This is a genomic window from Arundinibacter roseus, assembly GCF_004348825.1.
In the GTDB taxonomy this organism is placed as follows: Bacteria; Bacteroidota; Bacteroidia; order Cytophagales; family Spirosomataceae; genus Arundinibacter; species Arundinibacter roseus.
Window position 1 is genome coordinate 58489 of sequence record NZ_SMJU01000004.1, and the last position, 82173, is coordinate 140661.

General features: G+C 45.3%; 89 protein-coding genes (1 of these 89 only partly in view). 24 read left to right on the forward strand and 65 right to left on the reverse strand.

Features of this window, described 5'->3' with window-relative positions; genetic code table 11:
* The 37 genes from EZE20_RS06670 to EZE20_RS06840 all read right to left on the reverse strand — a co-directional run.
* Positions 1-185: the 5' portion of a hypothetical protein gene (locus EZE20_RS06670; protein ID WP_132115820.1), read on the reverse strand. 544 nt of this gene lie to the left of the window's left edge; 185 of the gene's 729 nt are visible here — the first part of the coding sequence; the start codon lies at positions 183-185; its stop codon lies beyond the left edge, outside the window.
* Positions 182-571, reverse strand: a complete 390-nt coding sequence (locus EZE20_RS06675; protein WP_132115822.1) for a hypothetical protein — start codon at positions 569-571, stop codon at positions 182-184. Before EZE20_RS06675 ends, EZE20_RS06670 begins: the two co-directional genes overlap by 4 nt.
* A gap of 4 nt (positions 572-575) precedes the next feature.
* On the reverse strand, positions 576-2357 hold the full coding sequence (locus EZE20_RS06680) for a hypothetical protein (RefSeq protein ID WP_132115824.1): 1782 nt from the start codon (positions 2355-2357) through the stop codon (positions 576-578).
* A gap of 16 nt (positions 2358-2373) precedes the next feature.
* Positions 2374-3354, reverse strand: a complete 981-nt coding sequence (locus tag EZE20_RS06685; RefSeq protein WP_132115826.1) for a DUF6712 family protein — start codon at positions 3352-3354, stop codon at positions 2374-2376.
* Positions 3341-4666, reverse strand: a complete 1326-nt coding sequence (locus EZE20_RS06690) for a phage portal family protein (RefSeq protein WP_132115828.1) — start codon at positions 4664-4666, stop codon at positions 3341-3343. Before EZE20_RS06690 ends, EZE20_RS06685 begins: the two co-directional genes overlap by 14 nt.
* Positions 4666-4929 (reverse strand): hypothetical protein, encoded by a 264-nt coding sequence (locus EZE20_RS06695; RefSeq protein ID WP_132115830.1) that lies wholly within the window; start codon positions 4927-4929, stop codon positions 4666-4668. The genes EZE20_RS06690 and EZE20_RS06695 overlap by 1 nt, the downstream gene beginning before the upstream one ends.
* Before the next feature lie 238 nt (positions 4930-5167).
* Positions 5168-6763: a hypothetical protein gene (locus EZE20_RS06700; protein WP_132115832.1), complete on the reverse strand. Its 1596-nt coding sequence runs from the start codon at positions 6761-6763 to the stop codon at positions 5168-5170.
* A complete protein-coding gene (locus EZE20_RS06705; protein WP_132115834.1) occupies positions 6756-7280 on the reverse strand; it encodes a hypothetical protein in 525 nt (174 codons plus the stop codon). Before EZE20_RS06705 ends, EZE20_RS06700 begins: the two co-directional genes overlap by 8 nt.
* A 153-nt stretch (positions 7281-7433) precedes the next feature.
* Positions 7434-8003: an AAA family ATPase gene (locus EZE20_RS06710; RefSeq protein WP_132115836.1), complete on the reverse strand. Its 570-nt coding sequence runs from the start codon at positions 8001-8003 to the stop codon at positions 7434-7436.
* A gap of 140 nt (positions 8004-8143) precedes the next feature.
* On the reverse strand, positions 8144-8308 hold the full coding sequence (locus tag EZE20_RS23980) for a hypothetical protein (protein ID WP_165933428.1): 165 nt from the start codon (positions 8306-8308) through the stop codon (positions 8144-8146).
* On the reverse strand, positions 8305-8481 hold the full coding sequence (locus tag EZE20_RS23985) for a hypothetical protein (protein ID WP_165933429.1): 177 nt from the start codon (positions 8479-8481) through the stop codon (positions 8305-8307). Before EZE20_RS23985 ends, EZE20_RS23980 begins: the two co-directional genes overlap by 4 nt.
* Positions 8481-8672 (reverse strand): hypothetical protein, encoded by a 192-nt coding sequence (locus tag EZE20_RS06715; RefSeq protein ID WP_132115838.1) that lies wholly within the window; start codon positions 8670-8672, stop codon positions 8481-8483. Before EZE20_RS06715 ends, EZE20_RS23985 begins: the two co-directional genes overlap by 1 nt.
* 272 nt (positions 8673-8944) lie before the next feature.
* Positions 8945-9223 (reverse strand): hypothetical protein, encoded by a 279-nt coding sequence (locus EZE20_RS06720; RefSeq protein WP_132115840.1) that lies wholly within the window; start codon positions 9221-9223, stop codon positions 8945-8947.
* A complete protein-coding gene (locus tag EZE20_RS06725; protein WP_132115842.1) occupies positions 9220-9438 on the reverse strand; it encodes a hypothetical protein in 219 nt (72 codons plus the stop codon). The genes EZE20_RS06720 and EZE20_RS06725 overlap by 4 nt, the downstream gene beginning before the upstream one ends.
* 137 nt (positions 9439-9575) lie before the next feature.
* On the reverse strand, positions 9576-10388 hold the full coding sequence (locus EZE20_RS06730) for an N-6 DNA methylase (RefSeq protein WP_132115844.1): 813 nt from the start codon (positions 10386-10388) through the stop codon (positions 9576-9578).
* A 244-nt stretch (positions 10389-10632) separates the two neighbouring features.
* Entirely contained in the window at positions 10633-10992 is a 360-nt protein-coding gene (locus EZE20_RS06735; RefSeq protein WP_132115846.1) for a DUF6876 family protein, read from the reverse strand.
* A gap of 75 nt (positions 10993-11067) precedes the next feature.
* Positions 11068-11916, reverse strand: a complete 849-nt coding sequence (locus EZE20_RS06740; protein ID WP_228713609.1) for a hypothetical protein — start codon at positions 11914-11916, stop codon at positions 11068-11070.
* 191 nt (positions 11917-12107) lie between these two features.
* Entirely contained in the window at positions 12108-12524 is a 417-nt protein-coding gene (locus EZE20_RS06745; protein WP_132115848.1) for a hypothetical protein, read from the reverse strand.
* 182 nt (positions 12525-12706) lie between these two features.
* On the reverse strand, positions 12707-13141 hold the full coding sequence (locus EZE20_RS06750) for a JAB domain-containing protein (protein ID WP_132115850.1): 435 nt from the start codon (positions 13139-13141) through the stop codon (positions 12707-12709).
* A 218-nt stretch (positions 13142-13359) separates the two neighbouring features.
* A complete protein-coding gene (locus tag EZE20_RS06755) occupies positions 13360-14226 on the reverse strand; it encodes a hypothetical protein (RefSeq protein WP_132115852.1) in 867 nt (288 codons plus the stop codon).
* Between the two features lie 68 nt (positions 14227-14294).
* A complete protein-coding gene (locus tag EZE20_RS06760) occupies positions 14295-15035 on the reverse strand; it encodes a GREB1-related protein (RefSeq protein ID WP_132115854.1) in 741 nt (246 codons plus the stop codon).
* A complete protein-coding gene (locus tag EZE20_RS06765; RefSeq protein ID WP_132115856.1) occupies positions 15032-15646 on the reverse strand; it encodes a ParB/RepB/Spo0J family partition protein in 615 nt (204 codons plus the stop codon). Before EZE20_RS06765 ends, EZE20_RS06760 begins: the two co-directional genes overlap by 4 nt.
* Before the next feature lie 75 nt (positions 15647-15721).
* Complete coding sequence (locus EZE20_RS06770; protein ID WP_132115858.1) at positions 15722-16060, reverse strand: hypothetical protein; 339 nt, start codon at positions 16058-16060, stop codon at positions 15722-15724.
* Between the two features lie 14 nt (positions 16061-16074).
* The gene (locus EZE20_RS06775) at positions 16075-16836 is read right to left on the reverse strand and encodes a hypothetical protein (RefSeq protein WP_132115860.1); all 762 of its coding nucleotides are present in this window, start codon (positions 16834-16836) and stop codon (positions 16075-16077) included.
* Positions 16837-16857: 21 nt separating this feature from the next.
* Positions 16858-17073, reverse strand: coding sequence for a hypothetical protein (locus EZE20_RS06780; RefSeq protein WP_132115862.1), 216 nt, complete (start codon positions 17071-17073; stop codon positions 16858-16860).
* A 265-nt stretch (positions 17074-17338) separates the two neighbouring features.
* Positions 17339-17794 (reverse strand): hypothetical protein, encoded by a 456-nt coding sequence (locus tag EZE20_RS06785; protein WP_132115864.1) that lies wholly within the window; start codon positions 17792-17794, stop codon positions 17339-17341.
* A gap of 37 nt (positions 17795-17831) precedes the next feature.
* A complete protein-coding gene (locus EZE20_RS06790; RefSeq protein WP_132115866.1) occupies positions 17832-18500 on the reverse strand; it encodes a hypothetical protein in 669 nt (222 codons plus the stop codon).
* 77 nt (positions 18501-18577) lie between these two features.
* Positions 18578-19591, reverse strand: a complete 1014-nt coding sequence (locus tag EZE20_RS06795) for a hypothetical protein (RefSeq protein ID WP_132115868.1) — start codon at positions 19589-19591, stop codon at positions 18578-18580.
* A gap of 62 nt (positions 19592-19653) precedes the next feature.
* Complete coding sequence (locus EZE20_RS06800; RefSeq protein WP_132115870.1) at positions 19654-20187, reverse strand: hypothetical protein; 534 nt, start codon at positions 20185-20187, stop codon at positions 19654-19656.
* A gap of 45 nt (positions 20188-20232) precedes the next feature.
* The gene (locus tag EZE20_RS06805) at positions 20233-21099 is read right to left on the reverse strand and encodes a S49 family peptidase (protein ID WP_132115872.1); all 867 of its coding nucleotides are present in this window, start codon (positions 21097-21099) and stop codon (positions 20233-20235) included.
* A 274-nt stretch (positions 21100-21373) separates the two neighbouring features.
* Positions 21374-21748 (reverse strand): DUF1353 domain-containing protein, encoded by a 375-nt coding sequence (locus EZE20_RS06810; RefSeq protein WP_132113843.1) that lies wholly within the window; start codon positions 21746-21748, stop codon positions 21374-21376.
* A complete protein-coding gene (locus EZE20_RS06815; protein WP_132115874.1) occupies positions 21745-22161 on the reverse strand; it encodes a hypothetical protein in 417 nt (138 codons plus the stop codon). Before EZE20_RS06815 ends, EZE20_RS06810 begins: the two co-directional genes overlap by 4 nt.
* Positions 22161-23729, reverse strand: coding sequence for a hypothetical protein (locus EZE20_RS06820; protein ID WP_132115876.1), 1569 nt, complete (start codon positions 23727-23729; stop codon positions 22161-22163). The genes EZE20_RS06815 and EZE20_RS06820 overlap by 1 nt, the downstream gene beginning before the upstream one ends.
* A gap of 12 nt (positions 23730-23741) precedes the next feature.
* On the reverse strand, positions 23742-24305 hold the full coding sequence (locus EZE20_RS06825) for a hypothetical protein (RefSeq protein ID WP_132115878.1): 564 nt from the start codon (positions 24303-24305) through the stop codon (positions 23742-23744).
* Positions 24306-24467: 162 nt separating this feature from the next.
* The gene (locus EZE20_RS06830) at positions 24468-24914 is read right to left on the reverse strand and encodes a hypothetical protein (RefSeq protein ID WP_132115880.1); all 447 of its coding nucleotides are present in this window, start codon (positions 24912-24914) and stop codon (positions 24468-24470) included.
* Positions 24915-25145: 231 nt separating this feature from the next.
* Complete coding sequence (locus tag EZE20_RS06835; protein WP_132115882.1) at positions 25146-26405, reverse strand: Y-family DNA polymerase; 1260 nt, start codon at positions 26403-26405, stop codon at positions 25146-25148.
* A 5-nt stretch (positions 26406-26410) separates the two neighbouring features.
* Positions 26411-26812: a LexA family protein gene (locus EZE20_RS06840; protein WP_132115884.1), complete on the reverse strand. Its 402-nt coding sequence runs from the start codon at positions 26810-26812 to the stop codon at positions 26411-26413.
* A 326-nt stretch (positions 26813-27138) separates the two neighbouring features.
* Here EZE20_RS06840 and EZE20_RS06845 point away from each other — a divergent pair, with 326 nt between their 5' ends.
* Positions 27139-27579, forward strand: coding sequence for a hypothetical protein (locus tag EZE20_RS06845; protein ID WP_132115886.1), 441 nt, complete (start codon positions 27139-27141; stop codon positions 27577-27579).
* A gap of 311 nt (positions 27580-27890) precedes the next feature.
* Here the strand turns inward: EZE20_RS06845 and EZE20_RS06850 are convergent, their stop codons facing one another.
* The 7 genes from EZE20_RS06850 to EZE20_RS06880 all read right to left on the reverse strand — a co-directional run bounded on the left by EZE20_RS06850 (position 27891) and on the right by EZE20_RS06880 (position 31563).
* Complete coding sequence (locus EZE20_RS06850) at positions 27891-28235, reverse strand: hypothetical protein (RefSeq protein ID WP_132115888.1); 345 nt, start codon at positions 28233-28235, stop codon at positions 27891-27893.
* Between the two features lie 3 nt (positions 28236-28238).
* A complete protein-coding gene (locus EZE20_RS06855; protein ID WP_132115890.1) occupies positions 28239-28580 on the reverse strand; it encodes a hypothetical protein in 342 nt (113 codons plus the stop codon).
* 43 nt (positions 28581-28623) lie between these two features.
* Complete coding sequence (locus tag EZE20_RS06860) at positions 28624-30087, reverse strand: hypothetical protein (RefSeq protein ID WP_132115892.1); 1464 nt, start codon at positions 30085-30087, stop codon at positions 28624-28626.
* Between the two features lie 415 nt (positions 30088-30502).
* Positions 30503-30748: a hypothetical protein gene (locus tag EZE20_RS06865; RefSeq protein ID WP_132115894.1), complete on the reverse strand. Its 246-nt coding sequence runs from the start codon at positions 30746-30748 to the stop codon at positions 30503-30505.
* Positions 30749-30756: 8 nt separating this feature from the next.
* A complete protein-coding gene (locus tag EZE20_RS06870; RefSeq protein WP_132115896.1) occupies positions 30757-31041 on the reverse strand; it encodes a hypothetical protein in 285 nt (94 codons plus the stop codon).
* Positions 31034-31366 (reverse strand): hypothetical protein, encoded by a 333-nt coding sequence (locus tag EZE20_RS06875; RefSeq protein ID WP_132115898.1) that lies wholly within the window; start codon positions 31364-31366, stop codon positions 31034-31036. Before EZE20_RS06875 ends, EZE20_RS06870 begins: the two co-directional genes overlap by 8 nt.
* The gene (locus tag EZE20_RS06880; RefSeq protein ID WP_132115900.1) at positions 31357-31563 is read right to left on the reverse strand and encodes a hypothetical protein; all 207 of its coding nucleotides are present in this window, start codon (positions 31561-31563) and stop codon (positions 31357-31359) included. Before EZE20_RS06880 ends, EZE20_RS06875 begins: the two co-directional genes overlap by 10 nt.
* Before the next feature lie 1085 nt (positions 31564-32648).
* On the opposite strand from EZE20_RS06880, the gene EZE20_RS06885 reads away from it, so the two are divergent.
* The 8 genes from EZE20_RS06885 (at position 32649) to tesB (ending at position 39230) form a co-directional block, all read left to right on the forward strand.
* Positions 32649-33092, forward strand: a complete 444-nt coding sequence (locus tag EZE20_RS06885) for a helix-turn-helix domain-containing protein (protein ID WP_132115902.1) — start codon at positions 32649-32651, stop codon at positions 33090-33092.
* 82 nt (positions 33093-33174) lie between these two features.
* Positions 33175-34431: a sialidase family protein gene (locus EZE20_RS06890; RefSeq protein ID WP_228713611.1), complete on the forward strand. Its 1257-nt coding sequence runs from the start codon at positions 33175-33177 to the stop codon at positions 34429-34431.
* Between the two features lie 140 nt (positions 34432-34571).
* On the forward strand, positions 34572-35207 hold the full coding sequence (locus EZE20_RS06895; RefSeq protein ID WP_132115904.1) for a peroxiredoxin: 636 nt from the start codon (positions 34572-34574) through the stop codon (positions 35205-35207).
* 68 nt (positions 35208-35275) lie between these two features.
* The gene (locus EZE20_RS06900; protein WP_199879879.1) at positions 35276-36088 is read left to right on the forward strand and encodes a glycoside hydrolase family 25 protein; all 813 of its coding nucleotides are present in this window, start codon (positions 35276-35278) and stop codon (positions 36086-36088) included.
* Between the two features lie 30 nt (positions 36089-36118).
* Positions 36119-36901 (forward strand): 23S rRNA pseudouridine(2604) synthase RluF, encoded by a 783-nt coding sequence (gene rluF / locus EZE20_RS06905; RefSeq protein WP_132115906.1) that lies wholly within the window; start codon positions 36119-36121, stop codon positions 36899-36901.
* A 27-nt stretch (positions 36902-36928) separates the two neighbouring features.
* Positions 36929-38113: a cation:proton antiporter gene (locus tag EZE20_RS06910; RefSeq protein ID WP_132115908.1), complete on the forward strand. Its 1185-nt coding sequence runs from the start codon at positions 36929-36931 to the stop codon at positions 38111-38113.
* Positions 38092-38352, forward strand: coding sequence for a glutaredoxin family protein (locus tag EZE20_RS06915; protein ID WP_132115910.1), 261 nt, complete (start codon positions 38092-38094; stop codon positions 38350-38352). Before EZE20_RS06910 ends, EZE20_RS06915 begins: the two co-directional genes overlap by 22 nt.
* Positions 38353-38375: 23 nt before the next feature.
* Positions 38376-39230 carry an acyl-CoA thioesterase II gene (gene tesB / locus EZE20_RS06920; RefSeq protein WP_132115912.1) on the forward strand — a complete coding sequence of 285 codons (855 nt, stop codon included), beginning with the start codon at positions 38376-38378 and terminating at the stop codon, positions 39228-39230.
* An 81-nt stretch (positions 39231-39311) separates the two neighbouring features.
* Here the strand turns inward: tesB and EZE20_RS06925 are convergent, their stop codons facing one another.
* The 4 genes from EZE20_RS06925 to EZE20_RS06940 all read right to left on the reverse strand — a co-directional run bounded on the left by EZE20_RS06925 (position 39312) and on the right by EZE20_RS06940 (position 43724).
* The gene (locus EZE20_RS06925; RefSeq protein ID WP_132115914.1) at positions 39312-39803 is read right to left on the reverse strand and encodes a DinB family protein; all 492 of its coding nucleotides are present in this window, start codon (positions 39801-39803) and stop codon (positions 39312-39314) included.
* A gap of 4 nt (positions 39804-39807) precedes the next feature.
* Positions 39808-40947, reverse strand: coding sequence for an acyltransferase family protein (locus tag EZE20_RS06930; RefSeq protein ID WP_132115916.1), 1140 nt, complete (start codon positions 40945-40947; stop codon positions 39808-39810).
* 64 nt (positions 40948-41011) lie between these two features.
* A complete protein-coding gene (locus EZE20_RS06935; protein WP_132115918.1) occupies positions 41012-42400 on the reverse strand; it encodes a Gfo/Idh/MocA family protein in 1389 nt (462 codons plus the stop codon).
* A gap of 127 nt (positions 42401-42527) precedes the next feature.
* Positions 42528-43724, reverse strand: a complete 1197-nt coding sequence (locus tag EZE20_RS06940; protein ID WP_132115920.1) for a glycosyltransferase family 87 protein — start codon at positions 43722-43724, stop codon at positions 42528-42530.
* Between the two features lie 294 nt (positions 43725-44018).
* Here EZE20_RS06940 and EZE20_RS06945 point away from each other — a divergent pair, with 294 nt between their 5' ends.
* The 3 genes from EZE20_RS06945 (at position 44019) to EZE20_RS06955 (ending at position 50069) form a co-directional block, all read left to right on the forward strand.
* Positions 44019-46817 carry a DUF5686 and carboxypeptidase regulatory-like domain-containing protein gene (locus EZE20_RS06945; RefSeq protein ID WP_132115922.1) on the forward strand — a complete coding sequence of 933 codons (2799 nt, stop codon included), beginning with the start codon at positions 44019-44021 and terminating at the stop codon, positions 46815-46817.
* A gap of 105 nt (positions 46818-46922) precedes the next feature.
* Positions 46923-48713 (forward strand): DUF885 family protein, encoded by a 1791-nt coding sequence (locus tag EZE20_RS06950; protein WP_132115924.1) that lies wholly within the window; start codon positions 46923-46925, stop codon positions 48711-48713.
* A gap of 24 nt (positions 48714-48737) precedes the next feature.
* Complete coding sequence (locus EZE20_RS06955) at positions 48738-50069, forward strand: BNR repeat-containing protein (RefSeq protein ID WP_165933430.1); 1332 nt, start codon at positions 48738-48740, stop codon at positions 50067-50069.
* A 7-nt stretch (positions 50070-50076) separates the two neighbouring features.
* Here EZE20_RS06955 and EZE20_RS06960 read toward each other — a convergent pair whose 3' ends face one another.
* From EZE20_RS06960 to EZE20_RS06970, 3 genes are all read right to left on the reverse strand, one after another.
* Positions 50077-51270, reverse strand: a complete 1194-nt coding sequence (locus tag EZE20_RS06960; RefSeq protein ID WP_132115928.1) for an alginate lyase family protein — start codon at positions 51268-51270, stop codon at positions 50077-50079.
* A gap of 423 nt (positions 51271-51693) precedes the next feature.
* Positions 51694-52338: a hypothetical protein gene (locus EZE20_RS06965; protein ID WP_132115930.1), complete on the reverse strand. Its 645-nt coding sequence runs from the start codon at positions 52336-52338 to the stop codon at positions 51694-51696.
* A gap of 237 nt (positions 52339-52575) precedes the next feature.
* Positions 52576-52845 carry a hypothetical protein gene (locus EZE20_RS06970; RefSeq protein WP_165933431.1) on the reverse strand — a complete coding sequence of 90 codons (270 nt, stop codon included), beginning with the start codon at positions 52843-52845 and terminating at the stop codon, positions 52576-52578.
* 520 nt (positions 52846-53365) lie between these two features.
* Here EZE20_RS06970 and pgi point away from each other — a divergent pair.
* Entirely contained in the window at positions 53366-55015 is a 1650-nt protein-coding gene (pgi, locus tag EZE20_RS06975; RefSeq protein ID WP_132115934.1) for a glucose-6-phosphate isomerase, read from the forward strand.
* Positions 55016-55070: 55 nt separating this feature from the next.
* Positions 55071-56951, forward strand: coding sequence for a sialate O-acetylesterase (locus EZE20_RS06980; RefSeq protein ID WP_132115936.1), 1881 nt, complete (start codon positions 55071-55073; stop codon positions 56949-56951).
* Between the two features lie 10 nt (positions 56952-56961).
* On the opposite strand, the gene EZE20_RS06985 is transcribed toward EZE20_RS06980, so the two are convergent.
* From EZE20_RS06985 to EZE20_RS07005, 5 genes are all read right to left on the reverse strand, one after another.
* A complete protein-coding gene (locus tag EZE20_RS06985; protein WP_165933432.1) occupies positions 56962-58461 on the reverse strand; it encodes a T9SS type B sorting domain-containing protein in 1500 nt (499 codons plus the stop codon).
* Positions 58462-58494: 33 nt separating this feature from the next.
* On the reverse strand, positions 58495-58872 hold the full coding sequence (locus tag EZE20_RS06990; protein ID WP_228713613.1) for a VanZ family protein: 378 nt from the start codon (positions 58870-58872) through the stop codon (positions 58495-58497).
* A gap of 162 nt (positions 58873-59034) precedes the next feature.
* On the reverse strand, positions 59035-59547 hold the full coding sequence (locus EZE20_RS06995) for a DinB family protein (RefSeq protein WP_132115942.1): 513 nt from the start codon (positions 59545-59547) through the stop codon (positions 59035-59037).
* A gap of 56 nt (positions 59548-59603) precedes the next feature.
* Complete coding sequence (locus EZE20_RS07000) at positions 59604-59933, reverse strand: antibiotic biosynthesis monooxygenase family protein (protein ID WP_132115944.1); 330 nt, start codon at positions 59931-59933, stop codon at positions 59604-59606.
* Between the two features lie 46 nt (positions 59934-59979).
* The gene (locus EZE20_RS07005; RefSeq protein WP_132115946.1) at positions 59980-61188 is read right to left on the reverse strand and encodes a multidrug effflux MFS transporter; all 1209 of its coding nucleotides are present in this window, start codon (positions 61186-61188) and stop codon (positions 59980-59982) included.
* 234 nt (positions 61189-61422) lie between these two features.
* On the opposite strand from EZE20_RS07005, the gene EZE20_RS07010 reads away from it, so the two are divergent.
* The 3 genes from EZE20_RS07010 to EZE20_RS07020 all read left to right on the forward strand — a co-directional run bounded on the left by EZE20_RS07010 (position 61423) and on the right by EZE20_RS07020 (position 64270).
* On the forward strand, positions 61423-61701 hold the full coding sequence (locus EZE20_RS07010; RefSeq protein ID WP_132115948.1) for a DUF427 domain-containing protein: 279 nt from the start codon (positions 61423-61425) through the stop codon (positions 61699-61701).
* A 56-nt stretch (positions 61702-61757) separates the two neighbouring features.
* Complete coding sequence (locus EZE20_RS07015) at positions 61758-63314, forward strand: BCCT family transporter (RefSeq protein ID WP_132115950.1); 1557 nt, start codon at positions 61758-61760, stop codon at positions 63312-63314.
* Between the two features lie 458 nt (positions 63315-63772).
* Positions 63773-64270 carry a hypothetical protein gene (locus tag EZE20_RS07020; protein ID WP_132115952.1) on the forward strand — a complete coding sequence of 166 codons (498 nt, stop codon included), beginning with the start codon at positions 63773-63775 and terminating at the stop codon, positions 64268-64270.
* 2 nt (positions 64271-64272) lie between these two features.
* Here EZE20_RS07020 and EZE20_RS07025 read toward each other — a convergent pair whose 3' ends face one another.
* On the reverse strand, positions 64273-65376 hold the full coding sequence (locus EZE20_RS07025) for a DNA topoisomerase IB (protein WP_132115954.1): 1104 nt from the start codon (positions 65374-65376) through the stop codon (positions 64273-64275).
* A 414-nt stretch (positions 65377-65790) separates the two neighbouring features.
* Here EZE20_RS07025 and EZE20_RS07030 point away from each other — a divergent pair, with 414 nt between their 5' ends.
* Together EZE20_RS07030 and EZE20_RS07035 are read left to right on the forward strand one after the other, a co-directional pair.
* On the forward strand, positions 65791-66687 hold the full coding sequence (locus tag EZE20_RS07030) for an SMP-30/gluconolactonase/LRE family protein (RefSeq protein ID WP_132115956.1): 897 nt from the start codon (positions 65791-65793) through the stop codon (positions 66685-66687).
* A 48-nt stretch (positions 66688-66735) separates the two neighbouring features.
* Complete coding sequence (locus tag EZE20_RS07035; protein WP_132115958.1) at positions 66736-69189, forward strand: outer membrane beta-barrel family protein; 2454 nt, start codon at positions 66736-66738, stop codon at positions 69187-69189.
* Positions 69190-69265: 76 nt separating this feature from the next.
* On the opposite strand, the gene EZE20_RS07040 is transcribed toward EZE20_RS07035, so the two are convergent.
* Together EZE20_RS07040 and EZE20_RS07045 are read right to left on the reverse strand one after the other, a co-directional pair.
* Positions 69266-70426 (reverse strand): trans-sulfuration enzyme family protein, encoded by a 1161-nt coding sequence (locus EZE20_RS07040; RefSeq protein ID WP_132115960.1) that lies wholly within the window; start codon positions 70424-70426, stop codon positions 69266-69268.
* 154 nt (positions 70427-70580) lie between these two features.
* Positions 70581-71615: an App1 family protein gene (locus tag EZE20_RS07045; RefSeq protein WP_132115962.1), complete on the reverse strand. Its 1035-nt coding sequence runs from the start codon at positions 71613-71615 to the stop codon at positions 70581-70583.
* A gap of 45 nt (positions 71616-71660) precedes the next feature.
* On the opposite strand from EZE20_RS07045, the gene EZE20_RS07050 reads away from it, so the two are divergent.
* The 5 genes from EZE20_RS07050 to EZE20_RS07070 all read left to right on the forward strand — a co-directional run bounded on the left by EZE20_RS07050 (position 71661) and on the right by EZE20_RS07070 (position 76909).
* The gene (locus EZE20_RS07050) at positions 71661-72578 is read left to right on the forward strand and encodes a diacylglycerol/lipid kinase family protein (RefSeq protein WP_132115964.1); all 918 of its coding nucleotides are present in this window, start codon (positions 71661-71663) and stop codon (positions 72576-72578) included.
* A gap of 63 nt (positions 72579-72641) precedes the next feature.
* A complete protein-coding gene (locus EZE20_RS07055) occupies positions 72642-74000 on the forward strand; it encodes a glutamine synthetase family protein (protein ID WP_132115966.1) in 1359 nt (452 codons plus the stop codon).
* Positions 74001-74091: 91 nt separating this feature from the next.
* Complete coding sequence (locus EZE20_RS07060; protein ID WP_132115968.1) at positions 74092-75135, forward strand: hypothetical protein; 1044 nt, start codon at positions 74092-74094, stop codon at positions 75133-75135.
* A gap of 36 nt (positions 75136-75171) precedes the next feature.
* Complete coding sequence (locus EZE20_RS07065; protein ID WP_132115970.1) at positions 75172-76017, forward strand: TIGR01459 family HAD-type hydrolase; 846 nt, start codon at positions 75172-75174, stop codon at positions 76015-76017.
* Positions 76018-76204: 187 nt separating this feature from the next.
* On the forward strand, positions 76205-76909 hold the full coding sequence (locus tag EZE20_RS07070; protein WP_132115972.1) for a hypothetical protein: 705 nt from the start codon (positions 76205-76207) through the stop codon (positions 76907-76909).
* Positions 76910-76943: 34 nt separating this feature from the next.
* Here EZE20_RS07070 and EZE20_RS07075 read toward each other — a convergent pair whose 3' ends face one another.
* The 6 genes from EZE20_RS07075 to EZE20_RS07100 all read right to left on the reverse strand — a co-directional run.
* Positions 76944-77759 carry an SDR family NAD(P)-dependent oxidoreductase gene (locus EZE20_RS07075; protein ID WP_132115974.1) on the reverse strand — a complete coding sequence of 272 codons (816 nt, stop codon included), beginning with the start codon at positions 77757-77759 and terminating at the stop codon, positions 76944-76946.
* A complete protein-coding gene (locus tag EZE20_RS07080; RefSeq protein WP_317129157.1) occupies positions 77743-78540 on the reverse strand; it encodes a hypothetical protein in 798 nt (265 codons plus the stop codon). Before EZE20_RS07080 ends, EZE20_RS07075 begins: the two co-directional genes overlap by 17 nt.
* 127 nt (positions 78541-78667) lie before the next feature.
* Complete coding sequence (locus tag EZE20_RS07085; RefSeq protein WP_228713615.1) at positions 78668-79204, reverse strand: Crp/Fnr family transcriptional regulator; 537 nt, start codon at positions 79202-79204, stop codon at positions 78668-78670.
* Between the two features lie 97 nt (positions 79205-79301).
* Positions 79302-80630, reverse strand: a complete 1329-nt coding sequence (locus tag EZE20_RS07090) for a Gfo/Idh/MocA family protein (protein ID WP_132115978.1) — start codon at positions 80628-80630, stop codon at positions 79302-79304.
* Between the two features lie 52 nt (positions 80631-80682).
* Positions 80683-81687 (reverse strand): NAD(P)-dependent alcohol dehydrogenase, encoded by a 1005-nt coding sequence (locus EZE20_RS07095; RefSeq protein WP_132115980.1) that lies wholly within the window; start codon positions 81685-81687, stop codon positions 80683-80685.
* Positions 81688-81899: 212 nt separating this feature from the next.
* Positions 81900-82173, reverse strand: a 274-nt coding sequence (locus EZE20_RS07100; RefSeq protein ID WP_207104700.1) for an RpnC/YadD family protein, incomplete at its 5' end; no start/stop codon positions are given.

Consider the following 82173-nt stretch of genomic DNA (forward strand, 5'->3'; position numbering starts at 1 on the left):
TTAAGGAAAGGGGACCAATAGGCCTGCTGCAAATCCTTCCGCTCTGCCCCGCCATAGTATCCATTTTCGTTTCTTTTTTTCATTTTCAAGGGCACCTTCAAAGGAGCGTTTTTCCAGCAGTCGCAACAGGTTTGTAAATCGCAGCTCGTTTCGCAGGCTACGGTTTTCTTCTCTAAGGTTCTCATTGGCTCTGGTTTGAACGCGGTGCATGGGTTTCAGACTTTCGTACAGGATCAGGCTGTCCAGAAGCGCGTCCTGAATCTGCTGCCCGGATACGGGCTTCAATAACTGCCCGCAGGCTGTCCCGTTTGAAAGCCAAAGCAGGACTGCCACGAAAAATAAGCTGCGCCAGACTGTCGTGAGAAATCCTGGCGGCCGCATACTTCTGATCATAATAGTTGACGGAATCATGTGCAATACGTGCTTTATTGGAATAATGGGTCAGGCTGTCGGCTGACATTTCCAGCTGAGTTTTGGGAGATTTCTGCTGGCAGGTATTCCAAATCCAGATAAGTAGCCACACCGAACAGAAAGTAATCAGGATGCAGAAAAGAAGTTGCCCTGGTTTCATGCGCTCAGTCTTTGCGGGCTTCTCCCCAAAATTCATCATCCACCGGTAGCAGGTAATTACCACCCGTCCAGCTGGGGGCAAAAATGTCTTTCCCCTGCCAGTAGGCGGGAGTGATAGAAACTTCGGTCACGGGCCGGTCCAGGCGAACGTAAGGTTTGCCGATGAACTTTTCAGACAAATAGCGCAGGTGCGGCTCCATCCCCCTGATTTCAGTCGGACAAAAGGACATGCTCAGGTGAATGACCTGAACGCCGGCCACGTAGCTTTTCTCAAACTCCCGTTCGAGTTGTCCCAGATTGATACCGGTGCAGTAGCCGTCACTCGAAAGATCAAAGGGGTCATATTCAATCATGCTTATTTTTCCCATCCCCAAATTGATGGCGTTTACAAGCTGCTTGCGGGAGTTGTCCCACCGGTCATTTCCATCTGTACCAAACATCCCATCAGCACTTGCCGCCTGACTGACAAAATTGGCATGCAGGTACCAGGCGTTCTGAGGCGATCCGGCGTCCGGATACGAATACACCGAAAGAATTTTTCCTGAGGATCCATCTTTAACGGCTTTGGTGAAATTCTCAAAATACCGGGTGAGTGTCAGGGATATAAACCGGGCAAAGTCTTTTCCAACCTCTGTTCCCATGTCCAGAGCTGCACCATTTTCCCATTCCACAATGTAGGGCCGGGCGTAGGGCAGATTCTTTGCCTGCCGGAATTTTCGGAATCCTTCCTGAAATACGGGTTCAAAACCAGTGATTTCCTTAGATCCGCCGTATCCTTCACCTACCACAGGATTGGTAAATTCTTCGGCACTTGCCGTGCCAATGCTCAGGTAATAGGCTCCTTCGTAGGTATTTAGTTCAGCTGCTAGCTCCCGGACAGCTAGATAAATTTTTTCATTCATCAGCTCGGAAGCCAATGAGCCCATGCGCTTATCCGTCTCGATCTCGTGTTGTTTGCCCCTGTGACCGGTAACGTAGTGATCTTCCGGAATAAAATTGTCGCCTTCTTTTCGCCACGGCCAAAACAGTACGGATAGTTTCAGCCCGCGCGCACGGCAGTAAGCAATCACTTTCTGAAGGCCTTGCCTGGTAAAGTTGCCCGGAGTCGGTTCCCACTCATTCCAGCGGATATTGAGCCTGATGCCGGTAATGCCATAGCCCCATTCGTACTGAAAGGCGTCGATGCGCTCGGGCCAGTCGTGATGAAGGCCATTCTGGGCAGAAGGCTCATAACCAAATCCGGTGAGGTTCATGAATAATTCGTAGGTTCCACGCTCCGCAGAGACCGGTGGAACCACTCTATCCGGAATCACTACGCCGGTTTCTTTTCCGGGAATCAAAAACTCTTTTTGATCAGAACCGGTGCAGGTACTACCCGATAGGGTAAGGGTGTAAATCCCCGGTTCGAGCTGGGAGTACTGGACCTGAATCACGCTCGAGCTGGGCCTGATCTGGCCGGAGCGGACGAGCTGGCCGGCCTTGCTAATCTGAAAATTCAGGCCGAACACATTCTTTCCGTGAAACTGGACTCGTGCCGTGGTTTGACTGATTTCAAAAATGCTTCTGATCTCAGGTCCGGCTTCACAGGGCAGCAAGTCAGGATCCGTAATCACCGGAGGTGTTACGGGAATAGTGGGCGGTAAGCCCGGACGATTCAGGACGGAATCAACGTAGGTTTTCACCCAGTCCTGACTGGCAATTTTGCCACTGGGGAAAGTCAGCGTAGTTTGGGACTGAGCGGCCACAGGGCCCAACAGGAGCAGTAGCCCCCACAACATTTTTTTCATAGCTAATAGTTAAAATTTAAAATCCGTAGTACTTTTTTTCGGGGCTATTGTTGATTCTACTGCCGTTTCGTTTCCGGCTGGGCTGGTAGAGCGTGGATCCGTAGTATTCAGCAAAAACCTGCTCGCTGGCATGATCAGTGAGGTAATTGACCAACCGACTTTGGAATTCCTGCTCCTGACTCTGGCATTCCATCCGCATTTCCGACCGCCTTTCAATCGGCAGGATGTCCTCATTACTAATGCCGTCCGTTTCTGACAGCAGCCGCCAATCCTCACTCACGTTCAGGAACGTGATGCTTTGGGCAAAGGCATGGTGTACCAGCGCAAACCGAAGCAGTTCAAGCGCTTCGTTCTCCGCAGATGTCCATGCGGAATTGTCAGCTACCAGCCGGTTTTTCCAGGAGGTATACAGGGCGTCGCCCAGGAGGGGTTTGATGTAAAACTTTTCGGCTTTCCGAAGGTAATCACGCAGGGCCAGGTAGATCCGGCGAGAGTGGCGGGCCGCTGGAAAGTATGCGGTCATTTCGGTGGCCGAACCGATGAAAAGTTCTTTGGACAGGGTATAGCTTAGCGAGTTTTTCCACGTGGTAAAACTGGCTTTGTTGCTTTCCAGATATTGCAAAGCCTGTTCAAGGGCCATATCTGCCTTATTGATGGCTTCCTTGCGGGCGGCCACGATCATCCATTTGCCGGGGGACTGCATGTTGGCTCCTGAAGGTGCCTGTTTACCGGCGTCGGAGGTGTGCAGCACCAGCCGCATGCCGCCCAGAAGATCCGCATATTCGGCAATAGCCATTCGGAGCCAGTCCAAAAGCGTGCTTTGTTTATCGCTAAGGGTTTGGGCTTCTGACAGCTCGTCGTAGAGCTCCTGTCCAATGGCAGGAAGGATGTAGAGCATTTCGGCCTGTTGCACAAAGGGTTTCCACGTCCGCCAGTTCATGGTTTGCTGAATCCCGCCGATGGACTCTTTCAGCTGCTCAATACTATTTATCAGCATCTTGCTCTTTGGTTTCGGGTTCGCTATTGGGGTTGTCCGGAGAGCTTTTGGGCGTGACGTCCTGGGTGTAGGAAGTGATTCGGTACACGTAGGGAATCAGGTTTTCGGCCACGCCGTCAATTCGCATAGCGAACAGTACGGGTTTGCACAGCAGCTTCTTGTCAAAAATGGTCATGTAATCCTGCATGTAATTGGCAGAAGCCACAATCTCTTTTCCACTCGTGCCCAGCTGATTGCCGATGGTGATGCCGGCCAAATCGGGCCGAACACCGTGGGCGCTGGCCTGCACCTGATTGGCCACCTCAAACATTTTGATGAAGGCTTCGTCATTAATTGGATTCTGGATGGGCGTTACCTTCACTCCCTGAATTGTGCGGCCGTCGATGGTGATTTTAGAGAACGTAAACAGGATCTTGTTGGCCTTGTCGAGTCCAATGAGGGTATTGGATATTTCATCCAGAACCTTGTTTCTCAGCTCGTCCTGCTCCTCCTGTGTGGATCCATCCTGGTCAAAGTAATCATCCGGGATGTCCACGTGATGCGTCAGAAACGCGCCATTCTCAAAGGTTGCGTCGTAGTAATCCGTAACCCGGTTGGAAATGGAGGTCCATTTGGCCGAGCCCCACCACGGCTCAAATCCGTAGTATTTCTGACCCGGTAGCGGATGCTTCACATGGATTAATGCCTGAGCAAATTTGGTAGGAGCTGACGGATCAAAGGCATTGACTTCCTTGTAATCGGCTTTGGGTACCTTTTTCTCGTAGCCAAACCGGGGGCTGATCAAATACTTTGTCACCTTATTTGATTTGGCTTCGGGCCGTTTGGCCCGCACTTCCATGGCATCTACCACTTCCAGAGACTTCACTTTCTTGTCCGTGGTCAGTGTCAGCAGTACATTAAGCTCGCCACAAAACGCAATCTGGTAGGAGGCCGCGGCCAGGTACACTTCCAGATCCAGGCGCTCGTGCCACTGGTCAAAGGCAGGATCCAGTACCGGTACGTATTTAAATTCCCTGTTGACAATTTCCTTGCGGTGGGGCCCAATGCCCAGCCCTCCAATGAAGTTTCGGCGGGTGGTGATGAACTGCCACTTGTTGGGGCTTTCGGTAGCAAGCCGGTGCATGACCAAAAGCTTGTCATCATTTTCGCCGCGTCTGACGTATTCATTGGCCGCCGATTGCGTGGTGGATGGTTTTTCCCCATTGGCAAGATCCACCGCTTTGGAGGCATCCTTTCCAAAGGTTACCAGCACACCCGACTGAGGAGCGTAGCTTGCCACGTACACATTTCTCGAAATTTTTTTAAAACTCATCAGTACAGGTGGTTAATGGCCTGGCCGTTGAAAGTCAGCAGAAAGTCTATGTACACATCCAGCAGTTGGTTGTTGGATTGCTGAATCAGTTTGAGCGTACCCGACCGGTTCATCCGTTTGCGTTCACCGCCAGCCGAGTGGGTGGATGTCCGCAGCATGCAGGATTTTTTTTCTCCCCAGCTTCCATCGACCTTTCGATAGGTAATGTTGAAAACACTTCCTGGCTTATTGACTTCGGACAGTACGGCACTCAATTGGATCATCTTCGTACATTTTTGATACGGCAATGATACTTCCGGCCTTTATTTTAAGGTAGGACACAAGTTTTCCGGCACTTTTTGCAGTCCTTTTTTGGGTAGTAGGTTGATTTTTAAGGCCTTGCCCAAAAATCAATCGTTTTTTAAGCCAGTGACGCAGAGTAAGCTGGCCCGCACTTTACCATAAATGGCAATTGCCAAAATCAAAAAAGGGAATATAGGTTTGGTGATCGGGTCAGCGGCCCTACCTCGAATGGATGAAATTGCGTTGCCGGCGCTGCATGTTCAGATACTTTTTACACTTGACCCACAGCCAGTAGTCCAGCGCGTCGGTACCATCGGTCGCGTACTCGCGGTTGCGTGCCCTGGTCTCACTTGCTTTGTCTTTCTTTGCTGTGTTGCCTTTGCCTTTCTTAAAGGTCTTGTCGGTAGTGACTGGTGTCTGTTGGATGTTGATGACCAGTACTTTGTTGGTGTTCTGATTGAATCGCAGCCTGGGGGCGCGTGGGTTGTTCTCTTCCAGTAGTAGATTAATGAGGGTATACTTTTCCTGATGGTTGGGATAATGAGTGAGCTCACGCCGGAATACACGCCACCCTCTTTTGTGCAGCACGTCACAAAGGATGTTGTAGAAGGGGCGGTTTTTGTAGGAGGTAGCGGCGCTGGTAGATCGCCCACCCGGATCACCATATACGTATACGTCCTTGACCTCATTGCTTTCGTAGGTGTCGCAGAACCAGGCACCTAATTGTTCAATGATGCTGGTGTCCTGATCCTCCTTGCTGCCGGTGGGCTTTACGTACTTGGAGTTGATGACCCGTAGTTCCTTACCTATTTCCTGACCAACAATACCCCATACAATATCCGAGTTGAAGTCAAGTGATAGATCAAGGGGCATATCGCTCAGGTAATCGTTGGAGCGAAACAGGACCAGGCCGGTTTTATCATCATCCTGGTAGGTGTAGGATTTTGAGTAGCAATGTTTGACCGAAGAAAAGCCGTGGTAAAAACCGTTGGGAAGTTTTCCCAAACGAAAGTTCAGTACTTCGACCTCAAATTCAAGCGGTTCGAGTTCCTGGCTGAGCCGCTGTTCATAATCATCCGGAAGAACATCCTGATTGTCTTTGAATGTACTTTCCAGAAAAAGATACTGCGGGGGCGTTTCCTGTAATTGCTCAGGATTCAGGGTTGCCCGTTCTTCGAGCATTTGCATCCAACGTTCTTCCACCTCATAAATCCACATGCCTTCCTGACTCCATGAGGCCGAAGAGAAATCAAAGAAGCCATGGTGCCAGGGATGGCTGGCAAACTTTGCGTACTTGTTGGCACGCACGGCCGGCTGAATGACTTTCTTGATAAAGTCCGGATTCATGGTAGCCGACTCGTCCACCAGAAACCCATCCAGATTCAGCCCCCGGTGGGTTTCGGGCCGGTCCTGACTGATGAGCCGGAGCGTAAAGCCGTTAATGAAGGTGATGCAGTATTGATAGCCCAACCGCCCCACCTTTTTGTAGGGAGACACCCAATGATCAGGCGGTTTGACCCCGATGACATAGGTACCGGAAGGGTTGATTTTGGCATTGAATTCGGTAAGGCCCATCATACCCAGCGCGTCGCGGATGGACGGAATCACAATCAGGTCGAGCTGTACGTAAGTCAGCCCGACCATTGCCCAGGTAGCTTTGGGAAAGTGATTGAACAAAATCCCTATGGCCATGCCCATGACCGTTGATTTCCCGGATCCACGGCCGCCGATGAAGCTTTTGCGCTTGGCCCGGGACCTGAGAAACTTGATCTGCTTGTCGTTGGCGTGTACTTTCCGAACCAGTTCCTTACTCATCGAGATCGAGCTGTTTCTTGTACACGTTCACATTATTCACAAAAATGAACTTGGAGGCTTTCATGAAATCATTTGGATCCAGGCCGATATCTTCGGGTTCATTGAGCCTTGCCAGATCGTCACCCCGTTCGCGGGCTTTTACGGCTGCTTCCAGATTTTTCTCTTTCAGCGCCATATTGGCAATCAGGTCATAGAAGGCAATGGAGGCCGACCGGCGACCGTCGCGGTCTACCTGATCTAGTTTGCCATGAATGAACTTTGCTTCCTCAAAAACATACCGGGCCTGCCGCTCCTCGATGTTGTAATCTTTCATAAGCATGGCCCGCACCATATCTTCGGTTCGGCCCATACAGTACCAGCTCCACGCTTTGCGGTACTTTTCCAGCATATTCAGCTGAGTACCATTCAGATCAGCCGTTTCCACCTCCTGATTGTAGTATCTCAGGTAGATATCCAGCTTGCCTTCATCAATTTTCAGTATTCGTTTGAGCCTGCCAATGCTCTTTACATTTCCCATGCATCATTATTAAAAAACCACACTGCTAGATACAATGTGGTTTTTTGGGGCAGTAGGACAGGAAAAAGTGGCGGATTTATAGCGGTTGCACTACATTTCTTGAAACTGTATACAATTAACAAAAGAGAGCCCCAATCGGGGGCTCTCCTGCATTTAAAATAACCCCATCCCATCTGGATCCTCAATCGCCTTCATCGCTCTTCTTTTGTACTCATCTTCGAGATACACATCCGCAGGATTCTCCAATTTGGCGCCTTCCCGGAAGAAATGTCCCCATCCACGTTTCAGCATTCGTCCACGTTCGTTGTGCTTGTCGTAGGCAAAGTCCGGCACGTCCAGCCTTCGGATTTTGTGACTCATCCAGGCCCATATCAGCGCCCAGTCAATCAGTCGGCTTTTTCGGGATCGGCACAGGATAAATATCGCATGCGTCATAAACAGCCTTTGCGGCTCATTTTTGTCTTCTTTCTTCTTTGCCTGTTCCTTAAACATGGAATACAAAGCCCAAATCTCTGAGGAAATGGATGGGTTGGCCAGCCCCACATCCTCCGAGCTCATGATCCGTAACCTTTTCCATACATATTCACTGTATCCCGAATTGTACAACTCAACCGCCCAGTACAAGGCTTCTTCTTCCAGACCCCGGCGAATGCATTTTTGCATGGCCGAACTGATTTCAAAGAAGTCATACCCGTTCACGGTCGTAATATCATATTTGCCCATTTATTCAATTTTTTGGTATTGATTGATAATCTATTTTCTCTTTGGCATGCATCCGAATAATGCCTACATTTGTCCCGCTTAGATGTTTAATTGCAAAATTAGACTCACAGGAGGCCCGCCGTCAGGCGGGCTCTTTTGTTTTAAAACAGCTTGGTTTGATCGTCCCGAAAAAACAGCGGAAGATCTGTATAGCCCTTTTTCTGATCACGCCTGACTCCGCCCACCGCGGTGGGTTGCTCTACCATCAGTTCCCGGAGCGCTGCCTGCTCTACCGGCGTTAACTTTTTGAAATCTTTCTTTTTCATCCTCTTTTACGTAGTTTGGATAGTAGGGTAGACTCGTTTACTTTACCTTTCTGAATTCCCCAGGAGAGCCTTAAACTCATGGAGAAACTGACAACTCCCCGGTGGAAAAGCCCCCAGGCTCGCTGCATAATCAGCCTTAATTTGGCTCGTAGTTTTTCGCTGATATTTCGCATCAGCTGAGCGTTTGCAGGTAGGAGACTCCCAGTTGCCGGGCTTTCCGGGTGGCTAACCTTTTGGCTTTGCCATACACTGCCATGAAAATGAAAACTTCGTCCTGGATCTGGAAAGCCCAGCACCCAAATCCTCGGGGCCCTTTGCCGTGTACTCGCTTGTACTTACTCGAATCGACGCTTACATGTGCCATTTGCTTTGACGTTTAATTGACTGATATTGAGATGTTTAACTGATATAAAGATCTCCCGACAGAACGGATTTAAAAAGCGTCAGTCCGTTTATTTTTTCCTGAAAATCAAGTATTTAACCAGTTTTTTTGAAAGGTTTTTCGCCCCTAAGAATTGCGCTGCGTGGGGGTTGATAAGGCTCTATTTTTTTGGGATGAATGTAGAGCCACACAAAAAAGCTCCCCCGAAGAACCGGGAGAGCGTATGGCCTATTAAACAAGGTGAAATCTGAGAATCAGGTGGGCAGCCCAAAATGCCGTTTGATCATTTGGATAGCCATTTCGTACAGCTCATTACCCAACAGATCCAGCGCCTGAGCATTAAGCCTGTTTCGTTGTGCTGACTCGCCCGGGCTGTACATGGGTTTTCCAGATCCATAGCGTTCGTAGTCCTCAAAATCATCGTCAGGATGGTAATTGGCCTTTTCCATAATGATTATCTGTTGTAAAAAATCTATTGCATCCTGCCGGGTTTCTATCGTAGCTGGCAGGCTATTATTGAAATCCTTTTTCATATGAAGAACACCTCCTTTTCTGTAAAGCAGATAAACTGTTTAGGTTTCCCGCGATAAAAGCAAATCCCGAATGCAAAGTCTTCCCTTTGGCTCATCACAATGATGTTGCGGCATTTCTCAACCTGATTACATTTTACAGGCGGTTTATCAATAAAATTGTAGCCTGCGGATCTCAATTCATCAAGGGCAACTTTTGCGTCTGTTATCGTTTTCATACTGATTAACTGATTTAAAATGAGTTACTTAACTGATATAAATATCTCCCGGCAGAACGGATATAAAAAGCGACAATCCGTTTATTTTCAGCGTTTTATAGAATTAAATAACCTTCCAGTCCGGAAGGCTATTCCAATCAAAACAGTGATAGCTGACCCGCCCGCACCTGGGTTTTCAGGGGTTCAATGACTGGTTTGGATACAGGCTCTTTGGGTTTTACTTCGGCTTTTACTTCCAGCTTTTGTCGCCTTCTTTCCCAGTGCTGCATTGTTTCGCTTTGCTCTTTGGTAATAGGTTGCAGGTGAGGAATGGGAGGTATCCCGAATTGGTGGAAATAGTTGATTTGGTAGCCGAACCACCACTTGTCCAGGGCGATGGAGTCCAGGCAGCACACTTGCCCCTGACAGCCGTGAATGGCCATGTTTAAGGCAGACATTTTGGCGCAAATCGCATCCAGATCTTCTGCATAAAGATAATTACCGGGATTAAATGCATTGAAGGAAAGCAATAGCCGGCCACTGCCTGAGGCCGGATCATTGACTCGTTTTCCGACCGGCCGGTCTTTGCCCTCACCCGTTAGCTGAGTCATCAAATCGCACAAGTCCGGTGGTGTAAAGAACTGCCCCATCCAGCTGCGTTTGCTTTGGCTTGCCAGATATTCGTAGATGGTTCCCAGGGCATCAAACCAGCTCGTAGGACTATCAGTCACCAGCTCATCCATGACCTTAAACCATGCGAGCAGCAGTTCCTGCATTTTGGGGTACGCCTTTTCGTATTTCTTTTCCAGGCGCTGAGCCAGCTCCTTATCTCCTTCAACCAAAAAGCAGGCGATTGCATAATCAATCCAGTCTCTGAATACCTCTGAGGGATCGTATCGGTATTTCCCCATTTCCCGCAGGACCCGTATCATTGGCTCAACGCTTCGGGGAGCATCTATTAAATAGCTCATAGTTGCTTTGTGGTTTGGAGGGTTGAAAAAGCGTCAAAGCTCGAAATAGCTTGCATTTTGCAGGTGCTTGCTCGTTTATGCCATAGCTGTGCTAGCAGAAAGCAATGCCTGTACAGCCAGTACAATCTGTTAGGTTCGGATGCAATGCCGTAGAATAGCATTGCTTTATTTTTGGTAGATAAATGCATTATGTCTTTGGATTGAAATGAAACAAAAAAGGCCCCGATCGCTCGGGGCCCGTTACTCAGTATTCGGAGGGTACCATCATGATTCCATCCACGCACCAAAGCGTGAGCAGGTCATGATCAAAATGCGGGCTCCATACGCATTGGGAGACAAGCGTTTTCCCGTTGCCATCATCGCAGCGTACTTCAAATTCACCCTGTTTTTGCCGCAGGAGCTTCCATACCTGAAAGTAGTTTCCCACCACTCCCTGTGTGAGTTGATGGCTGGCAATGATATCCAGTAGCCAAAAACATTGCTGTTCTTCGGCCACGGCCTTTGCCCCATCGGTAAACCACATCCCGGGCAACCAGTGCTGGTACAGATTTTCGGTACCGCAGTACTGCTGATACCTTTCGTTTAAATTAAATTGAACTTCCATTTGCTTAGATATTTACTGTAAAAATGAAATTGGATTAAAAATGAAAGAGCCCCGAATTTCGGGGCTCTGGGCGGATCAGAACGGCAGGTCAGCTAACTCCTCATTGGCCGGTACCAGATGGCACATTTTCATTAGGTGGCTTACGTAATAATCTTTGATCCGGAAAGTGGTCACTGCCTTGAACCGCTCCTCGATGCGCTTGATCAGCAGCTGGGCGGGATTGACGAAGGAGCCGGGTTTGTGGCTTTTGATGAAGTCAATGGCATCTTCAAAGGTCAGCGGTTGATTGAGCAGGCTCATGCTGTTGATTTCCTCCAATTTTACATCCAGAGCCGCTGCATCTTTATTCCACCACTTTTTGTTGATGTCTCCCAGATGGTTTTTGTCTCCCCAGCGTTCGAAGTCTTCCTTACTGATTCCGGTTATCCATTCATTTAGGATTGTTTCCTTGCTGACCCAATTTTCTGCATTGGCCGTTACCCGTTGCCATAGACAGGCTAGTTCGTAGGGGTTTTCGCTGTTTGCAACCAGGTGCTCATCCATTTCGGTTTCGGGCATGCCTTCCGGAATTTCGGTAGGACGGTTGGCCAGGTGAGCCACGGTGTAGAGTTCCAGTTTGGCGCAAACCAGTGCATCCAACTTGTTAATGTGCATCCGCCGTCCTACTTCCGTTGCCCAGTCAAAGTAGTCTTTTTCAGTTTTGCCAGTGGCTTCCAAAAAGCGGTCGATGTTTCGGCGGGTAGGCACTTTGGGCTGGGAAGGTTGAACCATGGGAGCCACTTGACTTTTCTCTTTAACCACTTTTGCAGTTACCTTTTTCTCCACTTTTTTCTTTGGCGTTTTGGCTTTCACCAGTACGGTGTTTTTTACTTTGCGAGCACTTGATTTGGCTACTACCGAGGCATTCACTTGTACGTTCTCCATCTTGCTTAGTTGTTTTAATTGACTGAATATGTGATTGTTAACTGATATAAAGATCTCCCGGCAGAACGGATTAACAACACCACGGTCCATTTATTTTTCCAAAAAATCAAAGTTTTTTTTACCGTTTTTGACCATAAAAAAAGGCCCCGTTTCGCTTGAAACAGGGCCTTGAAAGGATTGAAAACTAGACATTATTTTGCAAGTATGGCCTTCAAAGAAATCTCTAATGTGAAATAGACGCACTCCCCATACTTTGTACGGAACCACGTGTAATCATGGTGATTTTTAGACATAAATTTGGCGGCAATTTCCTTACGAACTTCCTCTGGAATAGCCGTGGCTTCCTTCTCAAGTATTCTTAAAGCTGCCCTTTCAATTGCCGAGGTAGCATATACTCTTGGAAAAGGCTCCTGCCCGAATTCGCGAGACATTGAAAAGTCCCGCATATACAAAACAAGTACCTTGTTTCGTCCCAGGTAAACCAGTGATCGACTGTCGGTTTTGTCATTGTTTTTTACTTTTGCATGCTCGCAAACTTCTGCTCTTATTTGCTTGATAAATTCAATGGCCCGAGGACTGGCAAATTTTCCGAATGATAACGTTTTCATAGTTTATTTGTCTGTATATGAGATGTTTAACTGATATAAAGATCTCCCGACAGAACGGATTAACAACACCACGGTTCATTTATTTTTCCAAAAATTTAAAGTTTTTTTGCCGTTTTTTTGACCATAAAAAAGGCCCTGTTTCGTTAGAAACAGAGCCTGGAAAGGATTGAAAAAAACAGCTGTTAGATGAAGCCGCAATCGGACATTGAATTGAACCCCCCTACTGAAACTATGAGGTGATCCAACAGAATAATGTCCATCATTTTTCCAACCTCCTTTACCTGTTTGGTCAACCTGATATCCGATTCACTGGGTTGCAGGTTACCGGATGGGTGATTGTGAGCCAGAATAATCCCGCAGGCGGCACATTTGAGCGCGATGCCAAAAAGAATTTTTAAATCCACGATGCATCCTGACATTCCCCCGCTGGATAGCTTTTTGTATCCTACAATCTCGTTGGCGCGGTTGCAAATAACGAGGTACATTTCCTCCTGAAATTCGATTTGATCCGACCATACATTTCTAAGGAATCTTTCGGCATCCTTACTACAGGTAACTTTGACCCGGTCTTGTTTGGCTGGTGGCTGATACGAAACTTTAATTTCTGCTAATTCCATCGTGCTTAGATAGTTAACTTGCTTTATGTGAGTTATTTAACTGATATAAAGATCTCCCGACAGAACGGATAAACAACGCAAAAACCTCATTTTTTTGGTAAAAAAATGAGGTTTTTTTGCTTGATTTTTCAGGAAAAGATGCCCGTGAGAATTGCGCTACATGGGGAATGGTAGAGGTTTGAATATATAAGCCAATTGAAATTTAATCAGACAGTTATTTATGGATGATTCGTTGGGTCATTGATTAAACTATTTAATGTATCATCAAACGAAATGTAGGCTTTTGATGCAAATGCTTTAATGTCTTCATCTAGGATTTTATTTTCAATAATTTCGTTAAGAATGGATTTTAATTCCTTTACACCAGGTTCTATTCCCTTAAATATCATCCCAGGATTGTTTCTCACTGACGAGTCATAATAGTCCTTTATTAATGGAATTGCAGAATAGGTAAATGAAATTGCATCTTTTAACCTACTAATGTAAATAATATTATCAGGATTAATTATGTATCTCAAATATGATATTTGAAGTCCTTCTGCAATCAAATTAATCCCTAATGATTTTTGAAATGGAAAAGGAATATACTTAATATACTGGTGAATTTCATAAACTCGATTGAGTAAAGAAGAAATATTTTTACTGTTGATTTCTATTCGTGTGTTGAGACCATCTTCCAATGAATCTACTTTGCTTTCAAAATCATCTAGTTTAGAATTTAGTGTATTTTTTAATTCTTTATTTTCTAATGAGAAGACTTCTATTTCTTTTCCAAATTTACTGATTTTAACGAGCGGCTCCTTAAAACTGATATAACCAACTACTGAGATTAATATTGCAATAAATATTGAAGCATATGAGAAAAAGTTCCACTGCTGCTTAAACATATCATGGTATTGAGTTAATTCCTTTCTTGTATTGACCATATCCCTTACGGTACTATCCAATTTCGTTTGTATAACCTTATTTTGTAGCTCTAAGGAATATATTGCCTGCTCTAATGAGTCAACCCGAGGGCTGATAGTAGTCTGAGCCTGACCCAGGGATATGATGAGACAAAAGGCGAAGGTAAAAAGTGCTTTCATAGGAAGATTGGCAGGGTTATGTAAAAACCCCCGACTACTCGCCGAGGGCTTACTTTGGTTTTATGGATTCAAAATGGCAGTTTCAGGCTTTTCTGAAACGGATGCCGTAAGTTACTTTTTCCAGTCGATTTCCGCAACTCCACCACGCTCCCAAACACCTTTTGAAGCAGTAAAAAGTCCTTTTCTTCATTTTCCACGTTTCTAAACTCGGCCAGTCCGCCCCGGTTCGTGAAAGTGTCCTTTTGGGCCCAATAGAACCTCGTGTCCTTCCAGATTAGTCTGTGGTGGTGCGCATTAAGGAGCGATATCCAATAATCTTCGTTACAGATGATATCCGGACTGTACCATAGCTTTGACCCTTCCAATACTCCGTGGGCACAGCCGGTGACGTATCCGCTCAATTGGATAGGATTGAGGCTATTAAATGAAATGGGTGTAGGAGAGGAGCTGAACCCGAAAAGAAAAGCTCCTGCCTTGCGAGCCGCATAGCCCGTCATTTGGATAATCTCGTAGGCAATTTCCGGATCCACCACCGATTCTTCACCTTTTTCAGTGTAGATCCGTGACAAGTGATCTATGTCATCATCTAACATGAAACAATCTCCCACGTGCTTAATAATCCAGTCGCGCTTGCGGCTGAGGCCTTTAATCGAATCCGGATGCACAATGAGTTCAACCCCCGGATTACATTTTTTATAAATTTCCGCCTGACTTTCTTCAACGCACAGGGCAGCGCCATATACCGCGCTGGTCGTTCTGATCCGGTTCCAGCGCTTGTGGCTCGGGATCACTATTTTGATGTCTTTCATTTGGTGAGAGCGGCAATTGCCTGTTTGGCGTGGATCACATGGGTTGTCCCGATCTTGGAACTTTTGTAGCATTTGGTCCGGTCGAGCCCAAGCTTTTCGGAGACGTGATTGAAGTCAATTTCATTCTGGCAAATGATCACGATCGAATCGAATTTTTCCGAAAATTTTGCCACAATGGGCATTTCAGGCTCTTCAAAGTGGGAGTCGCTCAATTCTTCCAGTGCCGCATCCAGGCTGCCAAGGTCAATCCCGTAGGTAGCAAGATCCACTTCTTCCGAAAACTCAGCCTTCAATAGTTCCAGATCCCATTCTCCAAAGTGGCTGTTCTCAATGATCGACACTTCCTTGAATTCTTTTTCGGTGAGTTTCCGGCTGGCAATGTTTACGTTGATGGGTTCATTGCCCAGGCCCAGCTCCTGCAAAACGGTCAGGCGCTGATGACCACTGATGATCGTACCGTCCGAATCAATGACAGGTGGCGTGATCAACCCGTAGGCTTTTAGCTTTTCTTCAAGTTCTCTTTTGCGGGTAGACTTTATTTTCCGCGGATTCTTGGCGTACGGCAGAAGCTCGTTTGGGCGCCGCTGCCCAATCTGAAAAAGATCATTCATTTGTAAAACTCAGTTAGTGTACTGCCTCAAAGAAAGCTTGCACCTCTGAATTTCATAAGGACAAAAAATGGCCCTTCAATCCGTTGAAGAGCCATCGGTAATTTTTCCTTTGAAGGATTTTTTCAGGTTTGAATTTCCGCCTTTTCCACTCAGTTCATCATCATCCGTCACCCACCACCACTCAAAAATGAAAAAATTATCCATTTCTTCCGGAATATCAAAGACAAAGAGCCAGGCCCGGCCGGGCTGAACCAGATCCGGCGTCACCCGCCGCGTAATAGTTTCCTGATTAACCCGTTTAAGCCGAACCATCACTTCTCCCCGTCGAGGCAGTGGAGTGGTGTTGACGACCCGGAAAACGGCCTTAGGCAGCTTTTGGGTCTGTACCCGTACATTCATTAAATGATTTACCATTAGCCGGTTTTAATTTATAAGGTCACAAACAAGGCCTGCATTACTTCCAGCTTTGCCAATCCAACCGCAATCTTCCGTTCGTATTCCGTTTTTTTAGCTGAGGTCTTAGCGGCTGATACTTTAGCCGGCCATTTGTGTTGCACATTGATCGCCATATTTTTGATCATCCGGTCGAGCTCGAATTTATCCCTGGGCAGCTCGGCAGTAAATTTGGTGGGAAACAGGGCGGTATCCTGCGGCGGTGCGCTTTCCGGCAATTGCCCGTTTCGTTTCACGTACCAAATCCGGTCGCCCAATTCTTCCCATTGCCTCCTTAAATTCATGATCCGCTCGGTGAGCTCAGGACAGGGCACCGAAGCCGGTATCTGTTGGAGTTTCATGGAAACATTCCGCTTTTCCACATCGAGGGTAGACCGCTGTGCTTCCAGCTCCTGAATGTGGCGGATCATTTCCGGACTGAGTACCACTTCCGGTGCGGCAATTGCCTGTTCAACCTTCGTGGCCCCAGGTACGTAGGGCTTTTCGGTTGTTTCCCTGACTTTATCTGTTGAGGCAGGAATATGTTTTCCAAGCTTACAACTCACCCGCCAGGCCGCTTCTACTTCCTCAGAGGAAGCCTTACCTGCCCGATGACGTAATTTCAACAGTTCCCAGTTTGCCTTCGCCTTGATCCGTTCTTCCAGAAGCTTCTTTTCGTCCATGATCCAAAAATCATTCGGAAAACTGGCAATTGCCAAGACAAAAAAATGCTCCCGATCCTGGAAAGGAGGGAGCATAGCACCTAAAAACAACACGAATTAAATCAACCCTAAAAAATCTTCGACCGTTTGCCGGTATCCCACCGCTTCCAGCCAGCCCACCGGATCCTCATAGTGATCCTTTTCGGCGGTCATTTCAGCGCAGTAATCATTGTATTCATGCAGAGCGTTTTTCAGCTCCTTTACATCAATACCCCTTGATCTGAGAAACGGGCCAACCCCTTCAAAGGGTAGCTCCTGAGTAAGAATTAGCATAAAGATACCGGTTGGTCACTGCTAAACTCACTGTTAAGACAGAGACGATGGGGTACTTACAACCCCATGCCAACCGGCAAGTTCTTACCGGTTCGTCTCTGTACAATAATATTAACTGAGCTTAGCGGGGGCAATATACGCAAAAATCCCGCCTGGTGGAGCGGGATTCTGGTTGTAATCTGCATCAGAATTTAAAGAAATTCCTTACTCATTGTCTTTCAGGTGCATTCTTGGGTCACTGATGTCGCTATCAACCGGGTCAGGGTCAGACTGCTCCATCTGGTTTTTCAGCGCTTCCAGCTGCCTTTTTGCTTTTTGCTGAATTTGTTCTTCCCAGGTCTTTGCTTTTGGCAGTGTCTGTGGCTGGATCATCTCCGGCTCCTGCGGATCCTCCGGCATTGGAGGAAGGTCCTGACTCTCGCCGGGTACTGCCGGATCTTCCGTTGGCTCCGGAGTTACTACCTCCGTCTTTATTGGAGTCGATGCCTGCTCTACCTTCTGGGTTGGAGATATCGGCTGCGTCTTTGGTGCTTGCTGAGTTTTGCTCATCGCTGTTTGTAGAAGTATTAAGTTTGAAATAACGAGTAAAGCCCAAAGCCATCAGGGCGTCAATCGTTTTGTCCTGCAATTGATCATGGATTTTCACAAAGCCGAAACCCGGCACACAATGTCCGATTCCTTCTTTGGGAACACCCATGATCACATATTTTCTTTGCTTCATTGCCTTTGCCTTAAAAAATGGATTTAGGATTTAACCCTTAAACGCCTTCGGTGGCAATTTCGAGCTCAGCTACCTGGGCAGTTGCCAAGGGCAGAATATCCCACACAAACCCGTCCTGCTCGCCCTTCATGGTAAATCCACGCTTGTCATTCCCTTTCTTTCCACCCTTGAAGGCCTGCTTTACGAAAATTGCGTTGTCGCTTGATCCAACCACGGCATAAGTTCCGTCGTTCATCTCGACAATGAATACCGCGCCGGCATTCATGTACTTTTCAAGCTCAGCCTGAATCGCTTTGGAGAATCCAGAGAACATAAACTCAATCGCGTGCTTATAGCTCTGAAATCCGGGATCACCCTGTTTTTCTGAACTCACCTCGATGGTTCCGTCCGGACATTCATACCTGGCCCACTTGGTTGCTTCCGGATCCAGCGTTGGAACCGAGGTGATTTCTCCGCCCGTAATATCCGATCGTTTGGGCCATACGCCGGTGATGGATTTTGCCAGAGCTACCAGCAGCTGACGCGTGCCTCCGGGGTTTCCCGTTTGGTGGGAGGTAGCATCCAGGGTTGCAAAATTCAAAACGGCACCCAACACCAGGCCACTCGCAGCGGGATCACCCAGTACGTGGGCCAATACCTCATTGGGCAATACAACGGCTACCGCGAATACCGCCAGAGCCACTAAAACATTCATAACCTTTTTCATAAAATCAATGTAAAAAATAGATGAAATAACTTGAAAACAAGCCCCAAAGCATAGCTGATGCTTTGGGGCGTAGAGTTTTATTCCTCCGGTTCGGCGACATCGCCCATCCAGAAAAGTTCACTGATGGCCCAGTCCATTCCTACCTGAAAATCGACCATGTAGGCCAGTGAGCGGGTACGCTTGTCGTAGTCAAACTCCAACCGCGTCTGATCGCCTTCATCATCATAGAGCCAGGCCAGGTTCTCACGAGTCGTGATCACCGGGGACTCGAACTTAGTGGCGCCGGTAATGGCCATGCCGGGTTCAACCACAAATTCAATCATGGTTCCCTCAATTTGCATTTTATCAAAACCCGCATTGTAGGGGCTCGTGCCATATTGTTCGCGGTAGTGGCGCTCGTAGGCCTGCTTGTATTTAAGAGGCGTGATACATACCAGATCTTCATAAAAATAATCAGAAGGCACCATGTCAATGATCTTCTCAATCTCGGTCACGCCGTTGGCGGCCGTGATGGCATTGATTGTGGCAATTTGTCCGGCCGTAATTCCTCCCGATGCTTTTTCGGTGGCAAGCTTGAAGAACAAACCGTCCATGGTATCCACGGCAGCGGTACCGGCTTCATTCCGCACGCCATTGATCAGCGCAATATTCCGAAGGTCTGTCATCAGGCGGTCGAACACCTTTTTGATCACTTCCGCCTCAAACGGATAGGTAGTCCGGTCAATCTTGCCGCCGCGGATCTGACCAAAGTACGACTTGTACATGGCCATGATCGTGGTTTCCTTCATGAGCAAATCCACCTTGCAGGGCTTCACCTTCGCTTTGCGGGGTTTGAGCTTTACCGCGTTGTTCTTGGGGTTGAAGCTGTCTTTGGCTCCGGGCTGGAGCACGCTGTCAATGTAGAGCTCCGTCAGGACCACTTCATCATTGCCCACTACGGGCATCATGTAGTCCGTAATGGGTTTGATGGGCGTACCTGGCCGGCCAGCCAGACCACCGCTGTAAATCTTTGAAAAAATGTGATCCTTATTGTCCCGGGCGTAGTCTGTCGCCGTAGTGGCCAATAGTGATAAATCTACTGAATCTGCCATAGCTAATAGAAAAATTAATAATTGATAAAAACTCGTTGAAATCGGTAATTGACCGGCAATTCCTAGTTATTCCAGGGCGCCTTTTGCCAGCTTTTGGTTTCGGCCGGGCCAACATCCACTGCGTCAGCTGTACTGCCGGAGCCAACTTCGGCGGTTGCGTATTCGTACCAGCTTTTCAGGACGCCGTACTCGGCTTTGGTCTTGTTCCAGGCGCCTGCATCAGCGCGCAGCTGAGCCAGTTCATGGGAGGCAATGGATTCCATCTGTACACCCGCCAGGGCCGGTTCTTCCAGTGGCGTTTCCTGCTCAGAATCCTCCGTCGTTTCTTGAGCTGCTTCCGGCTCTGGATCTGTGGCGGCGCTTTCTTCTATGGCAGGCGGCACTTCTTCGGTTTTGTCATCCACCTGTACATCAACGGCTTCCAAAGTAGTGGGCGAGGGTGGGGCAGTGGCTTCCGTATCCAGGCGCCCCTGAATGGCCTGGACATCCTCGGTAAGTTCGTTGAATTCCTCGGTGCTGAGTTTTTCACTCAAAGCCCGGTTGGATTTTGGGAACAGGCTGGCCAGCAGTCCTCCCAGAGTTATTGGTTTTGTCATGGCTAATTGAAAAAATTGATACTTAATTATCGCAGAAATTGAATACTACACAGCTTTTTTTCGGGCGAGCGTGATGGCATCTCCCAGGGTACCGAGCCGGTCCACAAGACCTTCTTTGAGTGCAGCTTTCTTTTTGAACATCCGGCCGGTCAGTACGTCATCACTTTTGAGTTTTCCCGCTCTTCCACGCCGGACGTAGCCGTGAAAGGCTACCATGGCTTCATTCAGATCCGTTTGAATTTGTTTTTCCAGCTCGGCGGTCAAAGGCTCTATGCCATTGATCAATGCCTTTTCCTGGGAACCTTTGGCCCGGTAAATAGTGACTGCCAACCCCTCTCTTTCCAGGGCGGCGCTTTGATCGACGTAAACCATCAGGACTCCAATCGAGCCTACCTCACTGGAAATGGAGTTTTCCAGCATGATCTCATCGCACTGACTGGCCACAAAATATCCGGCGCTGGCGCAGTAGTTGGTCCAGGCGATAATGGGTTTGGAGAAATTCCGAATAATGTCCGCCAGCATATCGGTACTATCGACCGTACCGCCCGGTGTGTCGAGCTTCAACACCACAGCTTTGACTTCTGGCTCACTATCAGCTTCCTGCAAAACGCTGGCAATGCGTTCATTGCCGTAGCCACAAAAGCCGTAGCGGCTCATGGTCCCTTCCACCGGGATGACGGCAACATCACCACCGCCCGTTCTCAGAAAATTCCGCAGATACCACCGGTCTTCATTCCATCCGCCTTTCTCATCGTAAGGAGAAATTTCGTAGCGAAGTCGTGAGGAAGCCTGATTTATATGCGCTGGAATGGGGTCTTTGCCTGCAATTAGGCGGGGGAGAATGATTCCCTGCATGCGGGAGGCAAATGGTTCATCAATAAACCACATGCCCGAAAAAGTTTCTGCCGTCACATTACCGTACGTTTGATTTTACATAAATCGTCAGGTACGAAATAGCAGAATAAGAAGTCAATAGATCAGGACAAAAAAAAGTCAGCCCGGCTGCAAAGCAACCAGGCTGATTGGAATATCCCTCCTCTAAAATTAATGGTGCAATGTATGCAAAGAATTCATGTTTGCAATACTCTTTAATGGGTATGCAAAAAATACAGCCCGACCGCAAGAGCAGTCGGGCTGTAATGACATATATCCACACCATTAAAGTGCTAATTTAAAAAAATCCAAATCAATTGACCCACCATTTTTGACCAAAAAGACGCACAATACCGTAAAACAGGTAGGCTTGCCACTTGGGTACGCCCTCCCGAAGCATATCAAACAAAAAGTCATGATCGGCCCAGTACCTGGCTTCTTGCGGTCCTAGCTCATTTTCCATTACCTTTTTGTCATACCACCAATCATGCTTAATGGCGGCATTCGTCCACCGGCCGTGCGGTGGGAACAGACTCCACAAAATCCGTGGTACTGACGCGAAGTCCGTTTTGTAGCCGGCAGAAATGATCATCTTTCCACAGTCACAATCTTCCGCAATTTCAAACCAGTCAATCTTTGCCTGGGGCTCTACGCATTTCCGGAGTCGGATGTCAGGATACTTTGTCATACCAGGCTTCTAAAATCGTCAAACACCCCACTTTCATCCATGCGTTGAATCAGAAATTCATCCAGGATCTGATGGATCTGACCTAACGGAAGTGCCAGGGCTTCTCCCGATTCAGGATTTCTGGGGACAAACGCTGCCAAAAATGAATATTCGCCAACGGCCCCTTCGGGAGTGGCTCCTTCAGAATCTGGATAAACGCGAGCACCTGTTAACGAATCGACCAACTTATCATCACTCGTTTCAACCGTACGGTTAATCACCGGCGACTCAATACCGTACCAGGGCGCTCCATCTTTCACATGCGAAATGCGTAGGGTATACGAGCCACGGCGTTCAGTAGGCATGTCTACCCGCGCCAATATCTCTACAAAGCGCTCAACCGAAGGAGCGTCAGGATGATTTGAAATTTTCATTAGGTCCAGGGAGTTATTTGGATGGTACAAAAGCCTGATCCGGTTAACGGCAGGCTGAAACTCGTATTAGCGGCATTGATCACTGAGGTTGAAAGCGTTGTGCTTCCAACCGTACAAGCCGCATCTTTATGTAAAATCGTATAGTAAAATGGAAAGGGACGGTTGATCGTGTACGTATCACCCGCCTTTAACATCAATGTTTGAGGGGTGCTATCCACATTCTCATATTGCACCGTAGCATCATTAGCGGGTTCGACAATTTTAAGGTAGTTGATGATATTCCGGACAATTGAAACGATTGAACTAATTGAATTGCCTGTAAATTTGAGCGTTACCCAAAAATGATTGGTATATACATTTGCGGGCCTTTGGATTGGGATCTTAACGTTTTCAATAGCATTCCCCGGAGTAGCGGTCCCAATAATTGCCGTAAAGCTGCTCGCTCCACCGGTGTTCCGATACGTGACTACCTTCGTTTGACGGATACTGGAAGCACTTCCAATTGCTCCTGAATAAAAGGAATAGTGTTTCGTGACCATTTTCTGCATGACCCAGCCAACCCCAAAACCAGATCCTACTGTCATTTCCAGATCGCAATAAATGCCCATACCTGGCAGGAACTCCACGTAAGCTATTTTTGCGTTGGCACCATCACCCGGAAAGGTAATAGGGAAGGTGATCTCAATGTCATTCATCGACTGCTTGCAGATCACTATTCGACCATTGAGTGTGAAAATAGCTTTTTCCAGAAAATTAACCTGTTCAAAAGCATTTTCCCCAAGTATAACAGTACCACTGTTCCGGGTATAGTTAGAATCTCCGCCCAGCGGATTGTAAATCACGCTGCCCGAGTTTGTTCCTGAAAACATAACGGTATTATTTCCCACATTCAGATTTATACCTCGAACAGAAATATTCTGTTTGGTATAACTCATCCATGCCTGTGCACCGCGTTGCACCAAATTGATTGTACCCTGAGCTAACATATAGGAAGTGAGGTTGGCACCACCTACGGGATTACAGTTCTCGGTTTGAAGGGTCGGAACGCCGGAGTTTGGTGTAAACATGGCATTCAGACAGAATAGGCTCAGTTTATAGGGCTGCTCATAGGCGGTCGGTCCAGATCCATACGTTTTCTTCCGGAAATACAGTCCAGTACCGGCATTGAATGCAAAGGCAATGAACGGTACATTGATCATCACGTCCTGGGTTACTTCGATTACTCCGCCCTGGATCTGAACAATGACCAAATTGAATTTGTCCGATACGATTGCCGCCAATCTATGCAGGGAAGCAATGGGGGAGCCGGACGTTCCGGGGTTTGCATCATTACCCGTTAATGGGTTAATATAGATGGTGGTCTGCAAACTGCTGAACCGGTTGGGATAATCTGCCAACAAACCGTTGGCATGTACCCGAATATCATCTGCCCACTTGCCGGTATCCGAAAGCGCTTCCAGAACATCCAGGTTGCTTACACCTTCTGATCCTCCAACTCCTCGAATAGGTTTGATAAGCCTTGTGGTTATGGTGTCAATGAATTGTTGAAGACCTGCGAAATAAGCCATTGTCGAGAGTTATTAAGTATTGAAATGTAGGCCAAAATGGTAGGAGAACTGTCCCTGTGGAAATAGCTCTTGAAGTTCGAAGCCAGTGATTTTGAAAGAGGGAAAAGAGAAACTACCCTGAATAGCTACCAGTAGAATGTTTTGGCCGCTGGCGGTCCGGCTCCTTTGCAGCCGAAGGCCGAACTCTTCATTTCCCGAAATCCAGGCTACATCGTTATAATCTTCCCATAGCACGACCCAATCTTCCTGCTGATGAGTGATCAGCCATTGAAGCAGGCTCGCGGATGGCTTTGGGATTTCAAAAGAGAATGAGGTGTCAAAGGCCAGGCCCTGTTCATTTTCAAAAGCACTTTCAGAAAAGCGAATGGTTTTGGGAGGCAGTGAAAAAGTAAATCCCTGAGCTCCCTCTTTAACGATCAGACCTGAGAAAGGAATTTCGTACATGGGTCCATATCCCGGAAATCGGACAGGATCCATCACGCTGACTACATCCTGTTTTCTCAATAGCCTGATCCGGCGCACAAAGCCAGCGTTTGTGTCCTGATCAAATCCACCAATTTCCTGAACTGTAATCATACATAGCAAGTTGGCAATAGCCACTTTCACTTCAAAGGACACCTTTTTTGGAAGGCTTTTGCCGTGGGACACAAAACCTACAAATCAGGACAGCTTTCTTTGAAAACAGGACATAAAAAAACCTCCCGCTTTCAGGAGGTTTTCCAAAAATTTAGAAACTTGCTACAAATGGGCTCTTGCCCGTTGGGCTACTTTGAAGGCTGCATCCAGATCGTAGTCTTCGCTCGAAATGCCATATTCCTCATAAAACTTTCGTACAGCACCCTGTTCGGACAGGAGCAGCGTCATCCGGCCCTGCACATAAAAGACCATCGCCATTTTGAACCAGGCTTCCAGGCCCATGCCAATTCTGGCCAAATGCCCATCGGTCACCAGCTGATAGTTGATCTTAAATGTTGGATTAATGACAATAGTTGAGTACTTGCTTACTTGTGCAGGCATGTAATCAACCCCGAGGTCATTGCGATCAAGCGGGTGAAAGCTCAGGACCGCCAGCAGGATCTCGCCCAACCAGTGATCCTTCCGGATGTCGGAAGGTCCCGGCCCCAGGTTGATCGGGTGCTCTAAAAAAGTTTTGACATGTGGTTTCACAGGAATTTCGAGTTGCATCGCTTCTAAGGAAAAAATAGTAAATTAGCCCCGGCCAAAGTACTAGTTACTTATTTTTACTGAGTGGAGCCAACCCTTAAATTTCTGTTTTTGAACTAATGAGAAGGCCAGGTATCCGTGATGCCTGGCCTTCTCATTAGGCCCGATTTATTTTTGCTACCAAGATTCTTCATTATATCATTTTATTTATAGAAAGATCAATTTGCATAAAAAATAATTATGGAAGTAAGATTATACTTCCAACATCTCTTCCCATCGGGTGGTGTAGCGGAGGGATCGTTTTTCCTGCCGTAGGTGCCAGCTTCGGTTATAGCCCATTTTGGCGACTTTGATGGTATCTCGGCCCATGCGGCGATTGAGTTTGTCGAGCACAGCCATAGCCTTTCGGTCTCGCTCTCGGCGGTTTGGATCCATGACAAAGAGGTCTGTTTGGACTTGTCCTTCAGGGACAATGCCGCTGACCATTATTCCCGCTTTTTTGTAGTGATAATTTTCCCGAAAAATGATTTTTAGAGCCTTCATGGCGTAGGAGATCATCTCCATTGTGGAGTTGGAGGCCATTGGAAAATGGATAACCCGGTTGCCGTAGTATTGCGGCTGCTCGGGTTTGTGGTAGTTGGTAAATACAAAAACGTGCATGAGGTTGGCAGCGGAGTGTTGTCTCCTTAGTTTTTCGGCACAGCGGGCGGTAAAGGTGGCGATGGCTTCTTCCAGGATTTTAAACTCGGTTACTGCTTTGCCAAAACTCCGGCTTGTGCAGATTCCTTTTTTTGCCTGGGGCTGATCTTCCAGCCGGTAGCAGGGCTGTCCGCAAAGCTCCCGGACCATCCGCTCGCCGACGATACTCATGTGTTTTTTGATCCAGCCAATATCGGTCAAGGCAAGATCGAGAGCTGTATGGACATTATGTTGTTGGAGAAGTTTGGTGTATTGCCGGCCAATTCCCCAGACGTCTTCCAGTTTTGTGAGTGATAATGCCTGCTCCTGGATGGCTTCACTGTCGATAATGAAGATGCCGTTGTCGGTCCGTTTTTTGGCGATTCGATTGGCGATTTTGGCGAGGGTTTTGGTTGGAGCCACTCCAACGCAAACGGGGATGCCGGTGTATTGATATACAGTATTCCTAATTTTGAAGGCCAGATCGGTTAAGTTTTCGTAGGGCATTTGGCCGAGATCGACAAAGGCTTCGTCGATGCTGTAAATTTCCAGCGCGGGGACGAGGTCGAAAATGACGCGCATGACTCGGGCGGACATGTCGCCGTAGAGGGCGTAGTTGGATGAAAAAACATGGATGTTGTTTTTTCTGAATAGTTCTTCGTTGAGGAAGGCGGGCGCTCCCATTTCGATGCCGAGGGCTTTGGCCTCATTGCTCCGGGCGATGACGCAACCGTCGTTGTTGCTGAGGACCACCATGGGTTTTCCATTTAGTTTTGGGTCGAAAACTCGCTCGCAGCTGGCGTAAAAGTTGTTGCAGTCAATAAGTGCGTACATGGGTTTTAGTGTTTATGGATAGTGTATGTGACGACGCCCCAAATCTGAAATTCTGAATCTTCGCTAATTGGAATGGGCTTATAAGCCGGGTGTTCGGGCACGAGGTAGGTGCCTTTCTCGGTCAGTAGCAGGCGCTTTACGGTAAACTCGCCGTTGAGTACGGCCACGACAACTTTGCCAGAAGTGGCTGGTTTGGAGCGATCAACTAGGAGGATGTCTCCGGCGTGGATGTTGGCGCCTTCCATGCTGTTGCCTTTGACTTTGACGCAAAATGTGGCGGAGGGGTTCTGAATGAGGTGCTCATTCAGGTTAAGTTCAAGCTCAATGTAGTCATCCGCAGGAGACGGAAAGCCCGCTTGTATAGGGCTGACGTACAACGGCAGAAGGATTTTGTAGGTGTCTATCATGAAGGAGTATGTTTGAATTATATCATAAATTGATACAACTATAATAAAAAACAAACACAATCCAGTGATTTATTTTTGTTTAAAGCCCAAAAAGCCCTCCGGGTGGGGAGGGCGCCTAAGTAGGGAGGGGGAGGGGTTACAAATGATTTTGGTCTTATGGAGATGAAAATAACTATAGAAGAATTGTATTTATTAGAATCACTAAGTTAATATTTGAGGCAATTAGAATCAAATGGCTAGCAAGTAATTTAATTATTTGATAATGAAGGTGTTCAGTCATATTTGATGGATTTATTTTAAAATTGGGATGTTTTAACCCTTCCCAAATGGAATATAGAGCATCAGAGGCATTATGTGAAATCTTGTTAAAGAATGGTTTTGTTGATACTACGCATATACCCTATCCTGGATATGCGAAGCAAATGAAGGATAGAGGTTATGATCCAGGCTTCATGAGGAGGAAATTGTCATTTGGCGGCCCACGTGGACGAAATCATATTTTATTTGTTGAAGGCTCATTTCTAATTTATGTAATGGGTAATTATATAAAACCAGGTTTATTTTTCTCTTTGAGGCCCGAAGAATTGAAATCGGTTATTGCATTCTTTAAATGTGATGCATTCTCTCGTAGTAAGCTTTTTTCTGATCACAATGGTAAGATTTATGAATTGTATCAGGTATTACGAGAAATGCAAGAAGAGCCTAATTTCTATACACAGAAGCGATATGAGCTATTTAGGGAGGAGTTTGATAAGGTAAAGTTGTAGAGTGCTTTGAAAATCTCTGAATCTAAAATGAAAGAGACTGTCTCAAAATTTGATTTGAGACAGTCTCTACCCCATGAGCAAGGTTTATACCTAAATAGTTGCCTGCCATTTGCCAAGACGTTTGACTGTTTAGCAATATGGAAAAGTTTACGTGTGAAAAATCGAAAACAAAAGATAATTTGGTTGGACAGCTGCTGCATCGGATGCTGCGGAGCATGATCTTGACCGTTTCGACCAGGCTAACTGGCTACTTTCCAATGTTTCGCAAAAACCAACCATAGAATCTTTGGTTTTCATTAAATACCGAAGCTTTAAAATAGCTCTGGCTTTATGGGATTGGGCTTCAATCCACGTTTCGTTAATTCATAATCTATCCCGCATAATACCATTTGTAATTCCTGCGAAATGTCTTCCTGCTGAAATCTTCGATGCAGAATCCTGGAAACCGAAACTGGTATTTGGTAATGGTAAGATTTTCCCTTGTCTGTTTTTCGGGATGCCCGGATGTACATTACTTCCAGTTTTAATGAAAATTCGGCCAATACAATTAGTTCTTCCCGCGCCTGAGGGTTATGGGCTATTCGCTCTGCAACTCGCACATAATTTCTTAATTCTGTGAGCTCATGCAGGTTGAGCTTAATTCGTAATGGCTCCATTTATTACCAGTTAAACTGTTTCTCCATTTTCCAGACCCCATTTTCAAACTGGTAGATTTTGTTCTCAGCCCCGGTATCTTTATTAATTCTGGTATCAAAGATTGCGGCAGAATGTACTTTTCCTCTAAAATAGGTCTCCATGATCCGGAACATTTCGTTTACAGCATCTCCAATATTCCTGATCCGGGGCTGAGCCCATTCGTTGGACCACTTGGACCACTCATTGCCATCATGGAAATTAACGACCATGTAGCAGCTGGCCATTTTTCGTTGCTTATCTTTCTGCTCCTGGGTCAGCGGTTTACGCTTGGAGGTCTGCTGTCCTAAAAATCGACGATCTTTCATTTGCTTAGATGTGTTTATAAATGGATAACTGCTTAAATTTTAATCAATCGGTATAATACCCTGTACCATCACCTTCCATGTAATTTTCAACATACACAATCACTTCCTTAGTAACTTCTCCACCTGCCCGGCGGGCTCGTTGGGCGGCCTGAAAGCGTGGTGACTGAAAATTATGGGTTTGGCGATCAAGATATTGTTTGGCAAAACGTTCCCGGTATTTAGCGCCCAGGCCTGCGAATAAAGCATCATAGTATTGATACAATCCCAGTTCGGTTTTGCCGGCTACCTCTTTGCGAGGTGTTTGTCCCATTCGTAGTTTCAGGAAGTCACGTCGGGCAGTAATGAGCAATCGATCACAGCGCTTCCGATGAGCATACGCATCTCGTTGCCGTTTCTGCTCTATTTTGTCCTTCTTCATCCAGGCTTCAATGCCAATGAATCCGAGATGGTTTTCTCTGTCAAAATAGCCTTTTCCGGCGATGACCACTGCGTATGGATCCGGTCGATAGGCATCCGGGTGTCGATCAAAGTAACGTCCGGCTTTATCAAGTTTGCTTAGCTGATAGACCTGTACGTTTAGCCATTCTGCATCCGAAAGCGGATCGGTAAAATTGTTGTAGACACCTGCCATTATGGCGTATAGGGCAGCTTCCTGCTCCTGATCATTGAAATCTCGTCCCGGATAAATCACTCGCCATGCATATAGCCAGAACTCAACCAGCATTTTAAGATGCATTGGGGCGAGATCCTTAGGGTTACGACGAGGTGTTGTGGGTTGTGGCAGCCGTATGGAGGTCATCGCCTGCCGGGGCCGCACGCCGCCGCCTCCAACTTGATCTTCTCTCCGTCCGGCGGTATTGAGGGGTTGCTGGCCGACAGCTGTGGTTTCTGCTCGACCCCTCTGTCCCTGAACGTTCTCTCCGTGTTCAACCAACATATCCACTTTCCTTGTTTCTTTTTTTTCTATTATCTCTATGTAGGTACTATTAAGCGGAAAAATTTTCGGGTTTTCCCCTTCAAAATGCGGTTTTGGAGCATTTTTGAACTCGTTGGCGGGGGTTTCTGATTCGGGCTCAAACAGGAATTTCGGGCTTATCCACACTTCAAAATCCTTCCTTGTACCATGAAATTTTGTTTGGATGTAGCCAAGCTCCCTGAGCCTGGAAAGATGGTTTCTGACGGTTCGATCGGTGCATCGGCAAAAGGGGGCGAGACGTACATTATTGGTATGTAGACCAGGCGGTGAATCCTTCGTATAGGCTCCATCAGCCATCATGGAAGCCGTGCGGTTATAATTTCGGACATACTCCGTTACCAAAGCGTGAAAGGTGGTACTAATCGCTTCCGGAATCAGGCCGACCCTGCGGTGTATGAGCTGAACATCTGGTTTGCCATCTGCTGTCATGATCTTTCGTTCAACAGCTTGCGTAGGGCAGCTATTGTTATGCTCATCAATGGCCTTATATGCCCGCCGTACTACATTTGATATCTCAATTCTGGGTAGCATACAGGCGTATGAGTGGGGTTAGTGACTTCATTTTGTTCATACTAAAATGGCATTTGCATAAAATTTTAAACAAACCTTCCCTTACCCACGCCAGGCGTTACCCTGGCGTGGTTTGGGCACTCATGTAGAATTCTGCTCTACCCTGTGAAAGCTCCAGGAATCGAACCCGGCCCCGAACCAACACGGGGGCACCGGCAGCTTTCTCCTTGCCTGAGTAAGCAGACAACTCCTTCTTAAAAACCCTCCTCTATCCGATATCTGATGTCTTTACATCATCAGATGCGAAAGCTCCGGGAGTCGAACCCGGCCTCACCAATCACCTACATTCAATATCCACTCTGAGGGCTCCAACAGCTTTCTCCATGCCTGAGTAAGCAGACAGCACCTTGCATTAGTATCCCGTTATCATGTTTACTCACTTTGCTAGTTTTTCCAGATACTCCTTCATTGCATCATCTCGTTTCCTGATGAGCTTTGGCCGGCTGCACCCCCAGCGCAGATACACCAGCCAGGGAGATTTATTTTTTGATTCCCGGACCGCCCATTCCCAGAAAACGAAAAGCGCTGCTGATGCTTCTAATCCGGAGGAGTCCTCTAATTGCCCGCACAAGGCCGCTGCCCAGGTACGACTTTGGCCTATTGTTTTGCTTTCGTGCTTCATAATAGTTGTCAGATTGAGCCATTCAATTTCTCTGAAATCTTCGTTATCGATAAGCCAAGAAATGCTTCATGCAAGCCTTTCATTGTAAATGATTTTTCGACGCTCGTAATCATAAATTCAGCAGATCTTCCTGTGAATTCTCCCTTTATTGCGCACCGTTCTTTGATCATGAGTCTGTCGCCAATGCAAACTTTTTCATCAAAGAAAACCTGTTCAATAATCAGGAATTTCAAGTTGCCTTGGATCAAATTTTCGTAGCGGATGGGCGTGGAAGTGATGGCGTATTCATTCATGACTACCTCCTTTCCCACAAAAGCGGACGTGAGCTCCACGAGCCTGTTTAGAGTTAAAGGTTTTGCCACAATCGGGGCAGGCAAATAGCGCATCAATACTCGTAGCTTTTCCTGGCTCAACCTGCGAAGCTTTTATTGGGAGTTGATTTCCCCGACGTTCTTCTGCCTTTTGAACTAGCCAGCTGTTGGGAGCCAGCATAAGCTTCCGACATAGACGTGCAATAGCTGTCAAATGATGGTATTCCTGAATCATATCTCCCTCACATTCAAGCATTCGCTCGTAGTGATTTTCCAGCTTTTCCTTGTAGTAGGATATTAAATGCATTGCATTAACTGTTTCAGAGTTTTCACCAACTTTGGTTTATAGCGCAACATGGGCGTTGCCGTATAAACCTTTGCTTCTTTACGAAAACCACCAGTTGCGCCAAGGGCAAGTAGGGCATCGTTCCATTTTGAAGTAGGGATATACCCCACCAGTCTACCGTCCACCCGGACGGTACATTGATTTTCAATCGTGATCATTTGCTTAGATGTATAGTTGAAAATGGACTCTAAAAAGCTCTCATTACGGATCTGAGTTATTCAGTCCCTTAGCTATTTGCCTTCCCCAGGCAAGGATTGCCAGACATAGGCAGATGTATAGGAATATGTAAATCATTTTCTTCATGTAGTTGAGTTCATTTTAAAATGGGCCTGAGCTGCGCTCCTCAATCCTCATGCATTCCATGGCAGCATCAGGCCCTTACTGTGTGTGTAGAGTAGTATGGCTATGCGTCTGTTTCAAACAAGCAGGGTATCGCCTTACTCGGTAGTCTGAATAGCGATTCGGCTTTCGGGATATTTCTACAAATTATTGTTTTCAGAATAGTAGGCATTTCTACCATTCTATTATCAGGCTTTACGGTCCAGTTGTAAAACCTTTGGTGACTTACTCCGGCCGCTGCAAGATCTTCCAGGATTTGAGCTCTAACAGGTCTCCGTTGCTGTTGATACAGCTTCCCTAGCTTGTTTTTTTCTTTTGCCATAGTCAATTCTATATGCCATTTGTACAAAAAACTTTGATTTTTTATCAATAAGTTTGTACAATTGTGCAATTCTTTATGCAATAATAGATGATATAATCTATAAAATAAAAGATATAATATAAAAATTTTTATCATAAAATTCAATATGTTGATTATCAATGTATTATAAAAATATGAATTAGAGTATATAGTTGAATTATTACATTGAAAATTCTGAGAATTCAGGAGAAGCCCTGATAAATGAAAATAAATCAGAATTTCAAGTGAGAAATTGATCAGTGCATCGCCAAACAGATAATGATCATTATTAGGCAATAGAAGAATTAGCGACACTAGTAGATCAATTCTTAGAATTTAGGACTTGTTTCAAAACAATTTAGAAAATGTTTGTTTTGATAAGCAGGTAGGTGTTCGAGTTCAATTCGATCAGAAAACTTGTTGATCAACGGGTCATTAAGTTTCTATCAGGTTAGCATAATTAAACAATTGGTAATACACTATATTCCTAAGCCAATTAAATTAATTTATTGATAGTGAGTTATTTAAAGAAAAAATTTTAACAAAAAATCAAAAGTAAAATTTATGGAAAACACGGTTAATAATAGGATTAATCAGCTGATTCATTTCCTAAATAAGAACCACAAGACGTTTGCCGAATCTATCGGTAAGGCGCCAACGGTTATTTACAACACCGTTAAAGGAAAGAACAAACCAAGCTTTGATGTTCTGGAAGCTATTTGCGAGGTTTATCCTCAGGTCAACCCAGGCTGGCTGTTGAAAGGCGAAGGGGAGATATTACAATCCGAGCCAAAATCAAAACTAACAGATCAAGCACCAGACGGATATTTGCATGAGCATATTCGGCGATTAGAGGAAAATTTTTCAAAACTGGCCAACCAACTTGAAAAAAAAGATGAGCAAATTGAGAATTTGCACGAAATGTTGAAGATGGCGTTGGGAAAGTTTGATCCTGACAGCGACGAACCGAAAATGGCATCTTTTACAATTTTGAGAAACGCTAGTTAAGTTGTTTTTTGATATATAAAGGTGGCACTTACGGTGTCAGGATAATAAGCCACTGGCTTAAACGGTTCTTTATCAGTTTTTTATGTCTATCAGAATGATCCGATATTCTCCACAAAACCCGCTTTACAGCTATGTAAAGCGGGTTTTTGCTGTATGTGCCACCCTATTTGCCACCGTTAATACTATTCGCATGATCAATCGCTCCCTTTTTCTGATTTTCCTTTTAATTATTTGTAGCTCCCCGCTTTTTGCGCAAGCTATAACCGTCTTTGAAAATGGTGAAGCGGGCTACCGTTGTTTCCGGATTCCGGCAATTGTCAGTGCTCCTTCGGGAAACTTGCTGGCCTTTGCCGAAGGGCGCCGGAACAACTGCGGAGATTTTGGTGATGTGGATGTGGTCATGAAAATCAGCACCGATCAGGGTAAATCCTGGGGAGAATTGAGGATTGTGGCCGAAAATCAGGATTTGCAGGCAGGAAATCCAGCTCCTGTTTTTGACTTTACAGATCCGAACTTTCCAGAAGGAAGACTTTTTTTGATTTACAATACAGGAAATGCTTCCGAGCAGAAGGTTCGGGAAGGGAAGGGCGTACGGGAAGTTTGGGTAAAAACGTCTGTGGATGAAGGTACAACCTGGTCCGAAGCCCAAAATATAACGACTTACGTGCATCGACCAAACAATCCATCGTTTGCATCAGCTTACACTTTTTCGGAAGATTGGCGCTCCTACGCCAATACGCCCGGCCACGCCATTCAACTGACCAAAGGCAGGTATCGCGGACGTTTGCTGGTGCCGGCCAACCACTCGGTAGGGCCGCCCAAAGCCGATTTTACTGATTATCGGGCGCACGCTTTTTTCTCGGACGATCATGGAAAAACATGGCAACTTTCTGACGAAATAGATTTCCTGGGCTCCAACGAAAGTACAGCGGCACAACTTGCTAATGGTCAGGTGTTGATGAATATGAGAAATCAAATGGGAGAGCCCAAGTTCCGACTCGTGGCCAAAAGTAAAGATGGAGGGAAAACCTGGGGGAATACGATTGTGGAGACCCAATTGCCCGATCCGGTTTGTGAGGGAAGTATATTGGCAGTTGGTACAAAAAGCGGGAAAAGATGCCTGCTATTCTCAAACCTAAACCATCAAAGTCTCCGACAAAATCTGACAATTTACCGCAGTGATGACCGCAAGGGCGAGTCCTGGAAGCGCTGTAAAACCGTGGAGGAAGGTTCAGCGGCTTACTCAGATTTGGTAGAAGTACAGCGCGGACTACCAGGGATTTTGTATGAAAAAGAGGAATACAGCAAGATTGTATTCCAGGCATTTGTTTTAGATTAAACCTGATTTTTAGAATAAAATTCATGCATAAAATATGACAGGTAAGGAATGAAAAAAGTATCGTTTGTGTTTTAAAAGTCTATAATGTTACTAGATTAATAGAAACAATATTTTTCATAACTAACCAAAACAGTACATATATGTCACTTCGATTAGGCGATATCGCACCGGATTTCGAGGCCAATACTACACAGGGCCCCATTAAGTTTCATGATTGGCTGGGAGATAGCTGGGGACTGCTGTTCTCGCATCCTGCCGATTTTACGCCTGTTTGTACCACCGAACTAGGAAAAACCGCTTTGCTCAAAGGTGAATTTGAGAAAAAAGGCGTGAAGGTAATTGCCGTAAGCGTAGATGATCTTGAATCTCACAACCGCTGGATTCCGGACATTAATGAGGTCAATAACGTGGAAATGAACTTTCCAATAATTGCTGATGAAGGCCGGAAAGTTGCCGAATTATACGATATGATCCATCCCAATGCCAGCGAAAAGGCAACCGTTCGCTCGGTGTTTATTATCGGCCCAGATAAGAAAATCAAACTTATGTTGGTTTATCCAGCGTCTACGGGTCGCAATTTTACCGAGATTCTCCGCGTCATTGATTCATTGCAGCTAACCGCCAATCACTCGGTAGCTACACCCGCTGACTGGCAGGATGGCGACGATGTAATCGTGGTGCCGGCAATCAGCACCGAAGATGCGAAGGTGAAATTTACCAAAGGTATCCGCATCGTGAAGCCGTACCTGCGCTATACGCCACAACCCAATAAATAACCTGACTTATTGGTACGTTACAAAAGCCTTTCCTTATGGATCGGCTTTTTTTCTATTTTTGCGTTGCTATGCCACCACGTAAAAAACGCAAAGGTTTACTACTCACTCACGCTACCGATAGAAAACCACTTCCGCCAAAAGGCTGGGTGATTTTGGGCGGTGTTGTACTTTTTGTCCTGCTGGTGATTGGCTGGATGAGGTACAAAAATGAAAATCAATGGACCTACGTGCAGCGCTTTGGCATTCGGCTACCTCTGCGCTATGGCATTCATGGCATAGATGTTTCGCATCACAATGCCCGCATTCAGTGGGACAAACTCAAAGCTGCAAAAGCCGAAAATGTGCGGATGGATTTTGTGTATATCAAAGCCACCGAAGGCGCTACGCACCTCGACCGACAGTTTGACCGCAACTGGCGCGAGGCCAAACGAGTCGGAATTCGGCGTGGTGCTTATCATTTTTACAATCCCAGGGTATATTCTGATCAACAGGCGGCCCATTTTATCAAGCGGGTTGTCATGGAGCCGGGCGATTTGCCACCCGTTTTGGATCTGGAAATTGAGGCTGGAAAGCCCGCGGAAATCATTATTAAAGGGGTAGCAAACTGGCTTACAATTGTTGAAAAGCACTACGGTATTCGTCCTGTTATTTATACGAATGAGCATTTTTATAAAAAGTTTATTGCCGGAAATTTCGACGAATATCCGCTTTGGCTGGCCGGTTATTCTCGTACCCAAATCGACGATTTGTCCGAAAACTCCAATGTGCTGCTATGGCAACATAGCGAAAAAGGATACGTTGACGGCATCAAGGGATTTGTCGATTTTAACGTTTTTTTGCACGATGACGAAACCTGGCAAAGGGTCGGTTCGCCAGAATAATGATAGCTGTGCATTTTACAAAGAATGATTATGGAAGAAAATCAAAGCGAATCGACTCGGCTCAATAAATTTATTAGTGAAACCGGCTTTTGCTCCCGACGCGAGGCCGATAAACTTATTGCCGATGGCCACGTTCAACTCAATGGCCGCACCGCCGTGCTTGGCGACCGCGCATCGGTTCAGGATGAAGTGCTCGTTCGGGGAAAGCAGATTCGGGCGACTAATAAAGACAAAGCTGTTTATATTGCCTTTCATAAACCCGTTGGCATTACCTGCACAACTGAGCGACATATTCCCGGCAACATTATAGATTATATCAAGCATCCCGAACGAGTTTTTCCGATTGGTCGTCTCGACAAACCTTCCGAAGGTTTGATTTTCCTGACGAGCAATGGGGATATTGTGAATAAAATTTTACGGGCTGGGAATAGGCATGAAAAAGAATACGAAGTAGCGGTGGATCGACCGATTGCGCCTGAGTTTTTACATAAAATGCAAAATGGTGTGCCAATTTTGGGTACAATTACTCAAAAATGTGTGGTTAGAAAAAAAAGTAAGTACATCTTTACAATTATTCTGACACAGGGATTGAACCGGCAAATTCGCCGGATGTGCAGCTATTTGGGGTATTCGGTTACTCGCCTGAAACGAGTACGAATCATGAATGTGACGCTCGATGGACTTGCGGCAGGGAAATGGCGAAACCTGACCGAACAGGAAATGACGATCATTCATGGGTTGGTTGCAGATTCTACCAAAACGGAAGAAGCCTCCCGATTGAATCACCTGTCTGCCGAAGAGGATTACAATTAATAGATATTTTCAAATACATTTTGCCCGATGGAGCTGCATATACTTGTCAATATTTTTATACTTCTAGCTGCCACCGTAGTAGTTGTATATATATGTAATTTTTTCAAAATTCCGCACCTGATCGGGTACTTGTTTAGCGGAATATTGCTAAGCCCCAAAACCCTTAATCTGGTCGATGAGGCCACCGAGGTGGAAGCTTATGCCGAAATCGGGGTGATTTTACTGCTGTTTAGTGTAGGGCTGGAATTTTCGTTTTCTAATCTTAGGAAAATACAACGCTATGTTCTTTTAGGTGGTTTTTTGCAGGTAATACTTACGATTTTGGTCACTACCGTCCTAATCGTTTTAATGGGTAGATCATTGAATCAGAGTATTTTCTGGGGGTTCGTTACTTGTTTGAGCAGTACGGCAATTGTCGTAAAGACGATGCAGGATAAATTCCAATTGAATACACCTCACGGAAAAGTGATACTAGCGATGTTACTTTTTCAGGATATAGTAATTGTTCCACTCATGCTACTTACCCCGATTCTCGCGGGAAAAGGGGATAATCCACTGCTTCAAATCGGGCTGCTCCTGCTAAAACTGGCAAGCATGGGCCTGCTTGCCTGGCTTCTAGCAAAGTACATCATCCCGCGCTATTTCAAGTACATTATGAAACTGCAAAGTCAGGAAATATTCCTGCTTTCTACTATCGTCATTATTTTAGGAATCGCCCTTTTCACTGCTCAACTTGGTCTTTCACTGGCCTTGGGAGCATTTGTTGCGGGTCTGATTGTGGCCGAAACGGACTACAACAAAATGGCAATTTCGTGTTTTGTGCCTTTTCGTTACCTCTTTATCAGCTTCTTTTTCATTTCCATGGGAATGTTGCTCGACTACCACATATTTTTAGAGCACCTGGACTTGATACTTTTCTGGTTCGTATTTATCATTTTTGTAAAAACACTTGCAGGTTTTTTAGCATCTATTGCGCTCAAAGTAACCCGTCGAACAGCTCTAGCTGTGGGCTTGTCAATTGCTCAAATCGGGGAATTCTCATTTGTGTTGTCCAAATCAGGTTTGGAATATGGACTTATTTCAGAAACCAATTATCAGATATTCCTGTCGGTTTCCATCCTGACCATGATTCTGACGCCGTTCATCCTGAATAATCTTGACGCACTGTTAAACAAATTCGCAAAACTATCATGGCTGAAAGCAACAAACTGAAAATATTTGGTACCGGATGGTGCCCAAAATCCGCAATCTTAGCCAACCACTTGCAGGCTGAATGGATTGATTTTGAGTTTCTAAATGTGGAAACTGATGCGCAGGCCGAACAAACCGTTCGAAATTTGTATCAGGGTGAATTGAAATTTCCAACCGTTATGTTTGAAGAAAAACACCTCAAAAATCCGACGATTTTGGAGCTCAACAAATTTTTGAAAGAAAATAATATTGACGAATAAAACGCCCCCAAACCCCTGATTCCATGGATAATGTACACGAACTGATTGATTTGCTGAACCTCGAAAAAATTGAGGAGAATATTTACCGGGGTGAAAATTATCAGGCACCGTGGAAACGTGTTTTTGGGGGACAAGTGCTGGCGCAGGCCCTGCACGCCTGCTACCAAACTGTGCCCGAAGGTCGGTTGGTACACTCCATGCATGCCTATTTTATTTTGGCAGGAGACATCGGTCAGCCAATTATTTACGATGTTGACCGTATCCGCGACGGCGGAAGTTTTACTACTCGCAGAGTTGTAGCCATTCAAAAAGGAACCCCCATTTTTAGCATGGGTGCATCATTTCAGTCTGTTCAGGAAGGCCTTGACCATCAGATTAGTATGCCCAATGTACCGCCACCGGATATGCTGATTTCGGATGAAAAATTAGCCGAGGTTTTTAAAGAAGCTGCTCCTGAGATTTACCGAAGCCTGGCGTTTCCCCGACCGCTGGAATTTCGTCCAGTTGAAAAATTGAACCCGTTGGCAGGAAAGGACTACCCGCCGTATCGACACGTATGGATCAAAGCCAAAAATCCCCTGCCGGACGACATTCGGTTGCATCAAACCATTTTGGCCTATGCGTCTGACTACAATTTGCTCACTACCGCCACGCTTCCACACTGGGGAAAGGTCATGCCTAACGAACTTTTTCTCGCAAGTCTCGACCACGCCATGTGGTTTCATCGCTCCTTTCGAATTGACGAGTGGTTACTTTATGCACTCGATAGTCCGAGTGCTTCCAACGCTCGTGGATTTACGAGAGGTAATGTTTTCAGTCAGGATGGTCAGTTGGTAGCTTCGGTTGTGCAGGAAGGGCTTATTCGTAAAAGAGATTAGAATGGATAGTCAGTTAACCATTAAGGAATTAAGAATTTAAGTTGAATACTTAATGTACCTTAACCCCTTAATGGTTAACTATCAAAGAATCAAGTCAGTTTTTGATACCCATTCAGGAGCGTCATTGGTTTCTTGTCTAAGAATTAAATTTAACTGCGCGGCGTGATGCTGCACATGACGCATGTTGTAAAGTGCTAATTCTATGACCGAAAAATGCATCGTTTTTGATTGATTTGTCCAGATTTCGGCTGCTGTATCATGTGTTAGAGTAGCTACTAATTCACGACATTTTTTGCGACAATAATTCACGTATTCCAGTAGCTCTGCTTTTGTGTAGGTTCGTTCAGGAAGTTGATCTTCAAATTCCGAAAATGTGAATGGTGCAGGTGGTATAAACTCTTCGGCTTTTCTTGTTAAATAATAATCTAAAAAGAAAAGACAATGAAACGCATTGTACCAAAATTTTTTGTCTGTGTCCCACACATCCGCAGGACACGCAAGGATTGCATTTTCCAGCATGTTAATACTTGCTCCAAACTGATTCCAGAGAAAATTGTACGGTTTTTCAGTCATGATTCTACACTTTTACAAATACCTTTTTCTTCCATAAAAAATAGAGTAGTAACCACGCCAAAAGTAAACCTCCGAGCGTTTGAAATACCTCGTGCCAGGGTTCGGCAGCGTGAGAATATATTCCCGAAAATAACAAATACGAAGATCTATTAAAATCAAAAAAACGATAGGCAAGGTACATGACCAATGAATTCATGCCGATAACCCTGAAAAAGAATGACCATCGGATTAATCCCTTTATATCAATGATCCAATAAAAAAGAAGTAAAGCCAGCGAAGAAAGTCCAGCTGTAAGCAAGATAAAGGAGCTAGACCATAAATGCTTATTGATAGGAAAAAGTAAATTCCAAAGCAAACCAAGGGTAATTCCTCCGGCTGCCATCAGCGCAAGTTTCTGCATTTTGGTGCGTATAGGTTGTGAACTCAGCAGCGTATCGCCCGCCAGACTCCCAAAAATAGCCAGGCAAACGGCGGGCAGTTGTGTAGTAAGTGCCAGTTCGTCGTAGGTTCCCTGCAAGAGCCTTCCGGGCATAAGGTGACGATCGAGCCAGCCTACAAGATTTCCCTCAAACGAAAAATCACCAGCACCAAAACCTGGAACAGGAATCAATAAAAGTGCCAGATAATAAATTGTCAAAATTGACAATGCCCAATAAAAACGTTGGGCTTTTGAGAAGTTAAGGTAAAGCACCGCTGCAACCATCGTCGAAATACCAATGCGTCCCAATACGCTGCCGAAGCGGATTTGTGCAGGATCAAAAGGATTGAGCGGCGCGTTTTTATACAAAATTCCAAGACAAATCAGCACCAACATGCGGCGGAATACTTTGCCCAAGAGTTTGTTTTTAGAAAAACCTTTGGCTAATCCGTTACTGACACTAAACGGAAGTGAAACGCCCGCAAGAAAAATAAATAACGGGAAAATGAAGTCATAAAAAGCAAAACCGTGCCAGGGCGGATGTTCAAATTGTGCGGCCATTCCATCTATCCAGTTAATACCTGTTTTACCGCCCAAAAGCGCTATGAACTGTCCTCCGCCAGCAATCATGAGCATGTCAAATCCTCGCAAAGCATCAATAGAAGCCAGTCGGGTGGGGGGCGCAAGGACTTCGACTGATGGAGATTCAACCGTTGTTTTTTCCATGGGAGAGAGTTTTGAAGGGTCTTGGGTAAAGGCTGTAACGTGTTATTAATAAGTTGGTTATGTCTCAGGATTTAACTTTTGTCGTTCCACCCTGCGCCATTGAAATATCCACCGGGCGGTTCGTTTTCCAGGCACCGGCTGTAAAATCGGGAATATCAACCGAAGCCGAGCGGTTACTGACCGATTGTTCTGTCAAAGGCGCAATGACGCTCCACGAAGCGGCGTCGTACACATCCTGATCCAGAGGAAGGCCATTGCGAAGGCAGTCGATAAGACGCCAATCCATCAGGAAATCCATTCCGCCATGCCCACCCACTTTTTTTGCCAGTTCGCCAATGCGCTTGACAATTTCGGGTTGATATTTTTTTTCCAGTTCGGCATATTCATCGGCAGACATCCATTCGTGGCCTTTTGAAATACGTCCTTTTTCCTGCGGACCTTCGAGCGGATATTTCTGTGCGGTTGCCTTTGTACCGCTAACTAAATGCAGACGCGAGTAGGGCCGGGGGGAAGACACATCGTGCTGCAACATAATGGTCTTGCCTTTGGCGGTTCGGATGGTAGTCGTATTCATGTTTCCCCGAAATGATTTTCCGGCAAAAGGAGCAAAATCAGCAGAAGTTGAGGCGAGTGTGTGCACGCGCGGAGTGAGCATAAAATCGGCGGTAGAAACGGACACCAGATAGTCCATTTTATCCCCTCGATTAATATCCAAAATCTGCGCCACTGGACCCAAACCGTGGGTAGGATACAGGTTCCCGTTGCGTTGGTTTTCTTTCAATCGCCAGAGGTCGTACCGTTTGGAGGTATCCAGAAATGAATCCAGAATATCATGAATATACGCGCCTTCTACATGCACGACTTCGCCAAAAAAGCCCTGTCGGGCCATGTTCAGGGTCAATAGTTCAAAAAAATCGTAGCAGCAGTTTTCCAGCATCATACAATGCTTCTTGGTGCGCTCGGAGGTCTCAACAAGCTTCCAGCAGTCCTCAGCAGTTGTGGCGGCCGGGATTTCAACGGCAACGTGTTTCCCCTGCTCCATGGCGTAAAGGGCCATGGGGGCGTGCAGATTCCAGGGTGTACAAATATAAATCAGGTCAATGTCGGGCCGCTCGCATACCTTTTTCCATGCATCTGCGTGGCCCGAATAAGCCTCAGGTTGATGATTGGTGCCTTTGAATGCGTCGGCTGCCAGGGCCACACGTTCGGGCCGGATGTCACAAAGGGCTTTTACTTCGACATTTTCGAGATGGACAATCCGTTTCAAAGCCCCGGCGCCCCGGTTTCCAATGCCGAGATAGCCGATCCGAACCGTGTCGATTTTCGGCGCTGCATATCCGCACATATTAAAGGTCTGCACGTGCGGGATTGTTTTTTTGGGCGCAGCAGTGGCGGTAAAGCTGCTGCCGAGCATGCTTAGTCCGCTGATTTTCAGAAAGTCACGTTTTTTCATTTTTCGGGTAAAAAAAGGTTAGCAGGAGAACGAGTTGTTCAAATACTACCTTTATTTGTCCAAAAAAGACTACCAACGTTCCTGCTTACTGATATTCTGTCGACCCAATCGCGGCAGAGTAAATACCTTAGCTTGAAGATCCATTTGTTTCGCTGCTTTCTACCCGTGGCGCCATGGTACCAAGCACTAGGTCATAGGTAAGTTTGATCCAAATCAAAATGCACGGAACCGCCTTGACAACATACGGTTGAAACCATTCGCTTCGGACAAATCCGGGAAAAATATCGGTGGGAGAAAGGATCGTAAAAATCAAGGCTAGAATCAGCAGGCTAAAATTCACTGCGCTCCGTGACTGCCCATAGTACCAGAGAGCAACCCCGGAAATGGCGATAATGAAGGTGGGCGATTCTGCCCGATGATTAAAAATAACCACCCAAAGCAGCACGGACGCCAGCATCAGGAGTCGGAATGTATACACCTGGTATTTTTTGAGTAACGCCAGTGGAAGGCAGAATATAAGCACTCCAATCAGGCTTACAATTGTTTTATCCGGTTGAAATCCAAACCAGGTTTTGAGCCAGCCAATTACCGAAAGCCCATCCGAAATGGAGTGATCATTTGCCAGCAGATAACCCCAACTTTGATACAAAAACAGCAATTGGTCCCAGGAAACAACCAGTAACGGCATGCTTGCAAAAAGTAAAACCCAACTGCCCGTTGTGTAGGTAAGCTTCCATTTGTTGGGATAAAACAGGTACAACGCCAAACCTACAATACCAAAAAGTTTGATGAAAATACTGGCTACCAAACACAGGGAAGCCAGCCAATAGCGGCGGCGTTCGAGCATGCCAAAACTCAAAATCATGAGTCCGGCCATTAATCCGTTGCTTTGTTCATTTTGTAACGAAGTCAGGAGTTCAATCAGGACAAAAAGAAGGACAAGTCCCTTGGTGCGTAGCGAGAAATGAGGGAGTGAATAAACGGCCAAAAAAAGTACGAATGCATTCATCGCATTCCAAAGCAAAAGCCCCAAAAGATCGGGTATACTGGCGAGCGGCGCAAATAGGAGTGCAAAAGCAGGGCTATACTTATAAAGATCCCACTGTTCCTGTGGGTACAGAATATACAGGTCTTTTTGGTCAATTAAATGAAAAAAGGATTGTTTAAAAATCAGGTAATTGTTGTAGCTCGTGTAAAGAATTTCGCTGCCCGGGAAGGTCTTCATGGAGCCAATGTAGGATTGAAGAGTTGCCAATACTACCACCAAACCTACAAGTATTAAAATAGCTTTTTTGTTGATTAACAGGTTGTTAATTCGTTTCATGACTCTTTTTCTTGTTTTGTTTGGTAAATCTTCGTCCAAATCTATGGATAAAATTGGTCACGTCTGAATATGCGTTGATCCTTTACCTGCGTCCGTTAATCATTTAAATTCCATTAAATTCCGTATTTTTAATTAATTCGACCCTAACTTAAATGCAACCATTTACGTCATTTTGACATCTCTTTTCCTAATGAACCGATCGTAAAACAAGTATTATTTCACACCTTATCAGTTTCTAAAACTTGGGGGTTTAATGAACAAAGCACATTCAAAATTTGAATTCAAACTACATTTATGCTACGTACACTACTGATTTTGAGTCTTCTGATGCTGGTAAATGGCTATTCACTGGAAGCCCAAACAGCCAAAACTGCTTCGGGTTTAAAAGGAATCGTGAAAACCACCAAAGGCGAACCGCTGCCTTTTGCCGCTGTTTTTGTCAAAGGAACCGATATTGGAACTATTTCAAACGAAGAAGGCCGCTACCAATTGGATCTCAAAGCCGGCTACTATGAAGTTGTGTTTCAGTACCTCGGATTTCGCACGGGGATGAAATCCATTACAATTGAAGGTACAAGCCTGCAAACGTTCGACGCCGTGCTGGAAGAACAGGCCCTAAGCCTGGGGGAAGTACGCATTGGCAGCCGCGACGAAGACCCCGCCTATACGATCATGCGGCGGGCAATTGCCAAAAGTCGCTACCATTTTTTGCAGGTAGAAAGCTACACGGCCAAGGCATACAGCAAATCATCCTTTGTTGTTACGGATTTGCCGTTGGAGTTTTTGTATAAAAAAGAATTGAAAGAAATTGAAAAAGAAGCCAACTTTAAGAAAGGCGTACCGATATTGAATGAAACAGTTTCGGAAGTGACTTTTCGGCAGCCTAATTCTTACAAACAAAAAGTTATTGCCTCCCGCAATAGTCAGGATAAAAACTTCTCGAACGCCAATGCTTACTTTCTGACGAGCTTTTATCAGCCGGAAGTAGTCAAAGCGGTGTCGCCCTTGTCGCCACGTGCTTTTGCCTATTACAAATTTGAATATTTGGGGTCATTTCGGGAAAATGGCATTGAAGTAAACAAGATAAAAGTGACGCCCCGGTCGTACGGTGAAGGCGTGTACCGCGGCACGATTCAGATTATTGAAAATGAGTGGAGTATTTACTCCCTGAATCTGGAAACGGTCAATACTGGTTTTACGATTCAGATTAAGCAGGTTTACAGTCCCGTTCAGGGCGTTTGGATGCCGATCAATCAGCAGTTTCACGTTGCCGGAGGGATATATGGATTTAAAGGCAAAGGTGATTTGGTTATTTCTCAAACCTTTTCCAAACTAAAAGTAAATCCAGCGTTTCAGCCTGACATTGTGGTACTTGACCCCAAAAAAGAAAAGGATAAAGCACAGCAGTTTAAGTTGTCCGGTCGGGAAATGAAAACGCAGAAACTCGAAGAAGTGGTCAGCAAACAGAAAGAGTTTTCGGCCAAAAACCTGCGCAAACTCATGAAAGAATATGAAAAGCAGGATTTGAAAGAGAAAGAAGAAAAGGGCGAAGATGTGGATTTGAACAACACCCGGCGCGATTCTACGGTGATTGACTCGCTTGCCGGTTTGCGTAGCACGGCTTTTTGGGACTCGATCCGGACGGTACCGCTGACTATTGCGGAGGTTAAAAGTTATACCCGGCTCGACAGTCTTGTGATTATCAAGGAAGGAACGCAGGAGCAAAAAGATAGTCTCAAAGTAGCAAAAAGCGATACTACCGCCAAAAAAGGAAAAAGCGGAATGGGTGTATTTGCAGGAATTCTGACGGGTCACACCTTTCGACTGGGAAAGAAAAGTCCGTGGCGGCTCCAATACCACAGTCCACTTTTGGATGGGCAAATTAATACCGTGGAAGGCGTAGTACTCAACGGCGGCGGGTTGCGGTTAAAATATCAGGCAAAGGGGAAACCCTCTCAAAATCAGGAAACCATTCGAATTTCGACCGGAGGGGTGAGCCACACGTCTACTCGGGCGCAACCTGCCTGGTCGGTTTATGGGTTGACGCGCTATTCGTTCGCACGCGAAAAACTAATGGCTACGGGAGGAATAGATTATGCCTGGAAAAGAAGTCAGATTCAGGTGTCGGGTGGGCAAACTGTTGCGCAGTTTAATCCTGAAAACCCCATGCAACCTTTTTTAAATAGTTTAACAACCACATTGCTCGAACAAAATTTTATTAAAATCTACGAGAAAAATTTCCTGCGGGCAGATTTTTCATCCAATCGTGAGAATGAACATTTTGAGTTAAAAGCCTCCATAGAATACGCCGACCGGCGTTCGCTGCAAAACCTGGAAAATACGGATCGGTATCGGTGGATTGACTGGAAAAGACGGACTTTTACGCCCAATAATCCCTTTAACGAAGAGCGTTTGGACGAATCGGGCGCAGCTTCGCCCGTCATGCAGCCGCATCAGGCCTTAACTCTTGGGGTATCGGCCGTGTATAAACCCTGGCAAAAATACCGCATCAAAGGAGGGAAAACTTCCTATTATTCCGACGACTCACCCAAGCTGATGCTTGCCTATCGAAAGGGAATTCAGGGTGTGTTTGGAAGCGATGCCGATTTTGATTTTGTGCAGGCCGGACTGTCTCATGGGTTTGATTTGGGCGTGCGGAGTAAACTGCGCTACAAAGTTGCTGCCGGTGCTTTTTTAAACAACGAATCGGTTCAGTTGCCTGATTTTCAGCATTTTGCCGGAAATTTATTTTTCTTCCAATACGGCGATCCGGTCGGTACTTTCCGAATGCTCGACTACTACCGGTTCAGTACGTCAAAGCAATTTGTGGAGGCACACGTCCTAACCGAGCTGCGGCAGTTTTTACTTACCCAACTTACCTGGTTCAGGATTTTGGGGATTAAGGAAAATTTCTTTGCGCACTATCTCGCCACTCCCGTTTCCAACAATTACCTCGAACTTGGCTACGGGCTCGACATCGGAATCCGGTTTCCACTGCGAATCGAAGTCGCCAATAGTTTTGAAGGATTTAAGTACCAAAATACCGTATTTCGAGTGGGCACGACGATGAATATTTCTTTTGGCAAAAATTAATTGAAAAAGTACATACAGGAAATTGTATATAATTTTCCTGTACGTACTTTTTACCATAAATTACATTTTAATTCTTAACCTACCCTTTATCAAATATTTTAACTCATGAAAAAATACTCTATGCGATTTGTTGAGCTTTTTGTTTATTTAATTCTTCTCGGGTTTGGGACTACATTCCCGCTTTCGGCGCAGGTTTCGACGTTGTATGAGCAGGCCACCGAAACCTCCGGACTTGTGATTCAGTATGGGCAGGACATCCGGGCGGTGCTTCACTTTTACTCGCCGATGTTAAGGCAGGAGGGCGGTTTTTCTTCCTCGGTTTCGGTGCTCAATTCTCCCGAACAGCGCAATCGGCTCGAAAAAGTGGATCGGGAATATCTTGAAAAGTTGAAAAAACTGGATTTCAAAAGTTTGAGTCAAGGTGGAAAAGTAGATTATGTTTTATTGAAAAGAGCTATTGAAGACCACCTGCTTACGTTGGACCAGGAAAAAACAAAGTATACTTCACTTGAATCGTATCTGCCTTTCGCCAATAAAATCTATGCGCTCGAAAAAATGCGTCGCCGGGGTGATGTTGTGGATGGAAAAGTTATTGCGGCAGAAATGACTGCCCTAAGCACGGAGGTTGAGACGGCTCAGGAAAAACTCAAAGAGGTAAAGGAATTGGATAAATCGTTGACCAATTTTGGTGAACAGGCTATCCGAAGTTTGAAATTGCGGTTGAAAAGTACCTATGAGTTTTACAACAGCTACGACCCGGCATTTACGTGGTGGGTGCCGGTTCCCTATAAAGGCCTTGACAGTGTTTTAACGGTTTATAGCAAGACTTTGGCAGGAAAAGGCAAGCTGTCAACAACTCAAAAAGAAGATAAAAGCGGGATTAAAGGCGTACCAATTGGCAAAGAAGAACTTCTGCGTCAACTGAAAGCTGAGATGATTATGTATACACCGGATGAATTAATTGCCCTCGCCAACAAAGAGTTTGCCTGGTGCGATGCCGAATTGCTGAAAGCTTCCCGCGAGATGGGTTTTGGCGATGATTGGAAAAAAGCGCAGGAAAAGGTGAAGAATTCCTACGTGCCCGAAGGGCAACAACCGGCATTAATTTTGAAGCTTTATAACGACGCAAAAACATTTATTGAGGCCAACAATCTGCTGGATTATCCAGAAATGGCAGATGAAACCTGGGGGATGCAAATGATGACACCTGAGCGGCAGTTGACTTCACCTTTTTTTCTGGGCGGTCGGGATATTATTATTTCGTACCCCACCAATGCCATGGAGCATACAGACAAACTGATGAGCATGCGGGGAAATAATCCCTACTTTTCCCGCGCCACGGTACATCATGAGTTAGTCCCCGGACATCATTTGCAGTACTACATGAATAGTCGGTATAAAACCTACCGTTCGGCATTTCGCACACCTTTCTGGACCGAAGGCTGGGCTTTGTATTGGGAATTGCTTCTATACGACAAAGGCTTTGCCAAAACTCCCGAAGAGCGAATCGGCATGTTGTTTTGGCGCATGCACCGCTGCGCCCGCATTATTTTTTCCCTTAACTACCACATGGGCGAATGGAGTCCACAGGAATGCATCGATTTTCTGGTAGATCGGGTTGGCCACGAACGTGCCAATGCCGAAGGAGAAGTGCGCCGGTCGTTTGAAGGAAACTATGGGCCACTCTATCAATTGGCGTACCTGGTTGGTGGATTGCAAATCTGGGGGTTGAAAAAAGAATTGGTCGATAGCAAAAAAATGACGTATAAACAGTTTCATACGGCCTTTATGAAGGAAAATAGCCTACCCATAGAAATGGTACGAGCTACGCTGACCAATCAACCGCTGACCCCGGAATATAAACCGGGCTGGAAATTTTATTCGTCTGATAATTAACGTATTCTTGTAATTAACGTATTCTTGAAAAAACTTCTGTTTTCTTTGCTGTCCCTTTTGGGCGTTTTGGGCTTGTTTCCGCAAGCTCAAAACGCTTTCGCTCAAAGTATTAAGTACCCGCTGCTCATTGACAGCGTGTGGACGGGGCATCCGGTTCGCTTCGATTTACTGACTTCCAATACGTTTCAATACGCTGCTTATTACAACGCTAACCGACAATTGGTAGTGGCTCAGCGAGCGCTAAATGATTCAAAATGGCAAAAAACGCTACTACCTACACAGGTAGCCTGGGATAGTCATAACTATGTGACAATGGCGATGGATTCGGATGGTTTTCTACATGTTTCGGGTAATATGCACAATGTGCCCATCATTTATTTCCGGTCTCAAAAGCCTGAGTCCATTTCTTCGTTTGATAAACTGCCAATGACCGGAAAACACGAAGATCGTGCGACTTATCCGGTATTTTTTAAGGATCAAAGCGGAACACTCTTTTTTCAATACCGCAACGGCGGCAGCGGAGATGGGCAAACTTATTGGAATCGCTACGATACGGGAACAAAAAGCTGGACGAGCCTTTTTGAAACTCCTTTTTTTGATGGAGAAAAAGAAGCCAACGCCTACATGACTAATCCAAAACTTGGGCCGGATGGCTATTTTTATATCGTTTGGATGTGGCGACTTTCACCTCTGGCCAATACCAATCATAATTTGTCGTGTATCCGAAGTAAAAATCTGGTTGACTGGGAAAATCTTGCCGGGGAAAATATCCCTCTTCCTGTACAATGGCGAAATACCCGTGCGGTCGTTGACCCCGTGGCACCATGGAATGGACTCATCAATATGGGTTTTCAAATTAGCTGGGATAAAAGTAAACTTCCCTACATTAGCTATCATAAATTTGATAATCAAGGAATTAGTCAGGTATTTTTAGCTCGTTGGGAGAAAGACCAAAATCATAAAAATGCCTGGATTACCTATCAAATCAGCCAATGGAAAGACTTTACCTGGGAGCTTAATCTCAATGGCTCTCTAAACTATTCGGTGAGTATTTCTGGAATTACTGATGGCGAGGACGGGAAATTGTCGGTTCAGTATGCGCACGAAAAATACGGACACGGAACCTGGATTTTGAACCGAAAAAGCTTAAAAATAGAGCAAACGTTACCAGATTCAACGGCAAAAAAACAAATGATTGATTCGCATTCAAGCATTCCGCAAGGAATGACTGGTCAAAAACATGCCGATAAGTCAGGGGATTATTGGCTAAACTGGTATACACTGCCTGCCAATCGGGACAAACCCCGCCCGGCACCATTCCCGGCTCCGGCTCCTCTGTTCCTTTACAAAAAATAGATAGAAGTTAATTTACCACAGAAACATGTGTCCAAAGTAGCGGATTTCTGATGGGTAAATTACGGATAACTTCCTCCGTTTGAGGATTATGGTCAAGTTTTTTCCAGCTTTCCAGCCAGGGTGTCCGGCCATACTTTGCGTAGGCAAAAAGCAGAAAAGGATGCGCTACGGGCCAATTGTCCCAGTACATCACATCTTCCCCAAACGGCCACTTTGCTTTGTCTGCTACATAGGGATATAAAAAATCTACTGCTTTTCGGAGGGTTCGGCCATCGGAGAGAGTAAAATCCCACAGGCTTGCAGCAGGCGTCGACAATACATGACACAGGGTAGTCATTGCGTCCAGATTAAAAAGCGAATAGCCATAAGGTTTAGTACGTTTGGTTTCCAATGGAAAACTGCCATCAGTGGCCAATTGTGTCGGCAAAAGTACCTTTTTAAACCGTTCCCGGCAGTAATCTAGCAAAGCCTGATTTCGGGTAAGGCGCGCAAAAACAGCGACTTGCATGGCCCAGCAGGTTCCATGATTGTTAAGGGCTTCGCGCTCACTTACGCCATACGGATGAGTGGTTACCCAAATCAGGTATTTCTCAAACCATTGCTGAATTTGATGAAAATCTTCGGGCGAAAACTCTTTGGCTTTTTCCATAACCAACACTCCCTGAGCAACTTCCATCATCTGAATCATGTCGATAATGCCAATGCCACGACCCGTTACCCGGCCCTGAATAGCCTGTGCATAGAGTAAGGAAGGATTCATACGGGTTTCTGGATTGATAAACCACGCTTTTAGGTGCGTTACCGCATGTTTTACATAGGACTCATCGCCCGTAAGTATATAGGCAGAAGCCAAGGTTCCTACGACCTGACTAAACCGGATCATTGCCTGACGATGAGCGGTAAAATTCTCCGGATTGGTCTGCCCGTCGCGTTGAATGTATGGTCCATTTGGATCATCCGGATTGGGCCACCAATAGTCTCCTTCTGAGTAAAAATCATGTAGTCCGCCCGCTGATCGCTCGCAGGAGGTGGCTGTCACAGTCACGGGTACCTGCATCATTGCCCAATGCGTTTTTTCAAGAATTATAGGGCGAAGTACCTCGCTTACTTCTTCCGAAAGAACTGATTTTCTGTCCCGTTGTGCATAGCATGTTTGGTAAAGTGCCAGTAAAAAGCAAAGAAGTATAAGTATTTTTTTCATAGAATTCACTCAATAGTTCACTGCAAAAAGGTACCCAAAATTTTGTACCCAATATCTTCTAAGAAGAGAATTTTAGGAGAAGTATACTAATTCCCAGGAAAGAGATGAGAAGTAGTGGGGTGTTAGATATATTGATCAAAATTTGAAAATAATATGAAAACGTGATAATATCGTTATGTATTTAATTTTAAGAAAATGGAGCTTAATGTATGCCTGTAAAATTTGGCCAATTGCGGAGAAAGAAAGCATTTATTGTATAAGTAGGGGTAAGGATCGCTTTGATTCGTCGATCAGAAAGTAGAAGGAACTTTATCTGAAATAGATAAAGGGAAGAAAGAAATCTACTTCAATCGCATTTTTTGTAATTATTCATAGGTAATTGATTCAAAAGGACGTCCCTGATTAGAGACGTTCTTTTTTTAGTTATTGCAAATCTTCTAAAACCTTCTGCTTCACGTTGTCATGAAAGGCCGCAATTACCTTTGCGTGTAGGAAAGGGTAAAGTACCTGCTCCCGAATATACGATTTCTCTGTGCCTTTATAAGTCGTTTTGTGAACGATTTTGGTAGTTACAGAATCAATTGCAGAAAAGCTCAGCACCTGACTTCCCTCGGTTTTTCCCCCTTCGATGTATGAAAATTCAATTTCTTTCTTCACCGAATCGACACGGATAATCTGATGAGCAACTGCGATGTTAACCAGGCCCCAAAGCAAACTAATATTTAAAAACAGGACCTGACCCTCTCGTAATCCGTCATATTCGTCTTCCATGTAGGTAAGCTCCTGACTGTTTTTGCAGTACATGCAACCAAAACTTACAATCTCGCTGCGCCAGGTCTCACGGGGCGAAATACTCAGGTAAGTATTCCATACGGTTGAAAGCTTGGCTTTTACCAGAAAGGTTTTGGAGTGTACGTGGTAAGTACTCTGTTCGGCAGGCTGATAGGAGGTAGATTTCAATTTGTCGAAATCAGCACAAGCGTGTAATTTTTTATCGGCCAAATATTCCTGAACGGTTTTTTGAGGTATGCGTTCAGATTGGATTATGGAGGTTTCTGAAATAGGCATATAGGCAAGTTTGCAACAGAGCGTAAAGCTAGTTAACGGCAAGAATTTAACTACTAATATAAACCTGATAGGGAATAGAATATACTTTTATAAGACTGGAAAATGTGCGGTACTAGGTAAAACTTGGGCCTCTAAATCAATTATAGGTAGAAATTCAGCTGAAAGAGCATTCCTGATTATCAGCAAATTGAATTACGAATAGTTGTTGATGTATTTAAATCTTCGAAGGATCAAAAATTATGATTTTTTCAAATACTCCAAAAGCGTTAGCACCAAAACCCATCCAACAACGAATAAAGCCGGGGCCAAAATCCACCAACCACTCATTGCTGCACCTACAACCAACTTCGCAATAATCAGCCCAATAGTACTAAGGAGATAGAGCACGATACCGGCAAAAAAGTAGGATTTGGCAATTTTTTTTTCTTTTAGAGTGCGTATTTTGTGCATAGCATGAACCGAAAAATTATCAGATAAATGTTTCTTTATACGTGCAAAAGTTAACAAAATAAATTATTTGTAACCTTTGTATCTATTTACGAAAATCCTATATTTGAGGGAGCAAGGCGTGTTTGTACTTATATAATAAGGAAATAAGCTCTATTAAGTGTTACTCATGAGCCAATAGATTTTTAACTACTATAAGAAATACAAGGTATTTTGATAATTTACTGCTAAATAAGTAACCGTATGTGCGTGAAGAATCCTTTCAAAAGTAGAAATAATACCACAGGTTACCAAAACGTTGAACAATTAGTATTTTGGATTTTAAAACAGCATTCAACTATGAAAGCCAGGGATGTATTTTTCCCAGAACTGATTCATGATAACAGAATGACATAGGTATAAATGAGGTGAACGATGTTGTCTCTTACCTGCTGACATTTTTCCTAGAAGCGCCAGAGTTTAGTATAAAACCGGGCAAATAGTAGGGCCCAGAAAGACTAGAAAAGTGGAAACAAACAGGAGAAAGGTTAAATTTACGGCACTAAAACTACTATTTTAACTAAAACTCACCTGTTTTTACATGCTCCCTGCAATCCCATTTGATCAGACTGCTGCTTTCAAAAAGCTCAAAACTCATCATAAATCTATTTCAAAAAAGCATTTGAGCGAGCTGTTCGCCGAAGATCCCAATCGGTTTAAGAAGTTTTCCATTCGTTTGGGTGATATATTGCTTGATTATTCCAAAAACCGAATAAATGGTCGTACACGGGCATATTTGGTGCAGCTAGCCGAAGAATGTAAGGTTGAAGAGGCGATTGAGCAAATGTTTGCCGGTCAAAAGATCAATGCTACTGAAAATCGGGCAGTGTTACATACGGCGCTACGAAACCGTTCAAATTCGCCTGTATTGTTTGATGGAAAAGATGTAATGCCTGAGGTGAATGCCGTGCTCGAAAAAATGAAGGTTTTTTCCACACAGGTTCGTTCCGGTAGCTGGAAAGGATACACGGGCAAAAGCATCTCTGATATTGTGAATATAGGCATTGGCGGCAGCGATCTTGGGCCTTTGATGGTAAGCGAAGCCTTGAAGGCCTACGGCAAAAAGGACCTTAATCTGCATTTCGTTTCCAACGTGGATGGCACACACATTGCCGAAACGTTGAGTCGGCTTAATCCTGAAACCACGCTATTTATGGTGGCTTCGAAGACATTCACCACGCAGGAAACGATGGCAAATGCACATTCTGCCCGTCATTGGTTTCTGGAACAGGCACAAGATCCGGCTTTTGTGAAAAAGCATTTTGTAGCTATTTCAACAAATCAGAAGGAAGTTGAAAAGTTTGGGATCGATCCGGCCAATATGTTTGGATTTTGGGATTGGGTCGGCGGGCGTTACTCACTTTGGTCGGCTATTGGGCTTTCGATCGCCTGCGGGATTGGTTTTCCAAATTTCGAACAACTTCTCGCTGGTGCGCACGACATGGATAATCACTTCCGTACAACCAAACTGGAACGTAACATGCCCGTAATGCTGGCATTGTTGGGAGTTTGGTATACCAATTTCTTCGGGTCACAATCGCACGCAATTTTACCGTATGATCAATACATGCATCGATTTGCTGCATATTTTCAGCAAGGTGATATGGAAAGTAACGGAAAATGCGTTGATCGTACGGGTAAAGCGGTTACGTATCAGACTGGTCCCATTATTTGGGGAGAACCCGGAACCAATGGTCAGCATGCATTTTACCAGTTAATTCATCAAGGTACTAAGCTGATTCCTTGTGATTTTATTGCTCCGGCAGTGAGCCATAATCCGCTTGGTGATCATCATAAGATGCTGTTATCCAACTTTTTTGCCCAAACCGAAGCACTCATGAACGGAAAGTCGGAAGCGGAGGCACGTGCAGAATTGGAAGCAGCTGGTAATAAAAAGGAGGTTACAGATTTTTTGGCGCCGTTTAAAGTTTTTGAAGGAAATCGGCCCACAAATTCAATTTTGGTGAAAAAAGTGACTCCCCGCGTTTTAGGAAGTCTGATTGCGATGTACGAGCACAAAATTTTTGTAAAGGGCATCATCTGGAATATTTTCAGTTTTGATCAATGGGGTGTTGAACTGGGCAAACAATTGGCCGGAAAAATTTACCCCGAATTACAAAACGACTGGCCAATTCAGGAGCACGATAGCTCTACCAACGGCCTGATTAATCAGTATAAACGCTGGCGTTAGTCAGCCGCAGGGATGGAAGTGCTTTTCTGTCCCTGCATTCATCCATTTATCAACTATGTTTGCACGTGTAGCAGGAGGGTTTTTGATAGTTTTTACCTTAACAATCACGCAGGCTTTTGCGCAATTAACCATCACATTTCCCACTACACGTGCTGTTTTTCAACGCAACAATTCCAACCAAACTACACTTTACATGGCAGGCACATTTGACATCTGCCTGGACCGTATCGAAGCCCGGCTTACTCCGCGTGTAGCAGGTCAGGGAACTGCCCTAAACTGGACAACCCTCCAAACAAACCCTGTTGGCGGACAATTTTATGGATCTGTGGTAGCGTTTGGTGGGTGGTATGATCTGGAAATTCGGGGTATCCGAAATGAAAGCGTAGTAGCTACTCATTCAGTGGAGCGGATTGGCATTGGTGAAGTCTTTGTCATTGCCGGGCAGTCCAACGCCACAGGAGGAGGCGACCTGCCAAACGGACCCGGGGCGGCTGATGATCGGGTCAGTAGTATTAATTTCCAAAATATCAATCTTGAGACAAATACGGTAATTCCCTATCCGCAGGCGCAGCTTCCTTGTCCTGAATTTGTACATTTGGACGCTAATGTAAAAACCGCTCCGTTCGGAAATTATGCCTGGTGTTGGGGGGCGTTTGGTGATTTGGTCGCCGCCCGGCTCAATGTGCCCGTTCTGATTTTTAACGCAGGTTGGTCAGGTACCTCTTTATTCAATTGGAGGGAGAGTATTCCAACCAATGGCCAAACAAATAGTAACTTTGGGTTCCCTTTTCCTACGGGCCTGCCTTTTGGACATCTTCGTCTTGCGCTCAATAACTACGTTGCGCAACAGGGCTACCGGGCCGTTTTGTGGCATCAGGGCGAACTGGATAATTTCTACGAAACATCCAGAGAAAGCTATCGGTCTGATCTGAGGCAAATCATTGAAGCGAGCCGCAGCTTATCGGGCAAGCCCAATCTCGCCTGGATGGTTGCCCGTGTTTCGCGCATGACCAAGAATGGCGTCTCCCGGCTATGGCAACCCGTAATTGACGCTCAAAACGATGTGATTGGGAACAATGGAAATGATCCGGCTTTGGTTTTACCTCAGGTTTTTTCGGGCCCCGAAACGGATGTTTTGGAGGGTCCGGCTTTTCGGCAGGCAGATAATATCCATTTTACAGGAAGCGGATTAATTTCCCTGGCGCAGGCATGGGACGGAAGCATTACGGAATCCTTCCTTTCTTCTTCATCTCCTTATCTACCAACTGCCCCTCCACAGGTGGCTGTTGCCTGCGGGCCCGCGACAAATCAGTTGACGTTTCAGGCACCGGGAGGCTGGGTGGCACAGCAATGGCTCCCCCAAAATGACTGTCATCAGGTATTGGACCAAAACCAATCGTGGGCAGCTTCGACGGGAGTTTATCGATTAAAAGTTCGGGACAATTTTGATAATGTGGTACTGTCGCCTTTGTTAAAAGTACCTTCCCAAACAAACGCTGACGTGTCGGCTTACGGAAATACGACGGTTAGTCAGGGCGGAACGCTAACCATTCTTTCGTCGTCGGCCACGGCATGTTCCTATTCATGGACAGGCCCGGCGGGGTTTGCCAGCACAAATCCAACGGTATTTATTTCCAACACACAGTCTTCACAAGCCGGGACGTATACGGTTTCGGTTACTAACCCCTACGGTTGTCAGGCCGTAAGCTCGGTACTGGTTTCGGTGGTTTCAACGCTTGAAAGTGCTTCCTCAGGCAATTGGAACGAGCCTTCTACCTGGACCTGCAACTGCCTTCCCAATGCATCAACGTGTGTGAAAATTAATGCCGGCCATTCGATCACAATCAATGGCGCTACGGTACAGGCAAAGTCTGTCACGCTCGAAGCAGGTAATTTGATTTTTGAAAATGGAGGAGTGCTGTCAACAAACAACTAACTTTTAATTCTCACCGAATCAGTAAAACCCGACCCAAACGGGTGTGGACTTCACTTGGGTCATAGGCAAGGCGGTACGAAATACGGTACGTATAAAGATCTGAGTTGGTCGGACTTTCCATGTACATTCCGTTCCAGGATACCGCAGGGTCCGCTGTTTCAAAAACCACTTCTCCCCATCGATTAAATATCTGCATAGAAAAAGTAGTAAATGCGCAGGTAGTAAATACCTCAAACGTATCATTATAGCCATCTTTATTGGGCGAAAAAGCCTCGGGCAGAAACAAATCGCAGGCTCCGCAATCTTCATAACTTACCTGTACCCCGGCATTGACTGTACCACAAGTACTACTTATTTCAACGGAGTAAAATCCGGGACTTGCAATGGTTCGGGTGGGTAGTTGACTGCCATCCTGCCACCGATACCTTACATCAGGATTCACAGGTAGGGCAATTTTCCAGCTTTTTGAAGCGCAAAGAACCGTATCAGCAGGCCAATTTGGTTGCAAGGTTCCAACTTGTGCACGAATCATCGCCGTATCCCGACAGTCGTTTTCACCTACAACATACAAAAATTCATACGATCCGGGTTTGTAATCAGCTATGACGAGTTCGGGGTCGGCAGAAAGGGCCGAATTCCCAGGTCCTAGCCATTTTCCACCCGTATCATGCGAACGGAGTAAGGTGTTCAGAAGGAAATTTGAAGAGGTTTCGCAAAGAAAAATAGTTGAGTCCCGTCCGGCTTTTGCTTTTTGCTGCGTATTTGCTTCCAGGGCAGAGGCTGCTCCATAGATAATCCCGTTGAGGTTCAGGTTAGAACAAACACGGGAAGTACCCGCATTGGTAGCTGATACCTCATACAGACTGTTGCCGCCAAGTGCATACATGCGGGGTTTTCCTCCGGAACAATCCAGTGCGCCGATGGTAACAACCCCAAAAATGGTACTTGTGGCGTTCATTCTGCCCAAAGAAACAGATTGTTCGGGATTGGTGATATTTACACGAACGAGGTTATTATTCTCAGCCGCGAGGTAGAGATTGCCTTCAAAAAAAGTAAGATCGCCTGCGGCCTGAAATCTCATGTTTCCAAGTACACTGGTTACTGCCGAGGTGGTATCAACCGAAAATAGAAAACTAGACTTGCTGGATGCTGCGTATAAAATTCCGGAAGCGCTGAATACCAGGGAGTTGAAGTCGTCGCCCGGCAAAGGATATAAGTTTCCAATCAAACTGGGTGCCGCTGTTTCACGATTAATTTTGTATAGTCGGTTATCCTTTCCATTGCCATACAGCTCGCCACCGGGGCTGATCGCTATGTCAAACATAGGAACTCCCGTATTCCCAATGATTTGACCGGAACATTTCTCTACGTCAATCAGCACCAGATTCCCATTGTCAAGGGATACATAAGCTTGTTGGGCTAGTCCATGAGTAGTAAAAAACAGAAGAGCAATAGCGCTGAAAAGGCAGCCACGAACTGGGTTTAGGAAGGAAAGTTTTAAAGTCAACATGGACATATAAGTAGCCAGTGTAAGGACAAATCTCTAGTTGGAAATCGTGTGCCGCTGAATGGTCGGACGAGAAACGATATAAAATCCTAGCGCCAGAAAAACTCCGACGGCATCGGCCAGGGCGTCCCACCAGTCAAATGTCCGGTCAAATGGAAGCCATTGCTGATAAAATTCCAGGAAAATTCCGAAGCAAATTCCAGATAAACAAACGATCAGAATCTTCTTTGGATACAGAAGCAACCATAGGAGCGTCCATCCAAAAAACAACCCAAAGTGGACGATTTTATCAAAGCCAATTATGGGGGCATTGGGTATGCTTTTCCCGGGAAGCGTGCAGGCTACCACGATCAAAAATGTCCACAAAAGTGCAGGCCATGAATGCCGGGAAAAATAGGTAAGGATCGCTTTCAAGAGGAGAATGGAGTTTAAATTTTATATAGAAATGTATGTGTGCATTACATTTTGCCGTGGCGGTACTTTAGATTTCAGACCTCAATATAATATTCTGTGTGTCAGGATCTGATTAAAATAACGATACATAAAAAATACCGACCCATTGGGAGCTCGTTTCCATTAATCAGCATTTTTTATATTCAGATTTACACCAGCATAAAATCCCAAATCTTCATTCCGAAGCTGTTTCGTCCAAAAAGCGATTTGGCCGGTATGATAGGAATAATGCTCGACCACATGAATAATTATCCCGATACCTGTAAGTTCATATCCCTGTACCTGAATTGTCGTCAGAAGTGCTGTTTCGTTAGCGGACCTGATAACCTCCTCCGCTTCTTGCACCGTATCTTTCAATCGTTGTAAAAGTTCCTGTTTTAGCAAGCCGCCCGTAGCCGAAAATTCGGCATCGCGGGTACGGCTGTCAGGCTGACGCCCCAAACCAGAAATAATATACTGCCGAATATTTCCGCACAAATGCAGCAGAAGGTTACCCATGCTGTTGGAGGCGTTGTTGGGGCGCTGCCAGACCTCTTCTTCGGTGAGCCTGCCCAGGCAAGCCTCAATGCGGGGCGTATTTAATTGCATTCGGTGAATCGACTCTTTGGAAAATTCGGTTATCCAGGGGGATGTCATTGTAATACAGTTATTATTTTTACTTCAAAGTAGCTTTTGTAAAAAGAACTATCGATTTATAAATTAAAATCTCCCCACGAATAAGCACGTTCCACCAGGCAAATTCGGGTAGTATAGGCAGTATACCAGTCGCTCCGGCCTGTTTGTTGAGCAAGGATATGTTCTGTATTCGTTTTCCAGTTTCTGATAGCTTCAAGACTTTCCCAGTACGAAACCGTCACACCGATCTGCTCACGGGCAGCCTCGTGGCCAAGGTAACCGGGTTGTTGTTTGGCGAGCTCTTCCATGCGTTGGGCCGTTTCTGCATAGCCTTCGATGATGTCAGAGCGAACGCTCGTAAAAATAACTGCGTAGTAGGGGGGTGGAGGTGTAGTAGCTAAATGCATGTTTTAGGAAGAACAGGGTGGTAAACTGTCCTATAAAAATAGTGATTTATCCGTGAACTACCGTCTGACGGCGTTTTAGAATCAGGCGCTGAACCAGGATTAAGGAGGCACTGCAAATGGCACAAAAAGCCATCACGCCAGTCATGGGAAAGGCCGTTTGATTATGTAAAACACTCACCATGGCAGAAGCTACTGCGCCAAAAAACATTTGGGAAAAACCGATGAGAGCGGAGGCGCTGCCCGCATGTTCAGAAAAAGGAGCTAACGCAAGCGCCATGCTGTTTGGTCCCAAAAAACCATTTCCGAATAAAAACAGGAACAGCAAACCCAACAAAATCCAGGCAGATAAGGTCGAAAAGCTAACACTTAACACCAGTAGAAAACCAAACAGTGCTACAATTAATGAAGTGTTTTCGGCAATCTGCAAACTGTTGAAACGCTTTAAAGCAAGTCTATTGAGTTGACTTCCAGCAATATATCCAAAAGAATTAAAACTAAAAAGAAACCCGTATTGGGTTTGAGTAAACCCTAGTTTTTCCATAAAGATAAAAGGCGATCCACTGATGTAGGCAAAAAGGCTGGCCATAGTAAAACCGCCCGCCAATCCGTACACAATGAAAGCCGGTTCTTTCACAACGTACCAATAGCCTTTAAGTACCGATGCGGGCGCAAGCTTTACGCTAGGGTCGGGGCCACGGCTTTCGGGTAAGATCAGAAAAACCGCCGTCAACATGGATGCGCTGATGAGCGCAAGGGTATAAAAAATGGCGCGCCAGCCGAGTACGGTCACCATCCAACCGCCAATCGTGGGGGCAATCAGCGGTGCTGCACCCATAACGAGCATCAGTGTAGATATAACTTTTGCAATGTCGGAAGGTGGAAATAAGTCGCGCACAACGGCCCGTCCGGCCACCATGCCTGCACAACCACCAAGTGCCAGGAGCATGCGCAGGCCAATGAGCCATTCGATACTCGGTGCCCATGCACAGGCGACAGCCGCAAGTGTATAGAGCGTTAGGCCAAATAAAATGGGTATTTTACGTCCGAATCTGTCTACAATAGGCCCGTACAAAAGTTGTCCGACGCTTATACCAATGAAATAGCTTGTCAGAGAATAGCCCACTTCGGCAATGCTCGTGTTGAGGTCGGCCGCGATGGCTGGAAAACCCGGCAGGTACATGTCGATACTGAATGGACCAAGTGCCGAAAGGACGCCCAGTAGCAGAATAATTTTTTTTAGTTCACGCGGATTCATTCTCCTCACTAATAATAGAATACAAATACAAAGATAGTCTTTTGGATGGAGGACTTGAATTAAAATCCAGTAAACAAATTGTATTTTTTTGATATAATAATAAATAGTGTCTTAAAGTTACCTATGTGATTCGTGCATTCAGTTTCCTGATTATTTGGATGAATTATAAACCAAATTGGATAAAAGAGTGTAGTATCTCATAGAATATTTTAAACCAAATCCTGGCTACATACGATGAAAGCAACGTGGAATAATCAGATACTAGCAGAAAGTGAGGCAATTGTGGTGATAGAGAATAATCATTATTTTCCGATCGAATCTGTCAAAACAGAGTTTTTGAAATCCTCTGATACTCATACGATTTGTCCCTGGAAAGGTACTGCGTCCTATTATACTCTGGTAGTAGACGGAGAGGTTAATAAGGATGCTGCCTGGTACTATCCGGAACCCAAAGAAGCTGCTGCCGAAATTGCAGGCTATGTGGCGTTCTGGAAAGGTGTGAAGATTAGTTAGTTGTACGGCAGGGAGCCGGTTGTTCGGTTTCTCTTGTTCATCTTTTGCTTCGGCTCATGAATCAGCTGCGTCCTTTTGTTTTCTGGCCGCCATTTTTGGTACTAATCGGAGTTTGTGGGGCAAGCCTTGCCAATCCGCAGGCAGTCATTGGCGTTATCTCAACCTTGAATACGGCCATGATGAACAGCTTTGGCTGGCTGTTTTCGGTGAGTGCTCTGTTGTTTTTTGGGTTATGCCTGGCTGCCTATGTCTCTCCTCTGGGACGTATCCGACTCGGTGGGGCCCAGGCCCGGCCTTTCCTGAGCCGTTGGCGTTGGTTTGCCGTTACGCTTTGTACGACTATTGCTACGGGCATCCTTTTCTGGGGAACGGCCGAGCCTCTGTTTCACCTGCACGCTCCGCCTCCGAGCCTTGCTATTGAGCCAAACAGCCGTGCCGCCGCCCGATTTGCGGTTTCTACCATGTATATGCATTGGTCGCTAATTCCCTACGGCATGTATACCCTTGCCGGACTGATGTTTGCCCTGGTCTATCACAACCTCAATCAACCTTTTAGCCTTGGCTCCATGCTTTTTCCGGTATTTGGTCATCGCGTCCATCGTTCTTTGGGTACACTCATTGACTCCATCTGCCTGTTTTGTCTTGTGGCAGGCATGTCGGCTTCGCTTGGGGCTGGCATTTTGATCATTACGGGTGGGCTTCAGGAATTGGCCGGAATTTCGTACTCCATTTTGAGTATGGGTTGCGTGGCAGCGGCTATTGTGCTGGCTTTCGTGGCATCTGCGGCAAGTGGACTTTTGCGGGGAATTCGGATTTTGTCCGAAATCAATTTGAGTATTTTTATACTTCTTGGTTTTTTCATGTTTGTTGCCGGGCCTACCACCTTTTTGCTGTCGTTTGGTGCTGAGGCAATGGGCGAGTATCTGACCCATTTTTTGGAACGCAGTTTGCTAGGAACCCTCACCCCCGATGTAGACTGGGCCCGTAGCTGGACCATCTTCAACTGGACCAATTGGCTGGCCTGGACGCCAATTACAGCGCTTTTTCTAGGGAAAATTGCGCGTGGTTACACGGTTCGTCAGTTCATTGTATACAATCTTTTTTTGCCCGCGCTGTTTGCCTGTCTTTGGATCATGGTATTTAGCGGAACCTCCATACATATGGACTTGCTTTCTTCTGATTCTCCGCTCTATGCCGTTCTGAATCAGGAAGGAGGGGCTAGCCGGGTTATTTTCAGCATTCTAAATAAGCTTCCTCTTTCGGTGTTGACAAGCGTTGTTTTTTTTCTGACTGCTTTCTTATCCTATGTTACGGCGGCAGATTCCAATACCTCAGCCATGAGCGGGATTAGTGTCAAAGGGCTGAAAACGATCGAGGAAGAACCTCCGTTTTTTGTCAAAGCAGTTTGGGGAATTCTCATCGGGCTGATCGCCTGGATCATGGTGTCCTTCGCCGGTGACGGTCGGGAGAAGGGACTGGAAGGAGTGAAAATTCTGTCCAATCTGGGTGGTTTTCCTGCCTTAGTGTTGTTATTGCTAGTGGCCGTAGGAATGGTAAAATGCATGTTGAATCCCGGGCAATTCCTGGTGCCGGACTCTTCAAGTGCTGAGTAGGAATTTGTCCTTTGATGTAAATTCAAAAAGGTACCAGCCCTGAAATTATTTTTCTTCCTCAACTAATTTTCCTAAAAGTGTAGAAGGAAAAGTGGGAATCACAGCTGTTGATCAAATTCCTCAAATTAGTCCCTTTTGATTGACTAATTCCCTGATTTACAGGGAGATTTCTTGGTGATTTCTTTTGACTGTTTTTTCCTGAAAATATCCTGAAAAAGAATGGTAAAGCAATAGGTGCTAAGCATTTTAGTGGAATCGTATAGGAAAAACCGTTCATGAACATGAATTATGAAAGAAAAAAAGTAACTCAAATAAGTAAAGAATTGCGGCGCTCAATTTCGAGTTACAAAAATGCATAAATCCCGTTCCAGAGGTGTTTTGGCCTGGTATACTTCTTTCCTCTACCAAACTATGAGGCGAGTACTGCCCCATAAGTTGCCATCCCTAAACACGACAACATGGAAAATTACGAACTGAAAGAATTTGTGAGAAATACAGCTATGCTTTGGAAAGAGCATAAAAAAAGAGAACTGCTGTATATGAAAGTCATGCAAAAGGATGACCTGGGTAATATTCGTAAGTTGTGTAAACAAGGGCACATCACGGCTTTGCTGTTTCAGAAAGAGATTCAATGGATTTATGAATATTTTAAGTGTAGCCTCAATGACTGCGACCTGAAAGATTATTTCATGGAAGGTATAGAGGCCGGCAATACCCTTGATGCTGTGGAAGACAAAGGCGTGCTGTTTCGGATTTTGAAAGAAACCGAGTGGTTAACTATTCGTTCCTACGAGACGGTTCTCACTTTTGTGGACAAAGACGGGGAGGTGTATGCCATTTTACACGATCACCTGGACCGTATGAATGATTTTTACGATCGGTTTTCCAGAGAAATCAGCACGTTGTCGCAAAGAAAAATACGTCCTGTACAAGCAGCTGAACTCGTATTGGCTTAAACTTAAACTATTGCCTGAGTTTTAAGCAGTTTCATGACCTGTTGCTCAGCTACCGAATGTATCGAATCATCCTGAGGGTTTGCACTGGCAAGCCCTTTGATTTTTTGAGCAGTATAGGCACTCAGTACCGCCGGATGAACATAATAGCGTTTGCAAACTGCCCGTGTATTGCCCAATCGGGCAGCAACTACATCAAAGCATTGGTTAAGTTTACGCGTCAAATCTGTTTGGTTTTTGGGTGGTTCAAGCGTAGCCAAATACTCATAAGCTGTTAAAGTACCCATCCATGTTCTGAAATCCTTGGCCGAAAAATCCCCGTCCGTATGTTCCCGAAGGTAGGCATTTACCTGCTCTGCCTGTACGTTCTTTCTGAACCCGTCGTCTGTTACATATTGAAACAACCGACGGCCCGGCAGACTCTTTAAATGCTGAATCTGACGGGCAAGGCTGCGGTCACGCAGCAAAATATCATGTTTGATCCCTTTTTTGCCGGTAAATCGGAACCGAATCGTTGCACCGGACACCTGCGCATGCCGGGCATCCAGGGTGGTAATACCTGAGCTTCCGTGCTGTTTTCGGTAGCGTTGGTTACCAATTCTAATACAGGTTTTTTCCATCAGACGGATGACCAATGCTGTTACCTTTGTACAGGAATAGTCCTTTTTGCGCAAATCTTTATCCACTTGTTCGCGCAAGATGGGAAGCGCTTTTGCAAAATTGAGCAATCGAAAATACTTGGTATAATTACGAATCTGTGTCCAGTATTCATGGTACCGATACTGTTTCCGACCGGCTTCATCAATGCCCGTTGCCTGCAAATGTCCCATTGAATCCTTACAAATCCAGACGTTTTTCCAGGCTGGCGGAAGCACTAGATTTTTGAATCGCTGCAAATCTTGTTTATTTTTACAGCGGTTACCTATTTCATCTAAATAATAAAAACCTTTCCCTGCTTTTTTGCGGAAATAGCCCGCGCTGGTGCCCGGCTCAACATACAATAGCCCGACTGCCTCAGCCGTAAGTACTGGACTACGACGAATTTTTCTTAATGAACTTCGGCTCAATGCACCAAACACGGGATTTACAGGGTCAATGGAGACTGTCATGGGACGAATTGCGTAAAATGTAAGTAGTTTTACGCTAATACAACAAAAATACCCAGGAGAAAAAAAAGCAGAAAGGTTTAATAAAAAATGACTGATTATTAGTGCGTTAGGATTATTTTATTAAACTAAAAGTAAGAAGATTTGTAACGGATGGTTGGGGTAAATCTTGTACATATATGTATCTGAGTTCTCTGAAAAATGAGTAATAAAAAGCACAGTATTAGAATAAAACAGTCCATTTTTTGTTGAACTCTATGGGTGGATTTGGATTCATTAAACCGAAGTTTAACGAATTATTCGTGTGAAAGTAAATTGAATAAAGAGTAGTATTAAGCGGTAAAATCTTTTTAAAATCGGCTATAAATTAAAATGGCCCGTTCATAACATAGTAAACCCATTTAGATCAATTAGTATATGAATATAAGTACACTGATTACACTGTTTTTACTTATGGCTAGTCCAAAACCAGCATTCATCGACTCCCCTTTGGTAAAGGAAGGAGCTACACTTCAAAAACTTGCCGGAGAATTTGCCTTCACCGAAGGGCCGATTTCTGATGCAGAAGGTAACGTCTATTTTACAGACCAACCCAACGACCGAATCATGAAGTGGGGCATTGATCAGACGCTGTCTACCTACATGCAACCGTCTGGACGTGCCAACGGCATGTTCATGGACAGTAAAGGCAGCTTGTGGGTGTGTGCCGACGAAAAAAACGAGCTTTGGAAAATTGATAAAAATAAGAAAGTAACCGTTCTTCTTACGGAGTACAACGGGCAATTGCTCAACGGCCCCAACGATGTGTGGGTCATGCCAAACGGCAGCGCATTTTTTACGGATCCATTCTACGCCCGTCCGTGGTGGAACCGAAAAGATATGAAACAAGACGTACAGGGCGTGTATTTTCTTAGTAAAAATCACAAAACCCTGACCCGCGTAGTGGATGACATGAAACAGCCAAACGGGATTATCGGCACTGCCGACGGCAAGAAGTTGTATGTCGCCGACATTGGCGCTGGCAAAACGTATGTGTTTGATATTGATGCCAAAGGAAAACTAAGCAACCGTAAACTTTTTTGTGAGAAAGGCTCCGATGGCATGACCCTCGATACGAAAGGAAATGTGTACCTCACACATGGTGATGGTGTTACGGTGTACAGTCCGGAAGGCGAAAAATTGCTCAATATTCCGACCGGAGAAGGCTGGACGGCTAATGTTTGTTTTGGTGGTAAAAACCATTCAACGCTTTTCATCACCGCAAGTAAAGGCCTTTATGCCCTCGAAATGAATGTACAGGGGATTAAACCGTAAACCCACTTTTAGAAATTTATTCTTTTTATATTCCTTTGAATTGACCTTATGCAACCAACTTTTACCCGGCGTCGGCTACTTTTTATAGGCCTGGTTTTTTTTCTCGTTTTTCATGGTCTTTCGGGAAAAGCACTGGCGCAAAAAGCCGAGACAAGCGGACGAATCCTGGATGCGCAGGTTGACAATGCTCCGTTGAGTTTTGCGAGTATCCGTTTGTTTAAAGCGGGCAGCGATCCCAAAGTCGCCGATTCTTTTGTGGCAGGGGCAGTAGCCGACGAAAAAGGGAATTTTGTAGTGCAAAGTCCCTACGGCAGCTACTTTGCCATGATTGAGTTTTTGGGCTATAAAACCATTACTACCAATACTTTTACGCTGACAGCCGATAAGCCAAAGCACGATTTGGGAACGCTGAAACTGGAAACTTCGGCTAACTCACTGGATGAAGTAGTAGTGCAGGCAGAAAAAAGCTCCATGGAGCTTTCGCTTGATAAACGGATATTTAATGTTGGTAAAGATTTGGCTAATGCGGGTGGTTCTGCCACCGAAATTCTGAGCAATATTCCTTCTGTTTCAGTAGATCCCGAAGGAAATGTGAAACTACGAGGCAGCGGCAATGTCCGCATTTTGATTGATGGGAAACCTTCCGGCCTGGTAAGTTTTAAAGGCGGGAGCGGCTTGCAGCAATTGCAGGGAAGCTTGATCGAACGTGTAGAAATCATAACCAATCCTTCGGCCCGCTATGAAGCCGAAGGAATGGCGGGGATTATTAATATTGTCCTGAAAAAAGAACGTAAAGAGGGGTTTAACGGATCTTTTGAAGTAATTACCGGGCAGCCTGTCAACTATGGCGGTGCAGCGAATTTGAATTACCGTCACCGGAAAGTCAACTTTTTTATCAACTACGGCATTGCCTACCGGATTCAGCCTGGCCGGAGTTCCTTGTATCAGGAAGTTTATACGCCCGATACAACGTTTTATCTGCAACAAAGTAACAAGGGCCGCATCCTGGGATTCAACCAGAATATCCGGGGAGGTTTGGATTTTTTCTTTACAGAAAAAAGCATTTTGACTGCCTCTTATCTGTTTCGTCGGTCCGACGCCAATCGGATAACGGATATAGAATATCAGGACTTTGCTTTTACACCAACCAACCTCACGAGCCGGACGTTTCGGCGGCAGGATGAGGATGAAGTAGAACCTAATTCAGAATATGTGCTAAGTTATAAGCGGGAGTTTGCCCGTAAGGATCACAATCTGACTGCCGAAGTGCGGTTCCTGGACAACTGGGAGCGCTCCGATCAATTATTCACCCAACGGTCAGAATCACCAGGTGGAAAGCCTCTTCCGGCCCTGGATCAGGTGCAACATTCGTTAAATGATGAGTTTGAAAAGCAACTGTTGTTTCAGCTGGACTACATTCAGCCCCTGGGAAAGGAAGGTAAATTTGAGTCAGGCCTTCGGTCGAGTTTTCGGGATATGGTCAATGATTTTGTCGTTAATGAGCAGAACGAACAAGGCCAATGGGAAGCGTTGCCAAACCTGAAAAACTACTTTATTTACAATGAAAATATTCACGCAGCGTACGGTATTTTGGGAAACAAAACCAATAAACTTTCCTATCAGGTAGGGTTGCGAGCCGAGTGGACGGATGTGAAAACAACGCTGCGGGAGACCGGCGAGGTAAATCCCCGCAAGTACGCCAATCTTTTTCCGAGTGCGCATTTTACCTATGATCTTCCGCAAGACAACGCCATGCAGCTCAGTTACAGTCGGCGGGTTCGGCGGCCGGTTTATAATGATTTAAGCCCATTTATGACCTTCTCGGATAGTCGGAATTTTTTCAGCGGAAACCCAAATCTAAACCCTGAGTTTAGCCACGTGATGGAGTTTGGGCATATCAAATATTTTGAGAAAGGCTCGTTTACTTCTTCTGTGTACTACCGCATCACGGATGGAAAAATTGAGCGCATCCGGCAGGTAGGTGAAGACGGATTTTCGATTACACTGCCACAAAATCTGCTTTCAGAAAATTCGTACGGCATTGAATTCACGAGTTCATACTCGCCCGTAAAGTGGTGGAAAAATGATTTCAATTTCAACTTTTTCCACGCTACCATCGACGGTTCCAACATTTTGGATTCCTATAAAACAGAAACGTACAGCTGGTTTGTACGGCAAACTTCCCGTTTTACTCTTGCGCAGGGTATTGATATGCAGCTTAGAGCAAATTTTGAAGCCCCTCAAAAAACCGCACAAGGGACACGTAAAGCCTTGTTTTATGCCGATTTCGCCATGAGCAAAGACGTGTTTAAAGGGCAGGGTACGCTCAACCTTGCCGTATTGGACGTTTTCAATTCCCGCCGCTTCCGGAGCATCACCGAAGGGCCCAATTTTTACACCGTAGGGAATTCCCAAATGCGTCTTCGGCAGATAAATCTTACGCTGAATTATCGAATCAATCAGGTGAAAACAGCGAAGAAGAGTGGCGGTGACGAGTTTTAAAATCAAGTAAAATCAATAAAAAACGGGTAAGGCTACGGGTGATAGCCTTACCCGTTTTTTTGTAAAAATGATTCAGTTAAAGTAGCGAAAGCGCCTGATTAAGGTCCTTAATAAGGTAATCAGCGTCTTCCAGTCCTACATAAACCCGAGCCATGCGGTGGCGCTCCTGCGTGGCATCAAAAGCAGCAGGTTCCATACCGGCAGCTTGTGGCAGGATGAGCGACTCATGCCCGCCCCATGAAACAGCCACTAAAAAATGCTTCAACGCGTAGGTGAATTTCTCGATACGCTCGTGGCTATCAGTTTTCAGCACTATTGTAAACAACCCACAGGCTCCGCTCATTTGGCGTTTGGCGAGTTCGAGTTGGGGAAAATCTTCGTCCAAAGGAAAAATAATCCGTTCAATTTTGGGATGCGATTTCAGAAATGCCAGCACAGTATGCGTTGTTTGGGTGATTCGTTCGAGTCGCATGGGCAGCGTTCGCAGGCCACGCAACAGCAGCCACGCATTAAAGGGAGTGGTTACAGAACCGGTATTGAGTGCTTGCTCCGAAAATATTTTCTGTAACAATTCCCGCGAGCCTGTCAGTACTCCGGCGACTGTATCGCTATGTCCGCCAATGTATTTGGTGGCCGATTGCAGGCTGAGGTCAATGCCAAAAGCGTGTGGTTTTTGGTAAAGCGGCGTGCAGTAGCTGTTGTCCACGATTGTGACTGTGTTATGTTTTTTGGCAAGTTGAGCCACAGCTTCCAGGTCTTGTAATTCGTAGGTCAGCGTATTGGGTGTTTCGAGGTAGATAATCCGGGTTTCGGGGCGAATCGCCTGTTCAAAATTTGCCAGGTCTGTGCCATCCACATAGGTGGTGCTGACACCAAAGCGGGGCAAAATGTTGTCGAACATGCGGTAGGCCCAGGTATAGGGTTTTTGCACCGAAATGATATGATCGCCGGATTTTACCAGTGCCAGTACCGAACAGAAAATAGCCGAAGAACCGCTGTTGAAGACGATGGAATCTTCGGCGCCATCAAGTGCTGCGAGTTTTTTTTGTAAAATATCAACCGTCGGATTGGTACCTCGTGAGTAGAGGAAAGTCGATTTTTCATCGGCAAAAGCGTTCCGAAGATCAGCGAAAGACTTAAAGGCAAAATTGCTGGTTTGCATGATTGGTGGAGCTACGGCGTTAAAGTATAGCTCACGGTCTTCGCCCAATTCATTTAAAATGTAAGAAATATCCATACGTAAGGGAATGCCTGTTGTAGTAGTGTAGGTAGTACAGGTGTCGCAAGATAGGGAAGTGGGCTATTTTTTTCAGGAAGTAATGGAAAACAAATTCATGATTATTTTTTAGTGCTCTACAAATTGGAATAGCTGGAATGAAAGATTTTTTTGTTTAAACATCAGATTTTTTGATCTGATTATCAAAAGCAACCAACGCTTCCCGGCTAATGATTCCATCAGCAACAGAATGTAAAATCGCTTCGTTGCTGTGGGCAAAATAGCAGGTACTGATTCCCATGGTTGCCATGTTTCCGATACGCTCGGTTACGGATGGTTTAGGGTGCTTGCGGGTTTGGCGAATGTAAATAGCCCGGATATTTCGGGGGAAAATCTTGCAGATATTTTCATAAATGATGGGGTCGTGCTGCGAATCATCGCCCAGCAGAATGAACTGCTGTTTGGGATAGAAAGAAATGATATGCTCAATTTTGGTCTGCTTGTGCTGATGAGAGCCCGAACCTGTACGCAGGAAATCGGTTAAACTGTCTTTTATTTTCTTTAACTTCAATACGGCTTTCGGCATATTTTGCTTAACCAGGAACCGATTGATATAGTCGTAGAGATTCCATTCGCTGCTGGAAACGTAAAAAAAGGTATTAAGCCCGGTATTGTCTGCATCCTTTCCGGCCATGCTCAACAGTTGATAATGCTTGACAACATTTTCAAACGATTGCCGTGACTCCACATGTTTTGTCAATAAAACGTAGATTTTTTTCAACATATTTCTGCTGTACGAAATGAGAAATGTATCGTCAATGTCAGAAATAATCGTAAATCCGCCGGGACTGGGGACGAGAAGTTCGCCGTGCCGGGTGAGTTTGTAGTAGCGGTTATTGATCTGGTCATCGAGCGTAATTGTGAACGAATGCCACCCGCTCGGCAAAGGGGTCGAGATCGGGATTACAAACCTGAAATAGCCGTCTGCCAGGGTTTTGGAATGAATTTTCAAGGCGCCAAAATCGAAGGTTATCCGTACATTATCAACCGTCTTTATTGTAAAAAGCTGAATAATTGACCGAACATAGCGAAAACCCGTACGGTCGTATAAGTCCATTGAACTCGGATATTTTCTGAATACATGGCCCGAAACGATAATCTCCTGTGCGTTGGCGTAGCCGCGGTATACTTTTAATTCGTGTGAATCCATACTAACATTTGTGCCTTATGATTTTTACTAACCTATGAAAAGGGTATGCCAATTCCTAAACATGTCTTGCTTGTGGTGAACCCCATTTCGGGCGGAACTGATAAATCTGAGCTAATTGAGCTGGTGCAAAAGGCCAGTCAAAAGAAGAGTTTTACCTGTGATGTATACGAAACCACCGGCCAAAATGATCCTGAAAATATTCGGGAATTTCTCCAAAACCAACCGCCGGCCCGGGTTCTGATTGCGGGTGGTGATGGTACGATTACCCTCGTGGCAAACCTCCTTCGCGACTATCCCGAAATCATCATGGGGCTGCTGCCCGTTGGATCTGCCAATGGATTGGCAACTGATTTTGGGCTGCCGGTCAACCTGTCCGAAGCACTCGAAGTGGCTCTTGGGCCCGTGCATCGGTGCATGGATGGTATGCTGCTGAATGGTAAGCTTGGGCTGCACCTGAGCGATTTGGGGTTGAATGCGCATTTGGTAAAAAACTATGAAAGTGGTGAGGCAAGGGGCAAATGGGGATATGCCAAAGAAGTGATTCGAACATTGACGGAACATGACATTTTTCGGGTACGTATTCAAACGGATACCGAGTTATTTGTGACGGATGCCACAATTGTGATTTTGGCTAATGCCCGAATGTACGGAACGGGCGTAATCGTGAATCCCAAAGGTGATATTTGTGATGGTGTTTTTGAAGTAATTGTGGCCACCCGCTTTGATGTGATAGAACTAGCCAAGGTTATTGCCGGAAGCACGGAGTTTGATCCCGATGTCGTGCGGATCATTCCCACGACGCAGGCTGTGGTAGAATGCCTGTCCGGTCAGGCACTTTTTCAAATTGACGGAGAGTATATGGGTAAAGTGGCGCGGGTAGAGGCAACGATACTGCCACATATGCTGTCGATAGCGGTGCCGGGTGCCCTGGAAGAAAACAAAAACACTATCGCTGAAATGTAAGCGTAGTAACTTTTCACTACATCAAGGAAGTCATTACCTTTGCACCGGACAACCCGGCACATCATGCAAAAAGAACAAATCATTGCGCTCCTTGATCAAACCAACGGACAAAAAATAAAATTTGCCTTTGCCGATATTGACGGCATTCTTCGGGGGAAAATTATCCATCGTAAAAAGTTTCTGGATGGCCTGGAAGATGGCTACGGGTTTTGTGATGTCGTATTTGGCTGGGACAGTGCCGATGCGCCCTACGACAACGTCAAGGTTACGGGCTGGCATTCGGGCTACCCGGACGCCCCTGCTTTCATAGATCTTGCTACCTTTCGAACAATTCCCTGGGAAAATAATCTCCCTTTTTTTCTCGCCGATTTCAGCGGACAAAATCCTGACGGATTGGCCGTTTGCCCACGTACGTTGCTCAAAAAAATAGTAGCTCAATGTGCCGAAATGGGCTTTCATGCCGAGTATGCGCAGGAATTCGAGTGGTTTAATTTTCGGGAAAATGCGCACACGCTGCAGGAAAAAGACTTTCAAAACATGCAGCCGCTTACGCCGGGCATGTTTGGTTACTCGCTCCTGCGTCCTTCGGCAGAATCCGACTTTTTCCATGCACTTTTTGATCAATTGGCTGCTTTCGGTATTCCGCTGGAAGGCCTGCACACCGAAACCGGACCCGGGGTTTATGAGGCCGCAATCATCCATGATGAAGTTATGAAAGCCGCCGATAAGGCCGTTTTGTTCAAAACAGCCGTTAAAGAAATAGCCTATTCCTTTGGTCTGACCGCCACTTTCATGGCAAAGTGGAACGCCGAATTGCCCGGTTGCAGCGGGCATATTCACCAAAGCCTATGGACGCCCGATCTTAGTCAGAATCTTTTCTACAACCCAGCAGATGAACACAAAATGAGCCCGCTCATGAAGCAATTCATTGCCGGACAGCTTCATTGTCTGCCACATATTCTACCGATGTTTGCCCCGACGGTCAACAGTTATAAACGCCTGGTAGAAGGCGCATGGGCACCAACTACGGTCACCTGGGCGCTGGGAAACCGAACCACCGCACTGCGAATTCTGAATGATTCGGTGGCGCATACCCGTGTGGAGCACCGCGTGGCAGGGTCAGACTCTAATCCTTATCTAGCCATAGCAGCTGCGTTAGCTTCGGGCTTGTATGGCATAAAAAATCAGCTTTCACTTGACGTACCGCCAACCCAGGGAAATGGCTATCAGAATACCGCAAACGGGATTTTGCCCGCCAATTTGTGGGATGCAACGCAGGCTATGAAAGCGTCCCCGCTTGCTAACGAGCTTTTTGGAGAAGCCTTTTCCGATCACTTTGTACGTACGCGGGAGTGGGAATGGCGACAGTACGCCCGGCAGGTAAGCGATTGGGAATTGAAACGCTATTTTGAAATTATTTAGAATCAGGTTTATTCTCCTGTAACTATCTGTTCAGTAATTTATTGTAACTCCATTTATTTAACCTTTCATCGACGAATTACCAGCAAAACTCATGCGATTAATAGATTATCCGGCGATTATTCAGGAAGCCTGGTCAGGGTTTGACGCTTCCAAAACAATCGTCAATATTGAAGATATAAGTGCCAAGGTATCAACCAATCACGTGTTCAGAATTAAGCTGGACAATGACGATCAGGTGATCGCCAAACTCTCTTATTTTGGAAAATACGAGCACTTTAAGGAAGACCACCGCATCATTCAGGCACTTTCAACCAATTTACTTTACCCGTTTGAAAATGTAGTGGCGCGCTCCCTGATGAAGAATAATCAGGTATATACCTTTCGCTACCAAAAAGGCCTGATAGATACCTGGGTTGTATTTTATAATCCGATTCGCACGAAAGAAAAATTGCCTCGCCGCCTAAACGAAGACGAGATTCGGAAATTGGCCGTGCAGGTTGCTAAGTTTCATAAGGCCTGTTTTCGCACAAACAGCGTTTTACCCAAATCGTCCAAGAAACTGCGTACGGATATTCAGGAATTACTCGATATTCTGGATACTGATACAGGAGAATTTGAACACCGCATGCACGTAGATTTTCTGCGGGAACAATGCTCCATTTTCCTGAAAAATATTCAGAAGCTAAATGTAATTGCCTTCGATTTACTTCCCGTTTTTGTCGATTGGAACATAGGTAATTTTTCTGTTACCGAAGATCTCGAACTCTTTTCTCGCTGGGATTACGACTGGTTCAGAGTTTCGTCGCGTATCATGGACTTCTACTTTTTTAGTCGGGTAGTGTCTGACATCGGCGACCGCACGGCATTCAGCTACGTCATTGGTCCGTTGATGGAAGATCGGTTTATGATTTTTTTGAAAGAATACCATGCAGTTTACCCACTTACCGAAAATGAAGTTAGGTTTATGAAAGAAGCCTATCGTTTCTTTATTCTTAATTATGTGATAAAATATGGACGCTACTTTTTTCACCGTACCTACGCCATTAAATTACAGCGGGAAGCCTACGAAATTTACTTTCCTTCGATTGAAAGGGAATTTAACGCTGATAAAATTCTGCAAATTCTAGGTATCTGAGTCCTTTTTTTATATTTCGCCCTAAATCCTTTACACATGCAGCTAGACAATTTTAAGTCCGTCGTTTCTAAATATAAAGTCATTTTTTTTGATGCATTCGGGGTATTGAAAACTCATAATAGTCTAATTCCCGGCATTGAAAAAACCTTTGCCTATCTGCGTGAACAAAATAAAGATTTTTACATTCTAACTAACGACGCCTCCCGCAGCCCCGACGAACTTGCGGCTTCCTATCATCGGTTGGGATTGATGGACATCGTGCCCGAATGCATCATTTCATCGGGCATGCTCGCACGCGACTACCTCGCCAATAAGATTACCGAAGGTACCGTAGCTTATTTAGGAACCGAAGCATCCGCTCATTATTTTGAAACGCTTGACCTCAAAACGCTCCCAATTCGGGAACTGGATTTAGACTCAATTTCGGACGTGAATGCCCTCGTGATGCTCGATGACGAAGGATTTGACTGGAATACCGATTTAAGTAAAACAGTCAATCTCCTCCGAAAAAGGAATATTCCGGTCGTTGTAGCTAATACTGATCGTATGTACCCGGTATCATCAAGCCGGGTCGCTATTGCAATCGGAGGGATCGCCGATATGATCGAGAGCATTGTGGGCAAGCAGTTTATTCGCTTTGGTAAGCCTGATGCTCAGATGTTTATTTTTGCTTACGAACAAATCAAAAATCAGCCGGAAATTCATAAAAATCAAGTCTTAATGGTTGGCGATACTCTTCACACCGATATTTTTGGAGGCAATAAGTTTGGCCTTGATACCGCCCTCGTTCTCACCGGAAACACACAGGCTCAGGAAGCCGAAGTGCGTATTCGTAGCACCGGGATTATCCCTACCTACATCTGTGTATCGGCCGTTGTGTAGGACAATTTCGCTGACTTTGAGGTAGTTTTGTTTTAGTCGTAACCGTTTACGTAGTTTTTGCCAAAGTATCCTCTGCCTTTTATTCATTAGGTTCGGATTGTTGTTAATTTAGTAACCATTTGATTCTATTGCAGAAAAGTTTTCTGTGTAGAATAATTCAGCGAACTAAACTGCGAAAAACTTCCGTATGAAAACATTGGCATTTTTTTTATTGTTTCTGACAGCCTCATGTACTGTTACCCGGGCGCAGGAATGGTTTCACGCATTTCCTGATACTGCTTCCCTGCTTCGAGCCGGAGCTGAGCTTGGTAAAGATTTTGAGAAGGAAGTCAAAGCTATTGATCAAACAGTCGCATTTGTCGTACCAAAGGTGAAATTTGATGCGATGGGCCCTTACTACTTACCGCAGGAAAATACCGTTTTTCTTCCGCAATGGCAGTTGGCACCGGAGTTTTTCAAAGAATTCTGTGCGGAACTGGCAGGTGGAGCCGCTGAGGGAGAAAAAATCTTTGGCCTCTTCTTTAATGGGTTTTATGTTCCGCATGAGCTTGGGCATGCCTTACAGTTTGCTGCCAACAATAGAGCTGATAATGAATATGATAACGAATATGTGGCAAATTGCTTAGGTCTATTGTATTGGAGAAAGAAAGGAAAAAGCAAAGAACTGGAAGAGTGTTATAATTTTTGTAAACAGGCACTTACAAAAATCAAGAATCCAATTCCACCTAATGAGGACGTAAAGGCCTATTTTACCTTGCACTACGAAGAATTTGGGCAAGATCCATATAAATATAGTTATATACAATTATCCCAATTTATGATGGCTTATGAAGATACGCGTCAAACAAACTTTGAAGAATACGTTGGAAATGTTATCCTGAAAAAGAAATAGACGAATGATATACAGGAATCTATATGCAGTAGATTCAGGGTTTTCTTTGATGAGCCGTCATACCACCCATCACTTTTTCCATGATTTTTATTTTTCCCCAGCGGGGTACCGTTCGCAGGGAATACACCAATAGCTTGGTGAGCATTCCGGGTAGTACAGTTGTTGTGCGACCAAGTGCCTGCATGATGGGTACGCCTACCTGAGCGGGTGTCATAGCACCTTTCATGATCATATTGGCACGAGCCCCAAACTCACTCGAAACTGGACCCGGTGCTGCCGCCAGCACATCAACTCCTTTATGTTTGAGCTCCACCGCCAGGCCCTCTGCAAGAGTTTGTACGTAGGCTTTGGTAGCGGCATAGTGCGCAGCGAAGGGTGTACCCTGAAAGGCGACCATTGAACTTAAAAGTATGATTCCACCCGATTGTTGCTGCGCAAAACGTTGACCAAACTGATGCGTCAATCGAAGTAAAGTCTCACAATTTATTTTCAACATTCGCAATTCTTCATCAATTGAGCTATTCAGAAATTCTCCCGAAGTGCCCATGCCCGCCGAAACCACCAAAAGTCCAATTGGTAGTTCATTTGTTAGTTGAAACAACTTTTCGAGACCCTGCAGTTCTGAAAGATCGGCTGCCAGGCTGCGGATCGTTCCGTGATACAGCGCTGTAAATTCCTGCTCTATTTCCAAAAGCTTTTCCTGACGTCTACCACACAATACGAGGTTAAATCCTGCCGATGCAAGCAGCCTTGCCAATTCCTGACCAATACCCGAAGTAGCACCGGTCACCACCGCCCACGGGCCGTAGGAGTTCAATAGTCTTTGTTTTTCCTTAGTTGATAATTCCATGAGGGGTATGTTTTTTAGAAATAAATAGGGGCTTTCCCTGCATCGCCTGAACAAGCGTAAAGACGGCAAGAAGTAAATAGACAACGGAAATAAGAATGGTCATTTTTTTACTTTTTAATAAATAAAAAGCAGCAAATGGTAAAATCTGTAAAGCATGCATGCCGACAAAATGGGCAATGCGAGGGTCTCCAAAAGTGGTGCTCCAATGGACTAGTGGCAAACCCGGGCTACCGTCGGCACCGCCAATGGTATGTGTCATTTTTGATCCCATGACAAAGCCCTGAAATGAGAAGATTACAAATATGAAAATGCCTAACCGAATGCCCCAAACATAGTAGGATGGAAGAGCAGGGAAGTCGTGGCGGAAGAAAAGTAGACCTACATAAGCCGTATAAAGAGTAACGATTGTTGCTGCCAAAGCCATGAAAGTATACATCGCAGAATAAAGAGGCGTGCTGATATTGAAGTGGGAAAGTTGCCCGCGACCAGCTTGAATAGCGATGTAAATAATTTCAAAACCGAGAAGTACGATTACGGTCCAGTTGAATAACCTGATGTTGAAATTGGGTAAATAGAAGCAATACCATGCCATTGCCCAGGAGAACAGAAAGGTAGAAAAAGCAAATTTGAATGGCTTGTACCACGCATTTACCTGATTGACCTGAGTATGGGTTAACTTGGTTAAAACTAAACAAGCAATTGAAAAAATCAGACAAATCAGTCCGTAATACCACAAAGTTTCATTTCTTGTTTTGAGTTGGGTAATAAAGTCCTGAATCATAGAAAGTTATGAGAGAATAGAAATCAAAACGAAGGCATAGCAATTTGGCGCAGCAACTTGACAAAAGTAGCAGACAAGCGTAGGAGCAAACGATAACAAATGTTTATATTTTCAATTTAGCCAATGATCAGGACTGTTTCTTTAGCCTGCTGAGATGAACAGGCGTAATGCCCAAATACGAAGCAATCATATGCTGAGGAACGCGATTGTGAATATTTGGAAAAACGTCGGTAATGCTGTCGTACCGTTGTTTTGGCGTACGCGCATACATATTTTTTATGCGGTTGTCCTGGTAGATAAAGTAAAATTCGGCAATCAGGCGTCCGAGTTTTTGACCTTCCTGCATGTGCAAATAGCCCCATTCAATAGCAGATCGAGGCAATACCACCACCTGAGTTTCCTCAACAGCCTGCAAGGTATAAAGGGAAGGTTGATGCTGTAAAAAACTAGAATAGTCAGCAATGAATTGATTTTCCAGTGCAAAATGAATAGTGTGGTCAAAACCAGCCTGATCGGGAATCATGACGCGGATCAGGCCTTTCCAAATAAAAAATAGCTCATTCGGAACAACATCTGGAACGCTAAGAATTTCCTGCCGGCGATAAGTACGGGCACACGTCTGAGCGACAAATTGTTCAAATTCTTCGTCAGAGATATGTATCATTTGTTTGATAGCCAGTCTAAGGGCTTCCATGTGCCGATATCAAAAGTCAGGGGAAGTGTAATTTTTAAAAATAGCGGGTTCTAACTTCACCGTAAAATTAAATGACAGGCAGCACCCAGGGTTTACGATAGGTGGGCGTAATCAACGCATTGGCTGCGGTATTTGAACCAAAATTTTTAGTTGTTTCATTCCAGTTCAATTGCGATTGAGTACGCAGTGCGATATTTCCCATGTGGGCGTATGAGGCTACCAGGGCGCCATTTTCGATGGTGCATGCCGGATCTTGCCGGGATTTGATGCATTCAATAAAATTCTTCATGTGTTCAGCATGATAATCACGCCCCGATTGGGGCGGCAACTTGGGTACTTTGTAGGTTTGTCCGGTTTCGGCCAGTTCGGGGTATACTTCCCAGCCGTTTCGGTCAATCACGAGCGTAGCGTCATTGCCCACAAAGGCTAAACCATAGGAGCGACCAAACGGCCCGCTCTGTATACCGGCGGTATGTTCCCAGTTAATCAAAAAATCGGGCAATTGGTAGCTCACATTCATGGTGTCAAAGGTCTCATGCGCATGATCGGCAAATCCAAAATTCCCACCCGTAGCAGTAACCGTCTGTGGTAAATTTTTAATATCTTTTGCCCAAAGCGCCATGTCAAGCAGATGAACGCCCCAATCGGTTAATAGTCCGCCACCATAATCCCAAAACATGCGCCAGGAGCCATGAAACCGGCTTTTGTTAAAGGAGCGGGTAGGGGCCGGACCCAGCCATTGGTCAAAGTCAACTCCGTCTGGAACGGGTGAGTCGACAGCCAAAGGCTGTCCAATGCCATATCGAAAATTACCCCAAACGTTAACTTTGCGCAGCATACCAATCTGACCTGATTTGATGAAATCCAACGCCTTTTTCCAGTGATCGCCGCTGCGTTGCTGTTGTCCCACCTGCACCACCCGACCATATTTACGAGCAGCTTTGATCATCACCTGGCATTCGGCCAGGCTATTTGCCAGTGGTTTTTCTACATAAATATCTTTTCCGGCTTCGCATGCCGCCACAAACGGCAGGCAATGCCAATGATCCGGTGTGCCAATAATGACGGCATCGATGGTTTTATCGTCCATTATCTGCCGGAAATCTTTGAGTAACGCAGGTTTTTTACCTTGTATTTTTTCTACATCCGCAGCTCTACGGGCGAGTACTGCATCATCAATATCGCAAAGCGCCACACAGGTTACATTTGGAAGTTTGAGCGCATTGTTTAAGTCGCCAAATCCCATGCTATTTGCCCCGATAAGCGCAATACGCACGGTATCATTAGCAGAAACCATGGATTGTGATTGGGCTGCTGTTGGTGCGAGTCCGGACAAGCCGGCGGCAGCGGCTAGCTTGGCAGATTGATTGAGAAATCGACGGCGGCTGGATGACATAATCGGATTTTTAAATGGATTTTGTGTTCAAAAGAATACATTCTTCCTATTTCTACCCGACATCTATGGTTGAATCAGCGATCATGGAATTATTGTTCCAATCAATTAATACGTTTCCAATTTTCTGTCCAGAAAGGACGTAGGTATAGGCTTTCGCTATTTCTTCCGGCTGATAGATCCGATCAATAAGTGGTTTAAGTTCGCCAGTGGCCAAAAGCTTGCTTGCTAAATCTAAACTTGCCTGTATATTGGAAGGTATAGGAAAAACTACTTTTTTCGAGCTAAAAAATGGAGTGAAAAGAGCATAAAAAAAATTTTCGGCGCCTTGACCAAGTTCAGACGAAATATATGCTCCCCCCACTTTTAGCAATTGCTTGCATTTTCTGAATGAACTTTTCCCTACTGCATCTAACACGAAGTCATAGGTGCCTATATCTATTTGGGTGAAATCCTGCTGGGTATAGTCAAGGACTACATCTGCTCCCAATCCTTTTACGCGGTCAATATTTGATGTGTCGCAAACGGCAATTACGTTCGCTCCGGCATGTTTGAGCAACTGTACTACCGCTGAGCCGATAGCACCTGTGGCTCCATTGACCAATACTTTCTGCCCTTTTTTTAGTGGGATTTTATTTATGAAGTTATGCGCATAATGAACCCCTTCCGCACTGGCAGCGGCCTGAACGAAACGTATGCCCTCAGGGATCTTTACCATCGCCTTTTCTTCTGAAAGTGTCAGGAACTCTGCATGAGAACACAACCCGCTATCATCAAAGCCGAGGACACGGTCGCCCACCTCAAAGCGGGTGACCTGCGTACCAATTGCATGTACTGTACCCGCAAAGTCTGTACCCGGGGTTGTTTTGTTTGGGTTAAAAAAGCCGGAAAAGAACCTCATGATGAATGGTTTTGCCAAAAGCAAAGCGCAGTCCGTCCGGTTGACGGTCGCAGCTTCTACTCGTATTAAAACCTGAGTTGGACCAGGAATTGGCTTTTCGATTTCCTGGATAGATAGTACTTCGGGAGGACCGTAGCTTGTGTAAACAATAGCTTTCATAAAAATTCAAGGCAATTAAATCAGGAATTTGACTGTTATTTTTTGCCTAAAAATAATCTTTTGAAGCTAGTAGACATAAGAAAACCAGCCCATTTGGTTCAATGGACTGGTTGGCGGATAAAGTTATAAATCAGTGAGTTGAATGGTTTAAAGCAATTCTTGAACTGAAAAGGATTAATCTTTTACTATTAGATAATTTCACAAAGAATAGCCTAGTATCCTCTTCCATTTTTCTTCAACACATCCCTGATTTTCTCATCGCTTTCACCAGTAATCATCCGAATAATGTCGAAGCTAATGCCGTTATCAAATGCATTGAGGATTGTCTTTTCAATTCCTTTTTGCATGCCCTCTGCTACTCCTTCGGCTTTTCCTTTTTCAATTCCTTCCTGAATGAGTTCATCGTAAATGCTCATGGCTTTTTTGTTTAGATCGGGTGGTAATATTTGCAATTTTTCTTTAAAAGACTCTTTGTCGAGTTGGTCA

Coding starts and splice junctions, on each gene's coding strand:
- EZE20_RS06800 (WP_132115870.1), bottom strand. CDS start 20,187: ATGACAAAACCAATAACTCTGGGAGGACTGCTGGCCAGCCTGTTCCCA.
- EZE20_RS06815 (WP_132115874.1), bottom strand. CDS start 22,161: ATGAAAATTTCAAATCATCCTGACGCTCCTTCGGTTGAGCGCTTTGTA.
- EZE20_RS06960 (WP_132115928.1), bottom strand. CDS start 51,270: ATGAAAAAAATACTTATACTTCTTTGCTTTTTACTGGCACTTTACCAA.
- EZE20_RS07055 (WP_132115966.1), top strand. CDS start 72,642: ATGCAAAAAGAACAAATCATTGCGCTCCTTGATCAAACCAACGGACAA.
- EZE20_RS06860 (WP_132115892.1), bottom strand. CDS start 30,087: ATGCTACCCAGAATTGAGATATCAAATGTAGTACGGCGGGCATATAAG.
- EZE20_RS07035 (WP_132115958.1), top strand. CDS start 66,736: ATGCAACCAACTTTTACCCGGCGTCGGCTACTTTTTATAGGCCTGGTT.
- EZE20_RS06850 (WP_132115888.1), bottom strand. CDS start 28,235: ATGGAGCCATTACGAATTAAGCTCAACCTGCATGAGCTCACAGAATTA.
- EZE20_RS06825 (WP_132115878.1), bottom strand. CDS start 24,305: ATGATTACAGTTCAGGAAATTGGTGGATTTGATCAGGACACAAACGCT.
- EZE20_RS06690 (WP_132115828.1), bottom strand. CDS start 4,666: ATGAGTTTTAAAAAAATTTCGAGAAATGTGTACGTGGCAAGCTACGCT.
- EZE20_RS06685 (WP_132115826.1), bottom strand. CDS start 3,354: ATGCTGATAAATAGTATTGAGCAGCTGAAAGAGTCCATCGGCGGGATT.
- EZE20_RS06980 (WP_132115936.1), top strand. CDS start 55,071: ATGTTTGCACGTGTAGCAGGAGGGTTTTTGATAGTTTTTACCTTAACA.
- EZE20_RS06930 (WP_132115916.1), bottom strand. CDS start 40,947: ATGGAAAAAACAACGGTTGAATCTCCATCAGTCGAAGTCCTTGCGCCC.
- EZE20_RS06925 (WP_132115914.1), bottom strand. CDS start 39,803: ATGACTGAAAAACCGTACAATTTTCTCTGGAATCAGTTTGGAGCAAGT.
- EZE20_RS06700 (WP_132115832.1), bottom strand. CDS start 6,763: ATGAGTAAGGAACTGGTTCGGAAAGTACACGCCAACGACAAGCAGATC.
- EZE20_RS06940 (WP_132115920.1), bottom strand. CDS start 43,724: ATGAAACGAATTAACAACCTGTTAATCAACAAAAAAGCTATTTTAATA.
- EZE20_RS06735 (WP_132115846.1), bottom strand. CDS start 10,992: ATGGAAGTTCAATTTAATTTAAACGAAAGGTATCAGCAGTACTGCGGT.
- EZE20_RS06795 (WP_132115868.1), bottom strand. CDS start 19,591: ATGGCAGATTCAGTAGATTTATCACTATTGGCCACTACGGCGACAGAC.
- EZE20_RS07010 (WP_132115948.1), top strand. CDS start 61,423: ATGAAAGCAACGTGGAATAATCAGATACTAGCAGAAAGTGAGGCAATT.
- EZE20_RS06715 (WP_132115838.1), bottom strand. CDS start 8,672: ATGGCACATGTAAGCGTCGATTCGAGTAAGTACAAGCGAGTACACGGC.
- EZE20_RS06890 (WP_228713611.1), top strand. CDS start 33,175: ATGTCTATCAGAATGATCCGATATTCTCCACAAAACCCGCTTTACAGC.
- EZE20_RS06950 (WP_132115924.1), top strand. CDS start 46,923: ATGAAAAAATACTCTATGCGATTTGTTGAGCTTTTTGTTTATTTAATT.
- EZE20_RS07045 (WP_132115962.1), bottom strand. CDS start 71,615: ATGGATTCACACGAATTAAAAGTATACCGCGGCTACGCCAACGCACAG.
- EZE20_RS06935 (WP_132115918.1), bottom strand. CDS start 42,400: ATGAAAAAACGTGACTTTCTGAAAATCAGCGGACTAAGCATGCTCGGC.
- EZE20_RS07040 (WP_132115960.1), bottom strand. CDS start 70,426: ATGGATATTTCTTACATTTTAAATGAATTGGGCGAAGACCGTGAGCTA.
- EZE20_RS06705 (WP_132115834.1), bottom strand. CDS start 7,280: ATGGGAAATGTAAAGAGCATTGGCAGGCTCAAACGAATACTGAAAATT.
- EZE20_RS06875 (WP_132115898.1), bottom strand. CDS start 31,366: ATGCATTTAATATCCTACTACAAGGAAAAGCTGGAAAATCACTACGAG.
- EZE20_RS07025 (WP_132115954.1), bottom strand. CDS start 65,376: ATGACAGTCTCCATTGACCCTGTAAATCCCGTGTTTGGTGCATTGAGC.
- EZE20_RS06965 (WP_132115930.1), bottom strand. CDS start 52,338: ATGCCTATTTCAGAAACCTCCATAATCCAATCTGAACGCATACCTCAA.
- EZE20_RS06720 (WP_132115840.1), bottom strand. CDS start 9,223: ATGAAAAAGGATTTCAATAATAGCCTGCCAGCTACGATAGAAACCCGG.
- EZE20_RS06820 (WP_132115876.1), bottom strand. CDS start 23,729: ATGGCTTATTTCGCAGGTCTTCAACAATTCATTGACACCATAACCACA.
- EZE20_RS07080 (WP_317129157.1), bottom strand. CDS start 78,540: ATGATTCAGGACTTTATTACCCAACTCAAAACAAGAAATGAAACTTTG.
- EZE20_RS06985 (WP_165933432.1), bottom strand. CDS start 58,461: ATGTTGACTTTAAAACTTTCCTTCCTAAACCCAGTTCGTGGCTGCCTT.
- EZE20_RS06995 (WP_132115942.1), bottom strand. CDS start 59,547: ATGACATCCCCCTGGATAACCGAATTTTCCAAAGAGTCGATTCACCGA.
- EZE20_RS07070 (WP_132115972.1), top strand. CDS start 76,205: ATGAAAACATTGGCATTTTTTTTATTGTTTCTGACAGCCTCATGTACT.
- EZE20_RS07085 (WP_228713615.1), bottom strand. CDS start 79,204: ATGATACATATCTCTGACGAAGAATTTGAACAATTTGTCGCTCAGACG.
- EZE20_RS07065 (WP_132115970.1), top strand. CDS start 75,172: ATGCAGCTAGACAATTTTAAGTCCGTCGTTTCTAAATATAAAGTCATT.
- EZE20_RS06760 (WP_132115854.1), bottom strand. CDS start 15,035: ATGAAAGACATCAAAATAGTGATCCCGAGCCACAAGCGCTGGAACCGG.
- EZE20_RS06770 (WP_132115858.1), bottom strand. CDS start 16,060: ATGGTAAATCATTTAATGAATGTACGGGTACAGACCCAAAAGCTGCCT.
- EZE20_RS06870 (WP_132115896.1), bottom strand. CDS start 31,041: ATGAATGAATACGCCATCACTTCCACGCCCATCCGCTACGAAAATTTG.
- EZE20_RS06830 (WP_132115880.1), bottom strand. CDS start 24,914: ATGCAACTCGAAATTCCTGTGAAACCACATGTCAAAACTTTTTTAGAG.
- EZE20_RS07030 (WP_132115956.1), top strand. CDS start 65,791: ATGAATATAAGTACACTGATTACACTGTTTTTACTTATGGCTAGTCCA.
- EZE20_RS07005 (WP_132115946.1), bottom strand. CDS start 61,188: ATGAATCCGCGTGAACTAAAAAAAATTATTCTGCTACTGGGCGTCCTT.
- EZE20_RS06880 (WP_132115900.1), bottom strand. CDS start 31,563: ATGATCACGATTGAAAATCAATGTACCGTCCGGGTGGACGGTAGACTG.
- EZE20_RS06750 (WP_132115850.1), bottom strand. CDS start 13,141: ATGGAATTAGCAGAAATTAAAGTTTCGTATCAGCCACCAGCCAAACAA.
- EZE20_RS06895 (WP_132115904.1), top strand. CDS start 34,572: ATGTCACTTCGATTAGGCGATATCGCACCGGATTTCGAGGCCAATACT.
- EZE20_RS06725 (WP_132115842.1), bottom strand. CDS start 9,438: ATGAAAACGATAACAGACGCAAAAGTTGCCCTTGATGAATTGAGATCC.
- EZE20_RS06710 (WP_132115836.1), bottom strand. CDS start 8,003: ATGGGCAAATATGATATTACGACCGTGAACGGGTATGACTTCTTTGAA.
- EZE20_RS07075 (WP_132115974.1), bottom strand. CDS start 77,759: ATGGAATTATCAACTAAGGAAAAACAAAGACTATTGAACTCCTACGGC.
- EZE20_RS07015 (WP_132115950.1), top strand. CDS start 61,758: ATGAATCAGCTGCGTCCTTTTGTTTTCTGGCCGCCATTTTTGGTACTA.
- EZE20_RS06775 (WP_132115860.1), bottom strand. CDS start 16,836: ATGCTCCCTCCTTTCCAGGATCGGGAGCATTTTTTTGTCTTGGCAATT.
- EZE20_RS07050 (WP_132115964.1), top strand. CDS start 71,661: ATGCCAATTCCTAAACATGTCTTGCTTGTGGTGAACCCCATTTCGGGC.
- pgi (WP_132115934.1), top strand. CDS start 53,366: ATGCTCCCTGCAATCCCATTTGATCAGACTGCTGCTTTCAAAAAGCTC.
- tesB (WP_132115912.1), top strand. CDS start 38,376: ATGGATAATGTACACGAACTGATTGATTTGCTGAACCTCGAAAAAATT.
- EZE20_RS06755 (WP_132115852.1), bottom strand. CDS start 14,226: ATGAAAGCACTTTTTACCTTCGCCTTTTGTCTCATCATATCCCTGGGT.
- EZE20_RS06885 (WP_132115902.1), top strand. CDS start 32,649: ATGGAAAACACGGTTAATAATAGGATTAATCAGCTGATTCATTTCCTA.
- EZE20_RS06910 (WP_132115908.1), top strand. CDS start 36,929: ATGGAGCTGCATATACTTGTCAATATTTTTATACTTCTAGCTGCCACC.
- EZE20_RS07000 (WP_132115944.1), bottom strand. CDS start 59,933: ATGCATTTAGCTACTACACCTCCACCCCCCTACTACGCAGTTATTTTT.
- EZE20_RS06765 (WP_132115856.1), bottom strand. CDS start 15,646: ATGAATGATCTTTTTCAGATTGGGCAGCGGCGCCCAAACGAGCTTCTG.
- EZE20_RS06740 (WP_228713609.1), bottom strand. CDS start 11,916: ATGGAGAACGTACAAGTGAATGCCTCGGTAGTAGCCAAATCAAGTGCT.
- EZE20_RS06695 (WP_132115830.1), bottom strand. CDS start 4,929: ATGATCCAATTGAGTGCCGTACTGTCCGAAGTCAATAAGCCAGGAAGT.
- EZE20_RS06840 (WP_132115884.1), bottom strand. CDS start 26,812: ATGATAGACACCTACAAAATCCTTCTGCCGTTGTACGTCAGCCCTATA.
- rluF (WP_132115906.1), top strand. CDS start 36,119: ATGGAAGAAAATCAAAGCGAATCGACTCGGCTCAATAAATTTATTAGT.
- EZE20_RS06845 (WP_132115886.1), top strand. CDS start 27,139: ATGGAATATAGAGCATCAGAGGCATTATGTGAAATCTTGTTAAAGAAT.
- EZE20_RS06745 (WP_132115848.1), bottom strand. CDS start 12,524: ATGAAAACGTTATCATTCGGAAAATTTGCCAGTCCTCGGGCCATTGAA.
- EZE20_RS07095 (WP_132115980.1), bottom strand. CDS start 81,687: ATGAAAGCTATTGTTTACACAAGCTACGGTCCTCCCGAAGTACTATCT.
- EZE20_RS06945 (WP_132115922.1), top strand. CDS start 44,019: ATGCTACGTACACTACTGATTTTGAGTCTTCTGATGCTGGTAAATGGC.
- EZE20_RS07020 (WP_132115952.1), top strand. CDS start 63,773: ATGGAAAATTACGAACTGAAAGAATTTGTGAGAAATACAGCTATGCTT.
- EZE20_RS06900 (WP_199879879.1), top strand. CDS start 35,276: ATGCCACCACGTAAAAAACGCAAAGGTTTACTACTCACTCACGCTACC.
- EZE20_RS06675 (WP_132115822.1), bottom strand. CDS start 571: ATGAAACCAGGGCAACTTCTTTTCTGCATCCTGATTACTTTCTGTTCG.
- EZE20_RS06780 (WP_132115862.1), bottom strand. CDS start 17,073: ATGCTAATTCTTACTCAGGAGCTACCCTTTGAAGGGGTTGGCCCGTTT.
- EZE20_RS07090 (WP_132115978.1), bottom strand. CDS start 80,630: ATGTCATCCAGCCGCCGTCGATTTCTCAATCAATCTGCCAAGCTAGCC.
- EZE20_RS06915 (WP_132115910.1), top strand. CDS start 38,092: ATGGCTGAAAGCAACAAACTGAAAATATTTGGTACCGGATGGTGCCCA.
- EZE20_RS06680 (WP_132115824.1), bottom strand. CDS start 2,357: ATGAAAAAAATGTTGTGGGGGCTACTGCTCCTGTTGGGCCCTGTGGCC.
- EZE20_RS06730 (WP_132115844.1), bottom strand. CDS start 10,388: ATGAGCTATTTAATAGATGCTCCCCGAAGCGTTGAGCCAATGATACGG.
- EZE20_RS06810 (WP_132113843.1), bottom strand. CDS start 21,748: ATGACAAAGTATCCTGACATCCGACTCCGGAAATGCGTAGAGCCCCAG.
- EZE20_RS06785 (WP_132115864.1), bottom strand. CDS start 17,794: ATGAAGCAAAGAAAATATGTGATCATGGGTGTTCCCAAAGAAGGAATC.
- EZE20_RS06835 (WP_132115882.1), bottom strand. CDS start 26,405: ATGTACGCACTTATTGACTGCAACAACTTTTACGCCAGCTGCGAGCGA.
- EZE20_RS06855 (WP_132115890.1), bottom strand. CDS start 28,580: ATGAAAGATCGTCGATTTTTAGGACAGCAGACCTCCAAGCGTAAACCG.
- EZE20_RS23985 (WP_165933429.1), bottom strand. CDS start 8,481: ATGCGAAATATCAGCGAAAAACTACGAGCCAAATTAAGGCTGATTATG.
- EZE20_RS06865 (WP_132115894.1), bottom strand. CDS start 30,748: ATGAAGCACGAAAGCAAAACAATAGGCCAAAGTCGTACCTGGGCAGCG.
- EZE20_RS07060 (WP_132115968.1), top strand. CDS start 74,092: ATGCGATTAATAGATTATCCGGCGATTATTCAGGAAGCCTGGTCAGGG.
- EZE20_RS23980 (WP_165933428.1), bottom strand. CDS start 8,308: ATGAAAAAGAAAGATTTCAAAAAGTTAACGCCGGTAGAGCAGGCAGCG.
- EZE20_RS06790 (WP_132115866.1), bottom strand. CDS start 18,500: ATGAAAAAGGTTATGAATGTTTTAGTGGCTCTGGCGGTATTCGCGGTA.